Here is a 115,343-nt window from a genome sequence, read left to right as displayed (position 1 = left end):
GACAGACCGGGTGACGGTTAGGAGAAGTTTTTTAGATTGATACCAAGTAACAATAGTTGTTCATTCAATCGTTCTACCAAGAGAAAAGAGGGCTCCTTTATTCAAAATAGAGTTAAGAACCCAAAAATGAATAAAAGTTTGGTCGCCTTGTTCTCTTTCTTATTCCTGAACGGTTCATCCAGGCTATTTGCGCTGTGTTGTATCGGGGCTCTATTTTATTTCGATCGCATTTTAAAGGTGGCATGAATCTTGCTTTTCTATTATTAAAAGGAAAAAAGAGCGATTCTTGAGCTAAGGAATAGTATTTAATTCTTTAGGCCGCTAAATCGAGTGAAAGGATGGGGTAAAATGGATATAACTTTTTTGTTAGATGAGACTGAACTGCAATCCAATCGTTTCGTATGTTGTATTACGGATCACCATCGTTACGACTTAGCGATTATTGATACAAAGCAGTTTTTAGGTAACAGCATTGTTCTTTCTCTTCAAAACGGCCAAATGGTACTCATGTGTGAAGAGGACATTGAAAACAGCCCATACTGGGCCCAGAGGCTAGGGGTTGAAGAAGAAGACATAAAAGCCATCCAAGATTTTCTTTATACGGCGTTAGGAACATACGAACCAGCTAAGCCTTCTTATTAAATAGGAAGTCTGCTTTCTTATTGGTTTACTGAGATGTACTGGAAATGTAAGAGATAAATAACGGCCTTTTCTTGATCATTAATCAGGGAAAGGCCGTTAAATTTTTTCTTGAATGTGGAACAGCAATGAAATGAATCGACCTGCTTGAGAAAGCAGCAAGCTCTTGGATACAAGAAATGTAGAGAATATCTTGTCAAGCTTGGTGCAAACTAGAAATAGTTTTGCCCAATCCTTGAAAGGGTACTTTTCAATAGCTGGTGGAAACCGGGTGAATGATGACGATCCGTGCAGGGTTGACTTGTTTCAAATGTAAATAAAGGAGAGATGGAAATGGGAAAAGTATTAGCAGTTTTGTCTAGCGGATATAAAGATGAAAAAAATAATTACGAAACAGGCTGGTGGGGGGAAGAATTATTTGCTCCATTGCAGATTTTAGAAAACGCTGGCCATCACGTAGACCTTGCTTCTCCATTAGGTGGTAAGCCAACTGTTGATCTGGCAAGCCTTTCTCCGGAGTATGATCCCGAAGGAACGTATAAAGCCCTGTATGAATCTGGAAGAGCAGATGATACAAAAAAGCTCTCAGATGTACAGGCGAATGACTATGATGTCATTTTGATTGTTGGCGGGCATGGAGCGATGTATGACTTGGCAAAAAATGAAGATTTACACCGTATTATTAATCAAGTGTATGATCAGGGCGGCATTGTTGCTGCAGAGTGTCATGGCCCGGCTCCGCTTATTTGGACATTGCGTCCTAATGGAAAAAGTATTATTGCCGGCAAGAGAGTAACGGGATACCCGGATGAAATTGAACCGGAAGGCTTGTTGGATATTTTGCCGTTTAGTCTGGAGCAGGAACTCACTCACATTGCTTCATATGATAAAGGGAATTTAAGCGAAAAAGCGCATGCTGTCTGGGCGAGTGAGCAAATTGTTACGAGCCGTGATCCATTCTCTTCTGAACGAATGGGAGAAGAGCTAGTTAAAGCGCTTGAAAAAAGAAAATAAAGGCCAGTGTAAGAAAAATGATATTGGAAAAGAGGGTGAGCGACTGTGAAGGCAATTGTCATTGAGCAATATGGCGGCAGCGAGCAATTAAAGGAAATGAACATCCAAAAGCCGAGCGCCGGGAAGAATGAGGTCATTGTGAAGCTCCATGCAACTTCGATTAACCCGATTGACTGGAAGCTCCGGGAAGGCTATCTACAAACAATGATGCCATTTGAATTCCCGATTATTTTAGGATGGGATGCTTCAGGCATAATCGAAGAAGTTGGTGAAAACGTTGAAGGGTTCAAAGCGGGTGACAGAGTGTTTGCACGTCCAGAAACAACGAATAGAGGAACATATGCAGAATACACTGCGGTCGATTCACACTTGCTTGTCAAGATTCCGGATAATATTAGCTTTGAAGAAGCAGCCTGTGTGCCTCTTGCTGGACTGACCGCATGGCAATGTTTGTTCGATTTTGGAGAAGTGAAAGCGGGAGATAAAGTGCTTATTCACGCAGGGGCCGGCGGAGTCGGAACCTTTGCTATTCAGCTGGCTAAACATGCTGGTGCCTATGTCGCTGCGACAGCGAGTACCCACAACGTTGAATTACTGCAATCTCTTGGAGCCGATCAGGTGATTGATTATAAGAAACAAGATTTCGAAACAGCCCTTGCCGATTTCGATTTTGTGCTCGATTCATTGGGAGGAGAAAATCAAGAAAAGAGCTTTACAGTTTTGAGAGAGGGAGGCAGAATGGCGTCTATCGTTTCTGAACCGGATCAAGAAAAAGCAGCGCTTAGGAATATTAAAGCGAAGAACATTTGGCTCGTTCCAAATGGAGAGCAGCTGGCAAAAATGGCCGATCTTTTAGCGCAAGGTAAATTAAAGGTCATAATCGGACACCGGTTTCCGCTGACGGCTGAAGGGATAAAAGAAGCCCATGCCTTAAGTGAAACCCACCATGCAAAGGGAAAAATCGTGATTGAAATGTAAGCGGACTGTTTCATATCAAGAAAAAGGCGAGCAGATAAAAGGCTCGCCTTTGATTTTTTATAAGCTTTGGCTCGCTTCTGCAGCCGGCTTATGCTGGTAGATGACTTCAAAGGTTATTAGGTGGGAGCCAATGATTGGACTATCCTCAGGATTTTGCTCGCGGCTTTGCTGATGGGCATTCTTTGCTCCTCTTCCTTCTACCCAGTTATCAAAGAATTGACGGTCTTCCCATGTAGTGCAGATCTTTAACTCATCATAATCGGACAAGCTTTCTGTTTTTAGTACTTCCATCAATACAAATCCCTCAAATGTATGAACAGCTTTCGGCCTGGCGAAACGGGATAAAACCTCTTCTGCTCTTCCTTTTTTGATTTTAATCGTATTCACAGCTTTCATCATTCTCATAGAACTGCCTCCTCAGACAATAATTTATCTATATATTCATACACAGGAAAAGCCGGCTCTCCGCCCATCTCTGCATGGCGGAGTAGTGGAATGCCGTGTGCCCCTTTAGCATGAAGCAAAGAGGGGCAAGCACTAAGCATGGCCTGAATGATAGGCAGCTCGCCAAGCATAGCGGCGGCAAAAATGTCCATTCGCGCTCCTCGGTCAAGAAGAAATTGGGCAATATCTCTTCTGCCTGTGTGTGCTGCTGCGCCGAGCGCACTTTCCCAATCATCGCCTCCCCAGTTGATAGAGGAGTGAAGAAGTGCAGGTTCGGCTGCTAACAGCTTCTTTACCTCATCGAAATTCCCATGGGCCGCCACAATAAATTCTCTCACTGAATCCTGATTAAGAGGTTCTTTTTTCATGCATACTCTTCCTTTCTTAATTTAATCGGAGTAAAAAAGGCTTTGCCATTTTCCTGATATATATGGGCATCAATTTCAAAGATCGAGCGGAACATTTCCTTGCATAATACGCATTGGGGAAGGCCTTCATATTCGATTTTGCCATTTTTTAAAACAATTAGCCGATCGCTGTAGCGCGCTGCCTGATTGATATCATGCAGCACCATGACCACAGTCATATTAAATTGATCATTAAGCTCTTTCACCAGTTCCATGACTTCCAGCTGGTGAGAGATATCAAGGAAAGTAGTGGGCTCATCTAACAACAAAACATCTGGACGCTGGGCAATCGCCATCGCAATCCAAGCTCTTTGTCGCTCGCCGCCGGAAAGTGTCTGCAGCATACGGTTTTGTAGAGGGCCAAGTTGTGTAACATCAAGGGCCCATTGAATAATATGCTTGTCCTCTTCTTTCAGTTTGCTGTAAGCTCCCCGATAGGGATATCGACCAAATTCAACGAGTTCTCCTACGGTTAAATCTAGTTGATGATCCTGCATTTGCGGAAGCATGGCTAGTTTTTTGGCTACCTCCATGCTTTTCATTGACCGGATGTTTTTACCGTCAAGGATCACTTCACCGCTTTTGGGAGAAATAAGCCGGGAAATGATGCGCAGAAGTGTAGATTTCCCTGAACCGTTTGGGCCGATTAAGCTGACAATTTCACCTTTTTCAATATGAATATCTGTATCTTTCAATTGAAAGGAAGAAGCATGCTCGAATGACAGATCTTTAGTGAGAAGCAAATGAATCCCTCCGTCTTTGAATCATATATAAGAAAAATGGCCCGCCTAGAAAGGCAAGTAAAATGCCGACAGGTAGCTCAATCGGATTAAAAGCACTCCGGGCCACTGTATCAGCGACAACAACAAGCAGACCGCCGCCAAGTGCTGAGGCAGGGAGTAAGTACCGATAATCACCGCCGATAGTGGTTCTTAGTATATGAGGGACGACCAATCCGACAAAACCGATGAGCCCTGATACGCTGACAGCAATACCAGCAAGGAGCGTGCTAAGCACAATCAGCAGAAACCGGCTCCGTTCTACATTGTGTCCAAGCAGTTTGGCCACTTCATCGCCAAGCCGCAAAATACGAATATGCTTAATTGAAAACAGAGATAAAATCAGAGCGGCAGCTGTATAATAAACAATCATGTTGAACTGTACCCAGCCGGTTCCGCCAATTCCCCCGGCAAGCCAGGGAAGAACAGATTGCACCCGATCGCTATACAGCATCATGAGCGCGCTCATGATGGCGCCAAGAATAGCGTTAATAGCAACACCGACCAAAATGATCCGGACAGGGGACGTGCCGCCTTTCCACGACAAAATGTAAATAACGAGTGCTGTAATAAGGGCTCCGAGAAAAGCGGCGAGTGGCAGAAACATAAGATAAGCCGGGAAAATAATCATAATAGTTACTGCAGCTAAGCCAGCCCCTGATGAAACTCCAATAATTCCCGGATCAGCGAGCGGATTCTTCATCACTCCCTGCAAAATGGCTCCCGAGGCGGAGAGACACATGCCAACCATCATGCCAACAAGCATCCGCGGAAGTCGAAGCTCCCATACAATCCTTCTTTCAAGCGTGTCAGCTGTATGAAAAATGCCATTCCAGATGTCACTAACTGAAAAAGAAACCGTTCCAATCATCAAGCTTGATAAACAAGATAGACACAGCAATAAGCCAAGAGTCCAGATGAACCAGGTTCTTTTCTTGGAGAATGGGTGGGCCTTTGCAAATTCTTTTACTTCTATGGCTTCCACTTTATTTCACCTTTTCGAGACTTTCCTTCATTACTTCCAACGCTTCGGTTACTTTTGTTCCAGGGTTAGTGCCAAATAAGTGAGAAGGCAGAACAACAACATTGCCGTTTTTCACTGCATCAAGGTTTTTCCAGGCAGCACTTTTCATCATTTCTTTTTCAAACGCTGATTTGACTGCTTCAGGATCGCCATGGGTAATGAGCATAACAGCCTGTGGGTTTCTTTCGATGATCTTTTCTACACTTAAGCTGGCATACTGAGGGAACTTTTCCTCCTTTGGAAAGTCAGAGGCGATGTTTTTTCCGCCGGCTTTTTCTAGTAAATCTCCAGAAAGGGAGTTTGGCAAGGCAGCGAGATAGGTGCCAGGAGCTCCATACACTAGGAGCGTATCGACCGGGTTGCTTTGACTTTTTTCCACACTTTCTTTCTTTTCGTCAATAACTTTATTCAACTCTTTCGCTTCAGCTTCTTTTTGCAATAGCTTTCCGTACATCGTAATGGTTTCTTGAATGTCTTTTACCGAGTTGGCTTGTGTGTAAAGAACCTTTGTTCCTTGCTGTTCAATATTTGCTGACTGTTGTTTGAAACTTACAGGAGCGGCTAAAACAGCGGGATGGACTTCACTAATTTTTTCAAAATTCGGCTGGTGTAAATTACCAATTTCAGGAATGTTTTTCATTTCTTTAACTACATGTCCATTGGCTGTCGGCCGTCCCGTTACATTCGCGCCTAAAGCTAACAAAATATCTAAATCTCCTGAACTCAGGGTAGCGACAGACTCGGGAGCGGAATCAAATGTAATCGTCTGTCCAGAGTCATCCGTTATTTCGATTCCAGCTGATTCTTTCGCTTGTGCTTCGCTATCCTTTCCAGCTGATTGCTGTTCACTGGCACTGCAGGCAGCTAACATAAACAGCAAGGTCAAGCCAGTAAAAAATAGAAATGCTTTTCTCATTATGCAATCCTCCTAAATAAAAATGATAATCATTATCATTAGTTTTAATAATATTGATAATGATTATCAATGTCAATGATGTTTTGGAAAATAAAACTAATTTTTCGTCTATCTGGGAGGTTAAAATAGGAAAAATATCTTGCTGAAAGGGACGGAATACAGCAAGATTTGACCGTTATTCATTGAAGAGAGGCGGCAAAAGATCGGTTTCTGCAGCTTTAGGATAGCTAAGTATTCAGATATAATCTTGATCTTCAAAGGTGTCTGATTTTCCGAGTGGTAAAGTCAAAAAGTTTTTCCTCTAATTTCAAAACACTGTATCTTTTTCTTCATTTATGAGTGCTTCAACTGCCTGGCTAACATAAGAAATACAAAAAATAACGTCTTCCATATAAGAGGAATTCTATCCTTGACGGCATACAACTTGCATAAAGTACAATGACATTTCATAAATTGGGGGAAGGAAATATGGAACATATAAGCATTCGACCTGTTGTTGAAAGTGACATACCACAGCTGATGGATTTGATGTATGAATACATCGTCGATTTTTATAACTGTGATCGTCCGGATGAAGGCTCACTTGAAAAATTAATTGTACATTTAATTGCCAATCCTTATGAGGGCATTCAATTTGTGGCAGAAAAAAGTCCTCGCCAAATCGTCGGGTTTTCTACGCTATACTTCACTTTTAATACACTGGAAGTAAAGCGTATGGCTATCCTCTACGATTTATATGTAACATCGGCCGCAAGGGGACAACAAATTGGCGAAAAGCTGCTTCAGCATAGCATTGATTATATAAGAGAAAATAATTATTCCCATATGATTTGGGAAACAGCACACGATAACCTGGCGGCTCAGGCCTTGTATGATAAGGTAGGAGCGGACAAGGCTGTGTGGCTAAACTATGAAATCAAATAACAGAACAAAATGATTATGCAAGCATGAATAAACTATTTAAAATAAATTAGAAATAGAAAGAAAAGTGTGAAAATTTTTTTGTTTTCCGCAAAGATGATATATTCTGTAATTGTAAAGAAACTGGAATGGGGGAAGCGAGATGGAGATTTATCAGGCAACACAAGAGGATATCAATGGAGTGGCTAAGCTGTTTAACTCATACAGAGTTTTTTACAAACAGGCCTCAAACATACAGGCAGCAGAGGACTTCGTACGCGAACGAATGGAAAAGAAGGAATCTGTTATTTTTACAGCAGTTGAAAATGGCGAGTATATTGGATTCACTCAATTGTATCCCGCTTTTTCGTCTGTTTCAATGAAGCGGATCTGGATTTTAAATGATCTATTCGTAACAGCGGAAAGTAGAAATAAGGGAGCAGGGAGACAGCTGTTACACGCTGCCAAACAATTTGCAAAAGAAACAGATGCGAAAGGATTGAAGCTACAAACAGCAGTAGACAATATCTCCGCACAACATTTATATGAATCAGATGGATGGATAAAGGATGAGCAGTTTTTCTATTACGAGCTAAACGTCTAATAAGATCTTAAACGCTCAGTTCGTCTGTCAGAAGCTTATCCACTGTCGGAATATCAGCGGGTGCCCATTTTAACGAGCGTAGCTCTTGAAGGGGCACCCATTTGATTTGTGCATGTTCTTTTGCTTTTGGAGCTCCTTCTACGATGGTTGCTCGATAGGTAAGCAAGTTCACAACAACATGAGGATGCTCATGAGACACATCTTCAATCAATTCATGAACTTATACTAGGCAGCCTAGTTCCTTCTGAATTTCTCTCACGAGTGATTCCTCAGGAGTTTCTCCCTTTTCAACTTTTCCTCCTGCAAATTCCCATAAATTCGGTAAAGGCATGATCGGCGAGCGTAAAGCGCATAATACACAATCATGTTCATCAATACAGACAGCAGCGACGACTTTGATCGTTTTTCTCATTAGAGCCCCCTTAGCAGATCCAACTTTTAATAATGGCTGATAAGTATATTTGATATTCTGCCGACAGATTGATTTGTTATGCGTTAGCAGTCAACCATTCCAAACAGTTTTTATATGAGGTTATAAAAGAATCCGCTCTGTTGTTCTTCATAACAGGCGGATCCATACAAAATGAACGGCTTATTCTTCTATCTTACTTAGACAATATTCACATTCATTATGATAAGACTCATGTTGTTCAATGATTTGTGCTCCGCACTGGCAGCATTCTTTTCCTGGAATATTGCGATAAAATTCTAATGGCATCATAATGACGACCTCCAATTTTTTAATTATTCTGACTTATTTATCTTTGAAACCATTGTATTATAACAGATTTTAAAAGTCAACATCTGTTATACAATTGTTTTGCTTTTTTTTACAAGTAGCTTTACTAAAAAGAAATGTTGTTTTTTCAATCTGGATTATAGCGAAAAACGTCCGTCTGCAGTGAAGATCAACAAACAAATATAACAGGGCCTTACGAATAAAAAACTGTTGCTAAAGCCTACTATTCTAGGCTTTAGCAACAGTTTCTAGCTAAACATATTTATGGTTGTAATAATAATTGGCATGGCAAATACATCAATTAAGAAGGCGCCAACAATCGGAACAATCAAGAAAGCTTTTTGAGAAGGGCCAAATTTGTTTACAACAGCGCTCATATTAGCGATGGCATTAGGGGTGGCCCCGAGACCGTGCCCCGTAAATCCGGCGACCATAACAGCTGCATCATAATCCTTGCCCAGTAGCTTGAAGAGAACGAAGATGCCAAACAGTGCGATGAATAATACTTGAATAAGTACAATAATGATCAGAGGAAGAGCAAGGTCGGCGATCTCCCACAGCTTGATGCTCATTAGGGCCATGGACAAAAAGACACCCAGTGTAATGTCGCCAATGAGCGAGATGCTTTTCATTTGGATAATGCCTTTATCGAATTGATCAAGAATATTACGTACAATAACAGCAACAAACATCGCACTTACGTAATCAGGTAGAGAAAAATCGGTGAGGCTTGTGAATAAATTCCCGAGATAGGACCCTAAAGCCATACATAACGTAATGATGAATACCTGCATCATAAACGATTGGGATGTGACAGGTGATTCTGCTGCTTCCTCCAAGCCGGTTGATGTTGGATTCAGCTCTGTTTCGGAAGGCTTTAAATGATATTTACTTACTAAATATTTAACAATTGGTCCGCCGACTAAGCCGCCAGCAACCAGTCCCAGGGTAGCAGCGGCAAGGCCAACGGATAAAGCAGAGTCGATGCCCGACTTTTCAATGGTTGTGCCGAATGCTGTGGCGGCCCCATGGCCACCTTCCATTGATACAGAGCCGACCATGACACCAATGAGCGGATGGATATCGAGTAATTTCGCGAAGGAGACACCGATCACATTCTGCATAAGTGCTAAAAAGCCGCATGACAGCCAGTAGATAATGAGTAATTTTCCACCGAGCTTAATTAAAGCGAAACTCGCTCCCAAGCCTACAGTTGTAAAGAAAGTCAGCATGAAAAGTCCTTGAAGGGAAGTATCTAAATTAATGCTTAAAAGATTGGTGCTTTTTAATACGGTTGCAATGATGGCAAATAAAAGCCCGCCGACTACCGGGGCAGGAATACAAAACCTATCCAGGAATGTAAGTTTTTTATTTAAAAATGTTCCAATCATAAAGACAGCGACCGCTAAGAAGATCGTAGTTACCTGGTTGATTTCGACTGTCATAGTTTCACTCCTTATTATGTGTGATTCTGGTTGAAATGACGCATGACTTCTGCGATAAGATAAGCAGCAAGCCGGACGGTTCGGTCTCCTTCATCGTATAACGGATTGACTTCTGAGATGTCGAAGCTAAGCAAGTTGTTTTTTGCAGCTATGTATCTCAAAAGTGTTTTAACTGTTTTCGGGTCCAACCCAAAAGGGGAAGGAGCGCTGACTCCAGGAGCTGCATATGAAATAATGGAGTCTGTACACAAAGTTAAAATAAGAAAATCATGTTGGGCAGCAAACTGATCAATTTTTTTAAAGGTTTGCAGAAAATCATTAGCCGCCACGTCTTCCTCGTAAATATAAGTGCAGCCTAGCTTGTCCGCCGTTTGGAAAAGGGCTTCTGTATTTCCAAGCTCTTGGATGCCAATACATAAATAGCCTGCATTTGTATCATGTTCAAGAATTTGTCTGAACATTGTACCGGAGGAAGGGAGAGGATCCTCTCTCATATCAAAGTGAGCATCAATATTGATTATGCCTAATGAAGCATCTGGTCCGATATGGCCCCGGGCTCCTAAATAGTGTCCATATAAGGTTTCATGCCCTCCTCCTAAAATGATCGGAACAGAGGAGCTGTTATATAGCTTGCCGATAGATTCGCCAAGCTCTTTCTGGGCTTTTTCGAGTGCTTCTCCCTCACAAGAAATGTTTCCTATGTCTATTATTTTTTTTTCTAGACGGTATGGAAGGCTTGATAAAAATTGTCTGATCTTATTAGGAGCAAGAGCCGCTCCAAGCCTGCCTTTATTGCGTCTAACTCCTTCCTCACACTCAAAGCCAACAAATCCAAAAGCGCTTTCATTTTCCGCTAATTTTTGGGCATCTTTTAGCGCCACTATCTGATGAAGACGAAAAGAATTCTGATCCTTCTCACTATCAATTCTGCCGTCCCAATATTTTTTATCTGGCAACGTGTAAATAATAATCACCTCATATCTGTATTATCGTTAAATTCTGAAATTATTTACTTTTTTATTATAAAGCAGGCCTATATATAATTACTAATATAGAAAATGTATGTTTCTATAGTTTTTATCTATAGGAGGATAGAAATGGAAATTCGCCATCTTCAATATTTTATTGCAGTTGCTGAAAAAAACACGTTTACTCATGCAGCCTCCGCTTTGCATATCTCTCAGCCCTCGTTAAGTGCCGCCATAAAAAAATTGGAAAACGAGCTGGGTTTAGTTTTATTGGATCGCAGCAGCAGAGAGGTACAGCTGACGAAAGAGGGGAGAGTGCTGTATCAGGAAGCGAAAAAACTCGTTAATCATTTTGAACATGTGACTGGTGAAATGGAAAGGCTGAAAGAGCATGGCCCTCTTGAATTATCTATTGGGGTGATCGAGTCAACTAAGTATTGGGTACCTAAAGTGCTATCACGTTTTAAAGCGGAGCAGAAAGATGTACGCATTAAATTAATGGACACGTTAAGCCTAACGGATGTCGAAAAAGCTTTAAATAACTTTGATATTCATTTAGCGATAACGAATCAGTACATTAATAATGACGAGATTGAAATGGTGCCTATATATGAAGAAAAGCTGGTTGCATTGCTGCCGGAAAAACACCCTTTACGGCATCAGTCTTCTCTTGCTGTCGAGAACTTGGACAAACAACCTTTCATTGTGTGCAAAGAAGGATTTCAGACAAGGACGGATGTTTTGCATGCTTTTCAAAAAGCCGGAATCCGGCCGAATATACAATTTGAAATTGAGCGTTTTGAAACAGCTTGTCGGCTCGTTGAAGAAGGATTGGGGATGACGGTTCTTCCAGAGAATTATGTAAAACATTCAGAGAAAACTCTTTTTCATATTAAGCCGTTGGAGGACACGGATTTGTCACGAACCGTCTACTTGGCGTTCGATAAAAATAGATATTTGCCCCCTTTAGTCCTGCAGTTTATTTCTTTAGTGAAAGAGTTTTTTGCAAAGGATTGATTCCATTCTCAAGTAATAGAGCCACCAGTAAGTATCTATTTTTGTCTTTAGTTATGTATTTACGGTTATACAAAAGTAGGAGAACAAAAATTAGATTGGTTATAAAAAAGCTGCCTTTTTAGAGGCAGCTTCTTACAACCGTTGGCCTTGTGGCTGTTTTAAAATTTGAAGAAGAAAGGAGCTATAAAGCAATAGTTCAATAATAAATAATGCAAAGATTAGCGGTGCACCTGCTGTAAGAATCGCAGTTTTCGCATTGACAAGCCAATTCGTCTGCGGCTTCACGAGAGAAGTAAACGTATAAAACATACCAAAGGTGAACAACCTGCTCCATTGGGTGACATGATATGTCCAGATCCCCTTCTTGACTCCATCATATCTTAAGCGTTGAACAAGCCTGCAAATTTCAAGGAATTCAACGAAAAGAAAAACGATACTGACGAATATCCACCATAAGACAGCCGAACCTCCGTTAATAGCACCTGAGGAAATACCGGCAAATCCGTTAATAGATAAAGCGCCATGTAAGATGCAATTAGTATTAGCCCAGTGCTCTTTCATATTCCAGCCAGCTGTGAAAAGATGCCGGATGATCAAGAAGGTGCCAACAGCATAAAAAACAATTCCAATAATAAGGAGCGTCCAGTTAAACAATGAAGGAATCTCCCTGTAGATTTCATTCAACAACAAGACGAGAGATTGAGTGCTAACGGTAGTGAGCAGTAAAATCCCGTGTATATTTACTTTTTGGCTTCCTCTTAATTCGTAAAAAGACCGGCTGGCCTGCCATAGATAGTAGGGCCAAAGGAAAATGGAAATATATAAAAGAAGCCATGTAGCCCATTGCCAATAGCTGAATTGCTCAAAAATAAGAATGGCGCAGATGGAAGTACCAGCGATCCAGGTACCAATACCGAACCGGTTCAACGGGTCGACGATATGCAAAGGGATAAATCGCTTATAAATAAACGATAGAATAATGGAAAAAGAAAATGTGAGCCATAGAGCGATGATCACTGCGCTTAGCAGCTGAACAAGGAAAGAATGAGAACCTGCCATGTGAGAAAGCACGCCGCGGATTATAATGCCAAGAGCCATAACGATTGCTGGGGTAGAGGTCTTAATGAAAATTTTTTTGAGAAAAATAAAAGTCATTAAACAAATAGAAATGACTATAAATAATATCAAGTAGAACATTGCTTTCACCACTTTTATAGAGTATTTTCATAGAATAACATGACCTCTAAAGAAAAGGGAGAGGATAAATAGTAGGGAATTACTCCTCCTTCTATAGTATTTCCTAGGATTTTACTACCAAAAATAACAAAAAAACCTATTTATCGAAACTTTTCGACCTGCAATTCGTATAGAATAGGTAGAAGACATATATAAGGGAGGAACCATCTATGAAGAAATGGACAGGATGGATAGCAGCAGGAGTATTGACTCTTGGTCTTGCTGCTTGTGGAGAAACGGCAAAGCCAACGCCGGAAACACCAAAGGAAGAGACGAGCGAGAAGACGTTAGGAGAAGTGTTTAATGAGGCGGTTAAAGTTTCTAATGAAACAAAAAGTGTAAGCGCCAAGATGGATATGAAGCAAAAGATCAGTTATCCAAAAGAAGAACAATCCATGGATACAGCGATGAATATGGATATGAACATAACGATGAAGCCGCTTGCAGTTTATCAAAAGGGTACGATGGCAGTTCCAGGTGAAGGCGGCGAGCAAGCAAAGCCGATGAATATTGAGTCATATATGACAGAAGAAGGATTTTACATAAACGAGCCTGAGAGCGGGCAATGGATTAAGATGCCAAAAGAAATGTACGATCAAATGATGAATATGTCTCAGCAGCAAGTGGAGCCTGCAGAACAGCTGAAGCAGCTCGAACAGTTTAAGGATGATTTTAAATTCGAGCAGACGAAAGATGAGTACGTATTAAAACTAGATGCTGCAGGAGAAAAGTTTAATAAACTCATAGAAACACAAATGTCTCAAATGACGCAAGGGGCAAACGGTGAAGAAGCAAAGGCAATGATGGAGCAAATGATGAAGGCAATGAAAGTTGAAAAGGTAAATTACACTATTTATATTGATAAAGACTCGTTCCAGACGAACAAAATGGATGTAGACATGGATATGTCTATGGATATAGAAGGAAATGCAATGAAAACGTCTCAAGTGATGCATATTGTTTATAGCGATTACAATAAGGTAGCACCAATTACAGTTCCAGAAGAGGTTAAGAATAAAGCTCAGGAAATGCCAATGCCAGCTATGGAATAATAATGGGGCCCCGCTTTTATAAGCGGGGTTTTTTTATGTACAAGTAGGTAACACTATCTAGCCCATGATTTACATGCTTATTTTTTATGATAAAGAAGATTCTTTTCAGATAAACTACTAGTGATTCAAGATAACCTGCTTTTCATTCATGATAGAATCCTAAATCTCATGAAAAATACGGCCTGGTTTCAAATCGTCCTTCAATCATATTTTTGAGTGAAGGACTTTTACTTGCAGCTAATAGCCATGGATCATGATTATAAAAATGCATACGTATACCGCATGGTATCTGTCTAGACGGCAGTGTAAAATGATAGGAAGCTTAAATGAAAGAAAGGTGATTTTGATGAATGTATTATTCGTCATGATCGGCGGGTTTTTAGGCGCTATATGCAGATACTTATTGGGAGAATGGATTCATACAGCGCATGGTTTTCCGGTGGGTACTTTATTGATTAATCTGATTGGCTGTTTATTTCTTGGTTGGTTTCTAACGTATGTCAGTCAAAACAAGAAAATAAAGCCTGAAATTACTTTATTAATAGGAACAGGTTTTGTCGGCTCCTTCACTACTTTTTCGACATTTTCAGTGGAAGTGATGCAATTATTTGGGGAGGGGCGCTTTCTTATCGCATTGTTTTATATTCTATCCAGCCTGTTACTTGGCTTACTGTTGGCTGGAGTGGGGCGCAGATGGGCATTATCCAATGAAAAAGAAGGTGTAAAAAGATGATTTGGCTAATTGGGTTGGGTGGGGCTTTCGGCGCGGCTGCTAGGTTTTTTATAGGTGGGATTCTCAATAAAAAATCATTATTTCCAATCGGCACGTTGCTGATAAACCTTATTGGTTCTTTCCTGCTTGGCTGGCTCGCTGGCCTTCATTCAGCCAGCCGTATTAGTGATGAACTGTGGTTTTTAGGAGGTGTCGGCTTTTGTGGAGCGTATACAACCTTCTCTACATTTGGTTATGAAACGATTACGCTGGCTGAAGCAGGGAGAACTAAATCAGCCGCTGTTTATGTAGCTGTTTCTGTGATAGGTGGCTGTATCGCAGCGGCGATCGGATTGATCATGTAAAGAGAAATGACAAAGTACAAATCATTCCAATAGCTCATTGAGGTATTGTCACGTGTCTTTATAAAGACATTAATAAACAAAGCCGGTTAACACCAGTTATTAAAAAGGGGTTAACTGGCTTTTTTGATTGCTTCGGAATAAAAGAGAGGCAAGAACAGAGGGTGAGCATAATTTTATGATGGATAATCTAGAGTGACAATCAAATCGTTACATATTGTCATAATTCATGAGCTGTATTCATACCGTACCATTTGGTGGGAAAAGCATGATTTTTTTCACGTGAACGCAAAAGAGAGGCAGATGTCTTAGGAAGATACTGAATGGGGGAAAGAGAAGTTAGGCATTGTCGATGAAGACGTTGAAGAGGTTTAGGCTCTGTATGAGGAGAACCAGAGTAAGTGAGTGCAGGTTGCTGCCAGCTAGTAAAGGATGGTTTAGCCAGGTCATTTTTTTATAAGGGAAAGGTAAGACAGAAGAAAAATTGCTATTAGACACAGAGACCTATTGGCTCTTATAATTAAAATTAAAATATTTTAAATAATTTAACAATAGGTAAAGGAGAATTTAATGGAACAGTTGGCAGCGGAAACAAATAAGGGAATGCCAAAAAAGAGTTATTCGCTTATGACGCTTGTCTTTTTTTGCAGCGGGCTATTCATTGTATCAGCTCTTTTTGTAACCATCCCACTTAATCCGGTGTTTATGGCTGAATTTCATCTTACGGCAGAAAGAGCCGCATTAGCGACGAGTGTGTGTTCGTTATGCTATGCACTTGGGACAGTTTTCTTCGCGCCTTTTTCTGATCGGTACGGGCGAAAACGAGTGATTTTGTTTGGCTTATTTGCACTGGTGATTATTTCACCAGTGATAGGCCTGCTAAATAACTATGAAAGTATTCTTTTATTTCGAGGCATTCAAGGGTTTATGGCTGCTTCGTTTGCACCAACTGCGTTAACTTTCATTACAGAGCTGTATCCTTCTAAAAAAAGGGTAACGGCTATTGGTTTTATCAGTGCTGGATTTTTAATGGCAGGAATTATCGGGCAAATATACAGTAGCGTGATCAATGACCTGTTTAGCTGGAATTACGTGTTTTATATATTTGGATTAGTGTATGTCGTAATGGCGCTGGCATTTTATACGGTTGTTCCAGAAGGCACTGCTTTCCCATCTGGGAAAAAGAGATCTATTGGCGGGGCTTTTGCTAGTGTATTATCTCAACACTTCTTTCGTCTTTGCTATTTTATTACCATTCTGTTGTTATTAAGCTTTGTAGGGATGTATACCACACTGGAGAACTATTTGCGTGAAGCTTATGCGCTGGAGGCTACACAGATTTTACTCGTTAGGTCAGCTGGAGTCATCGGCATGCTGCTCGCGCCGTTTGGTGGCAGACTTGCTTCGCGATTCGGAACGTTTCCATTGATGCGGAGCGGTCTCATTTCAGCAGCGCTAGGCCTTTTTTGTATGGGGATTTCAGGCAATCTCTTCCTGATGATAATAATGAGCATTGTCTTTACAGCAGGAATTTCCGTTACTGTTCCTGCACTGATTTCGCTGCTAGGCCAACATGGAGGCAGAGAAAAGGCAGCGGCCATGTCATTATATTCCTTCTTTTTATTTATCGGATCAACGATCGGGCCGATAATTGCCGTGTTGCTTATGAAAACAGAGAATTACGTGCTGGCATTTGAAATGCTAGCTGTTTTACTAGCCAGTGGTTTTTGTATTACATTTCCGCTTGCTAAACAGGCAGCAAAGCGATAAGGACTGCTTGCTTTGCTGTTACAAAAATAAACAGTTTCGCGCAGGCCTTGTAGTGTGCCTGCGCGAAGCTTTTTTAGGGGTGAGTATTTTGATTAAAATAAAACTGGTTGTTCCGCGTAAAGGCTACATTAAAGAGGCATTTGAGCGATTTGAGGAATTTAACCAGCTGGAGGAAAGAGAAAATCAACATGGGAAAATGGCAGAAATTGAGCTGGAAGAGGTAGTAGTGGCTGCCCACAAGATTGCAGAATTAGAATTGGATGCTGATGTTATCATATCAAGGGGATTAATGACAAAGCTTTTAAAAGAACATAATGAATTTATGCCAATTGTGGACATTCCAGTGCAAGGGATCGACTTGATTCGCTGTTTGTCCGACTGCAAGGCACGCTTCGGGAGAAAGAAAGTGGCTGTGATCGGTGCTCTTAATATGATTTACGGAGTGGAAAATCTGGCGGATATCGTTGACTTGCCGATTCAGTCTTATATTTTGGAAGACATAGAAAAATCAGCGAGTTTAGTAGACTTAGCTGTCAATGAAGGCTGTGAGATCGTAGTGAGCGGATTGAGCACTACTGAATATGCAGAAGCCATTGGTTTGGGGGCCGCTATTGTAGAGACAGGAAAGGAGTCCTTCCGGCAGGCTTTAATTGAGGCAAAGAGGCTGGCACTCGTCAGTTTGAGGGAGCAGGAAAAAGCTGAACGCTACCAGACCATTCTTAACCATGCATATGAAGGGGTAGTAGCCATCGATTTAAAAGGAGAAATTTCTGTTTTCAACACGGCAGCCCGTGAAATTCTGGCCATCTCCGAGAAAAATTTAATTGGACAGTCTATCTACGAGGTTTTGCAGAAAGGAAAGTTCAGGGATTTGCTGCTCAATGAAGGCGATTATCATGAGGAGATTGTTTCTTATCAGTCTGTACAATTGTCGGTAAAAAAAGTTGGAAACTTTCTAAAAGGAAAGAAAGTCGGTAATATGATTGCTTTTCAAGACGTGACCGGCATTCAGGAAATGGAAGGGAAAATCCGTAAAAAATTTATTCCCGTGGACACGTAGCAAAGTACACATTTGCAGATATTCTGTTTTGCAGCACGGAAATTGAAAAAACAATTGAGACGGCGAAGCGTTACAGTGAAGTGGACTCCAATATTTTAATCATCGGGGAAACAGGTACAGGAAAAGAAATATTTGCTCAAAGTATCCATAATCACAGCAGGCGGAAGAGCAATCCGTTTGTAGCGATTAACTGTGCAGCTCTCCCTGAAGATTTGCTGGAAAGTGAGCTGTTTGGTTATGCAGAGGGTGCTTTTACAGGAGCAATGAAAGGCGGAAAGCAAGGTTTTTTTGAACTGGCCCATCGGGGAACGATCTTTTTGGATGAGATTGGAGAAATTTCTCCAAAGCTTCAAAGCCGGCTGCTCCGCGTGCTTCAGGAAAGGGAGATTATGCGTATCGGAGACGACAAAATTATTCCGGTCGATGTGAGGATCATTGCAGCTACGAATAAAAATCTTATTCATATGGTCAAAGCTGGTGACTTTCGCGAAGACCTCTATTATCGCTTAAGTGTATTGGATCTTAACCTTCCGCCTCTTCGAGAGCGCAGGGAAGATATCCCGGTGCTAGTCAATGCTTTTATCGGCAAATCCTTTCCAGGTCATACACATCCTATGATCACTGAGGCAGCTTGTCAAAGGTTAAGCAAAGCAAGCTGGGAAGGAAACGTGCGCCAATTGCAAAACTTTTGTGAGAGGTTAATGGTTCTTTGCAAAGGAAGAATCATTGATATATACGACATTGAAAAATACCTGCCGGATCCGGATACAAATGAGGAAAGAGAACGTCCATTCCAGGAATCAAAGAGAAATGTTGCGAGGGCATCCTCGGTGTCTGAGCGTGAACAAATTATGCAGGTATTGAAAAATTGTCATTACAACAAAGGGAAAGCGGCAGACGAATTGGGAATGAGCCGTACAACTTTGTGGAGAAAGATAAAACAGTGGAACATTGAAACGAAATGAAACGTTTTGAAATGAAATGATTCAGAGTGAAACGTTTTGTTAAAAAATTATATGAGACATCAATCATACAAAACGGCTTTCTATCAAAAAAAATGGATTTTTGAAAATTGGCACAATTTTTGCAAATACATATACAAAAGGGTGAGCAAGATGTTAATAAAAAAATGAATCATCATCTCAACATGAAAGAGGGGAAAATGTGAGCTATCTAGTGTATATTCCTCAAGATATTGAAGAAGCGGGAAAAAATTATTTACTCGAAAGGGGATACAAGCTTAGAATAGGTTCTAATTTGTCACAACAAACCCTTGAAGAAGAAATTAAAGATTGTGATGCCTTGTTAACAAGATCAATCGCTATCATTAACAAAGAGGTCATTCAGTCAGGGAAGAAGTTGAAAGTGATTGCTAAGTATGGAGTAGGCTTGGACAATATTGACGTAAAGACAGCTACAGAGAGAGGGATTTATGTAACGAATACTCCAGAGGCAAATGCAAATACAGTTGCTGAGCATGTGATGGCATTTATTCTAACTCTGTCCAAACAATTGTTATCAGCCGATAAAGAATTAAGAACTGGCAACTATGGAGTTCGTCATCTGCTGTCCAGCATGGATCTTGAGGGGAAGACATTAGGGATTATTGGCTTGGGAAGAATAGGAAAACTATTGGCACAAAAGGCAGCCAAAGGTTTTGGAATGAAGGTTATCGGTTATGATCCTTATTTAGCTGCAAGTACGAGTTCGGATTTGGACATTGTGACAGACTTGGAATGGGTATTTCGAAATGCTGATGTGATTAGCTTACACCTGCCATTAAGTGAAACAACAAAAGAAACGATAGGAAGCCGGGAGTTTTCCTGGATGAAGCCGTCTGCTTATTTTGTTAACGCTTCCAGAGGAGGCATCGTAAGGGAGAAGGACTTAATCGAGGCTTTAACAACTGGTAAGATTGCCGGAGCAGGAATAGACGTATTTGAAATAGAACCGCCTGATAGAGACAATCCGCTTTTTCAGCTGGAAAATGTAATTGTGAGCCCGCACAGCGCGGCACTGACGAAAGAAGCCTCTGTACGGATGGCCGTTCATGCGGCAATGCAAGTAGATCAAGTACTTAGAGGAGAAAGGCCTGACTGGGCCGTTAATGATTTGCTAAATAAGGAGATATCAATATAACGGACGAAAATAGTTTCTTCGCAGCGGCTAAGTAAATAATTTTATGGACAATAAGGACGGTGAGCAGATGAAAAAGCTGGTTTATTTAACAAGTACGATACCGGCACTTGGTTCGCTTGTTGTAATTAATCGGGTAGAACCCTACGTACTTGGAATGCCGTTTGTACTTTTTTGGGCCATTTGCTGGGTCTGCCTGACATCGTTGTTCTTAATTATTACGAACAAACTGGATCCTGCCAATAAGGAGGAAGAATAAATATGAATACAGCCCTTTTGGTTATTCTTTTCTTTCTCATTTTATGTATCTGGCTGGGGCTTCGAGCGCGTAAGGGAAAGAATATGAGCCTAGAGCAGTGGGCTGTCGGCGGACGCGGCTTTGGAGGCATTATCGTTTTTTTCTTAATAGCAGGAGAAATGTTTACAACCTATACATTTTTAGGAGCGAGCGGCGGTGCTTATAGGTCAGGTATTCCACCCGCTTTATATGCTTTCAATTGTTTTTACTTTGTAATCGCTTACTGGTTGCTGCCGCCAATCTGCTAAGGAAAATAATGTGATATCCCAATCTGATTTTTACGACAAAAAGTACAACAGTCCGGCATTAGGTGTTCTTGTAGCCATCATTAGTGTAATTTCTATCATTCCTTATTTAATTATGCAACTAAAAGGATTAGGTATTATTGTATCGGAAACTTCTTATGGCTCTATCTCCCCGAATATGGCCATCATGGTAGGCGTGATTGCGATCACGATTTATGTCACGGCTTCAGGTATGCATGGTGTAGCCTGGACGGCCGTTATCAAGGATATTATGATTTTGGCAGTTGTGGTCTTTATGGGAGTGTACTTTCCGCTTCATTATTACGGAGGCTTGCAGCCAATGTTTGAAGCGATCGATACAGCTAAAGAAGGGTTTCTAGTCTTTCCAGAGGAAGGGTTGAGCGTTTCGTGGTTTATTTCTGCCACGATCATGACGGCGCTGGCATTCTATATGTTTCCTCATATGCTGGCGGGAGTGTTTTCTGCCAAAAGTCCAAAATCACTTCGCTGGAATGCCGGAATCATGCCAATTTATCAGGTAATCATCATTTTTTCACTGCTTATCGGTTTTTCAGCCATTCTGCAAGTTCCAAATCTGCAGGGGGCCGAAGCAGACTTGGCTTTATTTAAAATGGCAAAGATGTCGTTTGATCCCTGGTTTGTCGGTGTCATTGGAGCTTCGGGAGCAATGGCAGCGCTAATTCCAAGCTCGTTAGTACTAACAGCAACAGCTACTATTCTTTCTAAAAATATTTATAAAGTATGGAAGCCGGATACATCGGATGTCCAGCTGGCAAGGTTAAGTCGAATATTGGTGCCGATCATTGCATTGGTGACTCTTTACTTTACCTTTAATGGCGGAAACTCAATTTTTACATTGTATTTAATGGCTTACAGCTTCATGGCACAATTATTCCCGGCATTGTTTTTCAGTTTGTGGAAAAAGAACCCGGTTACTGTACAAGGAGCTTTTGCTGGAATGATTGTTGGGATTTTGATTGTCGTCTATTCCACAATCTCGGGCACAACACTAGCTACACTATTTCCAACATCCCCGCAAGTAATTAAAGATCTTGACGTAGGATTGGCTGTGCTGCTCATTAATGTCGCGATTACACTTGGGGTAAGCGCTATCACAAGAAAGCCCTTCATTAAGAAAGAAACAAATAACGATGTAACTGATGTAGCAAACTGATCAACTACCTTTAAAAATTTAATCATTATCATTTACTAGAGATAGAAACAGGAGGAGTACCTATGAAAGTTAGTGGAGGCAAAGCAGTTGTAGATGTCATGGTGAAAGAAGGAGTAAAGAAAGCTTTTTGTGTACCGGGAGAAAGTTATCTCGGTGTTATGGATGCACTATATGAGCATCCTGAAATTGAGCTGATCTCCACTCGTCACGAGGGAGGGGCCTCTTTCATGGCAGAAGGGTATGCCAAAGCATCCGGCACGGTAGGCGTTTGTATGGCAACAAGAGGAGTAGGAGCTACAAATTTGGCAATTGGCATTCATACAGCTGCCCAAGACTCTACACCATTAGTGGCACTTATTGGCCAGGTAGAACGGCCTTTTAAAGAAAAGGAAGCTTTTCAAGAGGTGGATCTGGCCGGTTTTTTCAGTCACCTATGCAAATGGACAGTAGAGATTGACCGAGTGGAAAGAATTCCTGAATTGCTGCACCGGGCATTTCATATGGCACGCTCAGGACGACCAGGGCCGGTTTTAGTGGCGCTGCCGCATGATATGTTGGAAGACGAAGCCATCATGGCTGAATATTCATCTTATCTTTCCAGCCGACCGCGTGCACATGCAGATGAAGTGGAACGAGTAGTAGAAGAAATAAGCCAAGCAAAGCGACCGATTTTAATGGCAGGAGGCGGTGTTATCCATGCCAAAGCACAGTCGCTGCTCGTACAGTTTGCTGAAAAAATGAATCTTCCTGTAGTAACGGCTTTCCGCCGATTTGATGCTTTTCCTAATACGAATGCCTGCTATGCAGGATGGCTCGGATTTGGAACACCAAGCAGCTTGCTTGATGAAATACGGGATGCGGATGTGGTCATCGCTTTAGGAACACGCTTTTCTCAGGTAGGCACTCAGGATTATACATTGCTGTCAGAACAGACAAAATTGATTCATATCGATATTTGTCCGGATATCTTTGGAAAGGTGTATCTTCCTTCTATAGCCATCGAAGCAGATGCAAAAAGCTTCCTGGAGATAGCATTAGAGGCTGCTGAATCAAAAACGATCCGTACAGATAGAGAAAGAGTTGAACAATTGCATGTGGCCTATATGGACTTTTCGGAAACAAAAGCAGATTATACAGAGAAGTTTACAGATATGGATGGATTTATGCATGATATTGTTGCCCAGCTTCCAAAGGATACAATTATTACAAATGATGCTGGAAACTTCTTTGGCTGGCTTTCCCGTTACTACCGGTTTGAAAAGGAAAATACGTATGTCGGACCAACATCCGGAGCAATGGGATACGGACTGCCTGCAGCCATTGGGGCGAAATTGGCCCATCCTGACAGGCCTGTTGTATCCTTCTCGGGAGACGGCGGTTTTATGATGACGATGCAAGAGATTGAAACGGCTGTGCGATATAAAATTCCTGTGATAGCGATTGTCGTGAACAATAACATTTACGGAACGATTCGCGCTCATCAGGAACTCCATTTTCCGGATCGAATGATTGGGACGGATTTAACAAATCCGGATTTCGCTGAAATGGCCCGTTTATTTGGAGCCCACGGAGAAAAAGTGGAAAAGAACACTGAATTCGTGCCAGCATTGCAGCGAGCCATGGCTTCTGGAATGCCTGCTGTAATAGAAGTAGTTACTAACCCTGAAATTATTTCTGTAAGCCAGGACAAGACAAAAGTACAAGAGAAACTCGTATCTAGTAATTAATCCAAACAGGAACGTTGCCTTTCAAACGATTATCACTTTTTAAAAAGACATTTAGGGGGTTTCATAATGACAAAACCATATTTAGTTGTAGAGTGGAATGATACAGAAACAGATGCAAAAGGATGGCTTGTTGTCCATAATTTTGTAAAAGGCTATACCGGCGGCGGTACGAGAATGCATCCAACGGTAACAAAAGAAGAGGTTGAAAGATTAGCTGAAGCGATGGCTTATAAATATGTAGCCTGTGAATGTGGAACAACGGGCGGTTGTAAAGCCGGCATTGCTTATGATTACAAAGCACCGGATGCCTATGCAGTATTAAGAAGATTCTTGATTGCGATGATGCCTTATATTGATATCGGTGTATCTTTGGGAAGTGATTTAGGCACTAAATATGAAGACGTGCTTAAAGTATTCAATGAATTCGGCATTGATATTCCTCTTACAAAATCAATGAAGAGAAATCCAGATGTTCTGCAAGGAATAAAGGACTTTGATGAACTATTAGGAACAAGAATTGACGGGTTGCTTCTAAATGATGTAGTAACGGGGTATGGTGTGGCATTTTCCGCAGATGAAGCTTGGAAGTTTAAAAATGGAAAAGAAGATGCAAAAGTTGTCATCCAGGGATTTGGCTGTGTAGGAGCAAGCTGTGCGTTGAAAATGTCTCAGCTAGGCTATAAAGTCGTTGGAATTTCCGATGCAAATTTGCTAGTAACATGTGAAGAAGGATTGGATATCCAGAAGCTGATTGACCATAAAAACATTTACGGTGAAATGGATCAAGCTTATTTCGAGCCAAACTACGCTGTAAGACCGAATACAGAATGGCTAAGTGTAGATTGTGATATATTGATTCCTTCCGCTCTGGAAGATGTTATCAACGCATCTAATGCTGAAAATGTAAAAGCAAGCCTGATTGTCGAAGCGGCAAACATTCCGATTTCTGCCGAGGGAGACGAAATCGTCAAGCAAAGAGGGATTGATATCGTAAATGACTTCGTCGCCAACCTGGGAGCAATCCGATTTTACGATGCAGTTATTTTTGGCCTCGTTGACCCAAATCCGCAAGCTGTCATTGATGATATTGAAAAGCTGTGCCGCAAAAATACGAATCGCTTGTTTACGGAAGCAAAAAATCAAAACAGATATCAAAGAGAAGTGGCTTATGAAATTTTTAAACCAACGATTAGCGATTTATTAGAGTATGAAGAGCCGAGCGAAACAGTAGCTGTCCAGAAGTGAAGGTTAATTTCCGAATAATGTAAATATTAAAAATAATGATTCGTTTTCCAGAGTGTGGGAGCACGCTAACGGTTAGAAACGGGGGAATATAATGCACACAGAACAAGGGAACCAACCAAAAGAATTACAGCGTTCGATGAAGAGCCGGCATTTATTTATGCTTTCCTTAGGTGGGGTCATTGGCACTGGTCTTTTTCTAGGATCGGGTTATGCCATCGGTGAAGCAGGCCCTGCAGGGGCCATCGTAGCTTATTTAGTCGGTGGTTTATTAATGTACCTAGTAATGGTCTGTCTCGGCGAATTATCAGTCATCATGCCGGTATCAGGTTCTTTTCAAGCCCATGCTGCTCGGTTTATCGGACCGGCTACCGGATTTGTTATCGGCTGGACGTATTGGATGAGTTGGGCCCTTTACGTCGGTCTGGAGTTTATAGCGGCAGGTTTGCTCATGTCCAGATGGTTCCCTGATACGCCCGTGTGGGTATGGTGTACAGTTTTTGCCTTACTCTTATTTGGTATCAACGCTTTGACAACGAGAAGCTTTGCTGAAACAGAATATTGGTTCTCAGGAATTAAAGTGCTTACCGTTATTTTATTCATTGTTATTGGCGGGGCTGCCATGTTTGGGATTATCCCGATGGAAGGAAATCCTGCGCCATTCCTGACTAACTTTGTCGGTGACGGATTATTCCCTACCGGATTTACCGGCATATTTATTTCGATGATGACAGTTGTGTATGCCTTCCAAGGATCAGAAATCATGGGGGTGGCAGCCGGGGAAACAGAAGAACCGGAGAAAAACATTCCGCGGGCGATACGGAGCATCGTTATCCGCATATTGCTTTTCTACGTTCTTGCTACTTTTGTTCTTTCCGCCATTGTTCCATGGAAAGAAGCAGGTGTATTGGAAAGTCCCTTCGTTACTGTATTCGAAATGACAGGCATTCCTTATGCGGCTGACATTATGAACTTTGTTATCTTAACAGCAGTTCTTTCAGTAGGAAACACAGGATTGTTTGCTTGTACGAGAATCCTTTTCTCACTTTCTCAAACCGGAATGGCACCGGCTGCATTTGGAAAGGTTAATCGCCGCGGTGTTCCGATGAACGCTTTGCTTGTCACTCTTGTTTTTGCCTTGTTGTCTTTGCTTACTAGTGTAGTAGCAGAAGAAACATTGTTTGTGGTGCTGCTTGCCATCAGCGGGGTTGGAGGAGTACTTACTTGGATGGCCATCGCTTTTGCCCAGTATCGATTCCGCAAGCAATACATTAGAGAAGGTGGAAGGGTTGAGGATTTAAAGTTTAAAGTTCCTTTCTTCCCGTTCGTACCGATTCTTTGTCTGATCATGTGTACAGGTATTTTTGTGTTCACTGCTTATGATCCGACACAGCGCACTTCGTTATATTGGGGCTTCGGCTTTGTTGCTGTTTGTTATCTCTTCTACTATTTCAAATTTACGAGAAAAAAGGCGGAAGCACCTGCCTTAACAACGACAGCCGAACAGCCTGATAAATTAGCTCCATAAAAAGCAGGTGTGAGGGGACTCTTCAGCCTCATGATAAAAGGAGTCCCTTTCAAAAGAATGATAATTTAGCAGCAGAAAAATAGATTATGGGAGGAGAACACATGCGTTATTTAAACTACATTAATGGTCAATGGAAAGAACCATCTACAGGAGAATATAGAGAAGATCTTAGTCCGCATAACGGAGAGAAGCTTGGGGAGTTTCCTTCCAGTGCAGCATCGGATTTACATGAGGCAGCAGCTGCTGCAAAAGAGGCGTTTCCTGCCTGGAAAAAGCTTTCGTTTCAACAACGCGCTTCTTATTTGCAAAAAGCGGCCGCTATTTTAAAAGCCAATATACAGGAAGTAGGGCGGGACCTTATAAAAGAAGAAGGAAAAACATATACGGAAGGAATGGGCGAGGCTAATCGTGCAGTCAGCATTCTTGAGTACTTCGCGGCAGAAGCAAAGCAGCCGCTAGGGCAGGTCATTCCTTCAGCCAATGCAGAGACCTTTTTATACACATCACGCACACCGCTCGGGCCAGTTGGGCTGATTACACCATGGAACTTTCCAATTGCTATTCCTGTGTGGAAAATGGCACCGGCTCTCATTTACGGAAACACAGTAGTTATTAAACCAGCTGATTTGACACCAAAATCAGTCTACCACGTGATGAAAGCATTCGATGAAGCTGGCCTTCCAGCGGGCGTTGTAAACTGTGTGTTTGGCAGAGGTTCTGTGATCGGTAATGAACTAGTGAAGCATCCGGCTATAAAAGCTATTTCTTTCACTGGGTCTAATCAGGTGGGCCGGGAAATTCAAAGGCAAGCTATTGAAAGCGGAAAGAAAGTACAGATGGAAATGGGCGGAAAAAACCCGCTTATTGTTTTAGAAGATGCTGATCTAGAGAGAGCGGTCGAAATTGCTGTGGGCGGTGCTTTTAAATCGACAGGACAAAAGTGTACAGCAACGAGCCGGGTCATTGTGGAAGAAGGAATTTATGAAGCGTTCCGTGATCGTCTTATCGAGCGAACAAAACAGTTAAAAATCGGCGATCCTCTCGATGAAACAAATTATATCGGGCCTGCTGTGTCAAAAGCACAGCGCGATGGAGTCATGGAAATGATTGAAGCGGGGAAAGCAGAAGCTTCACTTTTATGTGGGGGAGAAATCCCGGCTGAAGAGGAGTTACAGAACGGCTTCTATGTTCAGCCGACCGTATTTGAAAACGTTCCGCAAGATGCCCGCATTGCCCGTGAAGAGATTTTTGGACCGGTCATCGCTTTGTTTAAAGTGAAAAATTACGAAGAAGCAGTAGAAATGGCCAATGATACTGAATATGGCTTGAGTGCGGCAATCTGTACAAATAATTTAACACTAGCACAGCGCTTTGTTGAAGACGCCGAGGTGGGGCTGGTACACGTGAATTCTGAAACGGCCGGAACCGAACCGCAATTGCCGTTTGGCGGCAACAAAAACTCAAGCACCGGAAGCCGTGAGCAAGGGAAAAGTGCGATTGAATTTTATACCGAAGTAAAGACAGTTTATATGGATCGTATGTAGTCCGCAAGAGAAATAAACATTTTAATTGATTATAAATGATGAGAGGGGCCTTTATTATGACAGCAACAGAAAAATTAGAGTTTAATTCTACACAACCTTATTCACGTTATGTGGATCCAGCGGTGTTCAAAGAAGAAAGAGAAAAGATATTTTCTAAGAATTGGATTTTCATTGGTCATGCGAGCCAGCTGGCAAAGCCGGGTGACTTTCTGACGATGGATGTGGCGGGAGAGCCAATCATTGTAACACATGATAAAGATGGTGAATTGCGTGCTTTTTATAATATTTGTCCACACCGTGGAATGAAAGTGGAGCAGAAGGATCAGGGCAACAAAAAAATATTGCAATGTAAGTATCACGGCTGGACATTTAAATTAGATGGGAGTGTCAACCGAGCACCTAACTTTAAAACAACTGAGCTGGGAGCACACAGCTGTATGAAGTCAGTTCGTTTGGAGGTACATCATTCCTTAGTTTTCGTTAATTTGGATGAGCAAGCACCATCGATGTCAGAAGCTTATCAAGAGTTTTTAGGAGAGATGGCGAAGTTCTCCTTCTTTGATTCAGTGAAGCTGATTAGAGAAACACGCCGTGTTGTAAAGGCAAACTGGAAGGCCGTTGTTGACAATTATCTTGAGTGCGATCACTGTGCCATCGCTCACCCGGGATTTGCTAAGTCCTACGACTTATCGAATTTCTGTACAACGGCACACGATAAATTTACTCATCAATATATGGCAGCCAGTAAAGGTGCTGACGAAAGTGAGCTTGCTCGCTTTTACTGGATCTGGCCGAATATGATGATCAATGTCTATCCGGGAGATGGCAATGTTAACACGATTCAAGTTGTTCCTTTGGATGAAGGCACTTCACTTGGAATCTACCGGGATTATTCAATTGATGAAACGGCTACAGCAGAGAAAGAAGAATATTTCAAATTTGTGGATCAAGTAAGGCTGGAAGACTTTGAACTAGTGGAAGAGCTACAGAAAGGCTTGGGCTCCAAAGCATTTGCAAACGGAATCTTTTCTCCAACTGAAAATGCGGAGGAATATTTTCATCAACTTGTTGACGCAGCCTTGAAGAGCGAATAATCGACTAATAGTTGAGATTGATTAAATCGGAGGATAAGAACATATGGACCAAGGTAATAAAATGTATGACATCACAATTATCGGGGGAGGGCCAGTAGGATTATTCACCGCTTTCTATGCGGGGATGAGACAGATGTCTTGCAAGATCATTGAAAGCTTGCCGCAGCTAGGCGGCCAGCTGTCGGCCCTTTACCCGGAAAAATACATTTATGACGTAGCCGGCTTTCCTAAGGTGAGAGCTCAGGAGCTTGTCGATAATTTAAAAGAGCAAATGAATCAGTTTGATCCGACCGTCTGCCTCGAAGAAGCAGTCGAAGGACTGGAAAAGCAGGAAGATGGTACGTTCAAGCTGACAACGAACGCGGGTACGCACTATACGAAAACAGTGATTATTACAGCGGGAAACGGGGCGTTCCAGCCGAGAAAGCTGGAGCTTGCCGGCTCGGAAAAATACGAAGGAAAGAACCTTCACTATTTTATCAACGACCTGAACCAGTTTGCCGGAAAGAAAGTACAGGTCTTCGGTGGCGGCGACTCGGCGGTGGACTGGGCGCTGATGCTGGAGCCGATCGCCGAGCAGGTGACCATTGCCCACCGCCGCGATAAATTCCGTGCCCACGAGCACAGTGTGGAAACGATGAAGAATTCTTCAGTCAATATCAAAACGCCATTTGTGCCGACTGAACTTGTTGGGGAAGAGAGAATCGAACAGGTCATTCTCCAGGAAGTGAAAGGGGAACAGCAAGAGGTGATCGAGGTCGATGATGTCGTCGTTACTTACGGATTTGTTTCTTCCCTCGGTCCCATTAAAAACTGGGGACTAGACATTGAGAAGAACAGCATCGTCGTCAATTCTCGGATGGAAACAAACATCCCGGGGATTTACGCAGCGGGAGATATTTGTACGTATGAAGGAAAGGTGAAGCTGATTGCGAGCGGCTTCGGCGAAGCGCCGACGGCTGTCAGCAACGCGAAAGTATACATTGATCCAAAAGCGAAAGTACAGCCGTTACACAGCACAAGTATAATGGGCGAAACAGAGAAAAACACTCAGAAGGTTTTAAGTTAATAAAGATATGTATTTATAGCGCGGGGGAAAACCCGCGTTATTTTTTGCTTTTATATGAAAGGCGTAAGTTCATAGGAACAAGGTGAACAGTTATTGATTTTAATTTTCTGAAAAATCAATTAAGATAAAGAAGAAGGGACAAATACATGACCAGGGGATGAGAGAAATGAATGTACCGCTTATAGTTACGCAATTTCTTGATCGGGCTGTTACTTATTATGGAGAAAAAACAGCTGTCATCACTCCAACAGATTCGCTCACTTATAAAGAATTGTTTGCAAGAGTTCAGCGCTTATCACGTGGCTTAAGAGCAGAGGGCGTCAAAAAAGGGGACAGAGTAGCCTATCTTGCTCCCAACTCGCTAGAAATGCTGGAGGGATTTTATGGAGTATTCCAGCTGGGGGCAGTCATGGTACCGCTCAATATTCGTCTTAAACCAGAAGATTATATATTTATCCTTAATCATAGTGAAGCTAGAGTGCTTTTTGTAGATGATGATCTTTATTCGCTCATTGAACCGGTAAAAGAAAAGTTGACAACTGTTGAAAAAATTATTGTGCATGATAAGAGCAAGGGGTGTCAGGAGACTGACTACAATGAATGGCTTGCACGGTTTTCCGAAACTGCTTTCGAAAGAGCCGATGTCGAGGAGGATGACCTCGCCAGTCTGTTGTATACGAGCGGAACAACAGGCAACCCTAAAGGAGTGATGCTCACCCATCGCAACAATTACCTGCATGCGATGTCTTCCATGCATGCAATCCGCGTGTCAGACAGAGACATTTATCTGCATGTTTTGCCAATGTTCCACGTAAATGGATGGGGAGCGCCGTTTTATTATACAGCTAATGGCGCTACCCATATTTGCTTGAAGAAAACAGATCCGAAAACCATTTTTGAAGCAGTTGCCGATCATCATGTAACCGTGATGCATATGGCTCCAACAGTCTTGAACAGTTTGCTGCAATACAATGAAGAATACAAACCGCATATCAAGCAAAAATTACGTGTTGTCCTCGCTGGATCTGCACCGCCGCCAGCTTTTGTTGCCCGTGTGGAAGAAGAGCTTGGTTGGGAGTTTCTGCAAGTATACGGAATGACAGAATCCTCCCCGCTCAGCACCTATTCAGCGATTCGGCCTCAGTGTGACGGATTGCCTTTAAAGGAAAGATACCGAATGAAAGCAAAAGCCGGTTTCGCGATGATCGGCAATGAGGTGCGCGTTGTAGATGAGTTTGGAGAAGAGGTGCCCCATGATGGACAAGCGATCGGTGAATTAATTGTCCGCAGCAATGGCGTGATGAAAGGATATTGGAAAAATGAACAGGCTACGATGGAAGCCATCCGCGATGGCTGGTTATACACGGGAGACATGGCGACGGTAGATAAGTATGGGAACGTCGATATCGTTGATAGAAAGAAAGACGTCATTATTAGCGGCGGTGAAAATATTTCTTCTATTGAGGTAGAGGGAGTATTGTACGAGCATAGTGATGTTTTAGAAGCAGCTGTTGTAGCCGCTCCCCACGAGAAATGGGGAGAAACACCACACGCTTTTGTGGTAAAGCGTCCTTCTTCGAATATAACAGAACAAGAGTTAATTGATTTTTCGAGAAGCCGGCTCGCTCATTTTAAAGCAATCACTGGGGTGTCATTCGTAGAAGAGCTGCCCAAAACAGCATCTGGGAAAATTCAAAAGGTTCATTTGCGAAATGAGTATTGGAGCTCTGCAGGCACATCCGGCCGCTTCGTTAATTAATAGAAAGAGCTTGGACCATTAGTGGTCCAAGCTCTTTGCCATTAGTTCTTCAGAGATTCTCCTAGCGCTTCTCTTTTTTTATAAAACTCTTTGAGGAAGCTTTGCTCATAAGCATAGCCCGCACGGATCAGCGTCTGTTCATTGAACGTTGCAGCTGCTAGCTGTAATCCTACGGGAAGTCCTTTTTCTGTCAAGCCGCTCGGAATAGATAGAGCAGGCTGTCCGGTTAAATTAAAGACAGACGCATAACGGATCATCGCATCAAAGATCGGTTCCCTTCTGCCGGCGATTTCAAATTCTTCTACACCAATTTTTTGGGCAGTATCCGGCAGTGTTGGTGTCGCTAATACATCAATTTGTTCGAATAGCTGTTCAAATTGCTCTGTAATATCTGCCTTTCGTTTGATTGCTTTAATATAATCCAACGCAGAGAAGGATCGGCTTGCCTCCAGAGCTGCACGAACATCAGGGCCGAATTGGTCAATCGCATGATGCAAACTATTTTCATGTACGAATCCTGCTTCGGAAATGGCAAGAGTGAACACTAAAGCAAGATCTTCAGCTGTAAATGGCACCTCAATGTCAATCAGCACAGCTCCGAGGCTTGCTAAATTATTAAGGGCCTGTTTGTAGAGAGACAGGCTTTCTTTATCTATATACTCGTTAAAGTAATTGGACGGCACGCCGACACGGAGGCCACGAATGTCCTCCTGTAGATTTTCTGAATAAGAAAGACCTGTTAAGGCTTCCATCATAATGGCTAAATCATCCACGTTTTTGGTCAATGGCCCGACATGATCGATTGACCATGAAATATTCTTCACGCCAGTCGCATCAACGAGATGGTATGTAGGCTTCAAACCGATCACACCGCAAGAAGCCGCTGGAATACGGACAGATCCACCCGTATCCGTGCCGATGGAGGCAGCACATAAGGAGGCGGCAACTGCTGCTCCAGACCCACCGCTGGACCCGCCTGGTGTGTATTCTCGATTCCACGGGTTCCTTACCGGTCCGTAAAATGGATTATTCGATGTAATGCCGAATGCATACTCATGCATATTGGTTTTGCCCAGATTGACGGCTCCTTCCCGCTGGAGAATCTGGAAAGCGCCAGCATTGGTATCCGGAATAAAATTTTCTTCGATTTTCGATCCGCTTGTTGTACGAATCCCTTTCGTGTATAAGTTATCTTTATAAGAAAGGGGAATGCCTTCTAATATTCCTGTTAATTCATTGGCTAAAAATTTTTTCTCTGAAATTTCCGCTTGTTTTAAAGCCTGTTCAGCACAAACTGTGATATAAGTGTTCAAGTCTTGATTATGATCGATCCGCCTCAAGTAATAATTAGTGACTTCAACTGGTGAGAATTCTTTGTTTTGATAATGAGCTTTCAGTTCACGAATCGTTAAATTTTTCATGGTTCCTCCCCCTTAATTGTTATATCCCTACCTCCATTATTTTATCATGAAATAGTTTCAAAAAATTAAATATTAAAATAAACAAAAAAGAATGAAACTTTTTTGCCCAGTTTTTGTCCATTTTTTGATACAGTAGAAGTGAATACATAACAAGGGAGAGATGAGGAATGGAAAAAGCAGAGAAACAAACATTATTTAAAGAGGTAATGGGGAATTACCCAACGGGTGTAACGATTGTAACAGGGGTAACCGAAGATGGAACACCTGTTGGGTTGACTGTGAATTCATTTGCATCTGTTTCACTTGATCCATTGATGGTGCTGTGGTCAATCGATCATGGTGTATCAACAATTAAAGCATTTACTGAAGGAGGCAAATTTGCCGTGCATGTGCTTGCCGGTGAGCAGCAGGAGCTTTGCAAAACGTTTGCCACTAAAGGTGTGGACCGCTTCAGTCAATGCAAATGGAAAATGTCCGAAAATGGGCTGCCGATTATTGAAGGAGCATTCGGTGTATTTGAATGTGAAACATTTCAGGCAGTCGAAGCAGGCGACCATACTGTCCTGATTGGCAATGTAACCGACATTCATCTCGATAAAGGAAAAGATCCAATGCTGTATCATCGCCGCTGCTTTGGACCAATCCCAGCAGAATTTTATACTGAATAATACTTCCTGTCCGTTGCTTACTAGCAGCGGACAGTTTATTTTGAAAAAAGATCCGTTTGACATCAAAGAAAAACGGTTATATAATAAATCTCGAAATCGAGATAATTTGTAAAGGAATTGATAATCATGGCTTCAGCTGACCAACAAGACTTATCTTTGAAACTATTCGTTGTATTATCTCGGGCTGTACAATCCGTAACGAAACGAGTAGAAGAAGATATAAAAAATTATGGACTGAATACAACTGAGTTTGCAGTACTTGAACTGCTGTTCAGCAAAGGGGATCAGCCCATACAGAAAATCGGCGAGAAAATATTGCTTGCAAGCAGCAGCATCACTTACGTTGTTGATAAATTAGAGAAAAAACAACTGCTCGTGCGGAAACCATGTCCAACAGATCGACGTGTCACGTATGCTTCTATTACCCCTGAGGGCCAGGAATTAATGAGTACTATTTTTCCTAAACATAAAGAGGCCATTCAGGAAATATTCGGTGGATTAGATGCTAAAGAAAAAGAAATAATGATCACCCAATTAAAAAAACTAGGTTTTTACGCGCAAGAACTTTAAATAATTTTTTTAACTATATATCTCGAATTCGTAATATATGAAATGATAATAAAAGAGGAGGAAATAAAATGATGAATGCAGGGTTATTAATAATACGTTTAGCTATCGGTCTAAGCTTTGCCGGACACGGGGCACAAAAATTGTTTGGGTGGTTTGGAGGCCATGGAATTAAAGGAACGGGAGGTTTCTTTGAGTCTATAGGAATGAAGCCGGGAGTAACGATGGCTGTTTTAGCTGGATTGGCAGAATTGATTGGCGGAGCACTATTTGCTTTAGGACTGCTTACACCGTTAGCAGCTGTCATTATTGCTGGAACGATGGTCGTCGCTATTCTAAAAGTGCACGGACCAAATGGTTACTGGGCTACTGAAAATGGCTATGAGTATAATCTGATGATTATAGCAGTAGTGATTGGTGTTGCCTTAATCGGTTCAGGCCAATATGCATTAGATGCCATTATTTTTCAAGGAAATTAAACTAAACACGTAATAAGAGGAGGGGGATCAAATGATAACAATTTATCCAGCAAGCTCACGCCATACAGCAGATCACGGATGGCTGAAGAGCCATTTCAGTTTTTCCTTTGCGGAATATTATAACCCCGAAAATATGAACTTTGGACCGATGCGAGTGCTAAATGATGATATTGTCAAACCCCATCGAGGATTTGGGGCTCATCCGCATCGTGAAATGGAAATCGTGTCAATTGTTTTAAGTGGGTATTTAAAGCATGAAGACAGTGCGGGACATACGGCGACAACAACTTTTGGAGGCGTCCAACGGATGTCAGCAGGAACAGGGGTGATTCATTCGGAAGTTAATCCTTCTTCTGATGAAGATGTAAACTTTCTGCAGCTATGGTTTGAACCGAAAGAAAATGGTTTAACGCCTTCCTATGAGCAAACAAATTTTGATGTGGATCAGTTGAAAAATCAGTTGCTTCCTATAGTAAGTCAAGAGCCTATTTCCGAACAGACCGCGTATATCCACCAGGACTTAACAGTTTATTTATCAGATTTAGAGAAAGGTCAGGAACTCACATTTACGCAAAAAGAAGGACGTCGGATCTTCTTGTTTGTGATTGAGGGAAAAGTTATGATAAACGCTGAAGCCGTCTTACACCAGCGTGATTCTGCCCGCATAACAGAAACGGGCACTTTACAAATAATCGCAGAATCTGACTCGCGATTTATGCTAATCGATCTACCGTAAAGAATGAGAGAATGATTTTCAAAAGGGGAGCCTAAACGCTTAAGCAGGGCTCTCCTTTTGATATTTAATAAGCTCTATGCAGCTGTGGGAACTTTTTCTTTCTTAGTGCGGAACGCAACAAAAAATTGAACGATCATGCATGCGAGATTGATGGCAATCAATCCGATGACAGAGAATAAAAAACCTCCGGTTGCATCATGAATCCACCCGATCAAGATCGGTCCTGTTGCACTAATAATATAGCCTGCTGACTGAATCAGCGCTGACCAAGCAGCAGCTTCTTGTCCGCTTGTAGTTGCATCAATTGGCAGCAGCAAGTTGAGCGAAAATAAGGAAGCTGCTCCAATTCCAAGAAAAATAGCGGCTACCCAAGGGAATATTGCAAGGTACACCATGAGAAAGCCAATGAACTCTACGCCAGAAAAAAGCAGCAATAAGAAGAGACGGGAAGGATACTTTTTAATAATAAAAGGAAGTAGCAAATTTGCGGGAATTTGTACAACCGCAAAAATAGTTAGCGCATTGCCGGCATAGCTTTCACTGTAACCCATGCCTTGTACAATCGGAGGAAGCCAGGCAGTGATCGAAAAAAAGATCATTCCTGACAGGCCAAACGACCATATCAGCAGCCAGGCCCTTGGATTTCTCCAAGGAAGGGCAGGGGACGGCTGAAAGGCGGAATTGTTTTTTGAATGATTAACCTGCCGTAAAACCAAAAGCCACCAGAGTGGAATGGCGATTAAAGCCAAAACAGTCCAAATGCCAAGCGCAGCTCGCCAGGAATGCAGTCCGCTTTGAAGCGGCGCGGCTAAGCCGGATGCAAGAGCGGCTCCCATCGTCATAGCAACGGAATAAACACTAATCATTTTCGGTACCTGGTGAGGGAAGTGGCGTTTAATAAACCCGGAAAGCAAAGGGCCCATAATAGCGGCGCCAATGCCGATTACGAATGCGGTAAAAAGTAAAAAGAAAACCGAGTTCGTAAAGAAGCGTAAAAATGTGCCGAGACCAACTAGGAGGAGAGCACCTCCTAAAACCCGTTCCATGCCGATACGATTTCCCAGTTTGGCTGCTGCTGGCGAAAAGATTCCCATGCAAAGGACAGGAATGGAAGTTAGTAAACTTGCTGTTGAAGCGCTAATTCCTAAGTGGCTTCGCAATGACTCCAACAAAGGGGAAATGGAGTTGATTGCAGGGCGCAAGTTTAAAGAAGCCATAAAGAGAGCGAGCGCCATCAGAGTGGCCCTAAATCTTTTCATTTTCTTCACACCTTTTCTTACTCATTTAAGCTCAAGGTTACCTGAAGATAAATGATTGGACAATTCAATAAAAACTATTATAATCATTTAAAAAATCAATGATATGAGGAGAAAGGCCGGCATGGAACTTAGACAGTTAGAATATTTCATGACTCTTTGTGAAGAGCTTCATTTTACAAGAGCATCAGAGAAAATTGGGATTTCTCAACCAACACTTAGTTTGCAAATACGAGCGATAGAACAGGAGCTGGGAACTCCGTTATTTGACCGTATTGGAAAGAGAATTGCTCTAACAGAAGCTGGAGCCATTCTTCTCAAGAATTGCAAGGGAATGTTTCGAAACCTTGAAAATGCCCTTCACGAGATAGAGGAACTTCGTGAATACCAGGGAGGCACTGTCGCGGTCGGCGTTTTGCCGGCAGAGCTCGATTACCGATTTACTCCTTTATTCATCGATTTTTACAAGAGATTTCCTAACATTCACTTAAATCTCTCTGCATCTACTGTTGAAATTACTAAGCAAGTACTTGATAACGAAGTGGATATTGGGATTACACTGCTTTTATCACAGGACAGCCGTTTAGTCAGCCTCCCCTTTATCGCGAAGAGTATGTGTTAGTCGTTTCAAAAAACCATAGGTTAGCTAACCGTCACTCTATCCGTTTAGCAGAGTTAAGAGACATGCCGATGGTGATGTATGCTAAGCAATTTTTAGGAAGGCGACTATTAGAGGATCACTGTCAAAAGCATGGCATTCAACTAAACACAGTGGTAGAAACAACGACGGGACCTTCGCTTTTCCGTTTTGTTAAAGAAAATATCGGGGCGACTCTCCAGCCACTGCCGCTCTCCCAATCGCTAAATGATCCCAGTTTGTGCTTAGTTAGGGTGAGCGATGACCCTCCTGTACGAGATATTGGGATTATTTACAGGGCGGATAAGTATCTAGGATTTGCGGTGCGGAAGTTTATTGAAACGATGGAAGAAAAGTTAAAAAGCCCGTGATCCTTCTGACTTTTGGAACAGCCTGATTTTTGGGCTGTTTTTTAGTTATTATGTATAGGCATTTTGTCGGCAGGAGAGCTTCATTAAAATTGTTTTAGGAATTTTTCGTTTGATGTTTACTTATTTTCATAGATATGATAAGTTTGCCAATGAACCAATCATCCTACAAATTTGAGGTGTAGACATGAACATTGAAAAAGCGAACCGTATCTCACTTGTGGATCAAGTCGCAGCACAAATAGAGGAATTAATTGAGTCCGGTGCTTGGCCGGTCGGCACGAGGCTGCCTCCGGAAATGGAATTGATGGAACAATTTGAAGTGAGCCGCAATACACTTCGTGAAGCCATACGCGCACTTGTGCATAGCGGTCTTTTGCAGACAAGACAAGGAAGCGGCACTCATGTCTGTTCGACGAGCGCCCTCGGCGTGGCTATTGAACGGCGGGTAAGCAAGTCGGATTTGCAGGAAACCTTGGAGGTCAGACATGCACTTGAACGGGAAGCAGCCCGGCTGGCGGCTGTTCGGCGAAGCGATGAAGATGTCAGAAAGCTGAGGTCTTATTTAGATAACTGCCGTCAGGCGATTAATGACGGGGATCAGGAAGGTTATGCAGAAGCAGATATTCAGCTTCATCAAGCTGTTGCTGCAGCTGCTCATAACCGCCTGCTGATTGAATTATATGAGCATATGATCGATGCCTTGCATTCATCTGTGCGCAATCTTGTTGAGCTTTCCTTTTGCACAGCTACTCATCAGCATATTCATGAAAAGCTCGTTGAGGGCATCGCGACACAAAATGAAGAGGCGGCAGCAGAAGCTGTTAATGAATATATGGTTTACTTAAAAGATTTGCTGTCTGCCGGTTTGGAGGAATAAGAATGGGAGAACCACAAGCAATCCAATCTATTGAACAAAATCATGCATCAAGAAGATGGAAAGTCGTTTTTTTAATCGTGGGGATTATTTTGATCGGTGCCAACCTTAGAGCACCTTTAACTTCTGTCGGACCCCTCGTACCAGCTATTCGGGAGAATCTTGGAATATCAAATGCTGTTGCTGGCACGATTACGACGCTTCCTCTGCTTGCCTTTGCTTTTCTATCGCCGTTTGCGCCAAAAATCTCTCGGCGGTTCGGAGTCGAACTGACATTATTTGTCGCTTTAATTGCTTTGGCAACAGGAATATTGCTCCGTTCCTCCGGGGGAGTAGCAGCCTTATTTGCAGGGACAATTTTACTCGGATTAGCGATTGCTCTTGGCAATGTGTTGCTGCCTGGCTTTATCAAACAACATTTTTCTGAGCGTCTTGGTGTGATGACAGGCATTTATTCCGTTTCCATGAATCTCTGTGGCGCTATCGCCTCGGGCCTTAGTGTACCGCTTGCTGCCAGCGCTGGTTTTGGCTGGTCAGGCGCTCTCAGGGTATGGGCAGTATTAGCATTCATTGCTGTTTTCTTTTGGTTGCCGCAGCTGCGTCGTAAAAAACAAACAGCAGTGCCAGGAGGCAATCGCTCAGGCAGCCGGTTATGGCATTCTCGTCTTGCCTGGCAGGTTACTTTATTTATGGGATTACAATCGTTAATCTTTTATGTAGTAATTACCTGGCTGCCGGATATCTTACAGCAAAAAGGAATGGATGCCGGATCAGCCGGCTGGATGCTGTCAATGATGCAATTTTCTGTTTTGCCGTTTACATTTATTGTGCCGGTGCTGGCAGGCCGGCAGGAAAACCAACGTGGGATTGCAGCTGCCACGGCCGTCTTATTTACGGCCGGACTGATTGGCATACTGTTTGACGATAGTGCCCTTTTGCTGCTATGGGTGATTTTTACCGGTATTGGAGCAGGATCTGCATTTAGCCTCGCTATGATGTTTTTCAGTCTGCGTACGAAAAGTACACAGGAAGCGGCAGAGTTATCGGGAATGGCGCAGTCATTCGGGTATCTTCTGGCTTCTGTTGGACCGGTTTTGTTCGGCGGATTGCATGATCTTACCCATAGCTGGACGATTCCTTTAACCATGCTGATTGCGGCTTCAGTGCTTATTTTTGTCACTGGCTTATCTGTCGGGAAAAAGGGGTACGTTACTTCGTCTGCCCAAAAGTAAAGTGGTGAAAGCTCAAATTTAACTATAATCAATCTTTGAAAGAAGCTTAGGATGACCAGTCTTTTCATGGTCATCCTAAGCTTTTTTATTATAGTGCCTCTCAGATGATCCAAGCCATACAGCGCCTGCCATGATAAAAAAAGTAAGCATAAGCAGTGGAATAGTATACCCGGAAGAATAGTCTACAAGCCATCCGAATAATGAGGGAGAAACAACAATAAACACTTGATTTAACGTTAAAGCAAAACTCACTGTTAAGGTGGAGAATTCAGTGGTTGATTTTTCCGAGACGAGCACGATGAACAGGCTGAACCAGCCGATTCCCAAGAATCCTATCCAAAAGCATAGAAGGTTAATTGCCCATAAAGGGAGATAAGATGGCAGAAGAATAAGACCCAATACAGCCATAGCAGAGGCCCACATCGTTAGTTGCAGGGGCTTGCTTCGATTTCCTTTAAATACATGGTCGCTGATCCAGGCCAAAATAATCCGGCCAAACATTCCGCCAGCCAACGCAAAACTTAAGAAAGACCCTGCTGTGCTAAGCTTCACATGCAAAGTGTTCGTAAAGTAGCTCATTAAGTGGGCAACAAGGATAATCTGCAAAGAAACCATAATCATGCCAATGAAAAATACAGGATAAAGACTAGTGTTACTTTTAATTGTATTGATTTTTTCCATGAAGCGGTGTTTTTTGCTGCCATTCTTTCCATGCTTAATATCTTTGTAGAATAAAAGAAAGACTAAACCACCTGTTATAGCAACGGCTGATTGTGCTGTTATGACGGCGGTGGCCCCATTGTAATAAAACAAGAAAGGAAGAATCATTGAAGCGACGGCCCCGCCGATAGGGATTCCCGTTTGCCTGATGCCCATCGCCAGTCCGCGGTGCTGCTTAGGGAACCATTTCATAATAGCACTGCTTCCGCCGGGCTGGGCGGTGCCGTACCATAAGCCGACAATGGCCAAAATGATAAGCAGTAAAACATACTGATCTGTTAAAGAAGCAGCTAAAATACTGCAGCCCAGAAACACAGCGCCTAAACCAACGACCCACTTCTCTCCGTGTTTCTCCATTAAATCTCCAAAGAATAGCATAGAGAAGATCGGACCAGCGTTTACTGCGGATACTAACAGGCCAACTTCCAATTGTGAAAGCTCATATTCTCTTTGATAGAAAGTTGCCAGCGGACCTATCCCGTAAGTGACAAATGTGGCACAGGCTTGAGCAAGAGTAGCAATGAAAAGAATAAGCCACTTGTAATTTTCCTTCTTTGCAAACAACATCACTTTCTCCTTTAAAAACCTCAGATTTAAATAGTGTCTCTATCATAACGTATGGAAAGTAAGAAGAGCTATTTATTTCTTGAACAGCCAAGATGGCTAAACTTGTCTTTTTTTAATAGAAAATGTCTGTAATATTACTTTGACAGACAAAGTAATATGAAGTATATTGTAATTGTAGGAGGGACGCCTAATGAGTGCGAAAATATCATCTGATTTAATCAGAGGCCATACAGATACGATCGTCCTTGGAATTTTAAAAGAAGGGGACAGTTATGGATATGAAATTTATAAAAAAATTATTGAGAAAAGCGAAGGGCAGTACGAATTAAAAGAGGCAACTCTTTATTCCAGTTTTAGAAGGCTTGAACAAGAGGGCTGTGTCACTTCTTATTGGGGAAGCGAGACACAGGGAGGCAGAAGAAAATATTACAGTATTACTGCTTCCGGTGAAACGCTTTATAAACGAAACTGTGATGATTGGGAGTTTACCAAAGAAGTCATCGACAAATTATTGTAGAAAGGCTGTGAAAAAATGAAGAGCAGGATCAAGGAATATATTGAACAAGTATTTGCTGATTTTCCTCCCTCCAATCAGCTTAATGAATTAAAGGAGGAAGTAGAGGTTAATCTGCAGGAGAGGATTCAGGAATTTACTAATCAGGGGATGAACGAAGAAGAGGCGTTTCAGAAAGCAATCAGCCAGCTTGGCGATGTGACGAAGGTAGCTGAAGACATCGGCATAAAAGCTCATTATGAAGTTATTGATCATATGTATAATAAAAAACCGCTCCCTAAAGTCCATGTGTTTGGCTATGTCATTAGCATTGGAATTTTACTGTTCGGGATGATTACGGCACTGCTTGTCCATTTGCGGATGGAAGAATACTACATTACTATTTCCACCTTGTTTCCATTTGCCCTTGTATCGATCAGTGCGCTTGTTTATTTAGGGTTGACTCAAGAAACTCCACATCATTTTGGAATGAGACCGATCCGGGCAGCAGGCTATACAGCAGCGACGGGAGTTTTACTGTTTGGCTTATTTACCGCTGGTATTGTTTATTTTCAAGGGAGTGTAGAAAATGGTGAGTGGGTTGCTACGTTGCTTCCATTTGCTATTCCTTCCATCTGCCTTTACGTGTTTCTTGGACTGACAGAAAAGGACCGCAGCAAACACGACCAAGAGTGGATGAAGTATACAGCCAAGTATTATAATCCGGAATATCAAATGATACGAGGGAGTATCTCGGGTGCTTTATGGATTTTTGCCTTTGCTACCTTTCTTCTCATTGGTTTTATTATTAGTTGGAAGTACGCGTGGATCGTATTTATTTTTGCGACAGGTGTAGAGGTATTGATCGGAGCCATTCCTTTCAAACAGAAAAAAGCTTTATAAATAAAAACGCGAAGAGTTAAGTGTCTCTTCGCGTTTTTGTTCTACATCTTTTTGTGCGCGTCTGGTTTTTCAGAAAAAACTATTATCTCTAAAATCTCCAGTTTCTCCCCTATAATAATAACAATTAAACAGTAGATGGGAGAAGGGAGAGGTTAGATGAAAAATGTTGTAATCATTCTGTTTGGCTCATTTTTAGTAGGAGTCGCTTACAATTTTTTTCTCATCCCGCACGAGATATTAAGCAGTGGGCTTAGTGGGGTAGCAATTATGTTTGGTCTGATCACTCCTTTAAATACAGGCGTGGTAAACCTGATTTTGAATTTGCCGCTTCTAATTATTGGGTTAATCAAGCTTGGAAGGCGCTTTATCAGCTACACGATTTTATCAGTAGTCACGATTTCATTCAGTCTCTATGTGATACCGATTGTTGAAGTGTCCACAGAGCCTATCTTGTCCGCACTGTTCGGCGGAGTGATTACGGGAGCCGGCATTGGGCTGATCTTCCGGGCTTCTGGTTCATCAGGTGGATTTGATATTATCGCCATGCTTTTGACAAGGAAGAAAGACTTTCCGCTTGGCTCGATTTTAACAGCTATGAATGCTGTAGTCGTCCTGGCTTCTGGATTTATCTTCAGCTGGGATGCTGCGCTCAATACGCTGATTGCCATTTATGCGACAGGAAAAGTGGTTGACATGATTCATACTAACCATGTCAAGCTAACATTAATGATCATTACTGCCAAAGGGGAAGAAGTGAAAGGAAAGCTTCTGGCAAACTTGTATCGCGGTGTTACGCTAATGAACGGAGAAGGAGCCTACACGGGTGAAGGACGGTCCATACTCGTGACGGTTATTACGCGTTATCAGCTTACTGATGTAAAGAAAATGATTCATGATGCTGATCCTGGGGCCTTTGTTAATGTTACCCAGACGGTTGAAGTTGTTGGCTCATTTCACCGGCCTTCCTAGAGAAAAAACCTTTTCCTAACAGGAAAAGGTTTTTTTTATGTTTCCAGGATTACTCACCGCCTGGGGCATTTACTGACTGCTTGTGCACGGACCTGGTGACCGTGTTTATGCGCCTAGCTCATCAAATCGCTGCAATATTCGCGGATCAGCTTCGACGCTTTCGTCTGACTGATGCCGAGGTCATTGGCGACTTTTCGTGATGATTTATACATCTGGTAAGATCTTCTGATGAGAATCCGTTTTGTCTCATCCAATGCCTGGTCGAGAGTGTGGGGAAGAGAAAGCTGGGTAAGAGGCCCGGCGTTTTCCGTAATCATATCAGGCAGGTCAGACACTTGAATGACAGAGTCGCTAATCACAACTAGCCGTTCAATGAGATTTTCCAATTGTCTCACGTTGCCTGGCCATGGATAATGAATCAAAGTATTGAGACATTCTTCTGAAATGACTTTGTTCGTATGGTATTTTTCGTTAAACTTATTTAAAAAATTATATGTCAGTGGAATCACATCTTCTTTTCGCTCGCGGAGCGGTGGCAGATGGACATCAATCACATTTAGACGATAAAACAAATCTTCGCGAAATTGTTTGTCCTTGACCATTTGGACTAGATTCTGATTGGTGGCAGCAATAATGCGGATATCGACTTTTTTTGTTTCACTGCCGCCAACAGGGATAAATTGCTTATCCTGAATAACCTGAAGCAGTTTAGCTTGAAGAGCAAGAGGCATTTCGCCAATTTCATCGAGAAACACAGTGCCGTTGTCCGCCGCCTCGACCAAGCCGGGCTTTCCAGATTTGCTGGCGCCGGTAAATGCCCCTTTTGCATAGCCAAATAGTTCGGATTCAAGTAACTCTTCTGGAATAGCAGCACAATTGATTGTTAAAAATGGCCCGTTTTTCCGCTGGCTAATTCGATGAATAAAATGGGCAAGCACTCCTTTTCCTGTGCCTGATTCTCCCTCAATCAAAATCGTTGAATCTGTAGGTGCTACTTTTTCACAGAAGGAGATGATTTGTTTAATCTTTTCGCTATTTGTAATGATCCGCTCTGCTTCTTCTTCAAAGTGAGTTATATTTGACTCACCTGCTGCTTCTTTCGCTTTGAACATTTTATACGTTTGTGATTCTGTTGACGTTATGACAACAAGTTCAATCTCCCCTGCTTCATTTAAGAGCGGAATAGCAGATGTGAGCAGTTCTGCACCAATATATGTTTGCTGTTTCATATAGCATGGTTTCTTTCTTTTATACACCTCAGGAACAATAGAAGGTTTCCAATACCCTTTTTCGAACAATTCAATGTTATATTTACCGATTACATCGGTGGGCTTTAATCCATAATGACGTTCACACGCCTGATTAACATAAAGAATCCGCATTTCACCATCAAGTACAAAAATCTCATCGGAAGAATGATCGAGTATTTTTAATAACGTCTCCAGTGTCATCTCAACGCTGTTTTTTTCTTCTGCATGTTTCACAGGCATTCCCCCTTTTGTAAATCAAGTGAGTTATATTTGACTAACTATTCTTAACTTTGAGTTAAATATAACTCAATTTAAATCAAAATTGAAAGAATTTTCGTTATTTTTTTATCGTTTTCGCTAATTTTAGAAGTTGGCATTGGAATTGCATATATACAACCAACAGGCAGTCAACACTGTCTTGAAATATCCGTTTATTCCAAAGAGGCAGACTCAAGGAGAACTATTTTTGTAGTAGAGGGGGAATGACGATGAAGCAACAGCCGGAAATATTTGATATTACAATTATTGGCGGCGGCCCGGTTGGGTTGTTCACCGCTTTCTATGCGGGAATGCGTCAGGCTTCAGTTAAGGTGATTGAAAGTCTACCACAGCTTGGCGGCCAGTTATCCGCTTTATATCCTGAAAAATATATTTATGATATTGCTGGCTTTCCAAAAGTACGTGCTCAGGAGCTTGTTGATCAATTAATCGAGCAAATGAATCAATTCGAAACGGCAGTATGTCTGGAACAGTCAGTGGAAAGCATCGTACGAACAACAGATGAAGTGCTCGCTATCACAACGAATGAAGAAACCCATTACTCAAAAGCAATTATTATCACAGCTGGAAATGGAGCTTTTCAGCCACGTAAGCTGAAACTTGAAGGCGAAGAAAAATTTGAAAGCGCTAACCTTCATTATTCCGTTCAGAATTTAAATCAGTTTGCCGGAAAGAAGGTAGTGGTATTCGGCGGAGGGGATTCAGCCGTTGACTGGGCGATGATGCTTGAGCCAATCGCAGAAAAAGTAACGCTCATCCATCGTAGAGATAAGTTCCGTGCTCATGAACATAGTGTAGAGCTGTTAAAACAGTCAAAGGTCGACATTGTAACACCGTATGTGCCGATGGAACTTATTGGCGAAGAAAGAATTGAAAAAGTCATTGTGACGGAAACCAAGAGCGGTGAACCACTTGAAATTGAAGTCGATGATGTACTCGTTAACTATGGTTTTGTCTCGTCCCTTGGACCAATTAAAGAGTGGGGACTTGAAATCAAAGGAAATTCTATTGTAGTAAATTCTCGGATGGAGACAAATCTGGAAGGTATTTATGCCGCTGGAGATATTTGCACCTACGAAGGAAAGGTCAAGTTGATTGCCAGCGGTTTTGGAGAAGCACCCACAGCTGTCAGCAACGCGAAAGTGTATATTGATCCGAGCGCAAAAGTACAGCCGCTCCACAGTACGAGTGTGATGGGCGAAAAAAACAAAAGTACCCATTCTGTGTAATAGCGAAATCAAGTAGCAGGAAGGAGACGAGTAGTGTTGGCTAAATACACGATAGTAGACCAGGAGACGTGCATTGCCTGCGGCGCCTGCGGGGCAACGGCTCCGGAGCTGTTCGATTACGATTATGAAGGACTTGCCTTTGCTGTTCTTGATAACAATGAAGGAGCAATGGAAGTACCAGAAGACCTTGAAGAAGATTTAGAGGATGCGCTTGATGGCTGCCCGACAGACTCTATTAAAGTGGCTGAACAACCTTTTGCGTGTAAAAAGGCAGAAGTCAGCTGAAGGGCAAACGTCTTTCTCCAAAACGAAAGCGCTTTAAAAACAGTCCAGGCTGATTCAATTAACACAATTTATTTTACGGGGGAGAATGAATAATGGCTTATAATAAAGTAGAAAACGCGACGAACCGGACATTTGAGAGAACAATGACTTATGATCTGTATACAGATCCAAAGGTATTGGATAAGGAAATGGATCTTATTTTCTCAAAATCATGGCAGCTTGTCGGGCATGTCAGCCAACTAGAAAAACCAGGCTCTTTCTTTACGACGGAAGTAGCTAAAGAACCAATCATCGTTGTTCGTGGCCAGGATGAAGTAATTCGCGCCTTTTACAATGTTTGTCCACACCGTGCGACGAAGCTTGAACAGAAGGAAGCGGGGAAGAAGAAAATCCTTCAGTGCGGCTATCATGGATGGACGTTCAAGTTGGATGGAAAGTTAAATAAAGCGCCGAACTTTAGAGGGGAAGACGCTGCTTGTGTGCAGGATGCTTGCTTGCGTTCTGTGCGCATGGAAATTTTGGAATCTTTAATTTTCGTTAACTTGGATGATCAAGCAAAGCCGCTCAGTGAATCTTATGGGGATTTCTTTGAAAGATTGAGCAAGTTTCCTTTCTTGAGCGAACTGAAAAGAACCGGTCAAAAAACACGTGTCATTAAAGCTAACTGGAAGGCATTCATTGACAACTATTTAGAATGTGACCATTGCCATGTAGCTCATCCAAGCTTCGTTGCAACACTGGACATGGATGATTATCAAATTATTACATGTGAGAACTACTCTATCCAAGGATCCATTGTAAAGCCTGATAAAAATTATGGTGAAGCGGATTTGAACAAGGCGGAAATGCAGGGTGGGACCTTTTACTGGTTATGGCCAAATTTAATGGTTACGATTTATCCGGGACCGGGAAATATGGCAACGATTCAAATGCTGCCAATTGACCATGAAAACACATTGGCTGTTTACACGTATTACTTCCGCGATGAAAACTTGACTCAGGAAGAAAAAGACTTAGTTGCTTTTGCGGAACAGGTTCGTCAGGAAGATGTGGACTTAGTAGAGCTGGAACAAATCGGTTTCCGGTCTCGTGCGTTTAATAAGGGCAAATATTCTTCTTCGGAAAAAGCGATCGTTCAATTTCATGAAATGGTATTGGAGGCCCTCAATGAGTAAATTAACGAGTAAAGAAAATTCTGTTAAACAGTTTCTTTTGATCAATGGTGAAAAAGTAGAAGCGCCGGTATACACCCCGCTCTGCTCTCCTTATTCCGGGGAGGAGATTGCCCAGATTGCTATGGCCGACAGAGAGCTGACAAAGCAAGCCATTACAGCTGCTTATCACGCACGTGAAGCGATTGGAAAAATGCCTGCTTATCAACGGGCGGAGATCTTGGAGAGAGTAGTTGCTCTTTTAAAAGAAAGAGCGGATGAAGCAGCTGAAATTATTTCTCGTGAATCAGCTAAGCCCATTGTCTTCGCTAAAGCAGAAGTAGCAAGAACGATTGAAACCTATAAGTTTTCTGCGGAAGAAGCCAAAAGAATTCATGGTGAAACGATTCCTTTTGATGCGGCTGCGGGCGGTGTTGGCCGGATCGGCTATACAGTAAGAGAACCGATTGGAGTGATCGGTGCTATTACACCGTTTAATTTTCCACTCAATTTAGTTGCACACAAGGTCGGTCCTGCCATCGCAGCCGGTAACACAGTCGTATTAAAGCCAGCTTCACAAACTCCACTTTCTGCTCTTTTCATCGCAGAGCTCTTCGCAGAAGCTGGTCTTCCAGCCGGCGTGCTAAATGTGGTAACGGGACCGGGAGGAACAGTGGGAGATGCCATTGTTGAAGATGATCGTGTTAGCATGGTGACTTTCACAGGAAGTCCAAGTGTGGGTATTAGCATTCGCAGTAAAGCAGGGTTGAAGAAGACAACGCTTGAGCTGGGCTCTAATTCAGCATTGATCATCGATAAAGATATTCAGATCAATGACATCATTGACCGCTGCATCATGGGAGCCTTCTCCAATCAAGGCCAGGTATGTATTTCCCTGCAGCGTGTCTATGCTCACGAAGAAGTGTACGATGAGTTTACTGCGAAATTTACAGAGGCGGCAAAGAAATTGAAAGTCGGTGATCCGCTTGATTCCGATACGTACATTTCCGCTTTGATCGCAAAAGGGGAAGCAGAGCGCGTGCTAGAGTGGATCGAAGAAACAAAAGGAAGCAGTGCCCAGATAGCAGCAGGAGGTAAACTGCAAAACGGCATTTTAGGGCCAACCATCATTACAGGGGCGGAGCATAAGTTGAAGGTATCTTGCCAGGAAGCGTTTGCTCCGGTTGTCGTTGTTAATAAAGTAAGCAGTATCGAAGAAGCGGTGGAATTAGTAAATGATTCCCGCTATGGACTGCAGGCAGGAATTTACACAAATAATATTAAGAATGCTTTGTACGCTTCACAGGAGCTGCATGTTGGCGGTGTCATCATCAATGATGTGCCGACATACCGTGTAGACCAGATGCCGTACGGCGGTGTGAAAGAAAGCGGCACAGGCCGTGAAGGCATTAAGTATGCAGTGGAAGAAATGACTGAAATGAAATTAGTCGTTTGGAACCAAAGCTGAAAGAACGAGGGAGATTATCGTGAAAACATTTAAAATAGCGGTGATTGCCGGGGATGGCATTGGACCGGAAGTTATTAACGAAGGGGTTAAAGTATTAAATAGAGTAGCTGAACTTGATTCAAGTTTTCAGTTTGATTTTACTTACTTTCCATGGGGATGCGAGTTTTACGCAGAAAATGGCAAAATGATGGATGATGACGGAATTGAGCAGCTAAAAGAATTTGATGCAATTTATTTAGGAGCCGTTGGTTTTCCTGGAGTTCCCGATCACATTTCACTCTGGGATTTACTATTGAAAATCCGCAAAAGTTTTGATCAGTATGTGAATATTCGTCCCGTTAGACTGCTGAAAGGGGCACACTTGCCGCTTGTTGACGTGAAACGCGAGGACATTGATATGCTGTTCATTCGTGAGAACAGTGAAGGAGAATACTCGGGTGCCGGTGACTGGCTATTTAAGGGGCAAGAACATGAAGTAGTATTGCAGAACAGCGTGTTTTCCCGTAAAGGAACAGAAAGGATTATCCGCTATGCATTTGAAACAGCAAAGAGAGAAGGAAGGTCTCTTACAAGCATTTCCAAAGCGAACGCCTTGAATTATTCCATGGTTTTCTGGGATCAGGTATTCGATGAGGTAAGCGCGGAATATCCGGAAGTGGAGACGGCGTCCTACCTGGTTGATGCAGCTGCCATGCTGATGATCAAGGATCCGAAGCGTTTTGAAGTAGTCGTTACATCCAATTTATTTGGGGATATTTTAACCGATCTGGGAGCCGCTCTTGCCGGCGGTATCGGGCTTGCTGCAGGGGCCAACATTAATCCTGAGCGTAACTTCCCGTCCATGTTTGAGCCGATTCATGGATCGGCTCCGGATATTGCAGGACAAGGTGTCGCAAATCCACTGGCATCTATTTGGTCTGCGAGTCAAATGCTTGACTTTTTCGGCTATGAGCAATACGGCCAAGCAGTATTAGCTGCCGTTGAACAATTACTTTTAGAAGATAAAGCGTTAACGCCTGACATGAACGGAACAGCCTCTACGTCCGAAGTAGGGGACCGGATAACAGAAATTATCGCTTCATTAGTTCCAGCAAAATGATTTTTAGATAAATAAAACAGTATCGCCTGGGGAAACTTTCCTCGGGCGGTATCGCTATATTTTTTTGAAATTTCTTATTTTACCTAGGACTTTATAGGAACGTAGAAGATGCTCAGCGGTTTGCTCAAGGGGATCATGGATAGTGTGTTAAATTTAGAAACCGTTTGCATGTTAAGAGAGTTTTTAAGGGAGTGGGAGGATGCAGTAGCATCTTTTGATTGGCAAACTTTAAAGGAGTGGTTAGGTGAATAGCAAGAAAGCTGTATTTTATTCCTCTTTGGCAATCAGCTTATTATTAATTAGTGTAGGTGTATTCGCACCAAAGCAACTGGAGAAGTTTTCGAATTCGTCACTTAATTTTATTTACAATAACTTGGGATGGTTTATTCTTGCCAGTGTTTTTATTTTCTTTGCTTTTTGTATGTATATTGGACTGTCAAAATTCGGGCATATTCGTTTAGGGGATGATGACGATCGGCCTGAATATAAAACGGCCACCTGGATTGGCATGCTTTTCAGTGCTTCTATCGGTATCAGCCTCGTGTTTTGGGGCGTGGCAGAGCCTGTCTCCTATTACATTGACCCTCCATTCGGCAAAGGATCTTCTGAGGAATCAGGCAAGCTTGCTATGCAGTTTGTTTATTTGCATTGGGGCGTTTCGGCCTGGGCTTGTTATGCACTCGTAGGAGTTTCTTTAGCTTTCTTTCAGTTTAGAAAAAAACTTCCGTCTTCATTGAGCTCTGTCTTTTATCCTTTGATTGGAGATAAAATCAGAGGCCCTTTTGGCAAAGCGATTGATGTCATGGTTATCCTTTCGATTGTTATTGGAATTGCTACATCGCTCGGTTTTGGTACGCTGCAAGTAAACAGCGGCATGAATTTCCTTTGGGGAATACCGGTGGATATCTTTACACAGGCACTCATCATCATTGTAGTTACCTTTATTTATGTAGGTTCTACTGTTTCTGGCCTGCAAGGAGCAATGAAGCATTTATCCAATCTGAATATGTTCCTCGCCTTTGCTTTATTAGGCTTCGTTCTTTTCCTGGGGCCAACCCAGTCTATCTTTAAAATTTTCTTCCAGGGTGTTGGCGATTATGCTCAAAACTTCATCGGCATGTCGTTCCGAACAGAGCCATATAACGATGGTTCCTGGATTGCTAGCTGGACACTATTTTATTTTGGCTGGTGGATTGCTTGGGCGCCGCTTGTTGGTAGTTTTGTCGCCAGAATTTCCAAGGGCAGAACGATTAAAGAGTTCATGATGGGCGCCGTCTTTATTCCTGTACTCGGTTCATTCTTCTGGTTTGCAGTAATGGGAGGATCAGCAATTCACCTTATTCAAAATATGGGAGAAAAGGCGCTCGCGACTGCCGTATCAACCGATGTTACTTCTGCGTTATTCCAGTTCTTTGAGTACTTCCCAATGAGTGCGTTTTTAAGTGTACTGGCAATGGTGCTTGTCCTTGTGTTTTTCATTACATCAGCCAATTCAGCTGTATTCGTATTAGGAATGATCAGTGAAAATGGCAATCCAGATCCTGCACACCGGACAAAGATTATATGGGGAGTTGTTATTGCAGCAGTTTCGGTCGTGCTTATTATGACCGGCGGTTTGCAAGGTTTGCAATCAGCGCTTGTGGCAACAGCTGTACCTCTTGCTTTTTTAATGCTCGTGATGTGTTATTCAACGTATAAAGGTCTGAACGATGAATATATCCAGTCATCTGAAAAAAAAAATAAAGAGTTGAAAGAACAAAAGGATATTCCCGAACAAAAGGCTCTTTAGAATAAATGTTAAAAAGCGGACTTTTCAAAGTCCGCTTTTTATATGTAGAAATTGACTTTAGACATACAAAATCATTATAGGCTAGCTCTCACTTTGTACGGCTTTTTCTGAAGAAGTATTAAGAAGGGCAATGCCAAAGATGATAAGAAATAGTCCGCCGATTTTCAAGGCGCTAAAGCTTTCTCCGAACAACCATACACCAATAATAGCTGTTAGTGCTGTTCCAGCACCAGACCAGACAGCGTAAGCGAAGGAGAGGGGAAGACTTTTCAATGCAAAGCTGAATAAAGTGAATGCCGATAGAAAACCGATGGCCACTCCTATGGAAGGTCCTATATTGGTAAACCCGTCGGATAATTTCAGCATGGTGGACCCGAATATTTCTAGCAGTATAGCAAGTGTTAAAAAAAGAACGCCTCTCATATTTATTTCTCCTTAACTATTTAGTAAGACAAGTCCAACGATGAGCAGTCCTATTCCTAAGATGCCTTGCTTGTTTACTTTTTCTTTGAAAAATAATACACCCGCGATAACAGTCAAAATGGTACCGCAGCCGCTCCACGTAGCATAAACCACTCCTAGAGGCAAGGTTTTCAAAGCTATAGATAAGGAATAAAAGGCCACTCCAAATCCGACAATCACTCCCGCTACCGGAAGCAAGCGGGTGAACCCATTGGAAAGTTTCAGCATAGTAGAGCCGAATACTTCCGAGACGATAGCAATTCCTAAAAGCAAATAGGGAAGAAACGTCATTTGATACCCTCCACTTAGGTAAAAACTTTACAAATATTTTAACACACGTTGCCGAACCTTCTGGTTAAAAACGAAAGCGTAGGAAAATTGTAACTTTTTTCAATGGGCGGACGTTTCTTTTTTTATAAAATAGAGGTGAAACGATTACAGTTTTTGTAAAGGAGGCTTTTCTTATGAATGCTGTTCGTGTATCACCAACAAAATGGAATTGGTTCTTAGCCTTAGCTGGAGTCATTATTCTCTCCAATTTTGCTGCGCATCATCTTCTTCCTCTTCCTGCCAATGAAATGCAGATGGTGACAATTGGTTCGCTATTAGATTTTGTTCTTGTCATCCCGCTTCTTGCGTACCTCTTTGTTTTTCGCCAAAAACGGCAAATGGCTCCCGTAATTGGCGTGGCATTACTTGGTTATTTTGTCGGGAAAGCAATTATCCCTGATGGCCGCCTGGCCGGTATGGAGTGGATCGGATGGGTATTGTTTGCAGGGGAGGCAGCCCTTTTTGCTGCTGAAATCTGGATTATTTTTCGGCTTATTAAAACAGTCCGTACTATCCGTCGAAAAGTACAGGCCACTAGAGGAGCTGTTACCTCAACACTTGCTGTCTGGCAGCAGGCAGAAACTGCTTTCTCAGAAAATAGATTTGCAAAAATTATTATTTCTGAATGGATGATATGGAAACTTGCGCTTGCCAGCTGGAAGCAAAAAGCACCTGAATCTGACCGTCATTTTACGGCTCACCGCCAGACCAGTGTTCTCGCTTTCAATGTGATGCTCATCCATGCTGTTGTATTGGAAACGGTCGGCGTGCACTGGATGATCCACTCGATGAATCCGGTTATTGCTTGGGTAATGGTTGTCTTAAATATATACACCGTGCTCTTTTTTATCGGAGAAATCCAAGCGATCCGTCTTAACCCGATAGTTGTAGAAGCGGACAAAATTACTGTCCCTATTGGCTTAGTTAAAAGAATTACTGCTACAAAAGAAAATATTTTCTCGATCCGGCGCACAGAGGAGGGAGAATACAACGAAAAGGATCAAGATGCTTTTCATGGTGTATATGCCGATATGGAAAAAGGCGAGCCACAAGTAGTAATTGAATTAAAGCAGCCGGCGACGGTTCACTATATATACGGGTTTACTAAAAAAGCAAAGAGAATCTATTTGCGTCTTGACCAGCCGGAAGAATTTCTAGCAGCGGTGGAAGAAGAAGGGTTAAGCAGAATGGCTACAGGAGATGAACAATATAAGTAGAATAAGAAACGAGACCGTACATAGCGGTCTCATTTTTTATTAATTGATAATCATTTTGGACGAATGAAATGTGTCAAGAAAACGCTCTGCTTTTTTAGATAAGTAGCGGTCTTTTAGCCAGATAATAGCGGATTCTGATTGGATGGTGCAATCTTCAATTTCAACTACTTTTAAACCATTCGTTGGAAAAGAGAGCAGTGTAGATTTTGGCAAAAGTGCTGTCCCTAAGCCTGTCCGAACAAGTGAGAGCAACATCGCCGCATCAGGGCATTCGCAAATGATATTTGGCTCGAAGCTATGCCTTGTACATTCATTAACGACAAGTTCATAGAGACCGACACCGCTAACCCTATGCAACAGCATGAGAGGCATGCCGCTAAGTTCCTTCATTCGGATAGTAGAAGAGGCTTCGCTTTTTTCAGGGATAACGGCAACAAATGGATCAGTTGGCAGCGGCAAGTAAGAAAATTCCTCCATTTCGAGAGGAAGCCGAACAATAGCAAGCTCTACTTCGCGCTGTTTCACATAGTTGGCTAATAGAGAGGAATCGCCTTCTTTTAATCGGAATTTAACACGGGGATATTTCTCCCTGAAATAAAGAAATCGTTCAGGTATATAAGAAAAGCATGTTTTTACAGACCCGATGGATAAAACACCTTTTAAGCCGTCTCCCACTTCCTTCACTTCAGTAACGGTTTCTTCCATTTGCTCCAGCAAGTATTTTGCTTTTTTATACAGCACTTCTCCCGCTTCTGTTAACTCAAGGCTTCTGCCTTTACGTTCCAACAGCAAGACACCGAGTTCTTCCTCTAATGCTTTTAGTTGCTGGCTAAGAGGAGGTTGAGCCATATGCAGTTTTTTAGCCGCTTTTGTAATCTGTCCTTCTTCCGCAATGGTAGCAAAATAGCGAATTTGCCGAATATCCAACTTTGGAACCCCCTTACATATATGTATATTTTTTTAATATGGTTAACCAATATTTTTAATATTTTTAATATTTCAATTCCTATGATAAGTTATAAATGTAAACGATTCCACCATTTTTTTCAAAATCTTTTTAAAATTTATTTGGTGAAGAATCTATTAGAACGAATGAAGGAGTAAAGCTGTTACTTCTTTATAACATTATTTTGATGATAAAAAGGAGCGAAGGAAACATGTCAAAAGTTCAGGAAGCAAAAGAAAAGTTAAAAGGGTCGATTGCACCGGTCATTACTTCTTTTAAACAGGATGAGAGTTTAGATCTCGATACATTCAAAAGCTTAATCAACTGGCAAATTGAAAGCGGAAGCCACGGAATTTCCGTGACGGGTACATCGGGAGAGCCAAGTTCCCTAACCGTAGAAGAAAGAGAGCTTGTGATGGAAACAGCGATCCAAACGATCAATGGACGCGTCCCATTCGCACCGGGCACAGGTTCCGTCAACTTCAACGAAGCGCTGCGCTTAACGAAAGCGGCACAGGAAATGGGCGCCGACGCCGCAATGGTCATCGTTCCTTATTACAATAAACCTTCTCAGCACGCGCTTTATACTCATTACAAAACGATCGCCGATGCGGTAGATATTCCAATCGTTGTCTATAACATTCCAGGACGCACAGGCGTGAACCTGGAAGTGAAAACACTGGCTCGTTTAGTGGAAGACTGCCCGAACATTATCGGGGCGAAAGAGTCTAATAAAGACTTTGAACATGTAAACCGCGTCCTGTTAAATTGCGGAAGAGACTTTAAGCTGTTCTCTGGCATTGAGTTGCTTTGCTATCCGATGCTGACGATCGGCGGTGCTGGTTCCATCAGTGCGACAGCGAACGTCGCGCCAGCACAAGTGGCAGAAATGCACAACGCCTGGATGGAAGGAAATACGGAAAGAGCGCTTGAGCTTCACTATGAATTGATGCCATTAAACGATGTGCTCTTTAAAGATACAAATCCAGCACCGGTCAAAGCCGCTCTCGGCATGATGGGCAAAATCGAGCCGGTTCTGCGCAAGCCAATGGCGTTGCCAACGCAGGAACTGCAGGATGAAATCCGTGACGTACTGAAATCGTACAATATCTTACCGGAAGGTATTTCAGCGAACTAATGAACTGAGCGAAAGAACGAATGAGTCTCTATAAAAATGGTTGAGGAAATGAAAAAGGAGTGACCATGATGCAAGTACAAGCAGCTGGACAACAAGAGTTAACCCATAAACGAGTAGAAGATGTAAAACTCTATATTGATGGTCAGTTTACCGATGCCGAAGCAGGCGCTACCTTTGAAAATGTGAACCCATTTACGAATAAGGTAAATAACGTGGTGGCCGAGGGTCGTGCAGAAGATATCAACAAAGCCGTAGCTGCGGCAAAGAAAGCGTTCGAAGAAGGGCCATGGGGCAAGATGAAAGTGGCCGAACGCATGAAGTATATTGAGCGTATCGCTGACCTGATCGAGGAAAACGCGGAAGAAATTTCTTATCTGGAATCCCTTGATACAGGTCTTCCGATCAGCCAGACGAAGAAACAGGCAGCTCGTGCCGCAGAGAACTTTCGTTTTTATTCCCGCATGGTGCAATCCGTATTGCACGGAGAATCATACCCAATGGATGATGAATTCATCAATTACACTGTCTATAAGCCGCTTGGACCCATTGGACTGATTACACCATGGAATGCGCCATTTATGCTGGAAACATGGAAAGTTGCTCCAGCTTTGGCAACGGGGAATACCGTGATCCTGAAACCGGCGGAGCTATCTCCTTTGACAGCGAACAAGTTAGCGGAAGTCATCAATCAAGCCGGCCTTCCAGAAGGGGTGTTCAACATTGTGCATGGCTTCGGGGAAACAGCAGGCGCGACGCTTGTGGCACATCCAGATGTAAAAGCCATTTCCTTTACTGGGGAAACAACGACAGGCTCAATCATTATTAAGAATTCGGCCGATACGTTAAAGAAAACCTCCATGGAACTGGGCGGTAAGTCCCCGCTAATCGTGTTTGAAGATGCGGACCTTGACCGCGCCCTGGATGCAGCGGTATGGGGAATCTTCTCCTTTAATGGTGAACGCTGCACAGCGAACTCTCGTCTGTTCCTTCATAAAAACATTAAAGAGGAGTTCGTGGAGAAATTAAAGAAACGCGTCATGAATATTAAGATCGGCGATCCAATGGATGCAAAAACACAGCTTGGACCTCTAATTGAAAAAGAGCATTTTAATAAAGTTAAAAGTTACATTGAATTAGCAAAAGAAGAAGGCTGTGAAGTGATTCAGGGAGTAGTGCCCGAAGAAGTGAAAGCCGGCAACTTTGTGCCGCCCACACTGTTATTAAATGCTAAAAACGAAATGAGAGTGTGTCAGGAAGAAATCTTCGGACCGGTGATGGCGGTCATCGAATTTGAAGATGAAGCAGAAGTGGTTAAAGCAGCGAATGATGTGCGTTATGGCCTTGCAGGATACGTGTGGACGAACGACATTAAACGCGGCCATCGTGTTGCTCAGGCAGTCGAAGCCGGCATGATCTGGATCAATGCACAAAACGTGCGTGATTTAAGAATCCCATTTGGCGGAATGAAAGACAGCGGGGTCGGTCGAGAAGGCGGTCGTTATGCACTCTTTGAATTCTATACAGAACCAAAAATCATTCACGTAGCGATTGGCGACCATCATATTCCACAGTTCGGTAAGTAAACGGAACATTTAAAAGAGAGGGCGCTAAGCCAGCGCCTTCTACTTTCAAGAGTGTGTAGTTACAGGCACTAGCGGCTCGAGGTCATAAGCCGCTGATCAAGCGCCTTTCACTTTTATTAAAAAGGAGAGAGTTATATGCCAGCTAAAACAGGTAAGGAATACATCGAGAGAGTCGACCAGGCTCAAGCGAACGTCTGGATTAATGGAGAGCAGGTAAAGGGAAAAATCTCTGAGCACCCTGCATTTAAAGGAGTCATGAAAACACAGGCTGAGTTATATGATATGCAGCATGATCCAAAGAAAAAAGATTTTATGACATATGAATCGCCAACGACGAGTGATCGTGTCGGTACTTCTTTTATCCAGCCAAGAACGAAAGAAGACTTGGAAATGCGCCGTAAAATGATGCAGGAATGGGCGAGACATAACAACGGAATGATGGGACGCTCACCGGATTACATCAATGTTGGAATGATGGCTTACGGATCTGCATCGGAAATGTTCGGCAAGCAAGACCCTTTCTATGCTCAGAATATGTCGAAATATTATGAATACTGTCGAGAAAATGACTTATCTTTAACTCACACGCTGATTCAGCCGCAAGTAAACCGGGGTGTGAATGCGGCTCAGCTGCCGGATCCATATATCGCAGCCCGCATTAAAGAAAAGACATCAGAAGGCGTTGTAATTAAAGGCGCTAGATTGCTGGCTACCCAAGGCGGCATTACAGATGAAATTATGGTATTCCCTTCTACTTTATTAAAACAAGCGGAAGAAGAAAATCCTTATGCTTACGCTTTCTCTATTCCAAATAACACACCTGGATTAAAGTTCATTTGCCGTGAATCATTTGATTATGGAAAGTCCAATTTTGATCATCCGCTAGGTTCTCGTTTTGAAGAAATGGATACGATCGTTGTTTTCGACGATGTCGTTGTTCCTTGGGATCGCGTATTTGCTCTTGGTGATGTAGGAGTCTGTAACCAGGCATATAACGAAAGTAATGCAGTGGTTCATATGACGCACCAAGTCGTTTCTAAAAATGTTGCCAAAACAGAGTTTATTCTTGGCCTTGTTCAACTAATGATCGAAACAATCAATATCGGACAATATCAGCACGTTCAGGAAAAAGCATCTGAAATCATTATGGCACTAGAAACGGTGAAAGCTTATGTCGCGGCATCAGAAGCAAATGCTAAAGTTGATAAATGGGGCATCATGACACCGGACTTTACGCCATTGAATATTGCTCGTAACTACTACCCGAAAATCTATCCTCGCTTCAGTGAAATTATGCAATTGCTTGGTGCTAGCGGTTTAATGGCCATTCCAAACGAAGCAGACTTTAATTCAGAAATCCGTCCGGATCTCGACAAGTATTTGCAGTCTGCCACTGGAAGCGCTTACGACCGTGTGAAATTATATCGCTTGGCATGGGATGTATGCATGAGTGCCTTTGGAACGAGACAAACATTGTATGAGCGCTTCTTCTTTGGTGATCCAGTCAGAATGGCAAGCGCACTATACAACGGCTATGACAAACAGGAGTACGTAGACCGTGTAAAAGAATTCTTAGATCGTTCAGAGCAGCTCATTCAAAAATAATCCGCACAGTTTGATATTTTCATAAGAAAAAGGGAGGCAGGGGCAATGGATTTTAACATTATCCGTATTGCAAGAACCGTATTAAATGTAAAGGATCTTGAGCGTTCAAGAAAATTTTATGTCGATGCGCTAGGGTTTATAGAAACAGAAAGCAAGGATGATTGCATTTATTTAAGAGGATTAGAGGAGCATGTTCATCATAGCTTAGTATTGAAAAAATCCGAGAAAGTGGGTGTCTACGCACTCGGCTACAAAGTAGAAAAAGATGAAGACCTTGATAAGCTTGCAGTCTTTTTCCAATCAAAAGGCCTGAAAACAAAGTGGCTTGAGGAGGGAACACAGCATGCGCTCGGTCGTGCGCTTCATGTCCATGATGTATCGGGGATGCCGCTTGAATTCTTCTGTAAAATGGATAAAGCCGAGCGTCTGCTGCAACGTTATGACTTATATAGAGGCGCAAGAATTCAGCGCATTGACCATGTAAACTGTGCGGTGCCTGATGTTCAGAAAGCCTATGACTTTTTCATTAACGAATTAGGATTTGCTTGTTCTGAATACACGGCAACAGAAGATGACAGTATTTGGGCGGCATGGCTGCATCGCAAGCCGAGCGTTCATGATCAGGCATTCATGAATGGAGAAGGCCCGCGCCTTCACCACTTTGCTTACTGGCTGCCAGATCCATTAGCTCTTATTCATTGCTGTGATGTACTCGCTTCACTCGGCTATGCGGACAGCATTGAACGCGGACCAGGCCGTCATGGTTTATCCAACGCCTTCTTCTTATATTTAAGAGATCCGGATGGTCATCGAATTGAATTGTATAACGGTGATTACTTAACAAGTGATTCGGACTTTGAACCGATCCGCTGGGATTTAAATGATCCACGCCGCCAAACGTTCTGGGGAGCGAAAGCACCGGACAGCTGGTTCAATGAAACGTCTCCATTCCTTGATATTGAAACAGGGGAATTCGTAGAAACAGAAGCTGCCAAGCTGGAACAAAAGAAACCTGAATTTATTATCTAATGCAAAGTAATGGGGGAATCAATGATGGATGATCGGTTATTCCGCAATGCAATGGGGAAATTTGCGACAGGTGTAACAGTTATTACAACTGAGTTGGATGGAGAAGCACATGGAATGACGGCAAATGCCTTCATGTCCGTGTCACTCAATCCAAAGCTCGTCTTAATTTCGATTGGTGAAAAAGCAAAAATGCTTGAGAAAATTAATGAATCCGGCAAATTTGCTGTTAACATTTTAGCAGCAGAGCAACAAGAAATATCGATGTTGTTTGCCGGCCAAATCAAGGAAAAACGTGAAGCGGAATTCGACCGCATTCAGGATGTTCCAGTAATTAAAGGTGCGCTTGCCAATGTTGTCTGTAAGGTGTATTCAAAGCAAGTAGCTGGAGACCATACATTATTCATCGGTGAAGTGCAGGATATTGTTTTACGTGAAGGAACACCGCTTACTTTCTTTGAAGGAAAATACGGCCAGCTTGCAGAAGGACAGCTCGCTTAAGTAAAACGAAAGGGGACGTGCAACTAATGGAAACGATTCACATTGAACATCCAAACCAAATCCCAACAACAGCCGGATCAACTCCTTGTGTGCTGGCGCTCGGTTTTTTCGACGGAGTCCATATTGGACATCGCGGCATTCTTGAAGCGGCAAGATCGGCGGCAAGAAAAAAAGGCTATCAATTCAATGTTATGACCTTTTATCCCCATCCGAAAGATATCCTCTTTCCTGAGCGGGAGCCAATGACATACTTGACGCCACTGCCGGTAAAAGAAGAGCGTTTCCAGGAGATTGGTGTGGATCAATTATTCATTGTGAAGTTTACTCCTGAATTTGCAAAGCTGTCCCCTGAAGACTTTATTGAGCATTATATTGTGAATCTTCACTGTAAACATGTGGTCGCTGGATTCGATTACCATTATGGCCATAAAGGGAAAGGCAACATGAAGACACTCACTGAGGCAGGATACGGAAAATTCGAGGTAACAACCGTCCAAAAGATTGAGCAGCAAGCTGAAAAAATCAGCTCTACTGCCGTGCGTGAATTGTTGGCTACTGGAAAAGTAGAGAAGGCTTCTGACTTGCTTGGTCAGTCTTATGAGGTGAGAGGAAAAGTGAAGCAAAACTCTCTATTTTACAAGAACCATCAATTTATAAAAGTGGATATTAATCAAGATTACCGCCTGCCGAAGCTCGGTGTTTATCGTGTAGAAGCAGAAATCGAGGGCCGGTCGTATGAAGGCATTTGCCACCAAATGACCGTTATAGGCCGCCAACCATTCTTGCTTATCCAGCTAAAAGAATGTTTTGCAGACACCTATGGAAAAAAAGTAAACATCAAATGGCTAAAATATATGTTTGGCAAACAAAAAGAAACAGCCGAAGTGAATGATTATATTCAAAGAGAGGACATGGTCATTTAACTGCTGCTTTGTTAACAAATAAAAAGGAAAGAAGGGGAGCAGCCAAATGTCTCCCCTTTCACCCTGTCTGGATTTCTTTGAGAACAAGAGCATAAAAGTAGTTATACCTATTGTCAAAGGAGTGGAAAAGAGATGGTAACAGCAAAGGTGAAATTTCATGGCACGCTGCAATCAGATGAAATCAATGTGAAGCTGATGGAAGGTGTGGTGGAGAAGGAAGGCCAGTCTTTTAACTTTGATCAGCTGGTTGTAGATGCACCGGTTTCCGGTACTGTATATGGCACGCTCTTAAACTACAAAGGAGCCTTGGAAGCGCTGGGGGAGGCGGTCAATGAGGCCCCTTACAAAGCGTCTCCTAAAGCCCCGATTCTTTACATTAAACCGGCAAATACAATCAATAGCCATAAACGGCCGGTTCCACTTCCAGAAGGCATCGAAGCACTTGAAATCGGAGCCTCAATGGGATTAGTCATTGGCCGTACAGCTACACGAGTGAGTGAAGAAGAAGCATTCGATTATGTAGCTGGCTATACGGTAGTCAATGATGTCAGTATTCCACACGAAAGTGTTTATCGTCCAGCTATTAGACAAAAAGCACGTGACGGGTTTTGCCCGATCGGTCCCTGGATCATCAAGCGTGAAGATGTGCCAAATCCTGATCAGATACATACCCGTGTATATATTAATGGAGAATTGCGCCAAGAAAACACAACAGCAAATTTAATTCGTCCAATAGCCAGGTTATTGGCAGACGTAACCGATTTTATGACGTTGCATGCTGGAGATATCCTGCTTGTAGGCATTCCTGAAAAGGCACCACTTGCCAAAGCTGGCGATGTTGTTCGCATTGAGGTAGAGGGAGTGGGCGCGCTCGAAAATACGATTGTGCCTGAACAAGAATTAGCAGAGGGGGGCTTAAAATGAAGCGGGCAAAAGTTGCTTATGCAGGAGCGATTCACGAAGCTGTAGAGAAAGATGAGGGCCGTTTGCAGCTGAATGACGGCCGAATGGTTAAGAAGGAAGAGGTCGTATGGCTGCCGCCAGTTGAACCGCGGACCGTTTTTGCTCTTGGCCTCAATTATGCTGATCATGCTGCAGAGTTGTCCTTTAAAGCACCGGAAGAACCTCTTGTTTTTTTGAAGGGTCCAAACACATTCATTGGCCACTGTGGACAGACACGACGTCCAGGAGATGTAGAGTATATGCACTATGAATGTGAGTTGGCTGTTGTGATTGGCCGTCCAGCACGCAATGTGAAACGAGAAGAGGCGTATGATTATGTATCAGGCTATACCGTTGCTAATGACTACGCCATTCGTGATTACCTGGAGAATTACTATCGTCCCAATCTGCGTGTGAAAAACAGGGATACATGTACACCAATCGGCCCCTGGTTCGTTGAAAAAGAAGCTGTTCCGGATCCGATGAACCTAACATTAAGAACATATGTCAATGGAGAGCTCACTCAAGAAGGTAACACGAAAGATATGGTCTTCGATATTCCTTATTTGATCGAATATTTAAGTAGCTTTATGACGCTCAACGAGGGAGATATCATTTTAACAGGCACACCGAAAGGATCGGTGGATACGAAAGTTGGCGACGAGGTCATTACAGAAATAGAAGGCATTGGCCGCCTTGTTAATACTATTGTAGGAGATGAGACATTTGGCATTCGCACCGCTTCTGCGAAAGTAACATCCAAACAGACGATGTAAAAAAGGGGGGAACTTCTATGCCACACTTTATTATCGAGTATACAGATAATATAAAAGCAGAGGCAGATATTCCAGCCTTGCTAAAAAAAATCAATCAATCGCTTATTTCTCATGACGATGTATTCCCAGTCGGGGGATTCGCTCCCGGGCGATTGAATTGCATGATTATTTCATTGCCGATGGCACAGAGGACGATGCATTTGTCCATGCTGCACTGAAAATCGGCGCTGGCCGCCCAGAACCGGTGAAAAAAGCGGTTTGCGATGAATTGTTTGCTATTATGAAGAATCACTTTGCTGATCTTTTTGCTAAACGTTATTTGGCTCTCTCAATGGAGCTAGTGGAATTTAGCGAGGCTGGCACGTACAAGCAGAACAATATACACGCCCGTTATAAGAAAACAACCTCAGAAAAATAGAATACGAAAATGAAAGTTGCATTGAGAGGGTTAATAGCACGGTTATCCTTTAGCTTATAACTAAAGCTTGTCCCATAACAAACTTTAGTTATGAGTCTTTTCTTTGTTTAAACAGAAAAATAAAAGGAGGAATTCATCATGTTTGGCATGGAAGATCCAATAATTGCTTTTGCCTGGATTGGCACCATTTTATCGATGATTGGCTGTGTTGTGTTTGGAGCAGTCATGTGGAATCGCGGGGAAGGAGAATGAAATAAATGAATTTTACTATATTAATTCCTATCCTTTTACTTTACTTGGGTATTATGTCGGCACTTGCCTATTACGGTTATAAAACAACAAAGTCAGAAGCTGATTATTTAGTGGGTGGACGAGGAATCAATCCTACAGTCATGGCGCTTTCTTATGGAGCTACCTTTATCAGCACCTCTTCTCTTATTGGTTTTGGCGGTGTGGCCTCATTATATGGATTTGGACTATTATGGCTTTGTTTTCTAAACATTGTTTTTGGGGTCTTTATTTCTTTTGTCTTTTTTGGGACACGCATTCGAAAACTTTCGGAAAAGCTGGAAGCATACACATTTGCTGAGCTTTTAGGAAAGCGCTATCAATCGAAGTTTATTACTGTATTTTCTGGAATCATAATTTTTGTATTAATGCCTGCTTATACGAGTATTGTCCTTGTAGGCGGAGGACGCTTTCTTCAGGAAACTCTTTCAATGAATTATAATGTTGCACTGTTAGTATTAGCTGTCATTGTCGGCTTTTATGTACTAAGCGGTGGAATTAAAGCTGTTATGTATACCGATGCCTTTGCAGCGGTTGTCATGTTTGTCGGTATGGCTATCTTTCTGTTTATGGGCTATAAAGCAGTGGGAGGTGTGATTGACGGACATGCTGGATTAACGGCAATGAAGAATCTTGTTCCTCAGTCTTTAGTAGAGCAAGGGCATCGCGGATGGACCTCCATGCCGGAATTAGGTTCTCCTATTTGGTGGACGTTAGTCAGCACGATCGTTATGGGAGTCGGGATCGGTGTACTAGCTCAGCCGCAGCTTGTTATGCGATTTATGACAGTCAAAAACAATCAGGCACTGTATCGTTCGGTGATCGTTGGTGGAATCTTCATTTTCTTTATGACAGGTGCTGCTTTTATGCTCGGTCCGATCAGTAATTTGTATTTTCAGGAGCATGTAGGAAAGCTTTCCATAGAGGTAGCTAAGGGAAATGTAGATCTCGTGATTCCCGCGTTAATTAATCATTTAATGCCGGAATGGTTCGTCTATTTATTCACGCTTACCTTATTGTCGGCTGCTATTTCAACTATCAGTTCTCTTATTCATTTGCAGGGATCTGCTTTTGGGCAAGATATCTTGAAAAGCTTTGGTATTCAATCGTTTTTAGGAATGGATGCTTCCCGTATCGGTGTGCTTATCGGTATTGTGGCGGCAGTTGCTTTGTCTTATGTATTGCCTGAAGGGGTCATCGCACAGGCGACAGCTTTTTGGTTCGGCATTTGTGCGGCTGGATTTCTCCCGGTTATGATTGGGGCGTTTTTCTGGAAGCGGTCGACGAGAGCAGGAGCTAAGGCCAGCATGATTGTTGGATTTACAGTTAGCATCTTAGGGTTTATGTTCCTGCACGAAAAGGAGGCTGTTGTCCTTGGGTTATCAAAAGCTTTATTTGGAAAAGATACATTGTTTGCTTATCCAATGACACATGTTGATCCATTGTTTTATGCACTGCCATTATCTACTGTTGTCTTTATCTTTGTAAGTTTGCTTACGAAAGATAAACTAGAGAAGGAAGAACAGCAACAGAAGGAGAAGGCGGTGTGATGCCGTCACTCTAGAGGGATGGGATTAAGACTTTTGGCAAACATTCACTTTCTGTGTTTCTCGTCAGACTGCGAAAAATAAGACTTTCATTGATGATCTAGACATTCTTTTCACTCAACAAAAAGGCCCTTATCAAAGGTCCTTTTTGTTGAGTGGAATTAATTAATCATTGTCACGTTGTTTTGCGCGAGCATTTCCGCCTTTTTCACCGATTTCTTCGTAGAAATCTTTATCATGGTTTTCAGAAGTGGCTTCTCCGCCTTTGCGGCCAATTTCTTGGTAGAAGTCTTTGTCATGATTTTCAGAAGTGGCTTCTCCGCCTTTGCGGCCGATTTCTTGGTAGAAGTCCTTGTCATGATTTTCAGCAGTAGCTTCTCCACCTTTGCGGCCAATTTCTTGATAGAATTCTTTGTCATGATTTTCAGCAGTAGCTTCTCCGCCTTTGCGGCCGATTTCTTGGTAGAAGTCCTTGTCATGGTTTTCAGAAGTGGCTTCTCCGCCTTTGCGGCCAGCTTCTTCCACAGTCATTTTTTTGTCGTTGTTTTCATTGTTGTTTTTTGCCATTTTATACATCTCCTTTTAATTTAATGAATCATATGGTTTTTATTACCTTTTTATAAGGTTATTAAACATTTATTTTTATATTTTTATTCGTTAGATTCTCTTTGCTCAGCGCGAGCATTTCCGCCTTTTTCACCAATTTCTTCATAAAATTCTTTTCCATGATTTTCGGCAGTAGCTTCTCCGCCCTTGCGGCCAATTTCCTGATAAAATTCTTTGTCGTGATTGCGGGCAGTAGCTTCTCCGCCTTTACGGCCAGCTTCTTCTACAGTCATTTTTTTATCTTTGTTTTCTGCCATTTTGTATCCTCTCCTTAAATGGAATATTTGGTGTACGCTTGTTATATATCCGCTTTAAAGTATTTAAAACCATATAATTATATAAAAAGTAAAAACCCCAACTTTTTTCTTAGATAAAAGTATTTATTTCCTTTAACTGTATGAGAAGATATTAGAGAGAAGAAGGAAATGATCTGTCGCGCTTTAAATAGGAGGAAGCCATTTATTTGGGAAAAGCTCTCCGCGTGTTATAGAATAGAAGAGACATTATTTTCTAGAAAGGAGAGTGCGATGAATTTTACAATAGAAAACATTGTTTTATTGTTTTCTATATTATTGTTAGTTGGTGTTATAAGCGCTAAGTTTTCTACAAGGCTTGGCTTGCCGTCGCTCGTCCTGTTTATCGCTGCGGGTATGGTATTAAATCAATTTGTCTTCTTCGACAATGCCTGGCTTGCCCAATTACTAGCAACCGTTGCATTGGTCATTATTTTATTTGAAGGTGGCCTGCAGACAAAGTGGGAAAGTGTAAAGCCAGTTTACAAGCCGTCCTTGTCACTTGCCACTATTGGAGTAATTGTTACCACTCTCACTGTCGGCATTGCTGCTAAGTTTGTACTTGATCTAACTTGGGCAGAAGGCATTCTTGTTGGTGCGATCGTTGGCTCGACTGATGCAGCAGCTGTTTTTAGTGTGCTTGGAAACAAGAATGTTAAACGGAAACTGGCAACTGTGCTCGAAGCAGAGTCGGCCTCCAATGATCCAATGGCCATCTTTTTAACGATCAGTCTTATTCAAGTAATTCAATCTCCTTCATTCGATCCTCTTACCCTCGTTTTGAGCTTTTTTTGGCAAATGGGGCTTGGACTTTTCTTCGGTATTTTGTTCGGTATAGCTTCCGTTTGGATTATTAATAAGATCAACCTCGATTCATCCGGTCTTTATCCGGTTTTATCTATTGCCTTATCTATTTTTGCCTTCAGTGTCGTTACGATCATGAATGCAAGCGGATTTCTAGCAGTCTATGTGATGGCCATCGTTATAGGAAACGCCGACTTAACTTATCGCCACTCTATTCTTGGTTTTAATGAAGGGTTGGCGTGGATGATGCAAATGGTGATGTTTATGATTTTGGGCCTCCTTGTTTTCCCGAGTGAGCTGCTTGATGTCGCTTGGCAGGGCATTATATTAGCTGTTTTCTTGATGATTGTTGCGCGTCCAGTTGGAGTATTTGTCAGCTTATTGTTTTCGAAAATGAACGTCAGGGAAAAGCTTTTTATTTCATGGGCAGGTTTAAAAGGAGCGGTCCCGATTATTTTAGGGACATATCCGCTCGTGGAGGGACTTGAACATGGACAGCTTATGTTTAATGTGGTCTTTTTCGTTGTTCTTTTGTCCACAGTGATTCAGGGAGCGAGCATTTCTAAAGCCGCTGAATTGTTCGGTGTGACCCGGACAGGGAAAAAAACTGAATCGCCTCACAGTTTGGAACTTATATCCATTGGCAAGACGAACAGCGAGATGGTAGAAGTGCGCATTTTGGAAGAATCAGCTGCAGCCAATAAGCGCATTCATGAAGTTGATTTGCCGCCTAAAACGTTAATTACCGCTGTTATACGGGGCGACCAGCTTATTACTCCGGAAGGGTCAACGAAGCTTTTTCCTGAAGATGTGCTTTACGTGTTAGTGAAGAAAGAGCAGAAAATGAATTGAAAAAAGTGATGATGAAAAGAAAGGAAGAGCAAAAAAGCGAACAGCTCACATAAGAGAGGATCACGTGTATACAAGTGATCCTCTCTTATTTTAGTTACGCATTCTTTCAGGCAAGTTCTGAATAGATTGGATTACACCGTCCAGTTTTATTTCGATTCTATAAAGTAAATAAAAGGTGACGGCAATCGGAAAGCCAACTTCCTGAATAAAAGGCATGAGTGTCTCCATTTTTTATCCTCCTATGAAGAGGAGGAAAGCCGAGAAACCGGCTTTCCTTCTGCTTGCTAGTTAATGGGAATAGGTGTCACGCTGCGATCGATAACATGAGCCCCTTTGATGCCTGTCAAAGCTCCGGAAGTCGAGTTAAATACGTTTGACTGAATGATTGCGGTCATGGCTTGTTTTACGACCAATGGGTCAATCGGTTCTTTAGGGTTTTCAATCGACAAGGTCGCAGTTTTATCTAACTGAGTAGCAAATTGCAACTGAAGAACTTTAGCCATTTTTTATTTCCTCCTGTTAATTGATTTCAAAATAATCATTCCTTGCAATTGTGACAACTGGTTTATCAGTTAAAGTAGCAATCGCTGTGCCAGCTGTTTCTAATTCAGTTGCCGTTGCCATTTCATTCACATTGGCAAAAGTTTTTGTTTTGTGAATTGGTTTTCCTTCATCATTTAACCCGTGATCAAAGACGAGACTTAACGTGGACTTCATCAATATTGCTTGTGCCATGCTGATCACCTCCTTTCACTTCCTACATACAGAAAAAGAGTGATAAAGGATACCCTCCTGCATAAAATTTAATAAGTAATATTTTTAATATTTTTGTAACATAAGTGAAAAATATGTATTATAATGGTGAAAAATAGATAAATAGATAAAATTTAGAGGGAAAAAAGGGGTAAGAGAGATGAAGAGAAGATTAATAATCATGTGCAGCTTCCTACTGCTGTTTATTTGTGCAGGGGGAATGCCGACTCATGCGGCCGAGAAGAAGAACATTTACATAGGGCTCCATGATAAAATGCTGCCGTTTACAACAGGAGAAGCCTTTATCATCAATGGTCAGGCAGTTGCTCCATCAGAAAAACTATCACGCTATTTATATATAAAAGAAACCATCAAGGAAAAAGAAGGAGTTTATATCTTTGAAAAAAATGGCCAGCAGCTGAAAGTAAACATCAAAACGAAGGAAGCCTTGCTCGACGGGAAAGCTGTGGCCCCTGCAGTTACTTACACTGAAAATGGCAAGTTTTATATTGGAATTCGCTGGATTGCAGAGCAGTTTGGTTTCCAGGCAGATTACTTGAGTGAGCATAAAACAGTACGCCTCTATACGAAGGCTGGATCAAAGTTGTCCAACGAAGAGTTTTTAGTGGCTAATCAACCGTTTTTTGATCGATTGAAAAGTCCGCCGCCAGCTAAAAAGCCAGTCGCTTATGTAACGTTTGATGATGGTCCAAGTGCTCAATCAGCCAGCATTTTAAAAACCCTTGCTTCCCAGCAAGTGAAAGCAACATTTTTCTATATTGAACCCAATATTTCAAGGTATGGGGCTGCGGCGAAAAAAGCTGCAGCAGAAGGGCATTACCTTGCCCTTCACAGCGTAACCCATAAAGTGAACCCGCTTTATAAGTCGCCACAAAACTTTATAAACGAAATGGAAAAAACAAATCAGACATTAAAGAAAGTGACTGGCCAGTCCTCTGTTTTGGTTAGGGCTCCGTTTGGAAGTTCCCCTTATCTAAAACAGCCATTCCGTGATGCTTTAGTTAAAAAAGGCTATCGGTTGTGGGATTGGGATATAGACAGTGAGGACTGGAAATATAACACATCTTCGAAAGCGCGTATTTTGCAAAATATTCAAGCGGGAATTAAATTGCAAAAGAAGAAGGGCGATCAGAATGTTGTCATTTTACTGCATGAGAAGAAGATCACTGCAGAAATGCTTCCGCAAATCCTAGTTTATTTAAAGAAGGAAGGATATGAGCTGAAAGCTTACAATCCCTCTGCCCATGTAACCCAGAATTTCTGGAAGGACGGAAGACTGTAATCAGTTGATAAAACGGTGGAATTTTCTGAATAAACATATTTACTTTTATAGCAGCTCTATGTATAATGGAGTCAAATTAAATAGTTATAACTAGGGGAGTCCAATGAGCTGGGCTGAGAAAGGAACGCGATGAAGTTTCTTGACTCTTGGGACCTGATCTGGTTCATACCAGCGTGGGGAAGTTAAAACAGTTATTTATTATGATTACTTCTGCATACATATTAGCCGGGTCCATCCATTGATTGGACACCGGCTTTTTTATGTACATGAGTGAGCTTTTCCACATGCTATGCCCTGCATCTCGTCCTTAAACGATTAATCCGTTGAAAAGGAGAGATTTTTTTATGTCCACATCCTCATTAAGTGAAAAAAACATTTCCATTATGTCCAGTTTCTCGGGTAGTAAGAAAGTTTATATTGAAGGTTCTCGTCCTGATTTAAAAGTTCCCATGCGTGAAATCAACCTCACTCCAACAACTGGTACGTTTGGTGAGGAAGAAAATCCGCCCGTGCGTGTATATGATACGAGCGGTCCTTATACAGACCCTCATTACACGCTTGATATTACAAAAGGATTGCCGACTATTCGCAGTCCGTGGATTAATGAACGCAATGATGTAGAGGCGTATGAAGGAAGAGAGATAAAACCTGAAGACAATGGCTATAAAGAGAAAAACGATCCCCGAACCAATCATCATCTATTCCCTAGGTTAAAGCGCCAGCCACTGCGTGCAAAAAAGGGAAAGAACATTACGCAGCTTCATTATGCAAAAAAGGGAATAATTACACCCGAAATGGAATTCATTGCAATCAGAGAAAACATGTCACCTGAGTTTGTCCGCGAGGAAGTAGCGAGAGGAAGAGCAATCATTCCAGCTAATATCAATCACCCGGAAATTGAACCGATGATTATTGGGCGCAATTTTCATGTAAAGATTAATGCAAACATCGGCAATTCAGCTGTTTCCTCGTCAATCGAAGAGGAAGTAGAAAAAATGACATGGGCAACACGCTGGGGAGCGGATACTATTATGGATTTGTCGACAGGAAAGAATATTCATACGACCCGTGAATGGATTATCCGTAACTCACCCGTTCCAGTGGGGACTGTCCCTATTTATCAGGCGCTTGAGAAAGTGAACGGTGTAGCAGAAGCTCTTACTTGGGAAGTGTATCGTGATACATTGATTGAACAGGCGGAACAAGGGGTAGATTACTTTACTATTCATGCTGGAGTGCTTCTCCGCTATGTGCCATTAACAGCTAAGCGCATGACTGGGATTGTCTCACGCGGTGGTTCAATCATGGCTCAATGGTGTCTCTATCATCATCAGGAAAATTTTTTATATACTCACTTTGAAGAAATCTGTGAAATTATGAAAGCCTATGATATTTCTTTCTCTTTAGGAGATGGACTGCGTCCCGGCTCCATTGCTGATGCCAATGATGAGGCACAATTTGCTGAGTTGGAAACACTCGGGGAGTTGACTAAAATTGCATGGGAACACGATGTGCAAGTAATGATAGAAGGACCCGGCCATGTGCCCATGCACCTTATTAAAGAGAATATGGATAAGCAGCTTGAAGTTTGCCAGGAAGCCCCTTTCTACACACTGGGTCCGCTAACAACGGACATTGCCCCAGGCTATGACCATATTACCTCTGCAATTGGAGCTGCGATGATCGGCTGGTACGGCACAGCGATGCTTTGCTATGTCACACCGAAAGAGCATTTAGGGTTGCCCAATCGGGATGATGTACGCACTGGGGTAGTGACTTACAAAATTGCTGCTCATGCTGCCGATTTGGCGAAAGGGCACCCCGGAGCTCATAAGAGGGATAACGCGCTGTCAAAAGCACGATTTGAATTTCGCTGGAGAGATCAGTTTAACCTGTCCTTAGATCCGGAACGTGCGCTGGAATATCACGATGAAACCTTGCCGGCGGAGGGCGCAAAAACTGCTCATTTCTGTTCAATGTGCGGCCCGAAGTTTTGCAGCATGAGGATTTCTCAAGATATTCGCAATTATGCTAAGGAAAATGAAATAAATACAGATGAAGCATTTGAAAAGGGGATGGAGCAAAAGGCGAAGGAGTTCAAGCAAGCCGGCAGCAGTATATACCAGTGAGCGGGAGGAGAAATGCAGATGACTGTCCATAAAATTGAACGGGAAATTGATCAATTAAAAGCAAAGCTGGTCCTTCTACAAAATCGTTTAAGGCTCATTCAGCAAAATTGTGACCATCATTATAGAGGTAATCAGTATTATGAAACTTGTGCCAAATGTAAAAAAGTGAATGTTTTATATTATTAAAGTGAACGGCCGCGAGAAGATTCTCGCGGCCGTTTTTATAAAAAAGAGAGGTAAAGAATGCATTAAGGGGGCTGTGCGGGTGGGCATTCGCACAGCCGCTGTGCATATTATTCTTTCTGATGAGAGAACAGCAACGGGACAAGTAAACTGTTCATGTATTTATCATATTTTAATTGAGAATGAATGTCAACTATAATTGATAATGATTTTCAAAATCAATGAGAATGGACCACCCTTCTGAGCAGCAAGGGACAGGATAAACAGAGAGACTAAAAAAACTTAGGCGAGGAGTTATGTGGAGAGCGCGCGATTAGGATCATTCTTGTTAGCAGACACGTTTCCTTATAGTATTAAACCAATCACCTTGCTCATAGAAGTCTAACCCCTTGCAATATTTTCTCACTAACCTTGAATCTTTTGACTGGCTAACCGATTATTGAGCCGCTACCTTGACCCTCCTGTTTTTAATGTAACGATTATGGAGGAAGGACGATGAAGATACTCGCTTTTTGCTAGTTGGGATGAGACAGAGGGTTCCAAATAATCAGGTACTTCGCTAATTAATTATGATGGTTGAGCATGTATATAAATGAACATTGGAATAAAGTGTGTGAAGTGAAGATTGTCTTCAAGGTAGTGGACTGAAGGCAGTCTTTTATTTGTATTCTGAGAAAGTGCTCTGTCTAACAGCTTTCAATTAAAGGAGTAAATTGAATTGGAGCAAAGTTAAAGGTTTACGTCCTTTTACTAAAATGAAGAAAAACCATACAGCTAAATGCAGAAAAAATAGCATATGTCCTTAAGGCGATGTAAGTAAGCTGATAGGATATTTTATATGAGTTCTTTAACAATTTTACAACATAAAAATAGTAGGAATTTAGGTCAATATTTATATAATCTAGTTTTTAAAGGAGGAAGAGAGGCATCCATTTTGCGAAAGAAATCAAATGAAGTTTGAAAATTTCAATTTTTTCTTCTTTATTCGTTGCACCAAATGAAAGGTTGGGTTATATTAGTAATAGAAATAATGAATGAGCATTCATTCAAAGATGTGAAGGGGGAATTATGTTGGTTCAGCACATTCAAAAGGCTGCCGTTTTAGGTTCAGGCGTAATGGGTTCAGGAATTGCTGCTCATTTGGCGAATATCGGTATCCCGACTTTATTATTAGATATTATTCCGCGCGAGCTCACAAAAGAAGAGGAAGCGAAAGGTTTTACAATTAACGATAAAGAAATCAGAAATAAATTCGCTGCCAATGCTTTGAAAAAGCTGCTAAAGCAAAAGCCTGCTCCGCTCACATCGAAGAACAACATTCAATATATTACAGCGGGAAATCTAGAGGATGATTTAGAACAACTAAAAGATGTTGATTGGATCATTGAAGTAGTGGTAGAAAACTTAAATGTAAAAAAACAAGTGTTTGAAACGATAGAAAAATATAGAAAGCCCGGCAGCATTGTCAGCTCGAATACGTCAGGAATATCCATCGAGGCGATGGCGGAAGGGCGTTCAGAAGAATTCCGCCGTCACTTTCTCGGTACCCACTTTTTTAATCCGCCACGTTACTTAAAGCTGCTCGAAATCATTCCAACGAAAGATACCGATCAAGAAGTACTCCAATATATGAAGACGTTTGGTGAGGATACTCTCGGTAAAGGAGTAGTAGTCGCCAAGGATACGCCAAACTTTATTGCCAATCGTATTGGAACATACGGATTGCTGAAAACGGTTCAGGAAATGACAAATTCCGGACTTTCTGCCGGTGAAGTAGATTCCATTACCGGGCCATTAATTGGCCGGCCGAAAAGTGCCACGTTTCGCACGCTTGATGTAGTGGGGCTTGATACGTTTATTCATGTGGCCAACAATGTTTACGAGCAAGTAGAAGGAGAAGAAAAACAAGTATTTGATGTACCGGAATTTATGGAGAAGATGCGCGATAACGGTTGGATTGGCGCAAAGAGCGGCCAAGGCTTCTTTAAAAAGGAAGGGAAAAACATTCTGGAGCTTAATCCGACAACAATGGAATACAGTGAACGTAAGAAAATGAAAGCGGCTTCAATCGAATTGGCGAAGCAGCAAAAAGGATTATCGGCAAAATGGAAGACGCTCATCTACAGTGATGACAAAGCTGGAAATTTTTTATGGAAGATCATCGCACCGGTGCTGATTTATTCGGCTCGCCTCACTGGCGAAATTGCCGATGACATTGTCTCGATCGATCAGGCAATGAAATGGGGATTCGGCTGGGAGCAAGGACCGTTTGAAATATGGGATGCGATTGGCCTGCCATCTTCTTTGGGAAAAATGGAGGCAGAGGGCTTCGAAATTCCGCTTTGGGTGAAAGACATGATGGAAGCCGGCCATTCTTCTTTCTATAAAGAGGAAAATGGAGAGGTGTATTTTTATCATAACGGCGGGTATCAAAAAGTTTCTGTCAGCGAGAAAGTAATTGATTTAAAAAAGCTGAAGAAACAAGGAAAAGTTCTTAAAAAGAACAGCGGGGCGAGTTTGATTGATATTGGGGACGGCATTGTTTTGCTTGAGTTTCATTCACCGAACAATGCGATTGGCGCGGATATCGTTCAAATGATTAATTACGCGGTTGATGAAACAGAAAGAAATTACAAAGGGCTTGTCATTGGAAACCAAGGGAAAAATTTCTGCGTCGGCGCTAATTTAGCTATGATTTTGCTGGAGGTACAGGATGATAACCTCTGGGAAGTAGATATGGTCGTAAAAGGCTTCCAGCAAGCAATGATGAAAGTGAAATATTCGAGCAAACCGGTCGTTGCTGCTCCATTCTCGATGACACTTGGCGGCGGTGCAGAAGTTTGTTTGCCGGCTGCGCATATTCAAGCAAGTTCGGAGACTTATATAGGTCTTGTAGAAGTCGGTGTCGGGCTTATCCCGGGTGGCGGCGGAAACAAGGAGCTCTATTTAAAGCATTTAGAGCAGATGGCGAATGGTGTACAGATTGACCTGCAGGCAGTGGCTAACAAGGTATTTGAAACGATTGCCATGGCTAAAACGTCGACTTCGGCAGCAGAAGCAAGAGAGAATAATTTCTTATCGGAAGCAGACGGAATCAGTATCAACAGTGACCACCTGCTATATGATGCAAAACAGGCGGCTTTGTACCTTTATGAAGCTGGCTATCGAGCGCCAAAGAGAAAGAAAGTTCCTGTTGTAGGGGAAACGGGGTATGCAGCCTTACTTTTAGGTGCACGATCCATGCTAAAATCAGGCTTTATTTCAGAGCATGATTTTAAAATCGCTTCAAAATTAGCGTATGTTATTGCCGGAGGAAAGCTGCCGTTTGGAACGGAAGTGGATGAAGAATATTTGCTTGACCTTGAACGGGAGGCGTTCCTCAGTTTAATTGCTGAGCCAAAATCACAACAGCGCATGCAGCATATGCTCGTTAAAGGCAAACCGCTGCGCAATTAACTAGATTCTTATTCCAATAGATAAAAAAGTGAGGGGGAGAAAGCTGATGAAAGAAGCGGTAATCGTTGCCGGTGCTAGAACACCGGTCGGGCGTGCGAAAAAAGGCACGCTCGCCACAGTCCGCCCAGATGATTTGGGAGCGCTTGCGGTGAGAGAGACAGTGAAGCGCGCAGGGAACTACGAAGGGGAAATCGATGACTTAATCATAGGGTGTTCCATGCCAGAAGCAGAGCAGGGACTGAATATGGCGCGAAATATTGGCGCACTTGCTGGTCTTTCGTATAACGTACCAGCCGTAACTATTAACCGTTATTGCTCCTCCGGATTGCAGGCAATTGCTTATGCTGCGGAACGGATCATGATTGGCCAGGCAGAAACGATTATTGCTGGAGGAGCAGAATCAATGAGCCTTGTGCCGGTCATGGGGCATGTTGTCCGTCCGAATCTCCGCATTGCAGAAGAAATGCCGGAATACTATATGAGCATGGGGCATACAGCAGAAGAGGTTGCCAAAAAATATGGTATTACACGCGAGGAGCAGGATGCGTTTGCCGTTCGGAGTCATCAGCGGGCCGCACAAGCCATTGCAGGCGGGAAATTTGCAGATGAAACGGTGCCCGTGGAAGTCACGATTCGAGAAATCGGACCGAATCACAAACCGGTCGAAAAGAAGGTCCATTTTACAAAGGATGAAGGGGTGCGTCCGGGAACGAACATGGAGGTGCTTTCCAAATTGCGGCCGGCATTTGCAGCAGGTGGCACAGTAACAGCTGGAAACTCTTCGCAAACAAGCGACGGAGCAGCAGCAGTAATGGTCATGGAAAGAGAAAAAGCGGAAGCGCTTGGATTAAAGCCGATGGCGAAGTTCCGATCATTTGCTGTAGGGGGCGTTCCTCCGGAAATCATGGGAGTTGGCCCGGTGGTAGCTATTCCGAAAGCATTGAAGCTTGCTGGTCTTAGTCTGTCTGACATTGGGTTAATTGAATTGAATGAAGCGTTTGCTTCACAATCCATCCAAGTCATAAGGGAACTTGGCCTTGAGGAAGACAAGGTAAATGTCAACGGTGGAGCGATTGCTCTCGGACATCCTCTCGGTTGCTCAGGGGCGAAACTGACGCTGACGCTGCTGCATGAAATGAAACGCCGCAGCGAACAATTCGGTATGGTGTCTATGTGCATTGGCGGAGGAATGGGAGCAGCTGGCGTATTTGAGCTATTGTGAATAAAACGAATAAAAGGGAATGGGAGGAATTATAGATGGCAAAACAAACAGAAAGACAGGCAGTTAAAGGTGGAGCGTTCTTAATTGAAGATGTAACATATGATCAAGTATTTACACCCGAAGACTTTTCTGATGAGCAAAAAATGATCGCCAAAACAACCGAAGAATATGTAAATAACAGTGTTATGCCGCAAGTTCCTTATTTGGAGAAGCATGAATTTGATCGTTCTGTAAAGTTACTCCGGGAAGCTGGAGAACTGGGACTGTTGAGTGCTGACGTTCCTGAGGAGTACGGCGGATTGAATCTTGATAAAGTCAGTTCAGCTTTAATTGCTGAAAAAATGGCGGCTGCCGGAGGCTTTTCCATTACTCATGGAGCCCATGTTGGCATTGGTTCGTTGCCGATTGTGCTGTTCGGCAACGAAGAGCAAAAGCAAAAGTACTTGCCGACTTTAGCTACTGGAGAGAAAATTGCTGCTTACGCATTGACAGAGCCGGGTTCGGGTTCCGATGCGCTTGGAGCAAAAACAACAGCAAAATTAAACGAAGCCGGCACCCATTATATATTAAATGGAGAGAAGCAATGGATTACGAACTCGGCTTTTGCTGATGTATTCGTTGTCTATGCAAAAATTGATGGAGATAAATTCTCTGCCTTCATTGTAGAAAAGGAGTTTCCTGGTGTATCCACAGGAGCGGAAGAAGATAAGATGGGAATTAAAAGTTCCTCCACACGCACACTTATCCTCCAGGATGCAGAGGTACCAAAAGAGAATCTGCTTGGAGAAGTGGGAAGAGGTCATGTCATCGCCTTTAACATTTTAAATATTGGTCGCTACAAACTAGGTGTTGGAGCCGTGGGTAGTGCTAAACGGGCATTGGACATCTCATTAAAGTATGCGAATGGGCGCCAGCAGTTTAAAACACCGATTTCCTCTTTCAATTTGATTAAGGAAAAGTTTGCTAATATGGCGTCTAAAATTTATGCAAGTGAAAGTGCCATTTACCGTACAGTCGGTTACTTTGAAGACCGAATGAGCCAGCTTTCGGAAGAAGAGCAAAAAGATGGCTTGTCAGTCGCTGCTTCTATCGCTGAATATGCCATTGAATGCTCACTCGGTAAATTTTTTGGCTCGGAAATGCTTGATTATGTAGTAGATGAAGGCGTACAAATTCACGGTGGCTACGGCTTTATGGAAGAGTATGAAATTGCGAGGATGTACCGCGACTCCCGAATTAACCGTATTTTCGAGGGAACAAATGAAATCAATCGTCTGCTTGTACCGGGGACATACGTGCGCAAGGCGTTCAAGGGTGAATTGCCATTGTTTGAAAAAGCACAGGAGCTGCAAAATGAAGTCATGATGCTGATGCCGGAAGAAGTCGGTACAGAAGCGCTTGAACAAGAAAAGTATTTAGTGAAGAATGCAAAAAAGATAGGCTTGCTTGCAGCCGGTCTAGCTGTTCAAAAGTATGGAAAAGCGCTTGAAAAAGAACAGGAAGTGCTCGCTAATATTGCTGACATTGTTAACAATATTTACGCGATGGAGTCCGTCGTTCTTCGCACAGAAAAAGCAATTGCCAAAGTTGGAGAGGAAAAAGCAAAGCAAAAACTGTTATATACCCAAATCTTTTGTCAAGAAGCCTTCAATCAAATTGAAGCTGATGCTAAAGAAACACTTGTTGCTGTGGAAGAGGGCGACACGCTGCGCATGATGACCTCTGTTTTAAGAAAATTAACGAGATACACTCCCATTAACGTAATCGCTAAGAAACGTGAAGCAGCTGATCGCTTGATTGAAGTGGAAAAGTATACTGTTTAATTAAGAGAAAGTGCCTGGAAATATAACTTTCCAGGCACTTTTTGTTTGAATATAAAGCTTGTTGAAAGATAGCTAAACTAATTGACTTAAGAAAAAAGAAGCAATAGAGAAATAGACCACGAGCGAGAAGATGTCGTTGACCGTAGTAATAAGCGGACCTGAAGCAACAGCAGGGTCAAGGTTGCACTTGTAGAGTATGAGTGGAACGATCGTTCCAGCAAGCGTTCCGAGAATAAGGGTGAGTAGAAGCGAGCTTCCAACGACGATTCCTAAGTATATATTTCCCTGCCAAATAAATGCAATAAGAGAAATGAGCAGACCGCATGTTATGCCGATGATTAAGCTGACGCGAAATTCTCGAAGGATTAGACGGGTGACTACCTTCACGTTGATTTCCTGCTCTGTCAGACCGCGTACGACTACTGCTAGAGACTGGGTGCCAGTATTGCCGGTCATCCCAGCAATAAGCGGCATAAAAAAAGCAAGCGCTACTACTTTTTCAAGCGTTCCTTCAAATTTCGAGATGATGCTTCCCGAGACAAGACCGATAAATAAAAGAGCAATCAGCCAGGGCAATCGGCGTTTGGCAGCTGTCAGCGGCTTTGTGTCAAAGTCAATTTCTTTATCCACAGCTGATAATTTACCAATATCTTCGTTCGTTTCCTGAATAACAATCTGCATCATATCATCAAAGGTAATAACCCCAAGCAGTCTCTCTTTCTCGTCCACTACAGGAATTGCGCTGAAATCATATCGCTTGAGTAGCTTGTTGATCTCTGCTCTCTTCGCTGTGTAGGGAACGGAAATAATCTGCTTCAACATAATGTCTTTTACCAAATCATCCGGCTGAGCAATGACAAGATCTCGATAAGAGACTGTACCAGCCAGCTTTTCTTTTTCATCAAGCACGTAAATAATGAAAAGCGTTTCAGAGTACATAGCATGAACACGTGCTTTTTCTACTGCATCGGCAACGGTATCCTCTAGATGCACAGCGAGGTACCGGTTTGTCATCATACTGCCTGCCGTGTTTCGCTCATAGCTCATCATTCGTTTTAAATATTTGGCTTCACTATCATTTATCTCCGATAAGAAACTATCAAGATCGGCTTTTGGGAAGTGAAGTAAAAGAGAAGACAATACATCGGTGTCCAGAAGGGAGAGAACTTTATTTGCTTTGGCAGGACCGATTTTTCCCAGCAACTCAAGTTGCTTCAGCTGATTAAACTTTTGTATCATACTGGCGATAGAAGCTTCATTAAGATGTTCTAGCATAGAAGCTCGATGCTTTTCGGGAAGGTTTTGAAAAATAGCGGCTAAGTCATAAGGTTTCTTGCTCGTGAACATGTCATTGATCTCTTGATATTTTTCTGCTTTCAGCTTTTCAATAACGAACAGTGTATCGTCTTGTATTTTTTTCATGATCAACACCTCCGTCATCAACGCTATTCCCTATAAAGGAATTTAAAAACCATTTTTGAGTAATTTTGGATATTGGTTATGGAAGGGAAGAATAGCTGAAACTTTGTCTTTTATTAAAAAAGCAGGTATATTTTAATTAATAGAGCAGGAGAATTGAAAACGGTGGCGAAAATATTTTAAAGCCGAGCACTGTGTAAATAGGAGGCTGATTGAAGAGTGACATTAACATTTTACTGGTATCCGAAGTGCGGAACATGCCGCAATGCAAAGAAATGGCTGGAAGAACATAATGTTGATTTTCGGGAAATACATATTGTGGAACATCCGCCTTCCAAGGAAGAATTGAAAGACTTATATAAAAAAAGTGGACTTGAATTGAAAAAGTTTTTTAATACGAGTGGCAAAAAGTATCGCGAGCTTGGATTAAAGGACAAAGTAAGCACCGCTTCCGACGAGGAATTACTGGAATTGCTCGCTTCCGATGGCATGCTTATTAAGCGCCCTCTTACTACTGATGGTGACAAAGTGACTGTTGGGTTTAAAGAGGAAGAATTTGAAAAACAATGGTTGTAAAGTGTGCGTAAAGCTTATTTTTCTTGCTTTATGCCTTTATAATAAGTAAAGTTTTAATTGAAATCAGGTAATGGAGGGATTTATATGAGCACACCGAAAGAATTACGTTATTCAGAAGAGCATGAATGGGTAAAAACAGAAGGGGATACCGTCCGTATCGGTATTACGCATTTTGCGCAATCAGAACTTGGCGACATCGTGTTCGTTGAGCTTCCATCTGTAGGAGATGAAATCACAGCTGACGAACCATTTGGTAGTGTTGAATCTGTAAAAACAGTTTCCGAGCTATATGCTCCTGTCAGCGGAAAAGTTGTTGAAGTAAATGAAGAGCTTGATGATAATCCTGAATTCGTTAACGAATCACCATATGAAAAAGCATGGATGATCGTTGTCGAATTATCTGATACTGCGCAGCTGGATAACTTAATGACAGCTGAACAGTATGATGAAATGACACAAGAAGATTAATGAAATGAGAAAAGGACACTTCCGGTTTAGGGAGTGTTCTTTTGCAATTTCTTACTAAATAAAGGACAATTAAACTGTGAGGCAAGATATTCAGACGGTGGAGGGATATTCATGCGTACAGAAAAAACAATCGTTGTAGAAGGGGCTTCGGATCGGAAGAAAGTACAAGAAATTGTAAATGAGCCGGTGGACATCATTTGTACGAATGGAACAATCGGACTGAGCCGGCTGGATGAGTTAATTGAAAGCTTGGAAGGACAAGATGTATATATCCTTGTTGATGCAGACCGCGCCGGGGAAAAGCTGCGTCAGCAATTTATCCGTGAATTTCCCGAAGCTCACCATTTATACATTGACCGTGTCTATAAAGAAGTCGCTACTGCTCCTTACCGCCATCTGGCTTCTGTATTATTAAGTGCCAACATTGATGTACATGGGGAGTTTTTACAAAAGGATGGATGAAATGCAAAAGGAACAAAATATAAACCAATTAATCAGGACGAATCATTTAGTAGCCATCTATGCGTATACACCGCTGTGCGGAACGTGCCAATTAGCTGGAAAGATGGTCGATGTTGTCGAGAAGGTGGACAACGGCTTTATATGGGCCCGCATGGATGTGAATTATCATGAGAGCTTTGCGATTCATCATGCGATTGAAAGTGTCCCATGTCTGCTTATATTTAAAGAAGGGGAATTAAAGGAAAAGATTTATGCCTTTCAGTCGGTTCCTCATATATATGAGAAGTTAAGTCAATATACATGATTGCTGCTTCCTACAGGGAGGCAGTTTTTTATATAGGCATGTTTGACGAAATATGCGAATGAGTGCGCACTTTGTCGAGTAATTAATAAAGGAGATTTCCTCCTCTGCTTGAAAGTTATTAAGTAAAGCTAAAGCGAACAGAGGGGGAAATAAAATGAAAGAGAAATTGTTAGCTGTACAGGCAGCTTGCCATGGTAGAACACATATCTGGCCATTGCTCCCGCTCGAACCTGTACACGTGCTGCTGGTAGGAGAAAGTGAGAGCTGGCTGCTCGTGATCAGCCATCAGGGAATGCAGCTTTCAAATAGCAGCACGGATCATTGGCATTTACGGTTGAGGGGTGGGCTTGAACCGCTCTTAGAGGGGCAGGGTCAGCTGCGCTTGTATGAAGCGATGGGGGCAGTCGAGGTGTCAGGATTTTACCGGGTTAAGCTTTGGTTTGAATCGTTCCTTTGGTTATGCCGCCCTTATTATGAAAAGTTTGATACAGCATAAAAACATTTTTTTAAAGAATAATTGACAATTTTCGTAGAATAATGATAAAATCAAATCCATTAAGAACAACATATTGCATACAGCTCTTATCAAGAGAGGTGGAGGGATGTGCCCGATGAAGCCCGGCAACCGTCAACAGCGAGCGCTTGTTGAAAAGGTGCCAATTCACACAAAGCGTTTTGCTTTGGGAGATGAGAGAAAGGAATCTACTAAAGAACACCTTTCTGCTCATTTTGCAGAAAGGTTTTTTTATTTTTTCGGGTGGAATGGAGGAAAACCGCCGCATGATTTCAATAAAAAATGTAAAAAAAGTCTTTTCCACAAAAAATGGAAAAGTGACAGCAGTAGATAATATTGACTTAACGATAGATAAAGGCGAGATTTTTGGTGTAATTGGTTACAGTGGAGCTGGGAAAAGCACACTTATCCGGATGCTGAATGGTCTTGAAAATCCGTCTTCGGGCTCTGTTGTTGTTGCGGACCGGGAGATATCAAAAATCCGGGGAAGCGAGCTGCGTCAGGCGCGCCAGGAGATCGGCATGATTTTCCAGCACTTTAATCTTCTTTGGTCAAGAACGGTGCGAGATAACATTGCCTTTCCGCTAGAAATTGCGGGTGTGTCGAAAGAAGAGCGCCTTAAGAAAGTGGATGAGTTGATTAAATTAGTTGGTTTGGAAGGAAGAGAAGACGCTTATCCTTCACAATTGAGCGGCGGACAGAAGCAACGTGTCGGTATTGCGCGGGCGCTCGCAAATGACCCGAAAGTTCTGTTGTGTGACGAGGCTACCTCAGCACTTGATCCGCAAACAACGGATGCTATTTTAGATCTGCTTGTTGATATTAATAAACGTCTTGGATTAACAATTGTGCTCATCACTCATGAAATGCATGTCATTCGGAAAATTTGCCATCGGGTGGCAGTAATGGAAGCAGGCCGTGTCGTAGAACTTGGTTCGGTGCTCAACGTTTTCAAATCGCCCGAGCAGCCAATTACAAAGCGGTTCGTTCAACAAGTGACCGAGCCAGAAGAATCAAAAGAAACCATAGAGCACTTGCTTGAACAGTTTCCAAATGGCAAGGTAGTCAAGCTTACTTTTATTGGTGAAAGTGCAGAGCAGCCAATCATTACGAATTTAATCCGTCAATTTAACATAGCGGTAAATATCGTCCAAGGGAAAGTGTCGCAGACGCAAAACGGTGCGTATGGTTCACTATTCGTTCATTTAACGGGTGAACCAGAGGAAGTGGCACAAGCAGTGGCCTATCTCGACAAGCAAGAAGTCAGCTCGGAGGTGATCCATCATGCTTGAACAATGGTTCCCTAATGTTGATTGGGAAAAAATGTGGGAAGCGACAAATGAAACCCTTTATATGACGGGTATATCCGTGGTGGCTACCTTTATTTTGGGAATACTCCTTGGTCTGCTGTTATTTTTGACAGCTAAAGGAAATATATGGAGCAATAAAGTAATTTACAGCATTGTCTCTGCTTTTGTTAATATTTTTCGTTCCATTCCCTTCATTATATTGATTGTTTTATTAATTCCATTTACAAAAGCACTTATCGGTACAATGATCGGTGAAAATGCGGCACTGCCAGCCCTTATCATCGGGGCAGCTCCTTTCTATGCGCGCATGGTTGAAATCGGCCTGCGTGAAATTGACAAAGGAGTCATTGAGGCAGCGCGAGCAATGGGAGCAAAAACGAGTACGATTATCTTTAAAGTACTGCTTCCTGAATCAATGCCAGCGCTTGTTTCCGGGATTACTGTTACAGCGATCGCTCTGGTTGGCTACACGGCCATGGCAGGTGTGATTGGAGCTGGCGGTCTGGGGAATCTTGCTTATCTGGATGGATTCCAGCGCAGCCGGAATGATGTCACTTTGGTTGCTACGATTATTATTTTAATCATTGTGTTTGTGATTCAATTGATTGGTGATCTTATTACTAATAAGTTAGATAAAAGATAAATTTTAGGAGGGGAAGAAAGATGAAAAAGTGGTTGCTTACTTTGTTAACTGCAGTAGTTGTGTTTGCGTTGGCTGCCTGTGGCGGCTCAGATGATAAGAAAGATGAGAAAGCAAAAGAAGGCGGCAAAGAAGATAAGGAAATCGTTGTTGGTGCTTCGAACGTACCACACGCGGTGATCTTAGAAGAAGCTAAGCCGTTGCTTGAGAAAAAAGGTTATGATCTGAAGGTTGAAACATTCCAAGATTATGTATTACCGAACAAGTCTTTAGAAGAGGGAGATTTGGATGCTAACTATTTCCAGCATATCCCTTATCTTGAGTCTCAAAAGAAAGAACATGGCTATGATTTTGTAAATGCTGGCGGCATTCATATTGAACCGATCGGTGTATATTCTAAGAAATATAAAACCCTTGAGGAACTTCCAAAAGGGGCAACTATTTTAATGAGCAGCTCGGTTGCAGACCATGGACGTATTTTAACCATGCTTGAAAAAGAAGGACTCATTAAATTAAAAGACGGCGTAAAGAAAGAGGAAGCGACAGTTGAAGATATCGCGGAGAACAAAAAAGATTTGAAGTTTGATTATAATTATGAAGCTGCTCTTCTTCCACAGGCCTATAACAACGGAGAAGGCGATGCAGTTCTCATTAACTCTAACTATGCAATCGATGCTGGTTTAAATCCGTTAAAGGATTCAATCGCTATTGAAGACAAAGATTCACCATACGTAAACGTTATTGCTGTCCGCAAGGGCGATGAAGATAAAGAAAAAATCAAAGCGCTGGTAGAAGTCCTTCATTCAAAAGAAATTCAGGATTTTATTTTGAAAGAGTGGGGCGGAGCAGTCGTACCGGTTAACAAATAAAGATAAAAACACCTGCAAGGAGTCCCTTGCAGGTGTTTTTATCTTTCATCGTAAAGGCCAGTTCTCTGTTTGGCTGAAAATCTTTTCTTATTCTGTATTTGAATAAAGCTTTTTTACTTGCTGCATATTAAAAAAGATAAAAACAGAGGAGGCTATCCTATGGACAGAGAAGTTTTAACATCAACAGAAGCAGCGTTATTAGAATATAAAGAGGGGCTTGGCACATTTACAAAAAAAATGCCTGGGCTCGCTGGTCATTTTAATGCATTTACGGCAGAGTGTTTTAAGGAGGGAGAAATCGGCCAAAAAGAAAAGCAGCTGATCGCTCTCGGCATTAGCGTCTATTCACAAGATGAATATTGCATCCTTTATCATGTGAAAGGCTGCTTGGATCAAGGGTGCAGTGAACAGGAAATTTATGAATCGCTTGGTGTGGCCGCAGCTTTTGGAGGTGGGGCGGCAATGAGCCAGGCAGTAACACTTGTACAGGAAGCGATCGATGAATTAAAAGTAAATCATTAAAACGACAGAATGGGGACTCTTTCGGAAAATTAAGAATCAAGCAGGATATGGTTTAAATTTTGAGAATGGGGTTATATAAAAGACAGGAAGCACGCAAAATCACGCGTGAGCAGGTAAGAGCAGTTCATATGCCTTTTGTGAAAAAAAGGAAAGACTGTTACGATAGTTCCTGTAAGAAAATTTCATTCTAAAAACCGAAAGGATTGATTCCCCATTAACTCGTTAAACTCACTGAATTTGCAGTACACAGACAGTATGGAAAAAGCTATGCATGGATCCCGTGGAGTTGGATATGAGGTGTACCGCCAAAATCATGAAGTGAGAATGAATGTTGAACGTCAACGTGAAGAGGAATATGTGGAGAGCCGACGAATGGTTGCTGATCACAACCGTAAATTTACGAACCATCTTTCATAATAAAATTGCATATAAGTAAACCTTCAAATTTAGCGTATGAGCCGACTTTGAAGGTTCAAAACAAAATACCGCAAATATTGAAAACGACTGTCTTTGAAGCCATAAGACTCGCTAGGAGCGAAATTGCTATAGCAATAAAGAACGCGGAAGTTTGCCAACCATCTGAAAGCCAGCACACATGCTGGCTTTTTCTATGATTCAAAAAGAAAATCTATTGTAAATAAGATAAATAAACAAGGGAGAAACTAAGAAAAATGGCTCCCATTTCCCTTGATTTCATATGAAGGATGAACTATCATCAAATATCCGGGACAATTCAGTCAGACCGGTTGAATATAATTTTCATTTGTTATAAGATTGTAATGAGAATAAATTGAGAATGATAATAAACATCGATTTGCTTCGATGATTACGGAGGTATGGACATGACAGCTTCAACATTAACAATTAAAGATTTACACGTATCCATTGATGGAAAAGAAATCTTAAAAGGTGTAAATCTTGAAATAAAAGGTGGAGAGTTCCACGCAATTATGGGACCAAATGGAACAGGTAAATCCACTTTATCTGCAGCTATTATGGGTCATCCTAAATATGAAGTAACGAGCGGAAGCATTGAATTGGACGGAGAGGACGTTCTTGAAATGGAAGTAGACGAACGTGCGCGTGCCGGTCTCTTCCTTGCTATGCAATATCCAAGCGAGATTAGTGGAGTAACGAATGCCGATTTCCTTCGCTCTGCTATTAATAGCCGCCGTGAAGAGGGGAATGAAATTTCTTTAATGAAATTTATCCGTGAAATGGATTCAAAAATGGATCTATTGGAAATGGACCAAGACATGGCACAACGTTACCTAAATGAAGGCTTCTCAGGCGGGGAGAAAAAACGTAATGAAATTTTACAATTGATGATGATTAAACCGAAAATCGCGATCCTTGATGAGATCGACTCAGGGCTTGATATTGATGCCTTAAAAGTAGTAGCTAAAGGAATTAATGAAATGCGCAGCGAAGATTTTGGCTGCTTAATGATCACTCACTATCAGCGTCTTCTTAACTATATTACACCTGATGTAGTTCATGTTATGATGCAAGGCCGTGTCGTGAAATCAGGTGGAGCAGAGCTTGCTCAACGCCTTGAAGCGGAAGGGTACGATTGGATCAAACAAGAGCTAGGCATCGAAGACGAAACAGTAAGCCAGTAAGAACAAAAAGCAGAGCCGCCTATTCTGGGAAGACAAGCATAGGGCTTCCATTCCCAAAAAAGACGGAGCTGTACAAAGAAAAGCGGTGCTGCCTTTTTTGGGACAATACATGTAAGCCATTCTGGCTGTGTGGCATGTTTTAGCTACACAGCTAGAACAGGTTATACCTTGAGAGGCGATGCAAAATAAAGAAGCGGTTTTCTTTATCGATAAACGAAAGTTGGATAACTAGGAGGACGGACATGACTGTAGAAACAAACCTACCAGTAGATCGAGAGTATATCCGCTCTTTTTCAGCAGAAAAAGGCGAGGGACAATGGCTGGCTGATTTACGCCTGACAGCCCTTGAAAAAGCGGAGGAATTGCCGCTGCCAAAAGCAGAAAAAACGAAAATTACGAATTGGAACTTTACACAATTTCCTTCTCATACAGTAACGAGTGAGCCATTTGCTTCTCTTGAAGAGCTTCCGGAACAGGTAAAGTCGTTAATCAATCTTGAAGAGGTTAATAAAAACCTTTATATTCAACGCAACCAGACACCGGCTTTCCTCGCTATTTCCGAGGATCTGTCAGAACAGGGTGTAATTTTCACAGATATTGCCACTGCTGTTCGCGAGCATAGCGATCTTGTTCAAAAGTATTTTATGACTAGCGTAGTGAAACCGGACGAACATAGACTCACAGCTCTGCATGCAGCTTTAATGAATGGTGGAGCTTTTCTATATATACCGAAAAACGTTGAAGTTAAAGAACCAATTCAGGCTGTGTATATTCAAGATAACGAGAAAGCCGCGTTGTTCAATCACGTGCTTGTTGTAGCGGATGACAATAGCTCAGTGACTTACGTAGAGAACTATGTGTCGACGGTTACACCTGAAAATGGAGTAGTAAATATTGTGGCAGAAGTGGCTGCCGGTACAAATGCCAAAGTTGTTTATGGTGCTGTTGATAATTTGGCAAGTGGGGTAACAACCTATGTGAACCGCCGCGGAGTTACAGGCCGTGACGCTCGCATTGAATGGGCGCTAGGCATGATGAATGATGGTGACACAGTCTCTGAGAATGTTACGAATCTGATTGGAGACGGCTCATTTGCCGATACAAAACAAGTGGTTGTCGGCCGTGGCAGCCAATCTCAAAACTTTACTACTAAAGTCGTTCATTTTGGTAAGCATACAGAAGGTTACATCTTAAAGCATGGTGTGATGAAAGATGCCGCTAAGTCTATCTTTAACGGTATTGGCAAAATTGAGCACGGTGCTTCTAAGTCAAATGCAGAGCAGGAATCACGTGTTTTAATGCTTAGTGAGAAAGCACGCGGCGATGCTAATCCAATCCTTCTCATTGACGAAGATGATGTAACAGCTGGCCATGCTGCCTCCGTTGGCCGTGTAGATCCGTTGCAGCTATACTATTTGATGAGCCGAGGAATCGACCGTAATGAAGCTGAACGTTTAATCATTCATGGATTTTTAGCACCAGTTGTTGAAAAAATGCCAATTGAAGGCGTGAAAAAGCAACTGACTGAAGTGATTGAAAGGAAAGTACGCTGATGAACGCCAAGGAAATTAAAAAATATTTCCCTATTCTTGATCAAGAAGTGAACGGTCATCCGCTTGTGTATTTAGATAATGCAGCGACTTCTCAAAAGCCTGTACAGGTAATTGAAGCGCTTGACAACTACTATCGTCAGTACAATTCTAACGTGCACCGGGGCGTGCATACACTTGGTAACCGAGCAACGGATGCCTATGAAGGTGCGCGCGATAAGGTACGTAAATTTATTAATGCAAGGGCTCGTGAAGAAATTGTGTTTACAAGAGGAACGACAACTTCTATTAACACGATTGCTCAAAGCTATGGACGGGCAAATGTAGGTGAGGGCGACGAAATCGTCATCACCTACATGGAGCATCACAGCAACATTATTCCTTGGCAGCAGCTTGCTAAAGAAAAAGGGGCGGTGCTGAAATATTTACCGCTTCAGAACAATGGAACAGTTTCGCTTGAAGATGTAAGGGAAATAGTTACAGAAAAGACGAAAATTGTTTCTATTATGATGGTGTCAAATGTGCTCGGCACGATTAACCCGATTAAAGAAATTACCGAGATCGTTCATGAAAAAGGAGCCGTCATGGTTGTAGATGGAGCACAGACTGCTCCGCATATGAAGATTGATGTTCAAGAGTTAAATTGCGATTTTCTTGCTTTTTCGGGTCATAAAATGTGCGGGCCAACCGGCATTGGTGTAATGTACGGCAAGAAGGAACTTCTTGAAAACATGGAACCGGTGGAATTTGGCGGCGAAATGATTGATTTTGTGGGGCTTAATGATTCAACATGGAAGGAGCTTCCTTGGAAATTTGAAGGCGGCACGCCGATTATTGCGGGAGCCATCGGCTTAGGCGCAGCTATTGATTTTCTTGAAGAGATCGGTCTTGATGAGATTGAGAAGTATGAACATCATTTAGCTGACTATGCAATGGAACGGCTTAGTACAATTGAAGGCATGACAATCTATGGACCGCTTGCCGGTGAAAAGCGTGCTGGACTTGTTACATTTAATTTGGCCGATGTGCACCCTCATGATGTAGCGACTGTGCTTGATGCGGAAGGAATTGCTGTTCGGGCAGGCCATCATTGTGCGCAACCCCTCATGAAGTGGCTGGAATGTTCAGCAACTGCAAGAGCAAGCTTCTATGTGTACAATTTGGAAGAAGATGTCGATAAGCTCGTCCAGGGACTCGTTAAAACAAAGGAGTATTTCAGTGATGTCTTTTAATAACTTAGATCAGCTGTATCGCCAAGTCATTATGGATCACTATAAGAATCCTCGTAATAAAGGACAGTTAGAAGACGGCACGTTAACCATTGATATGAATAACCCGACTTGTGGAGATCGCATTCATCTCACAATGAATGTAGAAGATGGAAAAGTGTCAGAAGCGAAATTTGATGGAGAAGGATGTTCCATTTCAATGGCTTCAGCCTCCATGATGACACAAGCGGTTAAAGGCAAAGATATAGAGACAGCCTTAAAACTTTCAAAGGTTTTTTCAGAAATGATGCAAGGAAACGACTATCCAGATGATTTAGATCTTGGCGACATTGAGGCATTGCAGGGAGTAGCTAAATTTCCTGCCCGCATCAAATGTGCGACGCTTGCATGGAAGGCCATGGAAAAAGGCTTGTCTGAGCAAGAATAATAAAACTAACAGGAGGAATGAAACATGGCTAAAAAAATGCCGGAGATCGGGGATTACAAATATGGCTTTCGAGATAAAGACGTTTCAGTGTACCGTTCAGAACGCGGCTTGACACGTGAAATTGTTGAAGAAATCTCCAAATTAAAAGATGAGCCTGAATGGATGCTGGACTTTCGTTTGAAGTCGCTTGAGCATTTTTACAATATGCCTATGCCACAATGGGGTGGAGATTTATCCGCTTTAAACTTTGACGAAATCAACTACTACGTAAAACCTTCTGAACGGGCAGAACGTTCATGGGATGAAGTGCCGGAAGAAATTAAACAAACGTTTGATAAGCTTGGTATTCCGGAAGCGGAGCAAAAGTACCTCGCAGGTGTTTCTGCTCAATATGAATCCGAAGTAGTGTATCACAACATGAAGGAAGACTTAGAATCACTTGGGATCGTCTTTAAAGATACAGATTCTGCATTAAAAGAAAACGAAGAGATTTTCCGCAAATACTGGGCGACAGTCATTCCGCCAACTGATAATAAATTTGCGGCATTGAATTCTGCTGTATGGTCAGGCGGTTCATTCATCTATGTACCACCAGGCGTGAAGGTAGATACACCGCTGCAAGCCTATTTCCGAATTAATTCTGAAAACATGGGGCAATTTGAGCGTACGCTAATCATCGCTGACGAAGGGTCTTCTGTTCACTATGTAGAAGGATGTACAGCACCGGTTTATACAACAAATTCTTTGCATAGTGCGGTGGTCGAAATTGTCATCCGCAAAGACGCCTATTGCCGTTATACAACTATTCAAAACTGGGCTAATAACGTATATAACCTTGTAACAAAGCGTGCGGTATGTGAAGAGAATGCAACTATGGAATGGATCGATGGAAATATCGGTTCAAAATTAACAATGAAATATCCAGCGGTTATTTTAAAAGGCGAAGGCGCACGTGGTTTGACGTTGTCCATTGCTATTGCCGGCAAAGGACAGCATCAGGATGCAGGTGCCAAAATGATTCATTTAGCGCCAAACACGTCCTCTACAATCGTGTCAAAATCAATCTCAAAGCACGGTGGAAAGGTCACATACCGCGGTGTTGTCCATTTTGGCCGCAAAGCCGAGGGGGCACGCTCTAACATTGAGTGTGATACACTTATTATGGATAACCAGTCGACATCGGATACAATTCCTTACAATGAAATTTTGAACGACAACATTTCACTTGAGCATGAAGCAAAAGTGTCAAAAGTGTCTGAGGAACAATTGTTCTACTTAATGAGTCGTGGCGTTTCAGAGGAAGAAGCGACAGAAATGATCGTTATGGGCTTCATTGAGCCGTTTACAAAAGAACTTCCAATGGAATATGCGGTTGAGATGAACCGTCTGATTAAATTCGAAATGGAAGGTTCAATAGGATAACATATAAGAAACCCCTGCCACATCAGCGGGGACTGACCCCATAAAGTGAGACAAATAAAAAAACACCTTTAAGTTGAAAACGGGTATGGAATACTCGAAAGTAACTTGGAGGTGTTTTTCTATGGGTACAAGAGTCAGTTATCCAGCGGAAGTAAAAATGAAGGCTGTAAAAATGAGATTGTCTGGGGTGCCGGTTAAAGAAGTCTTGAAGGAATTAAACATTCGAAATAAGACACAACTTAAAACATGGATGAAATGGTATAAAGCAGGAGAGTTTCATCGATTTGAACAGCCAGTAGGCAAGCAGTATTCCTTTGGAAAAGGGACTGAGCATGAAAGTGAAGCGGAGAAGTTGAAGGCAGAAAATCGGTATCTGAAACAACAGATTGAAGTACTAAAAAAGTACAAAGAATTGGAGAGGAAGTGGTCCCAGAAACAGCCGTAGAATTAGTGAAAGAACTCAAAACCAGCATGCCCGTCAGGGAAATATGCCGGCATCTTGGCATTGCTAGATCCACTTATTATCGCTGGAAGAGCAGGAGCCGGGAAGAAACATCCAGGCAGATTGTTGAACGAAAAATCGGCACGTTGTGCCGGGATCATAAGTTTCGATACGGTTATCGTAAAATCACAGCCTTATTAAAACGAGAGATGTCTATTAACCATAAAGCGGTACAGCGTGTGATGCAAAAGTATGGCTGGCAATGCCGGGTAAAGGTGAAGAAACGCAAACGAACAGGACAGCCCTGTCATATTTCCGATAATCTGTTAAAAGGAGATTTCCAGGCAAATCAGCCTCTTCAAAAGCTCGTCACAGATATTACATACTTGCCTTTTGGCCAGAAACAGCTGTATCTTTCAAGTATCCAGGATTTATTTAACGGCGAAATCATTGCCTATTCTATAGGAAGCTGCCAAAACACAGATTTCGTGCTGCATACGCTGACCCAGCTGCCCCCTCTCCCCAAAGGGTGTATCTTGCACAGTGACCAAGGATCTGTTTACACATCTTATGCTTATCAACAGGCAGTCAAAGGAAAAGGCATTACCATGAGTATGTCCCGGAAAGGGACACCCTCTGATAATGCCTCCATCGAATCGTTTCATTCCTCGCTAAAGTCTGAAACGTTCTATCTCGACGAGTTGAGAAGCACTACGACGGCCATCGTAGTGCAAACTGTCGAAAACTATATTCACTATTATAACCATATCCGTATTCAAGCGAAACTAAACAACCAGCCACCGGTCAAGTATCGGCAGCTGGCTGCTTAAAGGTGTTTTGACCCCTGTCTCAAAAATAGGGGTCAGTCCCCCGCGTTGTGGCGGGGGTTTTTTGTCCTCTCCTTCTTTTGTGTCACAAGTCATTCAGCTTAGCTTGCTTGAATCAATCAGGTGCTTTTTTATCGATTATGTAGTAAGCATCTTATTCAGTAGTGTATTCGCAGAGCATTTAGTAATGATATGATTCACAATTTGTGGAATTCAGGTGTTATGCTATTGTATATATCAAAAGGAGTAGTGAGATGATACACGTTTTATATATTGAAGATGAGGTTGAAATTGCAGATTGGCTAAAACAAGCGCTGATACAAGCGGGCTTCAATGTACACGCTTATCGTTCTTTTGAAACATATGAGGAAAGTAAAGATAAATTTGTGCCAGACGTCGCGATATTAGATATTATGCTACCAGGGTTGGACGGTTTTTCAATTGCACGAAAATTAAAGCGTGAATATGAAGGAATTCCAATTTTAATGCTTTCAGCGCGTTCGATGTTAGATGATAAGCTAGAAGGCTTGAGTATAGCAGATGATTATGTGACAAAGCCTTTCCAGGCAGAAGAAATTATTGCGCGTATACAAGTTTTACTACGCCGTTTTAATAAAACGGACGAAACGATTCGATTAAAACATATTGAAATCCGTACTAAAGATTTTACTGTACATAATAGAGAGTCGGGTGCAGAGATATTATTGACACAGACACAATATGGTTTACTGCGCTATTTTATTACGCATCTTAATCAAATTTTAACAAAGGAACAGCTGTATGAAGCAGTATGGCAAGAGACTTACATCGATGGCGATAAAACGCTAATGGTTCATATTCGTTATTTACGTGAAAAGATTGAGCAAGATCCATCACAACCTCAAATTATTGAAACCGTAAGGGGCATTGGTTATCGGGTGAGAGCATGAAAAAGGTTTGGCATTCATTGCTTACAAAATACATTGTTTTAATTCTTATAGCTTTAGGTTTTTTGCAGCTTGTTGTGATATTGTACATGGTCGGTATAAACTTCGAACGTTTAGTCTCAAAAGTGCCTACTATAGAAGAGATTGAAGAAAGATGGACTGAAGATGTATATGAGGCTACTACAGATGATGTGGATGGAATTGTTCAAGATTGGCATACCCAATACTCTCAAGCTAGCTTTTTTTATGTGAATTCTAATGGCAAGCTTGTGAAAAAATGGTACATTCATGCTGCTTCGAAAATACCTGAACACTGGGACACGGTAACGACTACACGCTTTATCCAATCGCATTATGGCAGCCCAACTTTCACTGTTATCCGTTTCGTAGGTAACAAGGATGCAAATGGATTTTTAGTATTACAAATTGAGCGTGACACATTAGAGCCTGCTAAAATGGAATCCGGTTTTTTATACATCGCCTTTTTATTAATGTTTGCTTTTTTAGGTATTTCGTTGTTGTTTTTTATGCGTATTTTAAAGCGTTTAGTCAACTTAGAAGAGGCTATGACAATTCGTGAGATGGATGGTTTGCCCATTCGCACAGAAGTGAAGAAAAAAGACGAAATCGGAGCTGTTGAACAAGCCTTTAACAATATGGTTGACGAACTTCGAGAAGCTAAAAAGCGAGAGCTGGAAGAAGAGCAATTACGTCGAGAATTGATTGCAAATTTATCACATGACTTAAAAACACCACTGACCAAAATGCGTGCACAATTACAAAATGTATCCGCTGATCAGGCACAGCATTTAGATCATTCTATTAGCATGATGAGCCACTTAATCGAGAACTTAATGTCTTATTCATTACTCACGGCTAATAAGATGCGCTATCATGCTAAAGACGCGCGCATCGACCGCCTTGTGAATCAAAGTATTGCATCGTGGTATCCGTTGTTTGAAGAACAAGGTTTTGAGGTGGAGTTAGAAGTTGAAGAGCTGTCATGGCATATTGATAAATTATGGCTTGAACGTATATTGGATAATTTATTACAAAATGTGCTGCGCCACGCAAATGAGGGCAAGTTTATTCGAGTTGTGGTGCAGAATAATCAAATTATGGTTAGAGATAAAGGGCAAGGCTTTGTGGATCATGCTCATACGAAAGGAGCCGGAATTGGGCTTTCCATCGTTGAGTTAATGGCTGAGAAAATGAACTTATCCTTGGTTATTGATAATACGGCTTACGGTACGACTGTTCAATTATACCCAAAAGATTAAAAAGCGTAGCCGAGATACTCGGCTACGCTTTTTAAACGAATTTTAAACAAACTTAACCTTTGCTTTAAACTCCAGCACTTAAAGTTAAAAGTGAGGTGAATGAGATGACTTACATCGTTAAAACAAAAAACTTAACTAAGAAATTTGATAAACATACAGCTGTTTCAAACGTTGATTTAAAAATTAAAGAAGGCGAAATTTATGGATTTCTAGGTCCGAATGGAGCAGGGAAGTCAACGACTATACGCATGTTGTTAGGCTTAATGAAACCAACAGCTGGCGAAATTCAAATTTTTAACCAAGATCTAAAAAAGCATCGAAAGAAAATTTTGCAACAGGTTGGTTCATTAGTTGAAAATCCATCATACTACCCCCATTTAACAGCAAAAGAAAATTTAGAGGTTTTACGTAAGGTTCTACAAGTACCTGAAGAACGCATTGCTCATGTATTGGAGATGGTGCGATTAAGTCATGTAGCAGATAAAAAGGTAAAAGGTTTTTCGCTTGGCATGAAACAACGTTTAGGGATTGCCCAAGCTTTATTGCATGAACCCAAGTTATTAATTTTAGATGAGCCTACAAATGGATTAGATCCAGAAGGCATTATTGAAATGCGTACGCTTATTAAAGACTTGGCAAAGGAAGGGAAAACGATTATTATTTCGAGTCACTTGCTTTCAGAGATCGACCAAATAGCCACGACTATTGGTGTGATTGCTAAAGGGAAAATCATTTATCAAGATGATATTCAAACGATGCGCACTTTAGCAAAGCATCGTTTACGTATGCGTGTAAGCGATGTACAAAAAGCGCAGCAAGCTGTGGGCGGAGAAGTAGAAGGAAAATGGTTATACTGTGAGTCCTTCGCTGATGATGAGGTGGCATGGGCTGTTCAAAAACTAATCGAACAAAATGTTGCCATTTACCGTATAGAAGAAGAGCAGCGCTCATTAGAGGACATTTTCCTTCGTATGATAGAGGAGGCATCTTTAGCATGATGACGTTAATGCAGGCAGAGTTTGCCAAGATAAAACGCAAAGGGTTTTTAATTCTATCATTTCTTGGCGGATTTGGTGTTGTGGCTTTGCAAATGGTGAATTACGGTGTGCGCAAAGAATGGCTAATGGAACAAAACCAGGACCATTGGGGTTATTACTTAATGAATGTTCAAGGGTTCATTCCTCTTGCTATCGTACTTGGCAGCGTCATATTGGCGGTGCAAATTGCCGGAGTTGAAGAGGAAACCAATGCCTGGAAGCAACAATTGGCCTTGCCATTATCCAAAAAAAAGTTATATGCTGCCAAATTCTTTGTGGTATTGAGTTACCTCATACTAGCTTCCGTACTATTAATGATTTTCACACTTATCTATGGCATGGTTTTAAATTTTGATCAAGCTATTCCATATGAAGCAATAGCTAGGCAAAGTATATTGCCTGTGTTAGCCGTTTTGCCGATTGTTGCAGTGCAATTATGGATTTCTGTTGTTAGTAAGTCCCAATCAGTTGCGATTACTACAGGAATTGTGCAATTTTTACTGACCTATTCTGCTTTCTCATTACCTGATTGGATGCCTTGGAAATGGATTAACTTATTGAACCCAACTTGGAACGTAGGATTAGGTATTAGTGTGGGAGGGGTTGTTTTTCTTATGGGCATGTATGACTTTTATCGAAAGGATGCGAAGTAAATGTTTTTCTCATTATTACAAGCGGAATGGTATAAGCTAAAACGCAATAACATTTACGCGCTACTTGTTATCGGTCCGCTTCTCACATTATTTATAGGCGCTGCGAACCCTATGACAGAGCAGATGAAAGGCATAAATCCATGGCATGGCTTATTTTTATTTATGAACTTGCCATATGCTTTATTATTTTTGCCCTTAATCACAGGCGTGTTAGCAGGTATCATTTGTCGCTACGAGCATCAAGCAGGTGGCTGGAAACAGCTCGTAGCATTACCTGTGACACGTTCGCAAATTTATTTGGCCAAATTTGTTTTAAACGCTATGCTAGTCTTAGTGATTCAACTAATTTATGGTGTGGTGGTGTATATTGCAGGTACTATGAATGGATTTGAGGAAAGCTTTCCGTTCGTCGTAATTATAAAGTTCATTTTAGGTGGCTGGTTGGCTACATTTCCGATGATCGCATTACAACTTTGGGCAGCTATGCATTGGCGAAGTTTTGCCGTAGCCTTTACGTTAAATGTTATTTTTACATTGCCAAGTATTTTAGCCATCAATTCAGAACGCTTTGGTCCTTATTATCCATGGTCACAGCCATTCTTTATGATGTATATGGAAGACAGCATGTCAGGGCTCTTCTTCGTTCCGATAAGCCAAGTGCTTCTTGTAACAGGCGGTAGCTTTATCGTGTTTTTATTATTAGGTTTGATGAGCTTTAAGCATAAAGCGATTTAAAGGGGAGGAGGAAGTTAATTTCCTTCTCACTTTTTTATGAAGAGTCAGCATATAACCTATAAGCTTAATATTTTAGACAATGATAATCCCTACATTGATTTCTATGATTAGAAGCTATCCGATAGTAGCGACAGCTTTGATTCCTCATGTATGCCTAAATAGTTTATGTTAATATCTTGTTCATTCGTAAGGTGATTTTGTAAAGTGTTGGATCTGTCGATATTTTTAGTGGATTCTATTTGATTGTTTTATTCAAATTAGTTACATTCAAAATGGAAGGTTCAATCGGTTAATTTTTCGTCTGAAGAGGCAGCTCAAGAGCTGCTTTTTTCTATGGTCCAAAAACAAGTTGACATAGAGAAAGAGGATTGAGAAAAGATTGGTTCTTTAAAGGAATAGCGGTTATGTTAGTTTTCAGTTATAAGTGGATAATAAGTAAAGAACAATGATGATATGCTAAAATAAGAGAGAGGTGGATGTCGATGTTATATGTAGGTGTAACCGGCTGGGGGGACCATGACACGCTTTATAAAAGCGGCATTGCTTCCCGGGATAAGCTGAAGGAATATGGCGCTCACTTTCCAACTGTTGAAGTGGATGCCAGTTTTTACGCAGTACAGCCGCTGCGCAATATGCAAAAATGGGTGGATGAAACCCCGGAGAGTTTTCAATTTGTCGTCAAAGCTTACCAAGGCATGACAGGGCATGAGCGGGGAGAGATTCCATTTGAATCAAAGGAAGAGATGTTTAAGGCGTTTATCGAGTCGCTTGCGCCGATGAAACAAGCGGGAAAGCTCGCGATGGTGTTGTTCCAGTTCCCGCCATGGTTTGATTGTCAGCGTAAGAACGTGGAGTACTTACGTTACTGTAAGGAATTAATGGGAGATTTGCCCCTCGCCGTTGAGTTTCGTCACCAATCGTGGTATTCGCCGGATTTTCTAGAAAAGACAATTACTTTTTTAAAGAATGAAAGGTGGATTCATACCGTTTGTGATGAACCGCAGGCGGGAGAAGGATCGGTGCCGCTTGTTTTGCGTGCGACTGATGCGGAAAAAACACTTGTGCGTTTGCACGGTCGGAATAAACAGGGGTGGCAAAAGCAAGGAAATAAAAATTGGCGCGACGTGCGTTATTTATACCGCTATAATGAAGAGGAATTACATCAGTGGGTGGGTTTTACAAAAGAACTTCAAAAGCAAAGTAAACAGGTCTACATGCTTTTTAATAACAATTCCGGCGGAGATGCCGCTGATAATGCTAAGCAGTTTATTCAGCTAGCTGGCTTAACGTATGAGAATCTGGCCTCACGCCAGCTTGATCTATTTTAAGGAGGGCTCCAAATGGAGTGGATTATTCTTCTGGCCATTGGTTTTGCAGCCGGTTCACTTGGGGCACTTGCGGGGATTGGAGGAGGCATAATTATCGTTCCATCCCTTCTTTTTTTTAGCGCGTCGACTGCATGGTTCTCTCAGATTTCTCCGCAGCAGGCGGTCGGAATATCGCTTGTCGTCATGATCTTTACAGGGTTGTCTTCAACGCTTGCTTACATGAAATATAAAACGGTTGATTATAAAAGCGGCCTGCTTTTTTTTATTGGAAGTGGACCTGGCGGAATTGTCGGTGCCTTTGTCAACAAAGCGTTAAGCACCCATTCTTTTTACATTTATTTTGGTGCCTTTATGATTATCATGGCGATCATTTTACTCTTTCGCTCTAAAATAAAGCCGCTTCCCGCCAAGTTGAGAGGTGGTATTACCCGTGAATTCACTGAAAGAAGCGGCAAGGTTTATACATATCGCTTTCAACCGCTTACCGCTATCTTTATTGCTTTTTTTGTTGGCTTTTTTTCAGGGATTTTTGGGATCGGCGGAGGCGCATTAATGGTACCGGCAATGATCCTATTGTTCGCGTTTCCTCCGCATGTAGCGGTGGCAACCTCGATGTTTATGATTTTCTTATCGGCGATGGTTAGCTCCATTACACATGTAGTATTAGGTAATGTAATTTGGCTGTATGCTGCATTGATTGTACCTGGTGCCTGGATTGGAGCCAAACTGGGGGCGTTTCTAAATACGAGAATGCAATCCAATGCTCTAGTAATGGTTCTGCGGATTATTTTAATTATCACGGGTATTCGCTTAATGTATGAAGGGATCGCATAACGAGGCGGAGGTGGGAGTTTGAAGGAAACGATTCACATTTATCACACGAATGATCTTCATAGCCATTTTGAGAATTGGCCGCGAATCCGCCGCTTTTTGCAGGAACGGAGAAAATGGCATGAAGAGGCAGGGGAAAGTGTCCTTATCTTCGATATTGGCGATCATGTTGACCGGTCACACCCGATGACAGAGGGATCGCTCGGGAAAAGAAATATCGAGCTGTTGAACGAAGCGGGATATGACGCTGTAACGATTGGGAACAACGAGGGAATTACCTTGCCAAAAGAAGGGCTCGATATTTTATATGAGGAAGCCCGCTTTCCAGTCGTGCTCGCTAATCTTTATGATGATAACGGTGAACGGCCTCAATGGGCGCAGCCTTTTGATGTTCTTCATCTGTCTAATGGGATGACCTTGGGGCTTACCGGAGCCACTGCCTTCTTCTCAGGAGCATATGAACAGCTTGGCTGGAAGTTGACCCAGCCTATTCCTGAATTGAAGCAACAAGTGCTTGAACTGAGCAAGAAAGCGGATATTATTGTCATCCTTTCTCATTTAGGTATTTATGAAGATGAAAAAATTGCTCATAATCTTCCAGAAGTGGATGTGGTGCTTGGAGCTCATACTCATCATTTGCTTCATGAAGGCAAAAGGATGGAGAACACACTGCTTGCCGCAGCTGGTCGATTTGGTTATTATGTGGGGCACGTTATGCTTCAAGTAGACATGGAAAAAAAGCAAATTCTTGAAAAGAAAGCACGTGTATATAGCACAGCAGAAGAATTGCCGGCACCAATCAATGAACAGCAGGAGATAGAGGGGTATGAACAAGAGGGGAAGAGAGCGCTCAGTCAACCGGTTATCTCTTTACCGGCTCCGTTAACGAGTGATTGGTTTGCTCCATCAGAGCTTCCCCAGCTGCTTTGTGAGGCGCTTAGGGAATGGTGCAAGGCAGACGGAGCATTGTTAAATGCTGGTCTCTTTCTTGGTGGCCTCCAGGCTGGTACCGTCACGAAATATGATATTCACCGAATGCTCCCCCATCCGATTAATCCTTGTATTATTGAAATTTCAGGAGCAGAGTTAAAGGAAGTACTCAAGCAGACAACGGATGAGAAATGGCCTCATCTGCCGATCAAGGGACTGGGCTTTAGAGGAAAAGTAATGGGACGGTTTGTATATGATCACTTAAGCGTGGATATGGAGCGCTACAGCTTTAAGATTAATCAGGAAGACATCGTGGATAGTAAGCAATATAAGATCGCCACATTGGATATGTTTGCCTACGGACAATTTTTCCCTGAACTGTACCGGTCACCGAATAAAAAACATTTTATGCCAGAGTTTCTGCGGGACGTCATGGAATGGAAATTGCTCCACTACGGTTTTCACGGCAAGGAATGAAACTTTGTTGCATGATCCTTCCTTTTTTTAGCATAGATTAGCTAAGAAGGAGGGATTTTTTTGGCTGCACAAAAAAGGTGGAGATCGAAAAGAGGGCCGCTCCCTCTTCGCTATGTATTCTTAATTACACTTGTTTTATTTACTTTTTCAACAGCTGCAAGTTTGTGGATCATCAATAAAAATGTAAAACCAACTTTAATTGGTTATGCTCATGCAGAAACAAAAAAATTGCTGCTATGGTCATTAATAAAGCAATTAACAAAAAGGTCGCCAGTGTAATGGACATTAATGACATTATTGAAAGCGATCCGAAAAACCCTTCGATGACAAAGCTAAATGCGAAAATTATTAACAGGGTGATGGCTGAAACAACCAACCTCGTTCAACTAAATTTAAAGGAGGCAGAGCGGGGCAATTTGCAAGCGCTGGAGATTTTATCTGATGTGGAAATTGAAACTGATCAAACAAATCGCACCGATGGGATTGTCTACTATGTTCCTCTTGGTCAAGTGACAAACAATGTTCTGCTTGGCAACTTGGGACCTAAAATCCCCATTCGCTTTCATGCTATCGGTGAGGTAACATCAAATGTCAAATCGAATGTAAAGCCATATGGCATTAACAATGCATATGTAGAAGTGTTTATTGAAGTAGAGGTAAATGTACAAATTATTGTTCCATTCGCTACTGAGATGACAACAGTTGTACAGGATATACCGGTCGCTATGGGAATTGTCCCTGGTGAGGTACCGGATTTCTATAATGGCGGCGGCGGAATGTCTCCTTCTATTGAATTGCCTTCAAAGAAGAAATAAACTGCTGAGCTGTAAGAAAGAGATATTTTTCTCTCCTACGTGTAGAAAGTGATCAGTCAAGGCGATCTTAAAACCGGCTCCTTCATCAGGAGCCGGCTCTTTCCCATTGCCTCAAGTGAGGATAAGGATCAAAGGACCATTCCGTACGTCCATTGTCCTTATACATTCCATAATGAAGATGTGGGGGGAATTTTCCTGAGGTACCAGGAGGTCCATATCCGGTGCTTCCCACTCCACCGATCACGGTGCCGGGTTTAACGATTTTACCCAGTGTTAAGTCTTTAGCAAAGCCATTTAAATGTGCGTAGTAATGATACGTATTGTTGATGTCCCGAATGCCGACCCGCCAGCCTCCGTAACGGTTCCACCCTTTCATTTCAACAATTCCGTAAGAAGTAGAACGGACAGGGACACCATAATCGGCAAAAATGTCTGTTCCTTCATGAATGCGGCGCCCTCCCCAGCCGCGTGCGTCTCCCCATGTATTCTTAAAAGTGTAATTAAAACGGCGGGGAAGAGGAAAGGCCTTTTCTTGCAGATCAAGCTTTCCAAACTCTTTATACATTTTAGCGTTGCCGGTGATGATGCTAACTGCTTTGTCACGTCCATAATAGCGCCAGAGAGCAATTTTGATATTATCGTGATCCGTTCCATAGGTAAGGAGATAACGCCCAATTGCAGCAAGTACATCCTCGCCATTTAGGCGATCGGCTTTCTGATCGCCATCTCCGTCTACACCTAGTCCTTGAAAAACTGCAATAGTGCCGGGATTCTTATCCTTTTGATTAGGGTTTAGTGGACCAGCCCATTTGCTCTCGGGTATATGAATAGAGATAGTGCCCGGTTCAGGCAAATCTTTGCGGACAAATCGTAAATTTCTTTCGTATTGGTCCATGCCGGCAAAATAATACCATGGAATAGCAGTAGCTGCTTCCATTTTTTTAAACAATTCCATCCGTTTTTGATACATCTGCTCGTCTTTTTTATTATCAGCTGCTTCGGCAGGAAACGCAGTTAAAATGAAAGTAATAAATAAAAGCCAAATCAATTTTTGCAATGAAATTCTCTCCCTTTTAGCGTTCTTTCTTTATTTTGTGAAATTACGATTGTTTCATACAGAAAAGTGTCTGAAAAACATGAAAAGGACAAGAATTGTGTTAGAATATGGACTATGATACAGTGGCTACAGGATTGTTTTTCTTCAGGAAAGAAGCTATTGTTCAAAGCAGAATGATGGGAGATGAAGGAATGAGCAAGAAAGAAGAACATTTACGCAAACCGGATTGGTTAAAAATAAAATTGAATACAAATGAAAACTATACAGGCCTGAAAAAAATGATGCGGGAGAAAAACCTTCATACGGTGTGTGAAGAAGCAAAATGCCCTAATATTCATGAATGCTGGGCAGTACGCCGAACCGCTACTTTCATGATTCTTGGTGATGTATGTACGCGCGCCTGCCGCTTCTGTGCCGTGAAAACAGGCTTACCGACTGAATTGGATTGGGCAGAACCGGAACGGGTTGCGGACTCTGTTGAATTGATGAATTTAAAACACGTAGTAGTCACTGCGGTTGCCCGCGATGATTTAAAAGATGGTGGGGCAGCTGTGTTTGCAGAAACTGTACGGGCGATCCGCCGCAAAAATCCATTTACTTCTATTGAGGTGCTTCCTTCTGATATGGGAGGAATAGAAGAAAATTTGAAAATGCTCATGGATGCACGTCCAGATATTCTCAACCATAATATTGAGACAGTAAAGCGCTTGACACCGAGAGTGCGTGCGCGTGCTACATATGAGCGTTCGCTTGAATTTTTGCGAAGAGCCAAAGAAATGCAGCCTGATATTCCAACGAAATCCAGCATTATGCTTGGCCTTGGAGAGACAAAAGAAGAAATCATGGAAGCGATGGACGATCTTCGAGCAAACAACGTAGATATCGTTACGCTGGGGCAATACCTGCAGCCTTCTAAGAAGCATTTAAAAGTCCAGAAATATTACCACCCAGATGAATTTGCGGAGCTCCGTGAGATTGCCATGAAAAAAGGCTTCAGCCATTGTGAAGCTGGTCCACTTGTTCGCTCTTCGTATCATGCGGATGAACAGGTAAACTCAGCAGCCAAAGCGAAGCAAGAACTTGGCGAAAAAGAAACACTTGAAGCATAAACCGAAATGGTAGAGGCTTTGTTCAGCGTCTGCTGTCAAAGAGTAGCATAAAAAAGGAAGCACCCGGTCTCTTATAAGTATCGAAGGACGATGCAAAAAAGAGAAACCGGGTGTTTTTAGTTGTGATAAACGGTGTAGTTAGCTTCCCCCGTTGGTAAAAGGGTTAGCTCTGCCAGGTGTATGATCTAATGCCCCATCTTGATCATCCGGACCAGTTGTCCAGTTTGTTCCTGGTGTGCCTGTTGTTTGTGGCGTGCCCGTGTTTTGTGGATTTCTGTTTGTACCGCCTGTTCCGTTCATTCCGTTATTTTGGTTCATCTGAGTGTTTTGATTGTTGTTTTTTTCTGTTTTTTGGTAGCCTTGAGGTGATCTTTGTTTCATCAATTTAACTGTACGACCGACAGAATCACGCGCTACAGCCATTCCACCATTTGTTTGTGCAATGTTTTCGATATCACGGCGTAGGTCAGTATCGTCAGTAAGATACACATGGTACCAACGCGGTACGACACTTAATGCTGTTCTCTTTACTTGCTCTGCCACTTCTCTGCGGTCTTTATCTTCTTTCGCATTTGTATCATAAGCGACCAAAACTTCCTGATCTGTTACGAGCACGGAAGCGTCGTTCACTTTAGGCAGGTCAAGGCTTAATCTGCCAATCGTATCCGCTGCCCGTTCCCGGTCAAGAACATGCATATTTCGATAAGAAACTGTTTGTCCTTGAACGGTTCCTTTTTGATGACGGACATAGCCAAAGCCATCTTGGCGATTGTTTGTCATTAGGCCGCCTCTATCTGAGCGTTCATCTTTGTTATATCCGCCAATTCTGCCATCTCTTCCATTTCCAAGATCCCCATTATACATATCGTAGCGATCCCGATCATATCGATCAGCGACGTTTATCCGATTGCCGTCTCGATTGTTGTCTACGCCGGCAAGATTGTTTCCATCATTTGCATTACAAGCAGCTAGCATCAATAAACTGGAAAATCCCACAGTTAACAATGGTTTTTTCATGTTAACACCCCCTCAACACGTAGATTGCCCCTTTTTGTTCATTTTTTTCTTAGTAATTAATGGCTGATGGGCTATAATGAAGGGAGAAGGAAAGGACTGAGGAGAGATGATTTGTATCCAAAATCATTGTTATGAAGTCATTGATGAGCGGAGCAATGGATTCAATGAAGAGGTATTTAAAGAGCGTTACAGCGACATTCTAACGAAGTATGATTACATCGTAGGGGATTGGGGATACGGACAGCTTCGATTAAAGGGCTTCTATGAAGATGATAACCAAAAAGCCGCATTTGATTCAAAAATCAGTACGCTGAAAGAGTACTTATATGAATATTGTAATTTTGGCTGTGCCTATTTCGTCGTTAAAAAAATTCAAAAATAAAATCGAGCACAGAGGCTCGATTTTTTTATGTGTTATTAGGGGGGATATCCTGATATTCTCTTTCCTGGCTCTTCTCTTTGTCATCATGGGTGTCATGAGCTCCCGGAAATCGGCGTGGCATCCCTTGATGAAGAGACCTGTTTTCATAAGTGGTCGGTGTATAATATTGTTGGCCTTCCTCCCACGGGGTGGATTTATTTTCTACAGGCTCATACTTGCCACGCGGCGCTCCATAGGGACCTTCGGGCGTTTGCTCAACAGTTAAAAAGTTACGCATTTTTTCCACATTAGAAAAGTCGGTATATTCTTCTTCGTTATCTTTAAAGAACACAGTCATTACCTCCGGCTGCTTTGGTGATGAACCGCTTCAAGCACTCTGAAGCTAACTGAAGTGCTTGCGCTTACTGCTAGCATGCCCGGTCAACGCTTGTCTATGCTCTAAATGACTTCACATAAGAAGTCTCGGAGTTCAGCCGCTTCTTCTTCTGTCAAGTTGAATGCATGTTCAAGATAACCCGATTCCTCTAAATCATCTTGCCCGATAATGGCAAAGCGGCTGCCCTGGATATCCAACACGAGGCGTTTGCCAAAATAACGGTCTGTTTGGATTAAAGCGAGATCAAAACGTTGGTGTTCTCCCATAAAACTGATGTAGCGTGTTTTAGTTGATTCAGTTTCATCATAAAGAAAAAATCTTTCTGGCATAAAGCGTCACTCCTGTCTATTTGTTTCGATTGTACCATGATTCTTCTAGGACGAAGATGTGTTTTGTTCATGGATTCATGATAAAATAAAGGAGAAATTAGAGAAAGTATAGAGAAGAGGTGCCCGCGATGTATTTTGTGGATCGTGGAAAGATTGAAGAAACACTTACATTTATGGAAGCCAAGCTATCTGCATTTGCTGAACAATCCCAGTGGAAGACAGCAATCGAACAGGCTGCTCTTGAGAGAATTGCTCACACGGTTATTGAATCGATGTTAGATGTTGGCAATACGATGATCGATGGTTTTATTATGAGAGATCCCGGCAGTTACGAGGATATTATTGATATTCTAGAGGACGAGCAAGTCATTGAAAAAAAAGCGGCCGTTTCTTTAAAAGCCGTCGTTGCTTTAAGAAAAATGCTCGTTCAGCAATATACAGCTGTTGATCATCAGGAAGTGGAAAATGTGTTCAATGATCACATTTCTGCCCTTCAGCAATTTCCAGAACAAGTAAGACAATATTTAACAAATGAGTTAGGCCCAGTTTCAGCATTTAAACCGTAACAAGCAGCGCTTTCATTCTGAAAGCGTTTTTTGTACATAAGGAGGAGCAATGAAAACATATAAAGGGTATTTGATTGATTTGGATGGAACGATGTATCGAGGAGCAGAAGAGATAAAGGAAGCGAGCTCCTTTATTGACCGGTTAAAAGAGAAACGGATTCCTTATTTGTTTGTGACGAACAATTCATCGCGTACGCCAGCACAGGTGGCAGAAAAGCTGAATAGCTTTCGCATTTCCGCAACACCAGAACAAGTATTTACGGCATCTACAGCGACGGCTAATTATATGTTTGAGCAAAAACCGCAAGCCGCTGTGTATATGATTGGAGAAGAAGGGCTTCGTTCAGCTCTTTGTGAAAAAGGATTTACACTGGTTGAACACGAGCGGCCAGATTTTGTTGTCTGCGGGATTGATCGCAGCATTACCTATGAGAAGCTGGCGACCGCTTGCCTTGCTGTTAGGAACGGAGCCGGATTTATTTCGACAAACAGCGATGCGGCTATTCCTACTGAACGCGGATTGCTGCCTGGAAATGGCTCCCTCACATCCGTCATTGCTGTTTCTACGGGAACAGCCCCGACTTTTGTTGGAAAGCCTGAGGCCATTATTATGGAGCAAGCCCTTCAGGTTCTTGGTACGAAAAAAGAAGAAACACTTATGGTTGGTGATAATTATCAAACCGATATTTTGGCAGGAATCCATGCAGGGATTGATACCCTGCTCGTTCATACAGGAGTGACGAAAAAGGAACACCTCGTTCACATAAAGCAGCAGCCACGCTTTACAAGAAACAACTTAGATGAGTGGGAAATATAAGAGTCACAGCATATTTGGAGCAGTAAATGAAACAAGTTGGCTACTAATGCAACACCATGAAAAAGCATCCGGTTGAGCTTTAAGCTCAACCGGATGCTTTATTATTCTATTCGGCGTTGGCTGCTTTATGAGCCAGACGGCTAGAAGCAGCTGCGGCAATAGCACCAACAATATCGTCAAGAAATGTGTGGACCTTGCCGGTCGATTTATCATTTAAATGCTCTAAAATGCCTGGTTTTACTTTATCAATATACCCATAGTTGGTAAAACCGATTGAGCCGTAGACGTTCACAATGGCGAGTGCGAGAATTTCATCAACGCCGTACAGGCTTTCATCGCTGGCAATAATGGATTGCAGCGGTTCATCGAGTTGGCCCTGTTCCGCCAGCATATCAAGTTGGATGCCGGTTAAAATGGCATTTTGGACTTCACGCTTTTGCAAGACTTTCTCTATGTTTTCTTTACACTCTTCTATTTCCAGATCAGGATGATATTTCTTTTGTAAAAACATGACCAGATCGGCAATATCATCCACTGTTACTCCTCTTTCACCGAGCCAGCGGCGCGCTGTTTTTTCGGACATGCTCATTACTGATTTGTCTTCGAGAGTCATACAATCACCTTTTTCTCTAATATGTTAATAATGAAAGTTTTCCTTGTAATAGGAATTCCAGGTTAAGAAGCAAAACTCCTTTTTTTATAAAAAAAGTACTCTGTACCTATATACCCCTAAGCTGTGCGGACTATTCAATAAAAATGAGCAGAGAAGAGGAGGAAGGCAAATGGATGGGAAACAATTATTGATTAAACACTTTAATATAGAGGCGGAAAGGGCCTCCTTCCCAGCAGAAACGATATGTTATGAAAGTAATGGATTACTTTATCATATTATTGATGTGACTGGGAAGGAACAACAATATTTATATGAACTTCATCAAATGTCTCAACATATGCTTCGGCAAGGAGATAGGCGCACAGCTATATTTTTACGTGATCGCAATGGCCGTTTTTTAATTACAGAAGAACAGCGGGAGTTTGTCGTTTTAGTAAGTGAAAAGCCCGCTTCGATAAGAGCTTTCACTGGGAGGAGGCTGGCACATTTTCATTTAAGAGGACAATTGCTCTCCTTTCAGGTTCATTCGGCGAGCGAATTGGGGAAATGGAGAGAGGGGTGGGAACAGCGTTTAGAACGACTGGAGAAATCTATCAGCCAATTAGTAAAAGAACAGGATGATCCCTTTGCTCAGCTTATTGTTCAGTCTTTTCCTTACTACATGGGGATAACGGAAAATGCTATACAATACACAGTCGATACGGAAATAGACGAATCTCCTCAACAGTGGGATTCAGGAACGATTTGCCATACAGCATTTAGCGAACAAATATGGATGAGAGAACCTGCCGTTCATCAACCGTTTAACTGGGTGTTTGACCACCCGGCTCGTGATATAGCAGAATGGGTTCGTTCTGAATATTGGCAGGGATCTTTATTTTATCGCACCCGTTTCGTTGACTTTATTGGGCAATATCAGCAGGTTAGACCCATTACAGCTTTTACTTGGCGCCTTATTTATGCCCGACTGTTATTTCCTGTTCATTACTTTGAATGCGCGGAAAGTTACTTTGCCAAGGGGTCTTGGCACGTAAAAAAAGAAAATGAGGAAAGACTAAAAAGGTATGTAGCAAGTTCACACGAGTATGAACAATTTTTAGCTTCCTTTTATAATCGAGCAGGATTGTCTGCCAATCAGTTAAATATTCCAGCCATCACCTGGCTTCAGTAATCTTTTTGATATAAGACAGAGCATTTTTCCGAATTATGCTAAAATGAAAAAGTAAATATAAAGGAGAAAGCAGGTGGAGATTTGAAGCCGCTCGTATATGTAACCCGAAAGCTTCCAGAAGAAATTGTATCAAGACTAAAAGAGAATTACGAAGTGGATATGTGGCCAAAAGAGGATGTACAAGTGCCACGCGAGGTTTTACTGGAAAAAGTAAAAAAAGTGGATGCCCTTTTAACTGTTATCTCAGACCAGCTGGATGAAGAAATGTTCTCGGCAGGGGAAAATTTGAAAGTAGTTGCCAATATGGCTGTCGGCTACGACAACATTGATCTTGAATCTGCGAGCCGGCATGACGTAGCTATTTGCAATACACCTGATGTGTTAACGGATACCACAGCCGATTTGGCGTTTGCTTTGCTTTTGGCAACCGCTCGTCGTATGATCGAAGCGGCTGAGTTTATAAAGGAAGGCGAATGGAAAAGCTGGTCTCCCTTGCTTCTAGCAGGGACAGACGTTCATCATAAAACGATTGGCATTGTTGGCATGGGGAAGATTGGAACGGTTGTCGCCAAACGGGCAGCAGGGTTTGATATGGAGATTATTTATCATAACCGGCAGCGCCACGAAGTAGCGGAAGAAATGCTTGGTGCTCGTTATTGCTCATTCGATGAGTTGCTTGCAGAAGCAGATTTTGTCGTTTGCCTGGCTCCTTTGACGAAAGAAACAAGGGGCATGTTCCAGCGTGAACAGTTCCAAAAAATGAAGAAAGACGCTATTTTTATTAACGCCAGCCGCGGACCGATCGTTAATGAGGAGGCGTTATATGAGGCGCTGCAAGCAGGAGACATTGCTGCAGCTGGATTAGATGTATTTAATAAAGAGCCGATCAATGCTGATCATCCTCTTTTGAAATTAAAGAATGTGGTCGCCTTGCCTCATATTGGCAGCGCTACAAGAGAAACTCGAATCGCCATGATGGAAACATGCTGTGATAATCTGGACGCCATCTTTGCCGATCGGGCGCCAAAAACACTCGTCAATAAAGATTTTTTAGGTTCAAGAAAATAAGGCTAGCTGTCCTGGAGAGTTAAATGTGTGAACTGCTTTTTTTCTGACCAATACATAAAAAGCAGAGACTCCAAAAGGGGTCTCTGCTTTTTTATAATGAAGAAGTGTCAATTTGAAATCATGTATTGCGTGCTATTAAAATACTTGCTCTACTTCAACGACACCTGGAACCTCTTCTAGAAGGGCACGCTCAATCCCTGCTTTAAGAGTGATGGTGGAGCTTGGGCATGATCCACATGCACCAAGAAGGCGAAGTTTCACAATGCCATCCTCTACATCTACTAGTTCACAGTCGCCGCCATCGCGAAGCAAAAATGGGCGTAATTTATCTAATACTTCTCGTACTTGCATTTCCATTTGTTGTTCATCCACTATGATCCACTCCTTTCTCATTCTCTCTTTTATTATAATGATTATAATGAGAAAAATCCATTGATTGATAAATATTTACTAAAGAGAGGTTTTATTTTGTAGATGTACATTTTAAGCTAAAATGAAAGTAAAAAAAGGAGAGGAAAGGATTATGGAGAAGAAAGTAGAAATTACTATTTATGGAACAGATCAGCTTTGTCCGAGCTGTGTCAATCTGCCCTCTTCGAAAGAAACATATGAGTGGCTTGAAGCAGCACTTTCGAGAAAATATCCAAATCAGCCATTTACGATCAGCTATGTGGATATTCAATCGCCGCCGGATGATGAAAAGAAAAAAGCATTTGCGGAAAGAGTGAGAGAAGAAGACATGTTTTATCCGGTTGTTCTATTAGAAGACACCATCGTAGGAGAAGGAAATCCCAAATTAAAAACGATCTATCATGAAATGGAAAAGCACGGGTACAAAGCAGGGAATGGTTAAAAAGAAGATATAAGTCAGATATGACTTATATAAGTCATATCTGACTTATTAAAAGACTGTTTATTTCTAATAATAGGAGTATTGTTGCCTTTTTAAAGTTGGCACGATTTTTGCAAGTAGTATTGTTGTAGAAAGTAATTTTTTAAGAAAAGGGGTAAAACATCATGACAAGAAAATTTGCAAAGGTAAACGGCAGCCTTCCAGGTGAAAAGGCAAAGAAATTATTAGAGAGAAGACAAAATGCTGTGCCAAAAGGCGTATCAAATGGCGTACCGACATTTGCTGAAAAAGCGGAGGGCGCGTTGATTCATGATGTGGATGGCAATACATTTATTGATTTCGTTGGTGCAATCGGGGTAATGAATGTTGGGCATTGCCATCCAAAAGTAACAGAAGCTGTACACAAACAAGTGGATCAATACATTCATCCGGGCTTCAATGTAATGATGTATGAGCCATACATTGAATTAGCTGAAAAGCTAGCGGCTATTGCTCCTGGAGACCATGAAAAAGAAGTCATCTTCTTCAACAGTGGCGCGGAAGCAGTAGAAAACGCAGTGAAAATTGCCCGTAAATATACAAAACGTCCAGGCGTTGTTTCATTCTCCCGCGGTTACCATGGCCGTACATTATTAACAATGACAATGACAAGCAAAGTAAAACCTTACAAATATGAATTTGGCCCATTTGCTCCAGAAGTATATAAAGCACCTTATCCATATGCTTACCGCCGTCCGGAAGGCGTAACAGAAGAGCAATATGAAGATATGATTATCGAACAGTTCCGTGATTTCTTTATTAATGATGCAGCTCCAGAAACAATTGCCGCAGTCGTTATGGAACCAGTGCAAGGGGAAGGCGGATTCATCGTTCCATCTAAACGCTTTGTTCAGGCTGTGTATGAAGAGTGTCAAAAGCACGGAATCATTTTCATCGCTGATGAGATCCAAGCTGGCTTTGCACGTACTGGCCGTTACTTTGGCATCGAGCACTTTGATGTAGTACCTGACTTAATCACTGTTTCTAAATCAATGGCAGCAGGATTGCCAATCAGTGGTGTAATCGGCCGCAAGGAGATTATGGATGCTTCTACACCAGGTGAACTTGGCGGAACATATTCTGGAAGCCCGCTCGCTTGTGCAGCCGGATTAGCTGTTCTTGATATCATTGAAGAAGAAAACTTGAATGAACGTGGCGAAAAATTAGGTGAGACTGTTATGAATCGTCTCCGCAAGCTGGCTGAGAAGTATGATGAAATCGGTGATGTTCGCGGACTCGGCTCTATGTGTGCAATGGAATTAGTAAAAGACCGTCAAACAAAGGAGCCTAACAAAGAATTAACAAACCTGCTTATTAAAGAAGCAAATGACCGCGGCTTGCTGTTAATGAGTGCAGGAGCTTACGGCAATGTACTGCGTCTTTTGATGCCGCTTGTTATTACTGACGAACAAGCAGAAGAAGGATTAGATATTTTAGAAGAAGCATTGGAAGTAGCTGTTTCTCAGTTGGCTGTCCAAGCATAAGTTGTAACAAGGAAAAACGGCATGCTTATCTCTCGAGATAATTTTTGCTATAATAAAAGCAATATTACTCGAGAGGAAGCTTGTCATGAACCCATCTCATGATCCTGTGCGTGATGAATTATTTGATATTTTCGAATCATCGTTCGATGAAATTGTAGTTACGGATGCAAATGGTATCATCATTCGTGTGAATGCCACTTGCCGAAAGAACTATGAACGAACAGCTGGCGACTTGGTCGGCAAGCATGTGAAAGACTTAGAAAAAATGGGAATTTTTTATCCCTCTGCTACATTAAAGGTAATCGAAAGTCTGCAGCCGATTGAGCTATTCCAGACGGCCAGTACCGGTCGCTATTTTCATGTGCGTACAAGGCCCGTTTTCCATCCGGATGGTTCTTTGAAAAGCGTGATCAGTTACTCACGCGACTTAACAGAACTTATGCATCTGCGCAATAAAATTGAAGAAATGGAAGATGAGCTGGCTACATATAAGAAGGAATTGAAAGAGCCGCTTGAATTTGACGGATTAATCTCGAAAAGCGAGCAAATGGATAAAATTATGCTGCTTGTCCGCAAGATTGCCAAGGTGAATTCGACTGTGCTTTTGCTCGGGGAAACAGGGGTCGGCAAAAGTAAGATTGTTCGCCTGATTCATCAGCTAAGTGACCGGAGAGATCAGCCGCTGAATGAAATTAACTGCGCTGCTCTTCCTGAACAGCTGATTGAATCAGAGCTGTTTGGTTATGAAGGCGGAACCTTCACCGGCGCTTTTCGGGAAGGGAAAAAAGGATTGATTGAGCTTTCTAATCACGGCACCTTATTTTTGGATGAAGTAGGAGAGCTCCCGCTTGCTGCTCAAGGAAAATTATTGCATGTGCTGCAGGAAAAACAAATTCGCCCGGTTGGCGGACGGCAGCCCATTTCTTTAGATATCCGCATTATTGCCGCTACGAATAAAGATTTGAAAAATATGGTAGGCAGAGGCAGTTTTCGCAGGGATTTATATTATCGTCTCAACGTTGTACCTATTCATGTACCACCGCTTCGTGAACGGAAAGAAGATATTGTTCCCCTCACGTATCATTTTTTGGACTACTTTAATCATTTGTATGGAAGCAACGTCCGCTTCTCACCGAAAGTGCTTCAGGCTTTTCTTGGCTTTGAATGGAAAGGAAACATTCGAGAACTGGAAAACATGGTGGAACGACTCGTTGTAACGGGAGATGAGGTCGTTACCCTCAGTGATTTACCGGCCGATATGTTTGAACAGGAAATAACGGAAGCAGGGATGACTCTTCCGGAAGTCATTGAAGAAGTAGAGCGAAAAATGGTCGTCCAGGCTTACAATAAGGATAAATCAACTTATAAAATTGCC

At 42.1% G+C, this 115,343-nt stretch carries 115 protein-coding genes, 6 pseudogenes and 2 riboswitches (1 of these 123 only partly in view); of the genes and pseudogenes, 92 read left to right on the top strand and 29 right to left on the bottom strand.

Features of this window, described 5'->3' with window-relative positions; all coding sequences use genetic code 11:
• Positions 1-348 precede the first annotated feature (348 nt).
• The 3 genes from CJ483_RS09735 to CJ483_RS09725 all read left to right on the top strand — a co-directional run bounded on the left by CJ483_RS09735 (position 349) and on the right by CJ483_RS09725 (position 2,631).
• Positions 349-642, top strand: coding sequence for an SAV0927 family protein (locus tag CJ483_RS09735; protein WP_120034424.1), 294 nt, complete (start codon positions 349-351; stop codon positions 640-642).
• A 330-nt stretch (positions 643-972) separates the two neighbouring features.
• Positions 973-1,653, top strand: a complete 681-nt coding sequence (locus CJ483_RS09730; RefSeq protein WP_120034421.1) for a type 1 glutamine amidotransferase domain-containing protein — start codon at positions 973-975, stop codon at positions 1,651-1,653.
• Positions 1,654-1,698: 45 nt separating this feature from the next.
• Complete coding sequence (locus CJ483_RS09725; protein ID WP_120034419.1) at positions 1,699-2,631, top strand: NADP-dependent oxidoreductase; 933 nt, start codon at positions 1,699-1,701, stop codon at positions 2,629-2,631.
• A gap of 57 nt (positions 2,632-2,688) precedes the next feature.
• Here CJ483_RS09725 and CJ483_RS09720 read toward each other — a convergent pair whose 3' ends face one another.
• From CJ483_RS09720 to CJ483_RS09700, 5 genes are read right to left on the bottom strand one after another with little or no spacing between them, the layout of a single operon-like run.
• Positions 2,689-3,036, bottom strand: coding sequence for an antibiotic biosynthesis monooxygenase (locus tag CJ483_RS09720; protein WP_259455602.1), 348 nt, complete (start codon positions 3,034-3,036; stop codon positions 2,689-2,691).
• Positions 3,033-3,443 carry an ankyrin repeat domain-containing protein gene (locus CJ483_RS09715; RefSeq protein WP_120034417.1) on the bottom strand — a complete coding sequence of 137 codons (411 nt, stop codon included), beginning with the start codon at positions 3,441-3,443 and terminating at the stop codon, positions 3,033-3,035. Before CJ483_RS09715 ends, CJ483_RS09720 begins: the two co-directional genes overlap by 4 nt.
• A complete protein-coding gene (locus CJ483_RS09710; protein ID WP_120034415.1) occupies positions 3,440-4,225 on the bottom strand; it encodes an ABC transporter ATP-binding protein in 786 nt (261 codons plus the stop codon). Before CJ483_RS09710 ends, CJ483_RS09715 begins: the two co-directional genes overlap by 4 nt.
• Positions 4,212-5,246: a FecCD family ABC transporter permease gene (locus CJ483_RS09705; RefSeq protein WP_120034413.1), complete on the bottom strand. Its 1,035-nt coding sequence runs from the start codon at positions 5,244-5,246 to the stop codon at positions 4,212-4,214. Before CJ483_RS09705 ends, CJ483_RS09710 begins: the two co-directional genes overlap by 14 nt.
• A gap of 1 nt (position 5,247) precedes the next feature.
• Positions 5,248-6,201, bottom strand: coding sequence for an ABC transporter substrate-binding protein (locus tag CJ483_RS09700; protein ID WP_120034411.1), 954 nt, complete (start codon positions 6,199-6,201; stop codon positions 5,248-5,250).
• Between the two features lie 468 nt (positions 6,202-6,669).
• On the opposite strand from CJ483_RS09700, the gene CJ483_RS09695 reads away from it, so the two are divergent.
• Together CJ483_RS09695 and CJ483_RS09690 are read left to right on the top strand one after the other, a co-directional pair.
• Positions 6,670-7,125, top strand: coding sequence for a GNAT family N-acetyltransferase (locus tag CJ483_RS09695; RefSeq protein WP_120034409.1), 456 nt, complete (start codon positions 6,670-6,672; stop codon positions 7,123-7,125).
• A gap of 139 nt (positions 7,126-7,264) precedes the next feature.
• On the top strand, positions 7,265-7,705 hold the full coding sequence (locus tag CJ483_RS09690; protein WP_120034407.1) for a GNAT family N-acetyltransferase: 441 nt from the start codon (positions 7,265-7,267) through the stop codon (positions 7,703-7,705).
• A 7-nt stretch (positions 7,706-7,712) separates the two neighbouring features.
• Here the strand turns inward: CJ483_RS09690 and CJ483_RS09685 are convergent.
• The 4 genes and pseudogenes from CJ483_RS09685 to hutG all read right to left on the bottom strand — a co-directional run bounded on the left by CJ483_RS09685 (position 7,713) and on the right by hutG (position 10,854).
• Positions 7,713-8,117: pseudogene (locus CJ483_RS09685) on the bottom strand ((deoxy)nucleoside triphosphate pyrophosphohydrolase).
• Positions 8,118-8,297: 180 nt separating this feature from the next.
• Entirely contained in the window at positions 8,298-8,426 is a 129-nt protein-coding gene (yhfH, locus tag CJ483_RS09680) for a protein YhfH (RefSeq protein WP_120034405.1), read from the bottom strand.
• Positions 8,427-8,692: 266 nt separating this feature from the next.
• Positions 8,693-9,889 (bottom strand): sodium/glutamate symporter, encoded by a 1,197-nt coding sequence (gltS, locus tag CJ483_RS09675; RefSeq protein WP_120034403.1) that lies wholly within the window; start codon positions 9,887-9,889, stop codon positions 8,693-8,695.
• Positions 9,890-9,903: 14 nt separating this feature from the next.
• Positions 9,904-10,854: a formimidoylglutamase gene (gene hutG / locus CJ483_RS09670; protein ID WP_120037903.1), complete on the bottom strand. Its 951-nt coding sequence runs from the start codon at positions 10,852-10,854 to the stop codon at positions 9,904-9,906.
• A gap of 132 nt (positions 10,855-10,986) precedes the next feature.
• Here hutG and CJ483_RS09665 point away from each other — a divergent pair, with 132 nt between their 5' ends.
• The gene (locus tag CJ483_RS09665; protein WP_120034401.1) at positions 10,987-11,874 is read left to right on the top strand and encodes a LysR family transcriptional regulator; all 888 of its coding nucleotides are present in this window, start codon (positions 10,987-10,989) and stop codon (positions 11,872-11,874) included.
• Positions 11,875-12,006: 132 nt separating this feature from the next.
• Here the strand turns inward: CJ483_RS09665 and CJ483_RS09660 are convergent, their stop codons facing one another.
• Positions 12,007-13,071 (bottom strand): TDT family transporter, encoded by a 1,065-nt coding sequence (locus CJ483_RS09660; protein WP_120034399.1) that lies wholly within the window; start codon positions 13,069-13,071, stop codon positions 12,007-12,009.
• Positions 13,072-13,280: 209 nt separating this feature from the next.
• Between CJ483_RS09660 and CJ483_RS09655 the strand changes: the two genes are divergently transcribed.
• From CJ483_RS09655 to CJ483_RS09580, 16 genes and pseudogenes are all read left to right on the top strand, one after another.
• On the top strand, positions 13,281-14,162 hold the full coding sequence (locus CJ483_RS09655) for a DUF6612 family protein (RefSeq protein ID WP_120034397.1): 882 nt from the start codon (positions 13,281-13,283) through the stop codon (positions 14,160-14,162).
• 346 nt (positions 14,163-14,508) lie between these two features.
• Positions 14,509-14,895: a fluoride efflux transporter CrcB gene (gene crcB, locus CJ483_RS09650; protein WP_120037901.1), complete on the top strand. Its 387-nt coding sequence runs from the start codon at positions 14,509-14,511 to the stop codon at positions 14,893-14,895.
• Positions 14,892-15,239: a fluoride efflux transporter CrcB gene (gene crcB / locus CJ483_RS09645; protein WP_120034395.1), complete on the top strand. Its 348-nt coding sequence runs from the start codon at positions 14,892-14,894 to the stop codon at positions 15,237-15,239. Before crcB (CJ483_RS09650) ends, crcB (CJ483_RS09645) begins: the two co-directional genes overlap by 4 nt.
• A gap of 567 nt (positions 15,240-15,806) precedes the next feature.
• Positions 15,807-17,006, top strand: a complete 1,200-nt coding sequence (locus CJ483_RS09640; RefSeq protein WP_120034393.1) for an MFS transporter — start codon at positions 15,807-15,809, stop codon at positions 17,004-17,006.
• Positions 17,007-17,094: 88 nt separating this feature from the next.
• Positions 17,095-18,066 carry a PrpR N-terminal domain-containing protein gene (locus tag CJ483_RS09635; RefSeq protein WP_120034391.1) on the top strand — a complete coding sequence of 324 codons (972 nt, stop codon included), beginning with the start codon at positions 17,095-17,097 and terminating at the stop codon, positions 18,064-18,066.
• Entirely contained in the window at positions 18,045-19,031 is a 987-nt protein-coding gene (locus CJ483_RS09630) for a sigma-54 interaction domain-containing protein (protein ID WP_342754544.1), read from the top strand. Before CJ483_RS09635 ends, CJ483_RS09630 begins: the two co-directional genes overlap by 22 nt.
• Before the next feature lie 199 nt (positions 19,032-19,230).
• On the top strand, positions 19,231-20,205 hold the full coding sequence (locus CJ483_RS09625; protein ID WP_120034387.1) for a hydroxyacid dehydrogenase: 975 nt from the start codon (positions 19,231-19,233) through the stop codon (positions 20,203-20,205).
• Between the two features lie 67 nt (positions 20,206-20,272).
• Positions 20,273-20,461: a DUF3311 domain-containing protein gene (locus CJ483_RS09620; RefSeq protein WP_120037899.1), complete on the top strand. Its 189-nt coding sequence runs from the start codon at positions 20,273-20,275 to the stop codon at positions 20,459-20,461.
• Positions 20,462-20,463: 2 nt separating this feature from the next.
• A pseudogene (locus CJ483_RS09615) lies at positions 20,464-21,940 on the top strand (sodium:solute symporter family protein).
• A 62-nt stretch (positions 21,941-22,002) separates the two neighbouring features.
• Complete coding sequence (locus tag CJ483_RS09610) at positions 22,003-23,667, top strand: thiamine pyrophosphate-dependent enzyme (protein ID WP_120034385.1); 1,665 nt, start codon at positions 22,003-22,005, stop codon at positions 23,665-23,667.
• Between the two features lie 66 nt (positions 23,668-23,733).
• Positions 23,734-24,912: a Glu/Leu/Phe/Val family dehydrogenase gene (locus CJ483_RS09605; protein ID WP_120034383.1), complete on the top strand. Its 1,179-nt coding sequence runs from the start codon at positions 23,734-23,736 to the stop codon at positions 24,910-24,912.
• Positions 24,913-25,003: 91 nt separating this feature from the next.
• Entirely contained in the window at positions 25,004-26,437 is a 1,434-nt protein-coding gene (locus CJ483_RS09600) for an amino acid permease (RefSeq protein WP_120034381.1), read from the top strand.
• Positions 26,438-26,538: 101 nt separating this feature from the next.
• A complete protein-coding gene (locus CJ483_RS09595) occupies positions 26,539-27,981 on the top strand; it encodes an aldehyde dehydrogenase family protein (RefSeq protein WP_120034379.1) in 1,443 nt (480 codons plus the stop codon).
• Positions 27,982-28,037: 56 nt separating this feature from the next.
• The gene (locus tag CJ483_RS09590) at positions 28,038-29,075 is read left to right on the top strand and encodes an aromatic ring-hydroxylating oxygenase subunit alpha (protein ID WP_259455601.1); all 1,038 of its coding nucleotides are present in this window, start codon (positions 28,038-28,040) and stop codon (positions 29,073-29,075) included.
• Positions 29,076-29,118: 43 nt separating this feature from the next.
• Positions 29,119-30,144, top strand: coding sequence for an NAD(P)/FAD-dependent oxidoreductase (locus CJ483_RS09585; protein WP_120034375.1), 1,026 nt, complete (start codon positions 29,119-29,121; stop codon positions 30,142-30,144).
• 166 nt (positions 30,145-30,310) lie between these two features.
• Complete coding sequence (locus tag CJ483_RS09580; RefSeq protein ID WP_120034373.1) at positions 30,311-31,903, top strand: long-chain-fatty-acid--CoA ligase; 1,593 nt, start codon at positions 30,311-30,313, stop codon at positions 31,901-31,903.
• Positions 31,904-31,944: 41 nt separating this feature from the next.
• Here the strand turns inward: CJ483_RS09580 and CJ483_RS09575 are convergent, their stop codons facing one another.
• Positions 31,945-33,324 (bottom strand): amidase, encoded by a 1,380-nt coding sequence (locus CJ483_RS09575; protein WP_120034371.1) that lies wholly within the window; start codon positions 33,322-33,324, stop codon positions 31,945-31,947.
• A 167-nt stretch (positions 33,325-33,491) separates the two neighbouring features.
• Between CJ483_RS09575 and CJ483_RS09570 the strand changes: the two genes are divergently transcribed.
• The 4 genes from CJ483_RS09570 (at position 33,492) to CJ483_RS09555 (ending at position 35,774) form a co-directional block, all read left to right on the top strand.
• A complete protein-coding gene (locus CJ483_RS09570) occupies positions 33,492-33,992 on the top strand; it encodes a flavin reductase family protein (protein ID WP_120034369.1) in 501 nt (166 codons plus the stop codon).
• Between the two features lie 126 nt (positions 33,993-34,118).
• A complete protein-coding gene (locus CJ483_RS09565; protein ID WP_120034367.1) occupies positions 34,119-34,562 on the top strand; it encodes a MarR family winged helix-turn-helix transcriptional regulator in 444 nt (147 codons plus the stop codon).
• Positions 34,563-34,630: 68 nt separating this feature from the next.
• Positions 34,631-35,038 (top strand): DoxX family protein, encoded by a 408-nt coding sequence (locus CJ483_RS09560; RefSeq protein ID WP_120034364.1) that lies wholly within the window; start codon positions 34,631-34,633, stop codon positions 35,036-35,038.
• A 31-nt stretch (positions 35,039-35,069) separates the two neighbouring features.
• Entirely contained in the window at positions 35,070-35,774 is a 705-nt protein-coding gene (locus tag CJ483_RS09555; protein WP_120034362.1) for a pirin family protein, read from the top strand.
• A 74-nt stretch (positions 35,775-35,848) separates the two neighbouring features.
• Here CJ483_RS09555 and CJ483_RS09550 read toward each other — a convergent pair whose 3' ends face one another.
• Positions 35,849-37,033, bottom strand: a complete 1,185-nt coding sequence (locus CJ483_RS09550; RefSeq protein WP_120034360.1) for an MFS transporter — start codon at positions 37,031-37,033, stop codon at positions 35,849-35,851.
• A 103-nt stretch (positions 37,034-37,136) separates the two neighbouring features.
• Here CJ483_RS09550 and CJ483_RS25720 point away from each other — a divergent pair.
• The 3 genes and pseudogenes from CJ483_RS25720 to CJ483_RS09535 all read left to right on the top strand — a co-directional run bounded on the left by CJ483_RS25720 (position 37,137) and on the right by CJ483_RS09535 (position 40,144).
• A pseudogene (locus CJ483_RS25720) lies at positions 37,137-38,038 on the top strand (LysR family transcriptional regulator).
• Between the two features lie 184 nt (positions 38,039-38,222).
• Positions 38,223-38,915, top strand: coding sequence for a FadR/GntR family transcriptional regulator (locus CJ483_RS09540; protein ID WP_120034358.1), 693 nt, complete (start codon positions 38,223-38,225; stop codon positions 38,913-38,915).
• 2 nt (positions 38,916-38,917) lie between these two features.
• Positions 38,918-40,144 carry a CynX/NimT family MFS transporter gene (locus CJ483_RS09535; RefSeq protein WP_120034356.1) on the top strand — a complete coding sequence of 409 codons (1,227 nt, stop codon included), beginning with the start codon at positions 38,918-38,920 and terminating at the stop codon, positions 40,142-40,144.
• A 75-nt stretch (positions 40,145-40,219) separates the two neighbouring features.
• Here CJ483_RS09535 and CJ483_RS09530 read toward each other — a convergent pair whose 3' ends face one another.
• The gene (locus CJ483_RS09530; RefSeq protein WP_120034354.1) at positions 40,220-41,431 is read right to left on the bottom strand and encodes an MFS transporter; all 1,212 of its coding nucleotides are present in this window, start codon (positions 41,429-41,431) and stop codon (positions 40,220-40,222) included.
• A gap of 190 nt (positions 41,432-41,621) precedes the next feature.
• On the opposite strand from CJ483_RS09530, the gene CJ483_RS09525 reads away from it, so the two are divergent.
• The 3 genes from CJ483_RS09525 to CJ483_RS09515 all read left to right on the top strand — a co-directional run bounded on the left by CJ483_RS09525 (position 41,622) and on the right by CJ483_RS09515 (position 43,796).
• On the top strand, positions 41,622-41,948 hold the full coding sequence (locus CJ483_RS09525) for a PadR family transcriptional regulator (protein ID WP_120034352.1): 327 nt from the start codon (positions 41,622-41,624) through the stop codon (positions 41,946-41,948).
• Between the two features lie 15 nt (positions 41,949-41,963).
• Positions 41,964-42,827 carry a permease prefix domain 1-containing protein gene (locus CJ483_RS09520; RefSeq protein ID WP_120034350.1) on the top strand — a complete coding sequence of 288 codons (864 nt, stop codon included), beginning with the start codon at positions 41,964-41,966 and terminating at the stop codon, positions 42,825-42,827.
• Between the two features lie 156 nt (positions 42,828-42,983).
• A complete protein-coding gene (locus CJ483_RS09515; RefSeq protein ID WP_120034348.1) occupies positions 42,984-43,796 on the top strand; it encodes a YitT family protein in 813 nt (270 codons plus the stop codon).
• 113 nt (positions 43,797-43,909) lie between these two features.
• Here the strand turns inward: CJ483_RS09515 and CJ483_RS09510 are convergent, their stop codons facing one another.
• Entirely contained in the window at positions 43,910-45,280 is a 1,371-nt protein-coding gene (locus CJ483_RS09510) for a sigma-54 interaction domain-containing protein (protein ID WP_481747712.1), read from the bottom strand.
• A gap of 254 nt (positions 45,281-45,534) precedes the next feature.
• Here CJ483_RS09510 and CJ483_RS09505 point away from each other — a divergent pair, with 254 nt between their 5' ends.
• The 6 genes from CJ483_RS09505 to CJ483_RS09480 all read left to right on the top strand — a co-directional run bounded on the left by CJ483_RS09505 (position 45,535) and on the right by CJ483_RS09480 (position 52,346).
• The gene (locus CJ483_RS09505; RefSeq protein ID WP_120034344.1) at positions 45,535-46,554 is read left to right on the top strand and encodes an NAD(P)/FAD-dependent oxidoreductase; all 1,020 of its coding nucleotides are present in this window, start codon (positions 45,535-45,537) and stop codon (positions 46,552-46,554) included.
• 36 nt (positions 46,555-46,590) lie between these two features.
• Positions 46,591-46,839 carry a ferredoxin gene (locus CJ483_RS09500; protein WP_120037897.1) on the top strand — a complete coding sequence of 83 codons (249 nt, stop codon included), beginning with the start codon at positions 46,591-46,593 and terminating at the stop codon, positions 46,837-46,839.
• Between the two features lie 92 nt (positions 46,840-46,931).
• Positions 46,932-48,014, top strand: a complete 1,083-nt coding sequence (locus tag CJ483_RS09495) for an aromatic ring-hydroxylating oxygenase subunit alpha (RefSeq protein ID WP_120034343.1) — start codon at positions 46,932-46,934, stop codon at positions 48,012-48,014.
• Entirely contained in the window at positions 48,007-49,458 is a 1,452-nt protein-coding gene (locus CJ483_RS09490; RefSeq protein ID WP_120034341.1) for an aldehyde dehydrogenase family protein, read from the top strand. The genes CJ483_RS09495 and CJ483_RS09490 overlap by 8 nt, the downstream gene beginning before the upstream one ends.
• A 19-nt stretch (positions 49,459-49,477) precedes the next feature.
• Positions 49,478-50,557 carry a tartrate dehydrogenase gene (locus CJ483_RS09485; protein WP_120034339.1) on the top strand — a complete coding sequence of 360 codons (1,080 nt, stop codon included), beginning with the start codon at positions 49,478-49,480 and terminating at the stop codon, positions 50,555-50,557.
• 244 nt (positions 50,558-50,801) lie between these two features.
• On the top strand, positions 50,802-52,346 hold the full coding sequence (locus tag CJ483_RS09480; protein ID WP_120034337.1) for a BCCT family transporter: 1,545 nt from the start codon (positions 50,802-50,804) through the stop codon (positions 52,344-52,346).
• Between the two features lie 81 nt (positions 52,347-52,427).
• On the opposite strand, the gene CJ483_RS09475 is transcribed toward CJ483_RS09480, so the two are convergent.
• Together CJ483_RS09475 and CJ483_RS09470 are read right to left on the bottom strand one after the other, a co-directional pair.
• Entirely contained in the window at positions 52,428-52,769 is a 342-nt protein-coding gene (locus CJ483_RS09475; RefSeq protein ID WP_120034335.1) for a DMT family transporter, read from the bottom strand.
• 12 nt (positions 52,770-52,781) lie between these two features.
• A complete protein-coding gene (locus tag CJ483_RS09470) occupies positions 52,782-53,099 on the bottom strand; it encodes a DMT family transporter (RefSeq protein WP_120034333.1) in 318 nt (105 codons plus the stop codon).
• A gap of 173 nt (positions 53,100-53,272) precedes the next feature.
• Between CJ483_RS09470 and CJ483_RS09465 the strand changes: the two genes are divergently transcribed.
• Complete coding sequence (locus CJ483_RS09465; RefSeq protein ID WP_120034331.1) at positions 53,273-54,355, top strand: hypothetical protein; 1,083 nt, start codon at positions 53,273-53,275, stop codon at positions 54,353-54,355.
• Positions 54,356-54,394: 39 nt separating this feature from the next.
• On the opposite strand, the gene CJ483_RS09460 is transcribed toward CJ483_RS09465, so the two are convergent.
• Positions 54,395-55,282 carry a LysR family transcriptional regulator gene (locus CJ483_RS09460; protein ID WP_120034329.1) on the bottom strand — a complete coding sequence of 296 codons (888 nt, stop codon included), beginning with the start codon at positions 55,280-55,282 and terminating at the stop codon, positions 54,395-54,397.
• A 230-nt stretch (positions 55,283-55,512) separates the two neighbouring features.
• On the opposite strand from CJ483_RS09460, the gene hpaI reads away from it, so the two are divergent.
• The 11 genes and pseudogenes from hpaI (at position 55,513) to CJ483_RS09410 (ending at position 66,051) form a co-directional block, all read left to right on the top strand.
• A complete protein-coding gene (gene hpaI, locus CJ483_RS09455) occupies positions 55,513-56,439 on the top strand; it encodes a 2,4-dihydroxyhept-2-ene-1,7-dioic acid aldolase (protein WP_120034327.1) in 927 nt (308 codons plus the stop codon).
• 68 nt (positions 56,440-56,507) lie between these two features.
• The gene (hpaE, locus tag CJ483_RS09450) at positions 56,508-58,022 is read left to right on the top strand and encodes a 5-carboxymethyl-2-hydroxymuconate semialdehyde dehydrogenase (protein ID WP_120034325.1); all 1,515 of its coding nucleotides are present in this window, start codon (positions 56,508-56,510) and stop codon (positions 58,020-58,022) included.
• A gap of 135 nt (positions 58,023-58,157) precedes the next feature.
• Positions 58,158-59,627, top strand: coding sequence for a 4-hydroxyphenylacetate 3-monooxygenase, oxygenase component (hpaB, locus tag CJ483_RS09445; RefSeq protein WP_120034323.1), 1,470 nt, complete (start codon positions 58,158-58,160; stop codon positions 59,625-59,627).
• A 45-nt stretch (positions 59,628-59,672) separates the two neighbouring features.
• Positions 59,673-60,656 carry a 3,4-dihydroxyphenylacetate 2,3-dioxygenase gene (hpaD, locus tag CJ483_RS09440; RefSeq protein WP_120034321.1) on the top strand — a complete coding sequence of 328 codons (984 nt, stop codon included), beginning with the start codon at positions 59,673-59,675 and terminating at the stop codon, positions 60,654-60,656.
• A 24-nt stretch (positions 60,657-60,680) separates the two neighbouring features.
• Positions 60,681-61,154 (top strand): flavin reductase family protein, encoded by a 474-nt coding sequence (locus CJ483_RS09435; RefSeq protein WP_120034319.1) that lies wholly within the window; start codon positions 60,681-60,683, stop codon positions 61,152-61,154.
• Between the two features lie 26 nt (positions 61,155-61,180).
• Positions 61,181-62,077: a riboflavin biosynthesis protein RibF gene (ribF, locus tag CJ483_RS09430; RefSeq protein ID WP_120034317.1), complete on the top strand. Its 897-nt coding sequence runs from the start codon at positions 61,181-61,183 to the stop codon at positions 62,075-62,077.
• A 132-nt stretch (positions 62,078-62,209) separates the two neighbouring features.
• Positions 62,210-63,001 (top strand): fumarylacetoacetate hydrolase family protein, encoded by a 792-nt coding sequence (locus tag CJ483_RS09425; protein WP_120034315.1) that lies wholly within the window; start codon positions 62,210-62,212, stop codon positions 62,999-63,001.
• On the top strand, positions 62,998-63,795 hold the full coding sequence (locus CJ483_RS09420; protein ID WP_120034313.1) for a fumarylacetoacetate hydrolase family protein: 798 nt from the start codon (positions 62,998-63,000) through the stop codon (positions 63,793-63,795). The genes CJ483_RS09425 and CJ483_RS09420 overlap by 4 nt, the downstream gene beginning before the upstream one ends.
• 17 nt (positions 63,796-63,812) lie before the next feature.
• Positions 63,813-64,213: pseudogene (locus CJ483_RS09415) on the top strand (5-carboxymethyl-2-hydroxymuconate Delta-isomerase).
• A 138-nt stretch (positions 64,214-64,351) separates the two neighbouring features.
• Complete coding sequence (locus tag CJ483_RS25480; protein WP_340852634.1) at positions 64,352-64,465, top strand: symporter small accessory protein; 114 nt, start codon at positions 64,352-64,354, stop codon at positions 64,463-64,465.
• A 5-nt stretch (positions 64,466-64,470) separates the two neighbouring features.
• A complete protein-coding gene (locus CJ483_RS09410; RefSeq protein ID WP_120034311.1) occupies positions 64,471-66,051 on the top strand; it encodes a sodium:solute symporter family protein in 1,581 nt (526 codons plus the stop codon).
• Between the two features lie 162 nt (positions 66,052-66,213).
• Here the strand turns inward: CJ483_RS09410 and gsiB are convergent, their stop codons facing one another.
• Together gsiB and CJ483_RS09400 are read right to left on the bottom strand one after the other, a co-directional pair.
• Entirely contained in the window at positions 66,214-66,615 is a 402-nt protein-coding gene (gene gsiB / locus CJ483_RS09405) for a glucose starvation-inducible protein GsiB (RefSeq protein ID WP_120034309.1), read from the bottom strand.
• 95 nt (positions 66,616-66,710) lie between these two features.
• Positions 66,711-66,911 (bottom strand): annotated as a pseudogene (locus CJ483_RS09400) (KGG domain-containing protein); the annotation flags it as partial.
• A 270-nt stretch (positions 66,912-67,181) separates the two neighbouring features.
• Between CJ483_RS09400 and CJ483_RS09395 the strand changes: the two are divergent.
• Positions 67,182-68,603: a potassium/proton antiporter gene (locus CJ483_RS09395; RefSeq protein WP_120034305.1), complete on the top strand. Its 1,422-nt coding sequence runs from the start codon at positions 67,182-67,184 to the stop codon at positions 68,601-68,603.
• A gap of 90 nt (positions 68,604-68,693) precedes the next feature.
• Here the strand turns inward: CJ483_RS09395 and CJ483_RS09390 are convergent, their stop codons facing one another.
• From CJ483_RS09390 to CJ483_RS09380, 3 genes are read right to left on the bottom strand one after another with little or no spacing between them, the layout of a single operon-like run.
• Positions 68,694-68,831: a YvrJ family protein gene (locus tag CJ483_RS09390; RefSeq protein ID WP_120034303.1), complete on the bottom strand. Its 138-nt coding sequence runs from the start codon at positions 68,829-68,831 to the stop codon at positions 68,694-68,696.
• A 56-nt stretch (positions 68,832-68,887) separates the two neighbouring features.
• Positions 68,888-69,106 carry a DUF2922 domain-containing protein gene (locus tag CJ483_RS09385; protein ID WP_120034301.1) on the bottom strand — a complete coding sequence of 73 codons (219 nt, stop codon included), beginning with the start codon at positions 69,104-69,106 and terminating at the stop codon, positions 68,888-68,890.
• A 16-nt stretch (positions 69,107-69,122) separates the two neighbouring features.
• Entirely contained in the window at positions 69,123-69,338 is a 216-nt protein-coding gene (locus CJ483_RS09380) for a DUF1659 domain-containing protein (protein ID WP_120034299.1), read from the bottom strand.
• Between the two features lie 178 nt (positions 69,339-69,516).
• Between CJ483_RS09380 and CJ483_RS09375 the strand changes: the two genes are divergently transcribed.
• The 6 genes from CJ483_RS09375 to CJ483_RS09345 all read left to right on the top strand — a co-directional run bounded on the left by CJ483_RS09375 (position 69,517) and on the right by CJ483_RS09345 (position 79,472).
• Positions 69,517-70,659, top strand: a complete 1,143-nt coding sequence (locus CJ483_RS09375; protein ID WP_120034296.1) for a polysaccharide deacetylase family protein — start codon at positions 69,517-69,519, stop codon at positions 70,657-70,659.
• Between the two features lie 82 nt (positions 70,660-70,741).
• Positions 70,742-70,856: riboswitch (TPP riboswitch) on the top strand.
• Between the two features lie 147 nt (positions 70,857-71,003).
• Positions 71,004-72,788 carry a phosphomethylpyrimidine synthase ThiC gene (gene thiC / locus CJ483_RS09370; RefSeq protein ID WP_120034294.1) on the top strand — a complete coding sequence of 595 codons (1,785 nt, stop codon included), beginning with the start codon at positions 71,004-71,006 and terminating at the stop codon, positions 72,786-72,788.
• Positions 72,789-72,806: 18 nt separating this feature from the next.
• Positions 72,807-72,974 carry a serine protease gene (locus CJ483_RS09365; RefSeq protein WP_120034292.1) on the top strand — a complete coding sequence of 56 codons (168 nt, stop codon included), beginning with the start codon at positions 72,807-72,809 and terminating at the stop codon, positions 72,972-72,974.
• Positions 72,975-74,039: 1,065 nt separating this feature from the next.
• The gene (locus tag CJ483_RS09355; protein WP_182917011.1) at positions 74,040-76,427 is read left to right on the top strand and encodes a 3-hydroxyacyl-CoA dehydrogenase/enoyl-CoA hydratase family protein; all 2,388 of its coding nucleotides are present in this window, start codon (positions 74,040-74,042) and stop codon (positions 76,425-76,427) included.
• 46 nt (positions 76,428-76,473) lie between these two features.
• Positions 76,474-77,649 carry an acetyl-CoA C-acetyltransferase gene (locus tag CJ483_RS09350; protein WP_120034286.1) on the top strand — a complete coding sequence of 392 codons (1,176 nt, stop codon included), beginning with the start codon at positions 76,474-76,476 and terminating at the stop codon, positions 77,647-77,649.
• Positions 77,650-77,684: 35 nt separating this feature from the next.
• Positions 77,685-79,472, top strand: a complete 1,788-nt coding sequence (locus CJ483_RS09345; RefSeq protein ID WP_120034284.1) for an acyl-CoA dehydrogenase family protein — start codon at positions 77,685-77,687, stop codon at positions 79,470-79,472.
• A gap of 72 nt (positions 79,473-79,544) precedes the next feature.
• Here the strand turns inward: CJ483_RS09345 and mgtE are convergent, their stop codons facing one another.
• The gene (gene mgtE, locus CJ483_RS09340; protein WP_120034282.1) at positions 79,545-80,894 is read right to left on the bottom strand and encodes a magnesium transporter; all 1,350 of its coding nucleotides are present in this window, start codon (positions 80,892-80,894) and stop codon (positions 79,545-79,547) included.
• Between the two features lie 216 nt (positions 80,895-81,110).
• On the opposite strand from mgtE, the gene CJ483_RS09335 reads away from it, so the two are divergent.
• The 26 genes from CJ483_RS09335 (at position 81,111) to yunB (ending at position 103,087) form a co-directional block, all read left to right on the top strand.
• Positions 81,111-81,467, top strand: a complete 357-nt coding sequence (locus CJ483_RS09335) for an arsenate reductase family protein (protein WP_120034280.1) — start codon at positions 81,111-81,113, stop codon at positions 81,465-81,467.
• Positions 81,468-81,551: 84 nt separating this feature from the next.
• Positions 81,552-81,935: a glycine cleavage system protein GcvH gene (gene gcvH, locus CJ483_RS09330; protein WP_120034277.1), complete on the top strand. Its 384-nt coding sequence runs from the start codon at positions 81,552-81,554 to the stop codon at positions 81,933-81,935.
• 111 nt (positions 81,936-82,046) lie between these two features.
• A complete protein-coding gene (locus CJ483_RS09325; RefSeq protein ID WP_120034275.1) occupies positions 82,047-82,397 on the top strand; it encodes a toprim domain-containing protein in 351 nt (116 codons plus the stop codon).
• Between the two features lies 1 nt (position 82,398).
• On the top strand, positions 82,399-82,701 hold the full coding sequence (locus tag CJ483_RS09320; protein ID WP_259455598.1) for a thioredoxin family protein: 303 nt from the start codon (positions 82,399-82,401) through the stop codon (positions 82,699-82,701).
• A gap of 154 nt (positions 82,702-82,855) precedes the next feature.
• Positions 82,856-83,197: a hypothetical protein gene (locus CJ483_RS09315; protein WP_120034271.1), complete on the top strand. Its 342-nt coding sequence runs from the start codon at positions 82,856-82,858 to the stop codon at positions 83,195-83,197.
• Positions 83,198-83,280: 83 nt separating this feature from the next.
• Positions 83,281-83,395, top strand: a riboswitch (SAM riboswitch).
• 86 nt (positions 83,396-83,481) lie between these two features.
• Positions 83,482-84,507 (top strand): methionine ABC transporter ATP-binding protein, encoded by a 1,026-nt coding sequence (locus CJ483_RS09310; protein WP_120037895.1) that lies wholly within the window; start codon positions 83,482-83,484, stop codon positions 84,505-84,507.
• Complete coding sequence (locus CJ483_RS09305) at positions 84,500-85,168, top strand: methionine ABC transporter permease (RefSeq protein ID WP_120034269.1); 669 nt, start codon at positions 84,500-84,502, stop codon at positions 85,166-85,168. Before CJ483_RS09310 ends, CJ483_RS09305 begins: the two co-directional genes overlap by 8 nt.
• A gap of 20 nt (positions 85,169-85,188) precedes the next feature.
• Positions 85,189-86,034, top strand: coding sequence for a MetQ/NlpA family ABC transporter substrate-binding protein (locus tag CJ483_RS09300; RefSeq protein ID WP_120034268.1), 846 nt, complete (start codon positions 85,189-85,191; stop codon positions 86,032-86,034).
• A 159-nt stretch (positions 86,035-86,193) separates the two neighbouring features.
• Positions 86,194-86,556 (top strand): carboxymuconolactone decarboxylase family protein, encoded by a 363-nt coding sequence (locus tag CJ483_RS09295; protein WP_120034266.1) that lies wholly within the window; start codon positions 86,194-86,196, stop codon positions 86,554-86,556.
• 255 nt (positions 86,557-86,811) lie between these two features.
• Positions 86,812-86,973, top strand: coding sequence for a YuzK family famiily protein (locus tag CJ483_RS09290; protein ID WP_182917009.1), 162 nt, complete (start codon positions 86,812-86,814; stop codon positions 86,971-86,973).
• Between the two features lie 425 nt (positions 86,974-87,398).
• Positions 87,399-88,178, top strand: coding sequence for a Fe-S cluster assembly ATPase SufC (gene sufC, locus CJ483_RS09285; protein WP_120034262.1), 780 nt, complete (start codon positions 87,399-87,401; stop codon positions 88,176-88,178).
• A gap of 242 nt (positions 88,179-88,420) precedes the next feature.
• Positions 88,421-89,731 carry a Fe-S cluster assembly protein SufD gene (gene sufD / locus CJ483_RS09280; RefSeq protein ID WP_120034260.1) on the top strand — a complete coding sequence of 437 codons (1,311 nt, stop codon included), beginning with the start codon at positions 88,421-88,423 and terminating at the stop codon, positions 89,729-89,731.
• On the top strand, positions 89,731-90,960 hold the full coding sequence (locus tag CJ483_RS09275; protein WP_120034258.1) for a cysteine desulfurase: 1,230 nt from the start codon (positions 89,731-89,733) through the stop codon (positions 90,958-90,960). The genes sufD and CJ483_RS09275 overlap by 1 nt, the downstream gene beginning before the upstream one ends.
• Entirely contained in the window at positions 90,950-91,384 is a 435-nt protein-coding gene (gene sufU / locus CJ483_RS09270) for a Fe-S cluster assembly sulfur transfer protein SufU (protein WP_120034256.1), read from the top strand. The genes CJ483_RS09275 and sufU overlap by 11 nt, the downstream gene beginning before the upstream one ends.
• Positions 91,385-91,408: 24 nt before the next feature.
• A complete protein-coding gene (gene sufB / locus CJ483_RS09265) occupies positions 91,409-92,806 on the top strand; it encodes a Fe-S cluster assembly protein SufB (RefSeq protein ID WP_120034254.1) in 1,398 nt (465 codons plus the stop codon).
• Positions 92,807-92,927: 121 nt separating this feature from the next.
• A protein-coding gene (locus tag CJ483_RS09260; RefSeq protein WP_120034252.1) for an IS3 family transposase occupies positions 92,928-94,078 on the top strand; the annotation gives its coding sequence in 2 pieces (ribosomal slippage) (positions 92,928-93,201 and positions 93,201-94,078; 1,152 coding nt in all).
• A gap of 251 nt (positions 94,079-94,329) precedes the next feature.
• The gene (locus CJ483_RS09255; protein WP_120034250.1) at positions 94,330-95,004 is read left to right on the top strand and encodes a response regulator transcription factor; all 675 of its coding nucleotides are present in this window, start codon (positions 94,330-94,332) and stop codon (positions 95,002-95,004) included.
• Positions 95,001-96,281, top strand: coding sequence for a sensor histidine kinase (locus CJ483_RS09250; RefSeq protein ID WP_120034248.1), 1,281 nt, complete (start codon positions 95,001-95,003; stop codon positions 96,279-96,281). Before CJ483_RS09255 ends, CJ483_RS09250 begins: the two co-directional genes overlap by 4 nt.
• A gap of 104 nt (positions 96,282-96,385) precedes the next feature.
• The gene (locus tag CJ483_RS09245; protein WP_120034246.1) at positions 96,386-97,279 is read left to right on the top strand and encodes an ABC transporter ATP-binding protein; all 894 of its coding nucleotides are present in this window, start codon (positions 96,386-96,388) and stop codon (positions 97,277-97,279) included.
• The gene (locus CJ483_RS09240) at positions 97,276-97,971 is read left to right on the top strand and encodes an ABC transporter permease (RefSeq protein WP_120034244.1); all 696 of its coding nucleotides are present in this window, start codon (positions 97,276-97,278) and stop codon (positions 97,969-97,971) included. Before CJ483_RS09245 ends, CJ483_RS09240 begins: the two co-directional genes overlap by 4 nt.
• Positions 97,972-98,706, top strand: coding sequence for an ABC transporter permease (locus tag CJ483_RS09235; protein ID WP_120034242.1), 735 nt, complete (start codon positions 97,972-97,974; stop codon positions 98,704-98,706).
• Between the two features lie 482 nt (positions 98,707-99,188).
• Positions 99,189-100,034: a DUF72 domain-containing protein gene (locus CJ483_RS09230; RefSeq protein ID WP_120034240.1), complete on the top strand. Its 846-nt coding sequence runs from the start codon at positions 99,189-99,191 to the stop codon at positions 100,032-100,034.
• A 12-nt stretch (positions 100,035-100,046) separates the two neighbouring features.
• Positions 100,047-100,868: a sulfite exporter TauE/SafE family protein gene (locus CJ483_RS09225; protein WP_120034238.1), complete on the top strand. Its 822-nt coding sequence runs from the start codon at positions 100,047-100,049 to the stop codon at positions 100,866-100,868.
• 18 nt (positions 100,869-100,886) lie between these two features.
• Positions 100,887-102,272: a bifunctional metallophosphatase/5'-nucleotidase gene (locus tag CJ483_RS09220; protein ID WP_120034236.1), complete on the top strand. Its 1,386-nt coding sequence runs from the start codon at positions 100,887-100,889 to the stop codon at positions 102,270-102,272.
• 60 nt (positions 102,273-102,332) lie between these two features.
• Positions 102,333-102,551: a hypothetical protein gene (locus tag CJ483_RS25475; protein ID WP_342753906.1), complete on the top strand. Its 219-nt coding sequence runs from the start codon at positions 102,333-102,335 to the stop codon at positions 102,549-102,551.
• Positions 102,509-103,087 carry a sporulation protein YunB gene (yunB, locus tag CJ483_RS09215; RefSeq protein ID WP_342753905.1) on the top strand — a complete coding sequence of 193 codons (579 nt, stop codon included), beginning with the start codon at positions 102,509-102,511 and terminating at the stop codon, positions 103,085-103,087. Before CJ483_RS25475 ends, yunB begins: the two co-directional genes overlap by 43 nt.
• Before the next feature lie 85 nt (positions 103,088-103,172).
• Here yunB and CJ483_RS09210 read toward each other — a convergent pair whose 3' ends face one another.
• Positions 103,173-104,135, bottom strand: coding sequence for a M23 family metallopeptidase (locus CJ483_RS09210; protein ID WP_275064571.1), 963 nt, complete (start codon positions 104,133-104,135; stop codon positions 103,173-103,175).
• Positions 104,136-104,335: 200 nt separating this feature from the next.
• On the opposite strand from CJ483_RS09210, the gene lipA reads away from it, so the two are divergent.
• A complete protein-coding gene (gene lipA, locus CJ483_RS09205; protein WP_120037891.1) occupies positions 104,336-105,253 on the top strand; it encodes a lipoyl synthase in 918 nt (305 codons plus the stop codon).
• Positions 105,254-105,391: 138 nt separating this feature from the next.
• On the opposite strand, the gene CJ483_RS09200 is transcribed toward lipA, so the two are convergent.
• Complete coding sequence (locus CJ483_RS09200; protein WP_120034234.1) at positions 105,392-106,270, bottom strand: YhcN/YlaJ family sporulation lipoprotein; 879 nt, start codon at positions 106,268-106,270, stop codon at positions 105,392-105,394.
• A 106-nt stretch (positions 106,271-106,376) separates the two neighbouring features.
• Here CJ483_RS09200 and CJ483_RS09195 point away from each other — a divergent pair, with 106 nt between their 5' ends.
• The gene (locus tag CJ483_RS09195) at positions 106,377-106,652 is read left to right on the top strand and encodes a YutD family protein (RefSeq protein WP_120034232.1); all 276 of its coding nucleotides are present in this window, start codon (positions 106,377-106,379) and stop codon (positions 106,650-106,652) included.
• A gap of 25 nt (positions 106,653-106,677) precedes the next feature.
• Here CJ483_RS09195 and CJ483_RS09190 read toward each other — a convergent pair whose 3' ends face one another.
• Positions 106,678-106,929, bottom strand: coding sequence for a hypothetical protein (locus CJ483_RS09190; RefSeq protein WP_406910022.1), 252 nt, complete (start codon positions 106,927-106,929; stop codon positions 106,678-106,680).
• Between the two features lie 161 nt (positions 106,930-107,090).
• On the bottom strand, positions 107,091-107,357 hold the full coding sequence (locus tag CJ483_RS09185) for a DUF3055 domain-containing protein (protein WP_120034228.1): 267 nt from the start codon (positions 107,355-107,357) through the stop codon (positions 107,091-107,093).
• A gap of 128 nt (positions 107,358-107,485) precedes the next feature.
• Between CJ483_RS09185 and hepT the strand changes: the two genes are divergently transcribed.
• Both hepT and CJ483_RS09175 read left to right on the top strand, forming a co-directional pair.
• Positions 107,486-107,923, top strand: coding sequence for a type VII toxin-antitoxin system HepT family RNase toxin (gene hepT / locus CJ483_RS09180; protein WP_120034226.1), 438 nt, complete (start codon positions 107,486-107,488; stop codon positions 107,921-107,923).
• Positions 107,924-107,972: 49 nt separating this feature from the next.
• The gene (locus CJ483_RS09175; protein WP_120034224.1) at positions 107,973-108,740 is read left to right on the top strand and encodes a TIGR01457 family HAD-type hydrolase; all 768 of its coding nucleotides are present in this window, start codon (positions 107,973-107,975) and stop codon (positions 108,738-108,740) included.
• A gap of 106 nt (positions 108,741-108,846) precedes the next feature.
• On the opposite strand, the gene CJ483_RS09170 is transcribed toward CJ483_RS09175, so the two are convergent.
• Positions 108,847-109,353 carry a phosphatidylglycerophosphatase A family protein gene (locus CJ483_RS09170; protein ID WP_120034222.1) on the bottom strand — a complete coding sequence of 169 codons (507 nt, stop codon included), beginning with the start codon at positions 109,351-109,353 and terminating at the stop codon, positions 108,847-108,849.
• Positions 109,354-109,522: 169 nt separating this feature from the next.
• Here CJ483_RS09170 and yutH point away from each other — a divergent pair, with 169 nt between their 5' ends.
• A complete protein-coding gene (yutH, locus tag CJ483_RS09165; RefSeq protein WP_120034220.1) occupies positions 109,523-110,524 on the top strand; it encodes a spore coat putative kinase YutH in 1,002 nt (333 codons plus the stop codon).
• Between the two features lie 81 nt (positions 110,525-110,605).
• Positions 110,606-111,592, top strand: coding sequence for a 2-hydroxyacid dehydrogenase (locus CJ483_RS09160; RefSeq protein ID WP_120034218.1), 987 nt, complete (start codon positions 110,606-110,608; stop codon positions 111,590-111,592).
• A gap of 135 nt (positions 111,593-111,727) precedes the next feature.
• Here CJ483_RS09160 and CJ483_RS09155 read toward each other — a convergent pair.
• Positions 111,728-112,025, bottom strand: a pseudogene (locus CJ483_RS09155) (NifU family protein).
• 90 nt (positions 112,026-112,115) lie between these two features.
• Here CJ483_RS09155 and CJ483_RS09150 point away from each other — a divergent pair.
• From CJ483_RS09150 to CJ483_RS09140, 3 genes are all read left to right on the top strand, one after another.
• Entirely contained in the window at positions 112,116-112,445 is a 330-nt protein-coding gene (locus CJ483_RS09150) for a YuzD family protein (protein WP_120037889.1), read from the top strand.
• A gap of 161 nt (positions 112,446-112,606) precedes the next feature.
• On the top strand, positions 112,607-113,968 hold the full coding sequence (gene gabT / locus CJ483_RS09145; protein ID WP_182917153.1) for a 4-aminobutyrate--2-oxoglutarate transaminase: 1,362 nt from the start codon (positions 112,607-112,609) through the stop codon (positions 113,966-113,968).
• A gap of 85 nt (positions 113,969-114,053) precedes the next feature.
• Positions 114,054-115,343, top strand: partial view of a sigma-54 interaction domain-containing protein gene (locus tag CJ483_RS09140; protein ID WP_120034211.1) — the 5' portion only. Its footprint extends 72 nt past the window's final position; only the first 1,290 of its 1,362 coding nucleotides appear in the window; the start codon lies at positions 114,054-114,056; its stop codon lies beyond the right edge, outside the window.

Origin of the sequence: Bacillus sp. PK3_68, from assembly GCF_003600835.1 — a bacterium.
Taxonomy (GTDB): domain Bacteria; phylum Bacillota; class Bacilli; order Bacillales; family Domibacillaceae; genus Pseudobacillus.
The sequence above is the reverse complement of the archived record's forward strand: the minus strand, read 5'-3'. Positions and strand labels throughout refer to the sequence as shown.

Bases quoted from the DNA above. Each gene is read 5' to 3' on its own strand.
- CJ483_RS25480 (WP_340852634.1), top strand. From the start codon at position 64,352: ATGTTTGGCATGGAAGATCCAATAATTGCTTTTGCCTGGATTGGCACC.
- CJ483_RS09470 (WP_120034333.1), bottom strand. From the start codon at position 53,099: ATGACGTTTCTTCCCTATTTGCTTTTAGGAATTGCTATCGTCTCGGAA.
- CJ483_RS09365 (WP_120034292.1), top strand. From the start codon at position 72,807: ATGACTGTCCATAAAATTGAACGGGAAATTGATCAATTAAAAGCAAAG.
- yutH (WP_120034220.1), top strand. From the start codon at position 109,523: ATGGATGGGAAACAATTATTGATTAAACACTTTAATATAGAGGCGGAA.
- CJ483_RS09590 (WP_259455601.1), top strand. From the start codon at position 28,038: ATGACAGCAACAGAAAAATTAGAGTTTAATTCTACACAACCTTATTCA.
- CJ483_RS09610 (WP_120034385.1), top strand. From the start codon at position 22,003: ATGAAAGTTAGTGGAGGCAAAGCAGTTGTAGATGTCATGGTGAAAGAA.
- CJ483_RS09240 (WP_120034244.1), top strand. From the start codon at position 97,276: ATGATGACGTTAATGCAGGCAGAGTTTGCCAAGATAAAACGCAAAGGG.
- CJ483_RS09295 (WP_120034266.1), top strand. From the start codon at position 86,194: ATGGACAGAGAAGTTTTAACATCAACAGAAGCAGCGTTATTAGAATAT.
- CJ483_RS09535 (WP_120034356.1), top strand. From the start codon at position 38,918: ATGGGAGAACCACAAGCAATCCAATCTATTGAACAAAATCATGCATCA.
- CJ483_RS09410 (WP_120034311.1), top strand. From the start codon at position 64,471: ATGAATTTTACTATATTAATTCCTATCCTTTTACTTTACTTGGGTATT.
- CJ483_RS09530 (WP_120034354.1), bottom strand. From the start codon at position 41,431: ATGTTGTTTGCAAAGAAGGAAAATTACAAGTGGCTTATTCTTTTCATT.
- CJ483_RS09435 (WP_120034319.1), top strand. From the start codon at position 60,681: ATGGATGATCGGTTATTCCGCAATGCAATGGGGAAATTTGCGACAGGT.
- hpaE (WP_120034325.1), top strand. From the start codon at position 56,508: ATGCAAGTACAAGCAGCTGGACAACAAGAGTTAACCCATAAACGAGTA.
- CJ483_RS09230 (WP_120034240.1), top strand. From the start codon at position 99,189: ATGTTATATGTAGGTGTAACCGGCTGGGGGGACCATGACACGCTTTAT.
- CJ483_RS09520 (WP_120034350.1), top strand. From the start codon at position 41,964: ATGAAGAGCAGGATCAAGGAATATATTGAACAAGTATTTGCTGATTTT.
- CJ483_RS09735 (WP_120034424.1), top strand. From the start codon at position 349: ATGGATATAACTTTTTTGTTAGATGAGACTGAACTGCAATCCAATCGT.
- CJ483_RS09300 (WP_120034268.1), top strand. From the start codon at position 85,189: ATGAAAAAGTGGTTGCTTACTTTGTTAACTGCAGTAGTTGTGTTTGCG.
- gltS (WP_120034403.1), bottom strand. From the start codon at position 9,889: ATGACAGTCGAAATCAACCAGGTAACTACGATCTTCTTAGCGGTCGCT.
- CJ483_RS09505 (WP_120034344.1), top strand. From the start codon at position 45,535: ATGAAGCAACAGCCGGAAATATTTGATATTACAATTATTGGCGGCGGC.
- sufD (WP_120034260.1), top strand. From the start codon at position 88,421: ATGACTGTAGAAACAAACCTACCAGTAGATCGAGAGTATATCCGCTCT.
- CJ483_RS09375 (WP_120034296.1), top strand. From the start codon at position 69,517: ATGAAGAGAAGATTAATAATCATGTGCAGCTTCCTACTGCTGTTTATT.
- CJ483_RS09250 (WP_120034248.1), top strand. From the start codon at position 95,001: ATGAAAAAGGTTTGGCATTCATTGCTTACAAAATACATTGTTTTAATT.
- hpaI (WP_120034327.1), top strand. From the start codon at position 55,513: ATGTCAAAAGTTCAGGAAGCAAAAGAAAAGTTAAAAGGGTCGATTGCA.
- hpaB (WP_120034323.1), top strand. From the start codon at position 58,158: ATGCCAGCTAAAACAGGTAAGGAATACATCGAGAGAGTCGACCAGGCT.
- sufB (WP_120034254.1), top strand. From the start codon at position 91,409: ATGGCTAAAAAAATGCCGGAGATCGGGGATTACAAATATGGCTTTCGA.
- CJ483_RS09465 (WP_120034331.1), top strand. From the start codon at position 53,273: ATGAATGCTGTTCGTGTATCACCAACAAAATGGAATTGGTTCTTAGCC.
- CJ483_RS09195 (WP_120034232.1), top strand. From the start codon at position 106,377: ATGATTTGTATCCAAAATCATTGTTATGAAGTCATTGATGAGCGGAGC.
- CJ483_RS09640 (WP_120034393.1), top strand. From the start codon at position 15,807: ATGGAACAGTTGGCAGCGGAAACAAATAAGGGAATGCCAAAAAAGAGT.
- CJ483_RS09565 (WP_120034367.1), top strand. From the start codon at position 34,119: ATGGCTTCAGCTGACCAACAAGACTTATCTTTGAAACTATTCGTTGTA.
- CJ483_RS09570 (WP_120034369.1), top strand. From the start codon at position 33,492: ATGGAAAAAGCAGAGAAACAAACATTATTTAAAGAGGTAATGGGGAAT.
- yunB (WP_342753905.1), top strand. From the start codon at position 102,509: ATGGTCATTAATAAAGCAATTAACAAAAAGGTCGCCAGTGTAATGGAC.
- CJ483_RS09540 (WP_120034358.1), top strand. From the start codon at position 38,223: ATGAACATTGAAAAAGCGAACCGTATCTCACTTGTGGATCAAGTCGCA.
- CJ483_RS09190 (WP_406910022.1), bottom strand. From the start codon at position 106,929: ATGCGTAACTTTTTAACTGTTGAGCAAACGCCCGAAGGTCCCTATGGA.
- yhfH (WP_120034405.1), bottom strand. From the start codon at position 8,426: ATGATGCCATTAGAATTTTATCGCAATATTCCAGGAAAAGAATGCTGC.
- crcB (WP_120034395.1), top strand. From the start codon at position 14,892: ATGATTTGGCTAATTGGGTTGGGTGGGGCTTTCGGCGCGGCTGCTAGG.
- CJ483_RS09185 (WP_120034228.1), bottom strand. From the start codon at position 107,357: ATGCCAGAAAGATTTTTTCTTTATGATGAAACTGAATCAACTAAAACA.
- CJ483_RS09515 (WP_120034348.1), top strand. From the start codon at position 42,984: ATGAAAAATGTTGTAATCATTCTGTTTGGCTCATTTTTAGTAGGAGTC.
- CJ483_RS09255 (WP_120034250.1), top strand. From the start codon at position 94,330: ATGATACACGTTTTATATATTGAAGATGAGGTTGAAATTGCAGATTGG.
- CJ483_RS09325 (WP_120034275.1), top strand. From the start codon at position 82,047: ATGCGTACAGAAAAAACAATCGTTGTAGAAGGGGCTTCGGATCGGAAG.
- thiC (WP_120034294.1), top strand. From the start codon at position 71,004: ATGTCCACATCCTCATTAAGTGAAAAAAACATTTCCATTATGTCCAGT.
- CJ483_RS09275 (WP_120034258.1), top strand. From the start codon at position 89,731: ATGAACGCCAAGGAAATTAAAAAATATTTCCCTATTCTTGATCAAGAA.
- CJ483_RS09600 (WP_120034381.1), top strand. From the start codon at position 25,004: ATGCACACAGAACAAGGGAACCAACCAAAAGAATTACAGCGTTCGATG.
- CJ483_RS09315 (WP_120034271.1), top strand. From the start codon at position 82,856: ATGAAAGAGAAATTGTTAGCTGTACAGGCAGCTTGCCATGGTAGAACA.
- CJ483_RS09560 (WP_120034364.1), top strand. From the start codon at position 34,631: ATGATGAATGCAGGGTTATTAATAATACGTTTAGCTATCGGTCTAAGC.
- hepT (WP_120034226.1), top strand. From the start codon at position 107,486: ATGTATTTTGTGGATCGTGGAAAGATTGAAGAAACACTTACATTTATG.
- CJ483_RS09490 (WP_120034341.1), top strand. From the start codon at position 48,007: ATGAGTAAATTAACGAGTAAAGAAAATTCTGTTAAACAGTTTCTTTTG.
- CJ483_RS09595 (WP_120034379.1), top strand. From the start codon at position 26,539: ATGCGTTATTTAAACTACATTAATGGTCAATGGAAAGAACCATCTACA.
- lipA (WP_120037891.1), top strand. From the start codon at position 104,336: ATGAGCAAGAAAGAAGAACATTTACGCAAACCGGATTGGTTAAAAATA.
- CJ483_RS09580 (WP_120034373.1), top strand. From the start codon at position 30,311: ATGAATGTACCGCTTATAGTTACGCAATTTCTTGATCGGGCTGTTACT.
- CJ483_RS09225 (WP_120034238.1), top strand. From the start codon at position 100,047: ATGGAGTGGATTATTCTTCTGGCCATTGGTTTTGCAGCCGGTTCACTT.
- CJ483_RS09310 (WP_120037895.1), top strand. From the start codon at position 83,482: ATGATTTCAATAAAAAATGTAAAAAAAGTCTTTTCCACAAAAAATGGA.
- CJ483_RS09660 (WP_120034399.1), bottom strand. From the start codon at position 13,071: ATGTTCTACTTGATATTATTTATAGTCATTTCTATTTGTTTAATGACT.
- mgtE (WP_120034282.1), bottom strand. From the start codon at position 80,894: ATGAAAAAAATACAAGACGATACACTGTTCGTTATTGAAAAGCTGAAA.
- CJ483_RS09700 (WP_120034411.1), bottom strand. From the start codon at position 6,201: ATGAGAAAAGCATTTCTATTTTTTACTGGCTTGACCTTGCTGTTTATG.
- ribF (WP_120034317.1), top strand. From the start codon at position 61,181: ATGGAAACGATTCACATTGAACATCCAAACCAAATCCCAACAACAGCC.
- CJ483_RS09605 (WP_120034383.1), top strand. From the start codon at position 23,734: ATGACAAAACCATATTTAGTTGTAGAGTGGAATGATACAGAAACAGAT.
- CJ483_RS09385 (WP_120034301.1), bottom strand. From the start codon at position 69,106: ATGGCTAAAGTTCTTCAGTTGCAATTTGCTACTCAGTTAGATAAAACT.
- CJ483_RS09245 (WP_120034246.1), top strand. From the start codon at position 96,386: ATGACTTACATCGTTAAAACAAAAAACTTAACTAAGAAATTTGATAAA.
- CJ483_RS09420 (WP_120034313.1), top strand. From the start codon at position 62,998: ATGAAGCGGGCAAAAGTTGCTTATGCAGGAGCGATTCACGAAGCTGTA.
- CJ483_RS09425 (WP_120034315.1), top strand. From the start codon at position 62,210: ATGGTAACAGCAAAGGTGAAATTTCATGGCACGCTGCAATCAGATGAA.
- CJ483_RS09695 (WP_120034409.1), top strand. From the start codon at position 6,670: ATGGAACATATAAGCATTCGACCTGTTGTTGAAAGTGACATACCACAG.
- crcB (WP_120037901.1), top strand. From the start codon at position 14,509: ATGAATGTATTATTCGTCATGATCGGCGGGTTTTTAGGCGCTATATGC.
- CJ483_RS09495 (WP_120034343.1), top strand. From the start codon at position 46,932: ATGGCTTATAATAAAGTAGAAAACGCGACGAACCGGACATTTGAGAGA.
- CJ483_RS09730 (WP_120034421.1), top strand. From the start codon at position 973: ATGGGAAAAGTATTAGCAGTTTTGTCTAGCGGATATAAAGATGAAAAA.
- sufU (WP_120034256.1), top strand. From the start codon at position 90,950: ATGTCTTTTAATAACTTAGATCAGCTGTATCGCCAAGTCATTATGGAT.
- CJ483_RS09720 (WP_259455602.1), bottom strand. From the start codon at position 3,036: ATGAGAATGATGAAAGCTGTGAATACGATTAAAATCAAAAAAGGAAGA.
- hpaD (WP_120034321.1), top strand. From the start codon at position 59,673: ATGGATTTTAACATTATCCGTATTGCAAGAACCGTATTAAATGTAAAG.
- CJ483_RS09525 (WP_120034352.1), top strand. From the start codon at position 41,622: ATGAGTGCGAAAATATCATCTGATTTAATCAGAGGCCATACAGATACG.
- CJ483_RS09550 (WP_120034360.1), bottom strand. From the start codon at position 37,033: ATGAAAAGATTTAGGGCCACTCTGATGGCGCTCGCTCTCTTTATGGCT.
- CJ483_RS09290 (WP_182917009.1), top strand. From the start codon at position 86,812: ATGGAAAAAGCTATGCATGGATCCCGTGGAGTTGGATATGAGGTGTAC.
- CJ483_RS09620 (WP_120037899.1), top strand. From the start codon at position 20,273: ATGAAAAAGCTGGTTTATTTAACAAGTACGATACCGGCACTTGGTTCG.
- CJ483_RS09175 (WP_120034224.1), top strand. From the start codon at position 107,973: ATGAAAACATATAAAGGGTATTTGATTGATTTGGATGGAACGATGTAT.
- CJ483_RS09170 (WP_120034222.1), bottom strand. From the start codon at position 109,353: ATGACTCTCGAAGACAAATCAGTAATGAGCATGTCCGAAAAAACAGCG.
- gcvH (WP_120034277.1), top strand. From the start codon at position 81,552: ATGAGCACACCGAAAGAATTACGTTATTCAGAAGAGCATGAATGGGTA.
- CJ483_RS09690 (WP_120034407.1), top strand. From the start codon at position 7,265: ATGGAGATTTATCAGGCAACACAAGAGGATATCAATGGAGTGGCTAAG.
- sufC (WP_120034262.1), top strand. From the start codon at position 87,399: ATGACAGCTTCAACATTAACAATTAAAGATTTACACGTATCCATTGAT.
- CJ483_RS09235 (WP_120034242.1), top strand. From the start codon at position 97,972: ATGTTTTTCTCATTATTACAAGCGGAATGGTATAAGCTAAAACGCAAT.
- gsiB (WP_120034309.1), bottom strand. From the start codon at position 66,615: ATGGCAAAAAACAACAATGAAAACAACGACAAAAAAATGACTGTGGAA.
- CJ483_RS09555 (WP_120034362.1), top strand. From the start codon at position 35,070: ATGATAACAATTTATCCAGCAAGCTCACGCCATACAGCAGATCACGGA.
- CJ483_RS09305 (WP_120034269.1), top strand. From the start codon at position 84,500: ATGCTTGAACAATGGTTCCCTAATGTTGATTGGGAAAAAATGTGGGAA.
- CJ483_RS09390 (WP_120034303.1), bottom strand. From the start codon at position 68,831: ATGGAGACACTCATGCCTTTTATTCAGGAAGTTGGCTTTCCGATTGCC.
- CJ483_RS09585 (WP_120034375.1), top strand. From the start codon at position 29,119: ATGGACCAAGGTAATAAAATGTATGACATCACAATTATCGGGGGAGGG.
- CJ483_RS09355 (WP_182917011.1), top strand. From the start codon at position 74,040: ATGTTGGTTCAGCACATTCAAAAGGCTGCCGTTTTAGGTTCAGGCGTA.
- CJ483_RS09320 (WP_259455598.1), top strand. From the start codon at position 82,399: ATGCAAAAGGAACAAAATATAAACCAATTAATCAGGACGAATCATTTA.
- CJ483_RS09575 (WP_120034371.1), bottom strand. From the start codon at position 33,324: ATGAAAAATTTAACGATTCGTGAACTGAAAGCTCATTATCAAAACAAA.
- CJ483_RS09345 (WP_120034284.1), top strand. From the start codon at position 77,685: ATGGCAAAACAAACAGAAAGACAGGCAGTTAAAGGTGGAGCGTTCTTA.
- CJ483_RS09200 (WP_120034234.1), bottom strand. From the start codon at position 106,270: ATGAAAAAACCATTGTTAACTGTGGGATTTTCCAGTTTATTGATGCTA.
- CJ483_RS09395 (WP_120034305.1), top strand. From the start codon at position 67,182: ATGAATTTTACAATAGAAAACATTGTTTTATTGTTTTCTATATTATTG.
- CJ483_RS09665 (WP_120034401.1), top strand. From the start codon at position 10,987: ATGGAAATTCGCCATCTTCAATATTTTATTGCAGTTGCTGAAAAAAAC.
- CJ483_RS09475 (WP_120034335.1), bottom strand. From the start codon at position 52,769: ATGAGAGGCGTTCTTTTTTTAACACTTGCTATACTGCTAGAAATATTC.
- CJ483_RS09150 (WP_120037889.1), top strand. From the start codon at position 112,116: ATGGAGAAGAAAGTAGAAATTACTATTTATGGAACAGATCAGCTTTGT.
- CJ483_RS09350 (WP_120034286.1), top strand. From the start codon at position 76,474: ATGAAAGAAGCGGTAATCGTTGCCGGTGCTAGAACACCGGTCGGGCGT.
- CJ483_RS09655 (WP_120034397.1), top strand. From the start codon at position 13,281: ATGAAGAAATGGACAGGATGGATAGCAGCAGGAGTATTGACTCTTGGT.
- CJ483_RS09380 (WP_120034299.1), bottom strand. From the start codon at position 69,338: ATGGCACAAGCAATATTGATGAAGTCCACGTTAAGTCTCGTCTTTGAT.
- CJ483_RS09715 (WP_120034417.1), bottom strand. From the start codon at position 3,443: ATGAAAAAAGAACCTCTTAATCAGGATTCAGTGAGAGAATTTATTGTG.